At 38.7% G+C, this 115,343-nt stretch carries 110 protein-coding genes and 2 pseudogenes (2 of these 112 cut by a window edge); 87 read left to right on the plus strand and 25 right to left on the minus strand.

What is annotated here, in order from left to right; all coding sequences use genetic code 11:
- From glmU to IGK96_RS00270, 3 genes are all read left to right on the plus strand, one after another.
- Positions 1 to 1,141, plus strand: the 3' portion of a protein-coding gene (glmU, locus tag IGK96_RS00260; RefSeq protein WP_016618502.1) for a bifunctional UDP-N-acetylglucosamine diphosphorylase/glucosamine-1-phosphate N-acetyltransferase GlmU. 245 nt of this gene lie to the left of the window's left edge; only the last 1,141 of its 1,386 coding nucleotides appear in the window; the start codon falls outside the window, past its left edge; it ends in the stop codon at positions 1,139 to 1,141.
- A 440-nt stretch (positions 1,142 to 1,581) separates the two neighbouring features.
- Positions 1,582 to 5,508, plus strand: a complete 3,927-nt coding sequence (locus tag IGK96_RS00265) for a 5'-nucleotidase C-terminal domain-containing protein (RefSeq protein WP_113821085.1) — start codon at positions 1,582 to 1,584, stop codon at positions 5,506 to 5,508.
- 135 nt (positions 5,509 to 5,643) lie between these two features.
- On the plus strand, positions 5,644 to 7,323 hold the full coding sequence (locus IGK96_RS00270) for a peptide ABC transporter substrate-binding protein (protein WP_002361487.1): 1,680 nt from the start codon (positions 5,644 to 5,646) through the stop codon (positions 7,321 to 7,323).
- A gap of 46 nt (positions 7,324 to 7,369) precedes the next feature.
- On the opposite strand, the gene IGK96_RS00275 is transcribed toward IGK96_RS00270, so the two are convergent.
- Positions 7,370 to 7,594, minus strand: coding sequence for a DUF896 domain-containing protein (locus IGK96_RS00275; RefSeq protein ID WP_002356070.1), 225 nt, complete (start codon positions 7,592 to 7,594; stop codon positions 7,370 to 7,372).
- Positions 7,595 to 7,608: 14 nt separating this feature from the next.
- Positions 7,609 to 8,595, minus strand: coding sequence for an LLM class flavin-dependent oxidoreductase (locus IGK96_RS00280; protein ID WP_010828457.1), 987 nt, complete (start codon positions 8,593 to 8,595; stop codon positions 7,609 to 7,611).
- Between the two features lie 399 nt (positions 8,596 to 8,994).
- Here IGK96_RS00280 and IGK96_RS00285 point away from each other — a divergent pair, with 399 nt between their 5' ends.
- From IGK96_RS00285 to IGK96_RS00310, 6 genes are all read left to right on the plus strand, one after another.
- Positions 8,995 to 9,969 (plus strand): Abi family protein, encoded by a 975-nt coding sequence (locus IGK96_RS00285; protein ID WP_002407578.1) that lies wholly within the window; start codon positions 8,995 to 8,997, stop codon positions 9,967 to 9,969.
- A gap of 244 nt (positions 9,970 to 10,213) precedes the next feature.
- The gene (ruvA, locus tag IGK96_RS00290) at positions 10,214 to 10,828 is read left to right on the plus strand and encodes a Holliday junction branch migration protein RuvA (protein ID WP_002361491.1); all 615 of its coding nucleotides are present in this window, start codon (positions 10,214 to 10,216) and stop codon (positions 10,826 to 10,828) included.
- 12 nt (positions 10,829 to 10,840) lie between these two features.
- Positions 10,841 to 11,857 carry a Holliday junction branch migration DNA helicase RuvB gene (gene ruvB, locus IGK96_RS00295; protein WP_002381340.1) on the plus strand — a complete coding sequence of 339 codons (1,017 nt, stop codon included), beginning with the start codon at positions 10,841 to 10,843 and terminating at the stop codon, positions 11,855 to 11,857.
- Positions 11,858 to 11,998: 141 nt separating this feature from the next.
- Positions 11,999 to 12,697: an N-acetylmannosamine-6-phosphate 2-epimerase gene (locus IGK96_RS00300; protein WP_010707934.1), complete on the plus strand. Its 699-nt coding sequence runs from the start codon at positions 11,999 to 12,001 to the stop codon at positions 12,695 to 12,697.
- Positions 12,698 to 12,874: 177 nt separating this feature from the next.
- Positions 12,875 to 15,214, plus strand: a complete 2,340-nt coding sequence (ygjK, locus tag IGK96_RS00305) for an alpha-glucosidase (RefSeq protein WP_071646506.1) — start codon at positions 12,875 to 12,877, stop codon at positions 15,212 to 15,214.
- Positions 15,215 to 15,759: 545 nt separating this feature from the next.
- Positions 15,760 to 16,677, plus strand: coding sequence for a helix-turn-helix domain-containing protein (locus IGK96_RS00310; protein WP_010713649.1), 918 nt, complete (start codon positions 15,760 to 15,762; stop codon positions 16,675 to 16,677).
- Between the two features lie 44 nt (positions 16,678 to 16,721).
- Here IGK96_RS00310 and IGK96_RS00315 read toward each other — a convergent pair whose 3' ends face one another.
- From IGK96_RS00315 to IGK96_RS00325, 3 genes are all read right to left on the minus strand, one after another.
- Complete coding sequence (locus IGK96_RS00315; RefSeq protein ID WP_010707936.1) at positions 16,722 to 17,159, minus strand: type II toxin-antitoxin system HicB family antitoxin; 438 nt, start codon at positions 17,157 to 17,159, stop codon at positions 16,722 to 16,724.
- Between the two features lie 33 nt (positions 17,160 to 17,192).
- Positions 17,193 to 17,375, minus strand: coding sequence for a type II toxin-antitoxin system HicA family toxin (locus tag IGK96_RS00320; RefSeq protein WP_002367585.1), 183 nt, complete (start codon positions 17,373 to 17,375; stop codon positions 17,193 to 17,195).
- Positions 17,376 to 17,479: 104 nt separating this feature from the next.
- Entirely contained in the window at positions 17,480 to 18,133 is a 654-nt protein-coding gene (locus IGK96_RS00325) for a Crp/Fnr family transcriptional regulator (RefSeq protein ID WP_002356081.1), read from the minus strand.
- Positions 18,134 to 18,406: 273 nt separating this feature from the next.
- Here IGK96_RS00325 and IGK96_RS00330 point away from each other — a divergent pair, with 273 nt between their 5' ends.
- The 14 genes and pseudogenes from IGK96_RS00330 (at position 18,407) to IGK96_RS00395 (ending at position 27,106) form a co-directional block, all read left to right on the plus strand.
- Entirely contained in the window at positions 18,407 to 19,300 is an 894-nt protein-coding gene (locus tag IGK96_RS00330; RefSeq protein WP_010775474.1) for an SDR family oxidoreductase, read from the plus strand.
- A 12-nt stretch (positions 19,301 to 19,312) separates the two neighbouring features.
- A complete protein-coding gene (amaP, locus tag IGK96_RS00335) occupies positions 19,313 to 19,885 on the plus strand; it encodes an alkaline shock response membrane anchor protein AmaP (protein ID WP_113821086.1) in 573 nt (190 codons plus the stop codon).
- 12 nt (positions 19,886 to 19,897) lie between these two features.
- The gene (locus tag IGK96_RS00340; RefSeq protein WP_002356087.1) at positions 19,898 to 20,089 is read left to right on the plus strand and encodes a DUF2273 domain-containing protein; all 192 of its coding nucleotides are present in this window, start codon (positions 19,898 to 19,900) and stop codon (positions 20,087 to 20,089) included.
- 12 nt (positions 20,090 to 20,101) lie between these two features.
- Positions 20,102 to 20,614 (plus strand): Asp23/Gls24 family envelope stress response protein, encoded by a 513-nt coding sequence (locus IGK96_RS00345; RefSeq protein WP_002383483.1) that lies wholly within the window; start codon positions 20,102 to 20,104, stop codon positions 20,612 to 20,614.
- A 58-nt stretch (positions 20,615 to 20,672) separates the two neighbouring features.
- Positions 20,673 to 21,233, plus strand: coding sequence for an Asp23/Gls24 family envelope stress response protein (locus tag IGK96_RS00350; protein ID WP_002356090.1), 561 nt, complete (start codon positions 20,673 to 20,675; stop codon positions 21,231 to 21,233).
- 23 nt (positions 21,234 to 21,256) lie between these two features.
- Positions 21,257 to 21,499: a GlsB/YeaQ/YmgE family stress response membrane protein gene (locus IGK96_RS00355; RefSeq protein ID WP_002356092.1), complete on the plus strand. Its 243-nt coding sequence runs from the start codon at positions 21,257 to 21,259 to the stop codon at positions 21,497 to 21,499.
- 165 nt (positions 21,500 to 21,664) lie between these two features.
- Positions 21,665 to 22,180, plus strand: a complete 516-nt coding sequence (locus IGK96_RS00360) for a hypothetical protein (protein WP_071646508.1) — start codon at positions 21,665 to 21,667, stop codon at positions 22,178 to 22,180.
- A gap of 39 nt (positions 22,181 to 22,219) precedes the next feature.
- Positions 22,220 to 22,734: pseudogene (locus IGK96_RS00365) on the plus strand (hypothetical protein).
- A gap of 155 nt (positions 22,735 to 22,889) precedes the next feature.
- Complete coding sequence (locus IGK96_RS00370; RefSeq protein WP_010707941.1) at positions 22,890 to 23,405, plus strand: hypothetical protein; 516 nt, start codon at positions 22,890 to 22,892, stop codon at positions 23,403 to 23,405.
- On the plus strand, positions 23,405 to 24,796 hold the full coding sequence (locus IGK96_RS00375; protein WP_010707942.1) for a DUF2974 domain-containing protein: 1,392 nt from the start codon (positions 23,405 to 23,407) through the stop codon (positions 24,794 to 24,796). The genes IGK96_RS00370 and IGK96_RS00375 overlap by 1 nt, the downstream gene beginning before the upstream one ends.
- The gene (locus IGK96_RS00380; protein WP_002356099.1) at positions 24,793 to 25,098 is read left to right on the plus strand and encodes a hypothetical protein; all 306 of its coding nucleotides are present in this window, start codon (positions 24,793 to 24,795) and stop codon (positions 25,096 to 25,098) included. Before IGK96_RS00375 ends, IGK96_RS00380 begins: the two co-directional genes overlap by 4 nt.
- A 9-nt stretch (positions 25,099 to 25,107) precedes the next feature.
- Entirely contained in the window at positions 25,108 to 25,374 is a 267-nt protein-coding gene (locus IGK96_RS00385) for a hypothetical protein (RefSeq protein WP_025189271.1), read from the plus strand.
- 296 nt (positions 25,375 to 25,670) lie between these two features.
- Positions 25,671 to 26,906 (plus strand): MFS transporter, encoded by a 1,236-nt coding sequence (locus tag IGK96_RS00390; protein WP_002356101.1) that lies wholly within the window; start codon positions 25,671 to 25,673, stop codon positions 26,904 to 26,906.
- Between the two features lie 20 nt (positions 26,907 to 26,926).
- Positions 26,927 to 27,106 carry a hypothetical protein gene (locus IGK96_RS00395; protein WP_002381345.1) on the plus strand — a complete coding sequence of 60 codons (180 nt, stop codon included), beginning with the start codon at positions 26,927 to 26,929 and terminating at the stop codon, positions 27,104 to 27,106.
- A 155-nt stretch (positions 27,107 to 27,261) separates the two neighbouring features.
- On the opposite strand, the gene IGK96_RS00400 is transcribed toward IGK96_RS00395, so the two are convergent.
- Together IGK96_RS00400 and IGK96_RS00405 are read right to left on the minus strand one after the other, a co-directional pair.
- On the minus strand, positions 27,262 to 28,746 hold the full coding sequence (locus IGK96_RS00400; RefSeq protein ID WP_002359246.1) for a helix-turn-helix domain-containing protein: 1,485 nt from the start codon (positions 28,744 to 28,746) through the stop codon (positions 27,262 to 27,264).
- A complete protein-coding gene (locus tag IGK96_RS00405) occupies positions 28,740 to 30,227 on the minus strand; it encodes a helix-turn-helix domain-containing protein (RefSeq protein WP_002386401.1) in 1,488 nt (495 codons plus the stop codon). The genes IGK96_RS00400 and IGK96_RS00405 overlap by 7 nt, the downstream gene beginning before the upstream one ends.
- A 710-nt stretch (positions 30,228 to 30,937) precedes the next feature.
- On the opposite strand from IGK96_RS00405, the gene fss1 reads away from it, so the two are divergent.
- The 7 genes from fss1 (at position 30,938) to IGK96_RS00440 (ending at position 45,258) form a co-directional block, all read left to right on the plus strand.
- Positions 30,938 to 37,036, plus strand: a complete 6,099-nt coding sequence (fss1, locus tag IGK96_RS00410; protein ID WP_162780861.1) for a fibrinogen-binding MSCRAMM adhesin Fss1 — start codon at positions 30,938 to 30,940, stop codon at positions 37,034 to 37,036.
- Positions 37,037 to 37,309: 273 nt separating this feature from the next.
- Positions 37,310 to 38,224 carry a diacylglycerol/lipid kinase family protein gene (locus tag IGK96_RS00415; RefSeq protein WP_002419423.1) on the plus strand — a complete coding sequence of 305 codons (915 nt, stop codon included), beginning with the start codon at positions 37,310 to 37,312 and terminating at the stop codon, positions 38,222 to 38,224.
- 81 nt (positions 38,225 to 38,305) lie between these two features.
- Complete coding sequence (locus IGK96_RS00420; protein WP_071646511.1) at positions 38,306 to 39,811, plus strand: helix-turn-helix domain-containing protein; 1,506 nt, start codon at positions 38,306 to 38,308, stop codon at positions 39,809 to 39,811.
- A gap of 344 nt (positions 39,812 to 40,155) precedes the next feature.
- Positions 40,156 to 40,395: a hypothetical protein gene (locus tag IGK96_RS00425; RefSeq protein ID WP_002356115.1), complete on the plus strand. Its 240-nt coding sequence runs from the start codon at positions 40,156 to 40,158 to the stop codon at positions 40,393 to 40,395.
- The gene (locus IGK96_RS00430) at positions 40,392 to 43,379 is read left to right on the plus strand and encodes an LPXTG cell wall anchor domain-containing protein (RefSeq protein WP_161975135.1); all 2,988 of its coding nucleotides are present in this window, start codon (positions 40,392 to 40,394) and stop codon (positions 43,377 to 43,379) included. The genes IGK96_RS00425 and IGK96_RS00430 overlap by 4 nt, the downstream gene beginning before the upstream one ends.
- Positions 43,380 to 43,555: 176 nt before the next feature.
- Positions 43,556 to 44,317 carry a formate/nitrite transporter family protein gene (locus IGK96_RS00435; RefSeq protein ID WP_010707950.1) on the plus strand — a complete coding sequence of 254 codons (762 nt, stop codon included), beginning with the start codon at positions 43,556 to 43,558 and terminating at the stop codon, positions 44,315 to 44,317.
- 155 nt (positions 44,318 to 44,472) lie between these two features.
- Positions 44,473 to 45,258 carry a hypothetical protein gene (locus tag IGK96_RS00440; RefSeq protein WP_071646513.1) on the plus strand — a complete coding sequence of 262 codons (786 nt, stop codon included), beginning with the start codon at positions 44,473 to 44,475 and terminating at the stop codon, positions 45,256 to 45,258.
- Positions 45,259 to 45,316: 58 nt separating this feature from the next.
- Here IGK96_RS00440 and IGK96_RS00445 read toward each other — a convergent pair whose 3' ends face one another.
- On the minus strand, positions 45,317 to 45,937 hold the full coding sequence (locus IGK96_RS00445) for a helix-turn-helix transcriptional regulator (protein WP_002383467.1): 621 nt from the start codon (positions 45,935 to 45,937) through the stop codon (positions 45,317 to 45,319).
- A gap of 316 nt (positions 45,938 to 46,253) precedes the next feature.
- On the opposite strand from IGK96_RS00445, the gene IGK96_RS00450 reads away from it, so the two are divergent.
- From IGK96_RS00450 to serS, 4 genes are read left to right on the plus strand one after another with little or no spacing between them, the layout of a single operon-like run.
- Positions 46,254 to 47,360, plus strand: coding sequence for a PTS sugar transporter subunit IIC (locus tag IGK96_RS00450; RefSeq protein WP_010823362.1), 1,107 nt, complete (start codon positions 46,254 to 46,256; stop codon positions 47,358 to 47,360).
- On the plus strand, positions 47,347 to 48,042 hold the full coding sequence (gene sdaAB / locus IGK96_RS00455; protein ID WP_002387470.1) for an L-serine ammonia-lyase, iron-sulfur-dependent subunit beta: 696 nt from the start codon (positions 47,347 to 47,349) through the stop codon (positions 48,040 to 48,042). Before IGK96_RS00450 ends, sdaAB begins: the two co-directional genes overlap by 14 nt.
- Positions 48,043 to 48,056: 14 nt before the next feature.
- Positions 48,057 to 48,950, plus strand: a complete 894-nt coding sequence (gene sdaAA, locus IGK96_RS00460) for an L-serine ammonia-lyase, iron-sulfur-dependent, subunit alpha (protein WP_002356122.1) — start codon at positions 48,057 to 48,059, stop codon at positions 48,948 to 48,950.
- Positions 48,951 to 48,976: 26 nt separating this feature from the next.
- Positions 48,977 to 50,248, plus strand: a complete 1,272-nt coding sequence (gene serS / locus IGK96_RS00465) for a serine--tRNA ligase (RefSeq protein ID WP_085443344.1) — start codon at positions 48,977 to 48,979, stop codon at positions 50,246 to 50,248.
- Positions 50,249 to 50,284: 36 nt separating this feature from the next.
- On the opposite strand, the gene IGK96_RS00470 is transcribed toward serS, so the two are convergent.
- Complete coding sequence (locus tag IGK96_RS00470; protein WP_010707953.1) at positions 50,285 to 51,199, minus strand: alpha/beta hydrolase; 915 nt, start codon at positions 51,197 to 51,199, stop codon at positions 50,285 to 50,287.
- Positions 51,200 to 51,423: 224 nt separating this feature from the next.
- Here IGK96_RS00470 and IGK96_RS00475 point away from each other — a divergent pair, with 224 nt between their 5' ends.
- The 3 genes from IGK96_RS00475 to IGK96_RS00485 all read left to right on the plus strand — a co-directional run bounded on the left by IGK96_RS00475 (position 51,424) and on the right by IGK96_RS00485 (position 53,790).
- Entirely contained in the window at positions 51,424 to 52,065 is a 642-nt protein-coding gene (locus IGK96_RS00475) for a hypothetical protein (RefSeq protein ID WP_010707954.1), read from the plus strand.
- A 137-nt stretch (positions 52,066 to 52,202) separates the two neighbouring features.
- Positions 52,203 to 52,712, plus strand: a complete 510-nt coding sequence (locus IGK96_RS00480; protein WP_010707955.1) for an RNA polymerase sigma factor — start codon at positions 52,203 to 52,205, stop codon at positions 52,710 to 52,712.
- 1 nt (position 52,713) lies between these two features.
- Positions 52,714 to 53,790 carry a hypothetical protein gene (locus IGK96_RS00485; RefSeq protein ID WP_010707956.1) on the plus strand — a complete coding sequence of 359 codons (1,077 nt, stop codon included), beginning with the start codon at positions 52,714 to 52,716 and terminating at the stop codon, positions 53,788 to 53,790.
- A 156-nt stretch (positions 53,791 to 53,946) separates the two neighbouring features.
- On the opposite strand, the gene IGK96_RS00490 is transcribed toward IGK96_RS00485, so the two are convergent.
- Positions 53,947 to 54,426 carry an arginine repressor gene (locus IGK96_RS00490; RefSeq protein WP_002356125.1) on the minus strand — a complete coding sequence of 160 codons (480 nt, stop codon included), beginning with the start codon at positions 54,424 to 54,426 and terminating at the stop codon, positions 53,947 to 53,949.
- Positions 54,427 to 54,644: 218 nt separating this feature from the next.
- On the opposite strand from IGK96_RS00490, the gene IGK96_RS00495 reads away from it, so the two are divergent.
- The 6 genes from IGK96_RS00495 to IGK96_RS00520 all read left to right on the plus strand — a co-directional run bounded on the left by IGK96_RS00495 (position 54,645) and on the right by IGK96_RS00520 (position 60,981).
- Positions 54,645 to 55,157: an arginine repressor gene (locus IGK96_RS00495; protein WP_002387472.1), complete on the plus strand. Its 513-nt coding sequence runs from the start codon at positions 54,645 to 54,647 to the stop codon at positions 55,155 to 55,157.
- Positions 55,158 to 55,453: 296 nt separating this feature from the next.
- The gene (arcA, locus tag IGK96_RS00500) at positions 55,454 to 56,680 is read left to right on the plus strand and encodes an arginine deiminase (RefSeq protein WP_002356129.1); all 1,227 of its coding nucleotides are present in this window, start codon (positions 55,454 to 55,456) and stop codon (positions 56,678 to 56,680) included.
- Between the two features lie 24 nt (positions 56,681 to 56,704).
- Complete coding sequence (argF, locus tag IGK96_RS00505) at positions 56,705 to 57,727, plus strand: ornithine carbamoyltransferase (RefSeq protein WP_160747730.1); 1,023 nt, start codon at positions 56,705 to 56,707, stop codon at positions 57,725 to 57,727.
- 105 nt (positions 57,728 to 57,832) lie between these two features.
- Entirely contained in the window at positions 57,833 to 58,765 is a 933-nt protein-coding gene (gene arcC / locus IGK96_RS00510; RefSeq protein WP_002356132.1) for a carbamate kinase, read from the plus strand.
- 24 nt (positions 58,766 to 58,789) lie between these two features.
- Positions 58,790 to 59,482: a Crp/Fnr family transcriptional regulator gene (locus IGK96_RS00515; protein ID WP_002363490.1), complete on the plus strand. Its 693-nt coding sequence runs from the start codon at positions 58,790 to 58,792 to the stop codon at positions 59,480 to 59,482.
- Between the two features lie 47 nt (positions 59,483 to 59,529).
- The gene (locus IGK96_RS00520) at positions 59,530 to 60,981 is read left to right on the plus strand and encodes a YfcC family protein (RefSeq protein WP_002383451.1); all 1,452 of its coding nucleotides are present in this window, start codon (positions 59,530 to 59,532) and stop codon (positions 60,979 to 60,981) included.
- Positions 60,982 to 61,071: 90 nt separating this feature from the next.
- Here the strand turns inward: IGK96_RS00520 and IGK96_RS00525 are convergent, their stop codons facing one another.
- Together IGK96_RS00525 and IGK96_RS00530 are read right to left on the minus strand one after the other, a co-directional pair.
- Positions 61,072 to 61,752, minus strand: coding sequence for a type 1 glutamine amidotransferase domain-containing protein (locus IGK96_RS00525; protein WP_002359260.1), 681 nt, complete (start codon positions 61,750 to 61,752; stop codon positions 61,072 to 61,074).
- Positions 61,749 to 62,084, minus strand: coding sequence for an ArsR/SmtB family transcription factor (locus IGK96_RS00530; protein WP_002356136.1), 336 nt, complete (start codon positions 62,082 to 62,084; stop codon positions 61,749 to 61,751). Before IGK96_RS00530 ends, IGK96_RS00525 begins: the two co-directional genes overlap by 4 nt.
- A gap of 180 nt (positions 62,085 to 62,264) precedes the next feature.
- On the opposite strand from IGK96_RS00530, the gene IGK96_RS00535 reads away from it, so the two are divergent.
- The 3 genes from IGK96_RS00535 (at position 62,265) to IGK96_RS00545 (ending at position 67,696) form a co-directional block, all read left to right on the plus strand.
- A complete protein-coding gene (locus tag IGK96_RS00535; protein ID WP_033625242.1) occupies positions 62,265 to 63,281 on the plus strand; it encodes an NADP-dependent oxidoreductase in 1,017 nt (338 codons plus the stop codon).
- Between the two features lie 210 nt (positions 63,282 to 63,491).
- A complete protein-coding gene (locus IGK96_RS00540; RefSeq protein WP_085443262.1) occupies positions 63,492 to 65,999 on the plus strand; it encodes an EndoS/ChiA family endoglycosidase in 2,508 nt (835 codons plus the stop codon).
- Positions 66,000 to 66,427: 428 nt separating this feature from the next.
- Positions 66,428 to 67,696 (plus strand): RidA family protein, encoded by a 1,269-nt coding sequence (locus IGK96_RS00545; RefSeq protein WP_016630579.1) that lies wholly within the window; start codon positions 66,428 to 66,430, stop codon positions 67,694 to 67,696.
- A gap of 49 nt (positions 67,697 to 67,745) precedes the next feature.
- On the opposite strand, the pseudogene IGK96_RS00550 reads toward IGK96_RS00545, so the two are convergent.
- Positions 67,746 to 68,189, minus strand: a pseudogene (locus IGK96_RS00550) (MepB family protein).
- Positions 68,186 to 69,598, minus strand: a complete 1,413-nt coding sequence (locus IGK96_RS00555; protein ID WP_010707964.1) for a PLP-dependent aminotransferase family protein — start codon at positions 69,596 to 69,598, stop codon at positions 68,186 to 68,188. Before IGK96_RS00555 ends, IGK96_RS00550 begins: the two are co-directional and overlap by 4 nt.
- 97 nt (positions 69,599 to 69,695) lie before the next feature.
- On the opposite strand from IGK96_RS00555, the gene IGK96_RS00560 reads away from it, so the two are divergent.
- A complete protein-coding gene (locus IGK96_RS00560; RefSeq protein WP_010707965.1) occupies positions 69,696 to 70,661 on the plus strand; it encodes an ornithine cyclodeaminase family protein in 966 nt (321 codons plus the stop codon).
- Between the two features lies 1 nt (position 70,662).
- Positions 70,663 to 71,451, plus strand: coding sequence for a PhzF family phenazine biosynthesis protein (locus tag IGK96_RS00565; RefSeq protein WP_071646519.1), 789 nt, complete (start codon positions 70,663 to 70,665; stop codon positions 71,449 to 71,451).
- Positions 71,452 to 71,499: 48 nt separating this feature from the next.
- Here IGK96_RS00565 and IGK96_RS00570 read toward each other — a convergent pair whose 3' ends face one another.
- The 6 genes from IGK96_RS00570 to coaA form a co-directional block, all read right to left on the minus strand.
- Positions 71,500 to 72,045, minus strand: coding sequence for an ATP:cob(I)alamin adenosyltransferase (locus IGK96_RS00570; RefSeq protein ID WP_002385445.1), 546 nt, complete (start codon positions 72,043 to 72,045; stop codon positions 71,500 to 71,502).
- A gap of 166 nt (positions 72,046 to 72,211) precedes the next feature.
- Positions 72,212 to 72,589: a hypothetical protein gene (locus IGK96_RS00575; RefSeq protein WP_002367622.1), complete on the minus strand. Its 378-nt coding sequence runs from the start codon at positions 72,587 to 72,589 to the stop codon at positions 72,212 to 72,214.
- 9 nt (positions 72,590 to 72,598) lie between these two features.
- Positions 72,599 to 74,467, minus strand: coding sequence for a C39 family peptidase (locus IGK96_RS00580; RefSeq protein ID WP_085443134.1), 1,869 nt, complete (start codon positions 74,465 to 74,467; stop codon positions 72,599 to 72,601).
- 102 nt (positions 74,468 to 74,569) lie between these two features.
- The gene (locus tag IGK96_RS00585; RefSeq protein WP_025188903.1) at positions 74,570 to 74,899 is read right to left on the minus strand and encodes a hypothetical protein; all 330 of its coding nucleotides are present in this window, start codon (positions 74,897 to 74,899) and stop codon (positions 74,570 to 74,572) included.
- Between the two features lie 138 nt (positions 74,900 to 75,037).
- Positions 75,038 to 76,600 (minus strand): glutamine-hydrolyzing GMP synthase, encoded by a 1,563-nt coding sequence (gene guaA, locus IGK96_RS00590; protein WP_438755742.1) that lies wholly within the window; start codon positions 76,598 to 76,600, stop codon positions 75,038 to 75,040.
- A 311-nt stretch (positions 76,601 to 76,911) separates the two neighbouring features.
- Positions 76,912 to 77,835 carry a type I pantothenate kinase gene (coaA, locus tag IGK96_RS00595; RefSeq protein ID WP_002356160.1) on the minus strand — a complete coding sequence of 308 codons (924 nt, stop codon included), beginning with the start codon at positions 77,833 to 77,835 and terminating at the stop codon, positions 76,912 to 76,914.
- 154 nt (positions 77,836 to 77,989) lie between these two features.
- Here coaA and IGK96_RS00600 point away from each other — a divergent pair, with 154 nt between their 5' ends.
- Together IGK96_RS00600 and IGK96_RS00605 are read left to right on the plus strand one after the other, a co-directional pair.
- Positions 77,990 to 78,577 carry an SGNH/GDSL hydrolase family protein gene (locus IGK96_RS00600; protein ID WP_002356161.1) on the plus strand — a complete coding sequence of 196 codons (588 nt, stop codon included), beginning with the start codon at positions 77,990 to 77,992 and terminating at the stop codon, positions 78,575 to 78,577.
- A gap of 14 nt (positions 78,578 to 78,591) precedes the next feature.
- Complete coding sequence (locus IGK96_RS00605; protein ID WP_071646521.1) at positions 78,592 to 79,200, plus strand: class I SAM-dependent methyltransferase; 609 nt, start codon at positions 78,592 to 78,594, stop codon at positions 79,198 to 79,200.
- 32 nt (positions 79,201 to 79,232) lie between these two features.
- Here the strand turns inward: IGK96_RS00605 and add are convergent, their stop codons facing one another.
- Positions 79,233 to 80,264 carry an adenosine deaminase gene (gene add, locus IGK96_RS00610; RefSeq protein ID WP_438755743.1) on the minus strand — a complete coding sequence of 344 codons (1,032 nt, stop codon included), beginning with the start codon at positions 80,262 to 80,264 and terminating at the stop codon, positions 79,233 to 79,235.
- 141 nt (positions 80,265 to 80,405) lie between these two features.
- Between add and IGK96_RS00615 the strand changes: the two genes are divergently transcribed.
- The 13 genes from IGK96_RS00615 to deoD all read left to right on the plus strand — a co-directional run bounded on the left by IGK96_RS00615 (position 80,406) and on the right by deoD (position 94,037).
- On the plus strand, positions 80,406 to 81,413 hold the full coding sequence (locus tag IGK96_RS00615) for a substrate-binding domain-containing protein (RefSeq protein WP_002356164.1): 1,008 nt from the start codon (positions 80,406 to 80,408) through the stop codon (positions 81,411 to 81,413).
- A 140-nt stretch (positions 81,414 to 81,553) separates the two neighbouring features.
- Positions 81,554 to 82,855, plus strand: a complete 1,302-nt coding sequence (locus IGK96_RS00620; protein WP_002356165.1) for a pyrimidine-nucleoside phosphorylase — start codon at positions 81,554 to 81,556, stop codon at positions 82,853 to 82,855.
- Between the two features lie 27 nt (positions 82,856 to 82,882).
- The gene (deoC, locus tag IGK96_RS00625) at positions 82,883 to 83,545 is read left to right on the plus strand and encodes a deoxyribose-phosphate aldolase (protein WP_002356166.1); all 663 of its coding nucleotides are present in this window, start codon (positions 82,883 to 82,885) and stop codon (positions 83,543 to 83,545) included.
- Positions 83,514 to 83,978: a cytidine deaminase gene (locus IGK96_RS00630; protein ID WP_002387503.1), complete on the plus strand. Its 465-nt coding sequence runs from the start codon at positions 83,514 to 83,516 to the stop codon at positions 83,976 to 83,978. Before deoC ends, IGK96_RS00630 begins: the two co-directional genes overlap by 32 nt.
- Positions 83,979 to 84,073: 95 nt before the next feature.
- Entirely contained in the window at positions 84,074 to 85,147 is a 1,074-nt protein-coding gene (locus tag IGK96_RS00635; RefSeq protein WP_033625258.1) for a BMP family lipoprotein, read from the plus strand.
- Between the two features lie 53 nt (positions 85,148 to 85,200).
- Positions 85,201 to 86,286, plus strand: a complete 1,086-nt coding sequence (locus IGK96_RS00640) for a BMP family lipoprotein (protein ID WP_002356169.1) — start codon at positions 85,201 to 85,203, stop codon at positions 86,284 to 86,286.
- Positions 86,287 to 86,491: 205 nt separating this feature from the next.
- Positions 86,492 to 88,060 (plus strand): ABC transporter ATP-binding protein, encoded by a 1,569-nt coding sequence (locus IGK96_RS00645; RefSeq protein WP_002383844.1) that lies wholly within the window; start codon positions 86,492 to 86,494, stop codon positions 88,058 to 88,060.
- The gene (locus IGK96_RS00650) at positions 88,053 to 89,186 is read left to right on the plus strand and encodes an ABC transporter permease (protein WP_002356171.1); all 1,134 of its coding nucleotides are present in this window, start codon (positions 88,053 to 88,055) and stop codon (positions 89,184 to 89,186) included. The genes IGK96_RS00645 and IGK96_RS00650 overlap by 8 nt, the downstream gene beginning before the upstream one ends.
- Positions 89,186 to 90,139: an ABC transporter permease gene (locus IGK96_RS00655; protein WP_002356172.1), complete on the plus strand. Its 954-nt coding sequence runs from the start codon at positions 89,186 to 89,188 to the stop codon at positions 90,137 to 90,139. Before IGK96_RS00650 ends, IGK96_RS00655 begins: the two co-directional genes overlap by 1 nt.
- Positions 90,140 to 90,414: 275 nt before the next feature.
- Positions 90,415 to 91,008 (plus strand): TMEM175 family protein, encoded by a 594-nt coding sequence (locus tag IGK96_RS00660; protein ID WP_002367631.1) that lies wholly within the window; start codon positions 90,415 to 90,417, stop codon positions 91,006 to 91,008.
- 301 nt (positions 91,009 to 91,309) lie between these two features.
- Positions 91,310 to 92,476 (plus strand): phosphopentomutase, encoded by a 1,167-nt coding sequence (gene deoB, locus IGK96_RS00665; protein WP_002387505.1) that lies wholly within the window; start codon positions 91,310 to 91,312, stop codon positions 92,474 to 92,476.
- A gap of 16 nt (positions 92,477 to 92,492) precedes the next feature.
- The gene (locus IGK96_RS00670; RefSeq protein ID WP_002356180.1) at positions 92,493 to 93,311 is read left to right on the plus strand and encodes a purine-nucleoside phosphorylase; all 819 of its coding nucleotides are present in this window, start codon (positions 92,493 to 92,495) and stop codon (positions 93,309 to 93,311) included.
- Between the two features lie 18 nt (positions 93,312 to 93,329).
- Positions 93,330 to 94,037 (plus strand): purine-nucleoside phosphorylase, encoded by a 708-nt coding sequence (gene deoD / locus IGK96_RS00675; RefSeq protein WP_002356181.1) that lies wholly within the window; start codon positions 93,330 to 93,332, stop codon positions 94,035 to 94,037.
- Between the two features lie 39 nt (positions 94,038 to 94,076).
- Here the strand turns inward: deoD and IGK96_RS00680 are convergent, their stop codons facing one another.
- Positions 94,077 to 95,015, minus strand: a complete 939-nt coding sequence (locus tag IGK96_RS00680) for an iron-hydroxamate ABC transporter substrate-binding protein (protein WP_002361532.1) — start codon at positions 95,013 to 95,015, stop codon at positions 94,077 to 94,079.
- 230 nt (positions 95,016 to 95,245) lie between these two features.
- Between IGK96_RS00680 and IGK96_RS00685 the strand changes: the two genes are divergently transcribed.
- The 4 genes from IGK96_RS00685 to IGK96_RS00700 all read left to right on the plus strand — a co-directional run bounded on the left by IGK96_RS00685 (position 95,246) and on the right by IGK96_RS00700 (position 99,376).
- Positions 95,246 to 96,052 carry an ABC transporter ATP-binding protein gene (locus IGK96_RS00685; protein WP_002373821.1) on the plus strand — a complete coding sequence of 269 codons (807 nt, stop codon included), beginning with the start codon at positions 95,246 to 95,248 and terminating at the stop codon, positions 96,050 to 96,052.
- The gene (locus IGK96_RS00690; RefSeq protein ID WP_010707975.1) at positions 96,049 to 97,059 is read left to right on the plus strand and encodes a FecCD family ABC transporter permease; all 1,011 of its coding nucleotides are present in this window, start codon (positions 96,049 to 96,051) and stop codon (positions 97,057 to 97,059) included. The genes IGK96_RS00685 and IGK96_RS00690 overlap by 4 nt, the downstream gene beginning before the upstream one ends.
- Positions 97,056 to 98,060: a FecCD family ABC transporter permease gene (locus IGK96_RS00695; RefSeq protein ID WP_002373824.1), complete on the plus strand. Its 1,005-nt coding sequence runs from the start codon at positions 97,056 to 97,058 to the stop codon at positions 98,058 to 98,060. The genes IGK96_RS00690 and IGK96_RS00695 overlap by 4 nt, the downstream gene beginning before the upstream one ends.
- A gap of 128 nt (positions 98,061 to 98,188) precedes the next feature.
- Positions 98,189 to 99,376: an iron-containing alcohol dehydrogenase gene (locus IGK96_RS00700; protein WP_002356186.1), complete on the plus strand. Its 1,188-nt coding sequence runs from the start codon at positions 98,189 to 98,191 to the stop codon at positions 99,374 to 99,376.
- A gap of 56 nt (positions 99,377 to 99,432) precedes the next feature.
- Here IGK96_RS00700 and gpmA read toward each other — a convergent pair whose 3' ends face one another.
- The 3 genes from gpmA to rpiA all read right to left on the minus strand — a co-directional run bounded on the left by gpmA (position 99,433) and on the right by rpiA (position 101,591).
- Positions 99,433 to 100,119 carry a 2,3-diphosphoglycerate-dependent phosphoglycerate mutase gene (gene gpmA / locus IGK96_RS00705; RefSeq protein ID WP_002359343.1) on the minus strand — a complete coding sequence of 229 codons (687 nt, stop codon included), beginning with the start codon at positions 100,117 to 100,119 and terminating at the stop codon, positions 99,433 to 99,435.
- Positions 100,120 to 100,293: 174 nt separating this feature from the next.
- Positions 100,294 to 100,869, minus strand: coding sequence for a recombinase family protein (locus IGK96_RS00710; protein ID WP_002356188.1), 576 nt, complete (start codon positions 100,867 to 100,869; stop codon positions 100,294 to 100,296).
- A 41-nt stretch (positions 100,870 to 100,910) separates the two neighbouring features.
- Entirely contained in the window at positions 100,911 to 101,591 is a 681-nt protein-coding gene (gene rpiA, locus IGK96_RS00715; protein WP_016616706.1) for a ribose-5-phosphate isomerase RpiA, read from the minus strand.
- 344 nt (positions 101,592 to 101,935) lie between these two features.
- Here rpiA and rpsL point away from each other — a divergent pair, with 344 nt between their 5' ends.
- The 20 genes from rpsL to rplE all read left to right on the plus strand — a co-directional run.
- On the plus strand, positions 101,936 to 102,349 hold the full coding sequence (gene rpsL / locus IGK96_RS00720) for a 30S ribosomal protein S12 (protein ID WP_002356190.1): 414 nt from the start codon (positions 101,936 to 101,938) through the stop codon (positions 102,347 to 102,349).
- Positions 102,350 to 102,404: 55 nt separating this feature from the next.
- Positions 102,405 to 102,875: a 30S ribosomal protein S7 gene (gene rpsG, locus IGK96_RS00725; protein ID WP_002356191.1), complete on the plus strand. Its 471-nt coding sequence runs from the start codon at positions 102,405 to 102,407 to the stop codon at positions 102,873 to 102,875.
- 83 nt (positions 102,876 to 102,958) lie between these two features.
- Entirely contained in the window at positions 102,959 to 105,040 is a 2,082-nt protein-coding gene (gene fusA / locus IGK96_RS00730; protein ID WP_002356192.1) for an elongation factor G, read from the plus strand.
- 150 nt (positions 105,041 to 105,190) lie between these two features.
- Positions 105,191 to 106,378: an elongation factor Tu gene (tuf, locus tag IGK96_RS00735; protein WP_002356194.1), complete on the plus strand. Its 1,188-nt coding sequence runs from the start codon at positions 105,191 to 105,193 to the stop codon at positions 106,376 to 106,378.
- Between the two features lie 182 nt (positions 106,379 to 106,560).
- Positions 106,561 to 107,385 carry a bifunctional hydroxymethylpyrimidine kinase/phosphomethylpyrimidine kinase gene (thiD, locus tag IGK96_RS00740; protein ID WP_002368563.1) on the plus strand — a complete coding sequence of 275 codons (825 nt, stop codon included), beginning with the start codon at positions 106,561 to 106,563 and terminating at the stop codon, positions 107,383 to 107,385.
- Positions 107,386 to 107,656: 271 nt separating this feature from the next.
- Positions 107,657 to 108,823 (plus strand): SAM-dependent methyltransferase, encoded by a 1,167-nt coding sequence (locus tag IGK96_RS00745; protein ID WP_085443235.1) that lies wholly within the window; start codon positions 107,657 to 107,659, stop codon positions 108,821 to 108,823.
- 348 nt (positions 108,824 to 109,171) lie between these two features.
- Entirely contained in the window at positions 109,172 to 109,480 is a 309-nt protein-coding gene (gene rpsJ, locus IGK96_RS00750; protein WP_002389727.1) for a 30S ribosomal protein S10, read from the plus strand.
- 21 nt (positions 109,481 to 109,501) lie between these two features.
- Complete coding sequence (gene rplC / locus IGK96_RS00755) at positions 109,502 to 110,131, plus strand: 50S ribosomal protein L3 (RefSeq protein WP_002356199.1); 630 nt, start codon at positions 109,502 to 109,504, stop codon at positions 110,129 to 110,131.
- Between the two features lie 25 nt (positions 110,132 to 110,156).
- Entirely contained in the window at positions 110,157 to 110,780 is a 624-nt protein-coding gene (gene rplD, locus IGK96_RS00760; RefSeq protein ID WP_002356200.1) for a 50S ribosomal protein L4, read from the plus strand.
- Positions 110,780 to 111,070: a 50S ribosomal protein L23 gene (locus IGK96_RS00765; RefSeq protein WP_002356203.1), complete on the plus strand. Its 291-nt coding sequence runs from the start codon at positions 110,780 to 110,782 to the stop codon at positions 111,068 to 111,070. Before rplD ends, IGK96_RS00765 begins: the two co-directional genes overlap by 1 nt.
- Positions 111,071 to 111,109: 39 nt before the next feature.
- A complete protein-coding gene (gene rplB, locus IGK96_RS00770; protein ID WP_002356204.1) occupies positions 111,110 to 111,940 on the plus strand; it encodes a 50S ribosomal protein L2 in 831 nt (276 codons plus the stop codon).
- Positions 111,941 to 111,982: 42 nt separating this feature from the next.
- Positions 111,983 to 112,261 (plus strand): 30S ribosomal protein S19, encoded by a 279-nt coding sequence (gene rpsS, locus IGK96_RS00775; RefSeq protein ID WP_002356205.1) that lies wholly within the window; start codon positions 111,983 to 111,985, stop codon positions 112,259 to 112,261.
- Between the two features lie 21 nt (positions 112,262 to 112,282).
- On the plus strand, positions 112,283 to 112,630 hold the full coding sequence (gene rplV / locus IGK96_RS00780) for a 50S ribosomal protein L22 (protein WP_002356206.1): 348 nt from the start codon (positions 112,283 to 112,285) through the stop codon (positions 112,628 to 112,630).
- A 66-nt stretch (positions 112,631 to 112,696) separates the two neighbouring features.
- Complete coding sequence (gene rpsC, locus IGK96_RS00785) at positions 112,697 to 113,353, plus strand: 30S ribosomal protein S3 (RefSeq protein WP_002356207.1); 657 nt, start codon at positions 112,697 to 112,699, stop codon at positions 113,351 to 113,353.
- Between the two features lie 2 nt (positions 113,354 to 113,355).
- Positions 113,356 to 113,790, plus strand: a complete 435-nt coding sequence (gene rplP / locus IGK96_RS00790) for a 50S ribosomal protein L16 (protein ID WP_002356208.1) — start codon at positions 113,356 to 113,358, stop codon at positions 113,788 to 113,790.
- On the plus strand, positions 113,780 to 113,968 hold the full coding sequence (rpmC, locus tag IGK96_RS00795; RefSeq protein WP_002383858.1) for a 50S ribosomal protein L29: 189 nt from the start codon (positions 113,780 to 113,782) through the stop codon (positions 113,966 to 113,968). The genes rplP and rpmC overlap by 11 nt, the downstream gene beginning before the upstream one ends.
- A 23-nt stretch (positions 113,969 to 113,991) precedes the next feature.
- Entirely contained in the window at positions 113,992 to 114,258 is a 267-nt protein-coding gene (rpsQ, locus tag IGK96_RS00800; protein ID WP_002359348.1) for a 30S ribosomal protein S17, read from the plus strand.
- 57 nt (positions 114,259 to 114,315) lie between these two features.
- Entirely contained in the window at positions 114,316 to 114,684 is a 369-nt protein-coding gene (gene rplN, locus IGK96_RS00805; protein WP_002356211.1) for a 50S ribosomal protein L14, read from the plus strand.
- Positions 114,685 to 114,719: 35 nt separating this feature from the next.
- A complete protein-coding gene (gene rplX / locus IGK96_RS00810) occupies positions 114,720 to 115,031 on the plus strand; it encodes a 50S ribosomal protein L24 (RefSeq protein WP_002356212.1) in 312 nt (103 codons plus the stop codon).
- Positions 115,032 to 115,056: 25 nt separating this feature from the next.
- Positions 115,057 to 115,343, plus strand: the 5' portion of a protein-coding gene (gene rplE, locus IGK96_RS00815) for a 50S ribosomal protein L5 (RefSeq protein ID WP_002356213.1). It continues 253 nt past the right edge of the window; the window shows 287 of its 540 coding nt (coding positions 1–287); it begins with the start codon at positions 115,057 to 115,059; the stop codon falls past the right edge of the window.

Here is a 115,343-nt window from a genome sequence, read left to right on the forward strand (position 1 = left end):
TGGGCATGCAGTCATGCAAGCACAAGAGTTATTAGGTGGTAAACAAGGAACAACATTAGTTATTACAGGGGATACGCCGTTATTAACTGCAGAAACCTTGAAAAATTTATTCGATTACCATCAAGGTAAGAATGCAAGTGCGACTATTTTAACAGCGCATGCGGAAGACCCAACAGGCTATGGTCGAATTATTCGTGACCATGTGGGTATTGTTGAACGAATCGTGGAACAAAAAGATGCCAGTGAAGAAGAAGCACGTGTTCAAGAAATTAATACAGGAACCTTCTGTTTTGATAATGAATCATTGTTTGAAGCGTTAGCGAAAACAGATACAAACAACACACAAGGGGAATACTATTTAACAGATATCATTGAAATTTTGAAAAAAGAAGGCAAAGCTGTCGCTGCTTACCAAATGGCAGACTTTGACGAAGCAATGGGTGTAAATGATCGTGTTGCTTTATCCACTGCTAATAAAATTATGCATCGTCGTTTAAATGAAATGCATATGCGAAATGGTGTTACATTTATTGATCCAGACACAACGTATATTGATGAAGGCGTGGTAATTGGTTCAGACACAGTCATTGAAGCGGGAGTCACTATCAAAGGAAAAACAGTGATTGGCGAAGATTGCTTGATTGGCGCACATTCAGAAATCGTTGATAGTCACATCGGCAATCAAGTGGTTGTTAAACAGTCTGTGATTGAAGAAAGTGTGGTTCACGAGGGGGCCGATGTAGGTCCGTATGCACATTTACGTCCTAAAGCAGATGTGGGGGCAAACGTACACATTGGTAACTTCGTGGAAGTAAAAAATGCAACAATCGATGAAGGCACAAAAGTGGGCCATTTAACATACGTTGGTGATGCAACATTAGGCAAAGATATTAATGTCGGTTGCGGCGTTGTTTTTGTTAATTATGATGGCAAAAATAAACACCAAACAGTCGTGGGTGATCACGCGTTTATTGGCTCTGCAACGAACATTGTTGCGCCAGTCACGATTGGTGATCATGCGGTGACTGCTGCTGGTTCAACCATCACAGAAGATGTCCCTTCAGAAGATTTGGCGATTGCCCGGGCACGTCAAGTGAATAAAGAAGGCTATGCTAAAAAGTTACCTTATATGAAGGATTAACCTCAAATAAAAAAGAACGCTCTTTTGCTTAAGCAAAAGAGCGTTCTTTTTCCTCCTTAAAGACTAGACCAATTGCTGCTAGTATTTGTTTAGAGACATTCAAGGGCTAGACCAATGCTGTTTATTCGGTATTTTTAGTTATTTTTTTCAAAAAAATAGTTTTTGTTCCGCTTTTCCAATATAAAAAGACTTTCTTTTTTATAAAGTTCGTGTTTTGGTCAAAATTACTATTTTTTTCACAAACAAATCCGCTATATTGTCCAAAAATAAAAACAATTTACAGGAAAAACATCTTATTTTAACGGAATTTACTGTTTTTTATTTAACGGATATATTATGATAGGAAAAGAAGAGCAGCGTGATGGGGGAAGGCTCTTTTTGTTGTTTGTTACTTTGACAATTGTTTGTTGCAAATGGGTTGAAACACAAGGAGGAAATTTGTGAAAAAGTTGAGCTTTAAAAAAGTGAAGTGGGGCATGCATTTTTTAATGGCTGTTGCGTTGATAGCGCCAAGCGTTACTAGTACGGCATATGCAGTAGAAACAACGAGTCAACAAAGTTCAGAAGCAGTAACAAGTACCACCGATTCAAGTAGAAAACAAGAACCAGTCATTACACAGGAAACAACAGACATCAAACAAGAAGCACCAAATCAGGCTACGAGTGACAGTGTCAAGCAGTCACAAGAAACCACAGCACCAACAGAGACGACGAATTTAGAAACGTCAACCGCTGAAAAAGAAGAAACGAGCACGCCGCAAAAAATAACAATTTTAGGTACGTCAGATGTTCATGGTCAATTATGGAATTGGTCTTATGAAGATGATAAAGAATTACCAGTTGGTTTGTCCCAAGTAAGTACAGTCGTCAACCAAGTCCGGGCACAAAACCCAGCAGGCACCGTTTTAATTGATAATGGCGACAATATTCAAGGCACTATTTTAACAGATGACTTGTATAATAAAGCGCCTTTAGTGAATGAAAAGACCCATCCAATGATTACCGCCATGAATGTGATGAAGTATGATGCAATGGTTTTGGGGAATCATGAGTTTAATTTTGGTTTACCGTTAATCCAAAAAATTCAAAAAGAAGCCACTTTTCCAATCTTGTCTGCGAATACCTACAATAAGGATGGTAGTCGTTTTGTTGAAGGGACTACCACGAAGGAACTTGATCTTAATCAAGATGGGCAGCCAGATTTAAAAGTTGGGATTATCGGCTTAACAATCCCGCACATTCCTTTGTGGGATGGCCCTCGTGTTACTTCGCTTAATTTTTTACCTTTGAAAGAAGAAGCAGAAAAAGCAGTTACTGAGTTGAAAACTAACGATCAGGCTGACATTATTGTTGCTTCGATTCATGCGGGACAACAAAATAGTGATCCGGCTGCCAGTGCCGACCAAGTAATTGAAAATGTCGCGGGGATTGATGCGTATATTCTGGGTCATGACCACCTTTCTTTTACCAAGCAAGGAGCAGCGCCGAATGGAAAAACTGTACCGGTAGGGGGACCTAAAGATACAGGGACAGAAGTTGTCAAAATTGATCTTTCAGTTGCTAAAAATGCCGATAAGTGGGAAGTGCAAGAAGGTACAGCAACGATTGTACCAACAACGAATGTTCCAGCAGATGAAGCAGTTAAGGCAGCGACAAAAGAATACCATGAAAAAACGCGAGCGTTTATTCAGGAGGAGATCGGCACAGCAACAGCTGATTTTTTACCAAAACAAGAAATTAAAGGAATTCCCGAAGCACAATTACAACCAACAGCGATGATTTCTTTAATTAATAACGTTCAAAAAGAAGTAACGGGCGCACAATTAAGTGCGGCAGCGCTGTTTAAATACGACAGTAAATTACCTGCGGGGAAGATTTCCTATGCCACGATTTTTGATATCTACAAATACCCGAATACCTTAGTGAGTGTTCCCATTAACGGTGAAAACTTACTGAAGTATTTGGAAAAACAAGGGGCGTACTATAACCAAACACAGCCAGATGATTTGACCGTTAGTTTTAATCCAAACATTCGTGTATATAACTATGACATGATTTCTGGAGTGGACTACAAGATTGACATTTCAAAACCAGTGGGTGAACGAATTGTAGATGCGAAAATTGACGGCCAACCGTTGGATCCTGCCAAAGAATATACGATTGCTATGAATAATTATCGTTACGGCGGTTTAGCTAGCCAAGGGATTCAAGTAGGAGAACCTATTAAAAATTCTGATCCAGAAACCTTACGAGGAATGATTGTTGATTATATTAAGAAAAAAGGAACGCTTGATCCAGAACAAGAAATCGAACGAAATTGGTCAATTATTGGGACAAATTTTGATGAAAAATGGCGTGCCAAAGCAATCGAATTAGTGAATGACGGCACTCTTCAAATTCCGACTTCTCCTGATGGACGTACACCAAACGCCGCCGCTATTACGAAACAAGATGTCCGTAATGCGGGCTTTGATTTAGATAATGCATATACCATTATGCACACAAATGACGTTCATGGCCGACTAGAAGCAGGGAAAGGCGAATTAGGTATGGCGCGTCTAAAAACCTTTAAAGACCAAGAAAACCCAACCTTGATGGTGGATGCAGGGGATGTTTTCCAAGGATTACCAATCTCCAATTTCTCCAAAGGCGCGGATATGGCCAAAGCAATGAATGAAGTTGGTTATGATGCCATGGCGGTGGGAAATCACGAGTTTGATTTTGGTTTAGAGATTGCACTAGGTTATAAAGACCAACTGAATTTTCCGATTTTATCTAGTAATACGTATTACAAAGATGGCAGTGGACGGGTTTTTGATCCGTATACAATCGTAGAAAAAGCTGGGAAAAAGTTTGCCATTGTAGGTGTGACGACCCCAGAAACAGCAACGAAAACACACCCGAAAAACGTGGAGAAGGTAACATTTAAAGACCCGATTCCAGAAGTAGAAGCAGTGATTAATGAAATTAAAGAGAAGTACGCGGATATTCAAGCTTTCGTGGTTACTGGGCATTTAGGCGTAGATGAAACGACGCCGCATATCTGGCGTGGTGATACGCTAGCAGAAACCCTTAGTCAAACATATCCTGAGTTAGATATCACTGTGATTGATGGACATTCGCATACAGCCGTCGAAAGCGGCAAACGTTATGGCAAAGTGATCTATGCTCAAACAGGTAATTATTTAAATAATGTTGGGATCGTCACAGCACCAGAGAGTGAACCAACTAAGAAAACAGCAAAATTGATTTCAGCAGCAGAGCTGCTAGAATTGCCAGAAAACCCGGCAGTTAGAGCCATCGTTGATGAAGCACGTACGAATTTTAACGCTGAAAATGAAAAAGTAATTGTCGATTATATTCCATTCACATTGGATGGACAACGAGAAAATGTGCGCACACGAGAGACCAACTTAGGGAATTTGATTGGTGATGCGATTATGTCATATGGCCAAGACGCGTTTAGCCAACCTGCTGATTTTGCAGTAACTAATGGTGGCGGCATTCGCGCTGATATTAAACAAGGGCCAATTAAAGTTGGGGATGTCATTGCTGTGTTACCTTTTGGCAATAGCATTGCGCAAATTCAAGTAACCGGCGCTCAAGTTAAAGAAATGTTTGAAATGTCTGTTCGTTCGATTCCACAAAAAGATGAGAATGGCACAATTTTACTAGATGATGCTGGCCAACCAAAACTTGGCGCAAATGGTGGTTTCCTACATGTTTCAAGCTCCATTCGTATCCACTATGATTCCACAAAACCAGGTACTCGCTTGGCTAGTGACGAAGGCAATGAAACAGGACAAACGATTGTCGGTAGTCGCGTATTAGGAATAGAAATTAAAAATCGGCAAACGCAAAAGTTTGAACCATTGGATGAGAAGAAACAATACCGGATGGCTACCAATGATTTCTTAGCTGCTGGTGGTGATGGTTACGATATGCTAGGTGGTGAACGAGAAGAAGGGATTTCACTAGATGCTGTCTTAATTGAATACTTGAAAAGTGCAACCAGCTTGCGGTTGTATCGTGCAGCAACGACGATTGATTTAGCACAATATAAAGAACCATTCCCAGGCGAACGAATTGTTTCTATTTCGGAAGAAGCTTACAAAGAGTTAATCGGTGGAGGAGAGACGCCAAAACCAGATCCAAAACCAACACCAGAAACACCAGTAGCAACTAATAAACAAAACCAAGCGGGAGCAAGACAGAGCAATCCATCCGTAACAGAGAAGAAAAAGTATGGCGGCTTTTTACCTAAAACGGGTACAGAAACAGAAACGCTTGCATTATATGGTTTACTGTTCGTTGGACTTTCTTCTTCTGGCTGGTATATTTATAAACGACGTAACAAAGCTAGTTAGTCATTTTTTAAGAACCGTCCTTCGGGATTGGTTCTTTTTTTATTTTAATGCTTGCCATTTGTTTTTAATTTTAGTATTATAAGAATATTCTAAAAATTAAAAAATGAAGAGTTTTTTCTGTGAAGGGAGAAAGGCATGAAAAGTAAACGTATAAAAGGACTTATCGGGTTAAGTTTAACAACGCTGTTAGTTTTAGCTGCTTGTGGTGGTGATGGGGGAGCTGGCGCCGAAAAAGCAAAGGGCGGATCAGAGAAAACTGCCGCTAAACAAGAATTTAAAGTAGTAGTTCAACAAGAAATGCCTTCTGCAGATTTATCTTTAGGAACAGATACAATTAGTTTTACGGCACTGAATAATGCGTATGAAGGAATTTATCGTTTAGATGATAAAAGCAAGCCGCAACCAGCAGGGGCTAAAGAAAAAGTGCAAGTCAGTGATGATGGTCTGACGTACACAGTGAAACTAAGAGAAGAAGCAAAATGGTCCAATGGTGATCCTGTCACAGCTGCCGATTATGTTTTTAGTTGGCAACGTACAGCAGATCCTCAGACTGGCGCTGAGTATGCTTATTTTCTAGAAATGATTGAAAACGGCGCAGATATTGTAGCTGGTAAGAAACCAGTTTCTGAATTAGGCATTAAAGCAAACGGGGATTACGAGCTAGAAATTAAACTGGCAAAACCAACACCATATTTTGATTATTTACTGGCCTTTCCACTATTTTTCCCGCAACATCAAGCAACCGTAGAGAAATATGGCAAAGATTACGCTGCTTCCAGTGAAAAAGCAGTCTATAATGGTCCGTTTGTCTTAGCTAACTTTGAAGGGGCTGGCTCAGATACCAATTGGACTTTGGAAAAAAATGAAAACTATTGGGATAAAGACAATGTCAAATTAGATAAAATCAATTTTGATGTTGTCAAGGAGGCGCCAACTGCCTTGAACTTATTCCAAGATGGTCAAGCAGACGATGTTATTTTAAGTGGCGAATTGGCCCAGCAAATGGCGAAGGATCCAGAATTGGTTATCGAAAAAGAAGCACGAACCAGCTATTTGGAATTTAATCAGCGAGATAAAAATTCACCGTATAATAATGTGAATTTACGCAAAGCAATTTCAGCAGCGATTGATCGCAACGCATTAGTAGATAAAATTTTAGGCGACGGCTCAGTAGTCGCTACCGGCTTAATTCCAGAAGGGATGTCTTATTCGCCGACAGATGACAAAGATTTTGCTGATGAAAATAAAAAAATTGTTGAATATAGCCCAGAAAAAGCAAAAGAATACTGGGCAAAAGCGAAGAAAGAATTGGGCATAACAACACTCAAAATGGATATTGTTGCCGATGATGTCGATTCTACGAAAAAGCTAGCGGAATATATTCAAGGTACGTTAAAGGATACTTTAGAGGGTATTGATGTAACAGTGAGCCCAGTGCCGTTTTCAGTTCGAATTGATCGAGGTAGTCGCGGCGATTTTGAGACAATCTTAGGTGGTTGGGCTGCGGATTACGCAGATCCAAGTAGTTTCTTAGACCTTTTTGTCACTGGCAATAACTATAATCGCGGGCGTTTTTCAAGTAAAGCCTACGATGAGTTGATCGAGGCTTCAGCCACAAGAGATGCTTCAGATCCTGAAAAACGTTGGGAAGACATGGTTAAGGCTGAGAAGTTATTGATTGGTGAAGAGACCGCTTTAGCACCACTTTATCAAAAGGCGACTGCCCATCTACGCAGTAAAGAAGTGAAAGGCGTCGTTGCCCATGGTGCTGGCGCACAATATGATTATAAGTGGACATATGTGACAGAAGAGTAGTTAAAAAGAGACACAGAATAGTCAAATCGACTGTTCTGTGTCTCTTTTAATCAAAATATTTCTGCTGTTCTTCTTTTAATTTTTCTGGGGTCACATCTTCACCAGTAGGATCATAAATAGTGACGCCCATTAATGTTTTATTGAATTGTTCACGAATGGTCCGCAAATATTCTTGTCGCAAATCGACACGAAGAGCTTGTTCTTCAGATGTTAAACCTTGTTCACGCTCTTTTTGTGCAAGCGTATTAATTCTTTTTAAAACCTCTAACATTTCTCATTTCCTTTCTATAATAATTCTTTTGCTAGGCGTTCAAATGATTGAAAGCGCGTTTGTTTGTCATAACCTGGGGTGATTAGCATTGCTTCTGTCAACCCTAGTTCTTCTTGTTGGTGGAAAAACTCCGCAACTTCTTGGCTACTGCCAATGACAAAGCGTTGTTTATTTTGTTCTAAAACCAGTTTGTCCATTTCACTGTAAGGGAAAGCTAGGGCTTCTTCTGGCGATAAAAATTTATTTGGAAGCCCATGTTCGGTGGCAAAGATATAATGCTCGAAACTAGCCGCATGGTATTCTGCTTCTTCTTTCGTGTCGGCGGCAAAAGTGAAATACGCAGCGCTCACTTGAGGCTCTTGTTGTTCAGTTACTGGTCGGAAATGCTTGTAATATGCTGACAATACTTCTTTGGGCAAATGTCCATGAATAAATTGCGCAAAGGAAAAATTAATGCCATATTCACCAGCTGAACGTGCGCTTTCTTTACTAGCACCTAGTAACCAGGGTTGTGGTAATAGAACTTCCCGCGGAACAGCTGAAATTTTAGAATATAAATGATCTTCAGGAAATGCCTCTCTTAAAAAGAGTAAAATTTCAGGTAATTTATCAAATTGGTCTAGCTGTGGTGGCTGACCATTATTTAACGCCAACGTAGTTAAAGGGCTGCCACCAGGCGAGCGGCCCATGCCTAAATCGATTCGATCAGGATATAAAGCTGCTAACGTTTTAAACGTTTCTGCGACTTTAAATGGCGCATAATGCATGGTCATGATGCCACCCGCGCCAACACGAATTTTTTCGGTGGCACTAGCAATATGTGCAACTAAAATTTCTGGCGTTGCACTGGCAAAGGCGTCTGAACCGTGATGTTCGGCATACCAAATTCTTGTGTAACCAAGTTTTTCCGCTAATTGAGCGAGCTCTTTGGCTTCTTGTAATGTGTCGCTTGCTGATTGATTTTTAGGAACCGTTAATTGATCTAAGATACTTAATTTCATGTATGTAGTCTCCTTTTTGGTTATTTTTTTGAAGCTACCGCTATTATTACGCAAGCGTGTCAAAAAAAACAGTACGCACTTTTTAATTCCCTAGTGAGCGAAAAGTAACAAATAGATGTAGCCAAGGTCGATGATAAAAAATTCTCCGCTATGGCTGTGTGCATTTTGATTTTTTGGACAATGTATAGAAATATACTTAATATTTTTTCTGTTTTTATACAACGTATTGTATTTTTTAGTATAAAAAGCATTTTCTTTAGAAAATTGGGCTATTGACTAGCTACAAAACAAATGATAGCATAGAGATAACCTTAAAGAAGAGCTGCTGTGCGGCTAACCGAGAACGTCTATTAGTTTTTCTAATAGACGTTCTTGTGCTAATTAATAGGAGAACAGTATATGAAGCCTTTTAAAACGTTAGATGAACAATTAGCTATTTTGGAAGCTCGAGGATTGGTTTTCTCGGATAAAGAAAATGCAAAAAAGAAATTATCTTTTTATGGCTATTATGAGATTATCAATGGCTATAAAGACTTCCTTTTGGAAAAAAAGCAAAAAATAACTGACCATCAAGAAGAATGTTTTATAGAAAACAGTACATTTGATCATATTTTTTCTTTATTTATGATGGACAAAACAATAACTTCATCTGTAATTGATGCGACATGTGATGTTGAGATGTATGTAAGAGCAGCTATTTCTTACGTTGTCAGTAAAAATATAGGTGAACAACAAATAGACTATTTGAATAGACGTCATTATCAAAGTGGAAAGAAAAACAAAAACGGACAAGGATATAAAGTTGATCAGCTAATTACAAAGTTTAAAAAGATTATCTACGATGATATAGAACCCATGAAACACTATCGTGGTTATCATGGAAACGTTCCACCTTGGATTATGTTAAAAGGAACAACATTTGGAAACCTGGCTAATTTTTATAAATTACAAAAAAGTGAAAATAAAAAAGAAGTTATAGCGATGATTCTAGGAATACCTAAAGAAATCGTGGATGAAGGGATTACCAATATGTTTACTGACATTATCTTTTTATGTCATAGTTATAGGAATAGAGCTGCACATGGTGGACGAATGTATAACTATCGGTCGGCTAAAGCAGTTATTAGATATAGTGAAAATTTTCATCCCCGAGCAAATATTACTCAGGCAGAGTATAGAAAAGGCAAAGGAATATCCTGTTTAGGTACCCTATTTCATGCATTGACATGGATGGATAATAAAGTAGCTTTAGCAAGGTTACAAGCAGGGGTATCTGTTGCGTTAGATCAGCACTTAAAAGTTTACCCAGAAGATTATGATTTAGTTTTGTCTGAAAGTAATATCAATCCTAAATTTTTACAGCTTTCTAGATAGAATTATTAGACTGAGTTGTACATAAAATTATTGTCTACTAGGGAGAGCGTGTTAATCTGTCTTCTGTTAGTTATTAATTATTGTTTGCTTCATCAATAGAAAGCTGTTTTATAAAGAGTGTTTTCAGGCTATTAGTATAGATTGCTCATAGGAATATTTGCAAACGATGAAGATATCGCTTAAAATAAATGAATCAAGTAAAATGGAACATATGTACGCAATCAGCAATTGGAAAGGTGACAACATGTACGAATATATTATTGGAAAAGTAACGTTTGTTAGCCCATACTATATTGTCGTTGAAACAAATGGCATTGGCTATCAGATTTCAGTTGATAACCCGTACCGCTATTCAGGAAAAATGGATACGGACATTAAACTATATCTTCACCAAGTCGTGCGGGAAGATGCACAACTTTTATTTGGTTTTGGCAGTTTAGAAGAAAAACAATTGTTCTTAAAATTAATCAGTGTCTCTGGAATTGGCCCTAAAAGTGGTTTAGCTATCATGGCTTCTGTGGCTGATCATGGTGGTTTAATCAATGCAATTGAAGGGGAAGATGTTACATATTTAACGAAGTTCCCAGGTGTTGGCAAGAAAACAGCCCAACAAATGATTTTAGATTTAAAAGGAAAACTAGGAGAATTAGAGTCTTCCGAAGCAGCGGTGGCGGCCATGACCGCAACCGAAGTGGTGACAACAAGCAATCAAGCATTGGCAGAAGCGTTAGAAGCATTAAGTGCCCTAGGCTACAGTGACCGAGAGATTAAGCGTATCACTAAGCAATTGGAAGCGTTAGGTGAGACAACGACAGATGTTTATTTGAGCAATGCGTTAAAATTCATGATGAAACGCTAAGGAGGAATAACGATGACAGAAGAAGAACGGTTGCTTTCAGCTGCAAGTCAAGAAGCAGAAGCTTCAATTGAAAAATCGTTACGTCCACAATTTTTAGCACAATATATTGGTCAAGACAAAGTAAAACAAGAACTAACGATTTATATTGAAGCGGCGAAAAATCGGAATGAAGCGTTGGATCATACCCTTCTTTATGGTCCACCAGGTTTAGGGAAAACGACAATGGCGATGGTCATCGCCAATGAAATGAATGTGAACATTCGTACCACAAGTGGACCAGCCATCGAACGGGCGGGAGATTTAGTCGCTATTTTGAACGAATTAGAGCCTGGTGATGTGTTATTTATCGATGAAATTCATCGTTTGCCGCGAGTTGTGGAAGAAATGCTGTATTCCGCAATGGAAGATTTTTACATTGATATCATGGTTGGTCAAGGAACCACGGCACATCCCGTTCATTTTCCATTACCGCCTTTTACTTTAGTGGGCGCTACCACACGGGCAGGGATGCTTTCAGCGCCATTACGAGATCGTTTTGGGATTATTTCTCACATGGAGTATTATCAAGAGCAGGATTTAAAAGAAATCGTTCTTCGTTCTGCGGATATTTTTCAAACGGAGATTTTTGAGGAAGGTGCCTTTGAAATTGCGCGCCGCTCAAGAGGAACCCCCCGAATTGCTAACCGTTTGTTAAAACGTGTCCGTGATTTTGCCCAAGTTCAATCAGATGGCAAAATCGACCGAGCGATTGCAGACAAAGCGTTAACCTTACTGCAAGTGGACCATCAAGGCTTGGATTATGTCGATCAAAAATTGTTGAAAACAATGATTGATTTATACGGCGGCGGTCCGGTTGGTTTAAGTACCTTGTCTGTAAATATCGGTGAAGAAACCGAAACGGTGGAAGATATGTATGAACCCTATCTTATTCAAAAAGGTTTCATTAAACGAACACCGCGAGGACGAATTGCAACGCCATTTGCGTATGCACATTTTGGGTATGATTATTTAGAGGGTCGTAAAAATTAAAAATAAGTCAAAAGAAAGCAAGCCTTAACCGCTTGCTTTCTTTTGTTTCACGTGAAACGTTTGTTCTTATTTAGAAGAGTGGCATATTTCAGCTGTTGTAGGTATACTGTGTTTGTAATCGCTTTTAAATTGGAGGGATTAATGTTGAATAAAGAAATCAAAGGGTCATTAATTGTTTCTTGCCAAGCGTTGGCAGACGAACCGTTGCATAGTTCTTTTATCATGTCCAAGATGGCTTTGGCCGCTAAACAAGGAGGGGCTAAAGGTATTCGAGCAAATTCTGTGGTAGACATTCGAGCAATCCGGAAAGAGGTTGATTTACCAATCATTGGGATTATTAAACGAGATTATCCTGACGCAGAAGTATATATTACCGCAACTATGCGTGAGGTAGATGAATTAATGGCTGTTCAGCCAGAAATTATCGCTCTCGATGCAACCCATTCGAAACGACCAAATGGCGAAACGTTAGCCACATTTTTCAAAAGAATAAAAGAAAAGTATCCTAACCAAGAATGGATGGCGGATTGTTCCACGCTGGAAGAGATGATTGAAGCGGCGGAGTTAGGCTTTGATTATATTGGCACAACGTTAGTCGGCTATACGCCGCAAAGTGAAAATCAGCGGATTGAACAAAATGATTTTGAACTGTTAAGAGAAGCAAAGAAGCATTTTACTACACCAATCATTGCAGAAGGAATGATTGGTACGCCAGCAAAAGTCCAACGTGTTCTGGAGCTAGGTGCCTATAGCGTGGTGGTGGGATCTGTTATTACACGACCGCAAAAAATTACTGAAAAATTTGTGGAAGCTACGAAAATAAAACAGAATCAAGCATAAACTAAATACACTATCGATACACTCGTTATTTTTTGATCAATACACTTCGATACGGTCGCTTTTTTTCTAGAGAAAGTTGAATCTTTCAATAATAAAAAGGGATACACTCCATTTGGCATAGTCCTTGCTGATAATAAATCAGTGTATAAAGCGCTATCATTTTATAGGAGGGGTTTTATGAAGGGTTTATCAAAAAAGAAACGGGTGTCTACTTGGTTAGCGTTAGGAATCACCGTAGTCAGCTGTTTTGCGTTAAGCGGGGAAGTGCAAGCAAGTGTTGAAAGAACAAAAGTTGATGAATTTGCAAATGTTTTAGATGTGAGTGCATCACCAACTGAACGGACGAATGGCGTATACGATACCAATTATTTTAATAATTTTTCTGATTTAGGTGCATGGCATGGCTACTATTTACCTGAAAAAAGCAATAAAGAGCTACTGGGTGGTTTTGCGGGGCCGTTGATTATTGCGGAAGAATATCCGGTAAACTTGGCGGCAAGTTTAAACAAATTAACGGTCAAAAATAAAAAAACGGGAGAAACCTATGATTTAAGCCAAAGCAACCGCATGGACCTGTCTTATTATCCTGGGCGCCTAGAGCAAACCTATGAATTAGACGATCTAACGATTCATTTAGCTTTAATTTTTGTCAGCAATCGAACGGCGCTTATCCAAACGACACTTGAAAACACTGGTGAAGATCCCTTGTCACTTGAAGCAAGCTGGACAGGTGCGGTCTTTGACAAAATTCAAGAGGGAACGGAAACCTTAGATATTGGTACTCGTTTAACTGCTAAAGACAATGACATTCAAGTGAATTTTGGTGAAGTCAGAGAAACGTGGAATTATTTTGCTACGAAAGACACAAAATATACGATTCATCATGCGGATAAAGTTTCAACAAAAATTGATAATCGGAATTATACAGCGACCGCTGAACCAATTGAATTGAAGCCTAAACAAACGTACAACACCTATACGACAGAAAGCTATACTTTTACAAAAGAGGAAGAGGCAAAGGAACAACAACAAGCACCCGAATATACCAAAAATGCGGCGCGCTATTTCAAAGAGAACAAGCAAAGATGGCAAGGATATCTAGATAAAACGTTTGATCAAAAGAAAACAGCAGAATTTCCTGAATATCAAAATGCGCTAGTCAAATCGATTGAAACGATTAATACCAATTGGCGAAGTGCGGCAGGTGCCTTTAAGCATGACGGGATTGTTCCGTCCATGTCTTATAAATGGTTTATTGGTATGTGGGCTTGGGATTCGTGGAAAGCGGATGTAGCAACGGCTGATTTTAATCCTGAGTTAGCTAAAAATAATATGCGGGCCTTGTTTGATTATCAAATTCAAAAAGATGATACCGTACGTCCACAAGATGCAGGAGCGATCATTGATGCTGTCTTTTACAATCAAGACAGTGCGCGTGGTGGTGAAGGTGGCAACTGGAATGAACGAAATTCTAAACCACCATTGGCTGCATGGGCAGTTTGGCATATTTATCAAGAAACCAAAGATAAGGAATTTTTAAAAGAAATGTATCCCAAACTTGTGGCTTATCATAATTGGTGGTATACCAACAGAGACCACAATAAAAATGGGATAGCAGAATATGGAAGCATGGTCAGTGATGCTCACTGGCAAAAAGACGACAAGGATCAAATCATTAAAGATAAAAATGGCCAACCTAAAGTGGATGATGATGCTGTTATTGAAGCAGCCGCGTGGGAAAGTGGCATGGATAACGCTACACGGTTTGACAAAGAAGGTGTGGGCAAAGGCGACGTTGGAGTTAAAGTTTTTGAAAATAAAAATAAAGGAAAAGTAGTGGGGTATTCGATTAATCAAGAATCAGTGGATTTGAATGCGTATCTCTACGCTGAAAAGGGCTATTTAGCTTCGATAGCAGAAGAACTAGGCAAAAAAGAGGACTATAAGAACTATCAAAAAGAAGCGAAGAAACTAAAAAAATATATTCAAGAAAATATGTTTGATGAAAAAACAGGCTTCTTCTATGACTTACAAATAAATGAAGACGGCTCGAAAACAAAATTGTTAGTCAATCGTGGCAAAGGAACAGAAGGCTGGTTGCCGCTTTGGGCAAAAGTAGCGACCGAAGAACAGGCGGCGGCAGTTAAGAAAAACATGATGAATCAAGAAATGTTCAATACCTTTATGCCATTCCCAACAGCATCCAAAGACAATGAAAAATTTGCTGCAACGAAATATTGGCGGGGACCAGTTTGGCTTGATCAAGCCTTGTTTGGTGTAGAAGCTCTTCAAAACTATGACTATACAAAAGAAGCGAAAGAAATGACACAAAAACTCTTCTTACATGCCGAAGGATTGATGGGAGAAGGACCTATTCATGAAAATTATGATCCACTAACAGGGAAGGGCCTAAGTACGAAAAACTTTAGTTGGTCAGCGGCAGCGTACTATTTACTGTATAAAAACACCTTATTAAGTAATAACCCCACAACGCAAACCGCTTTTGAAATAAAATAGAAAAACAGCTCTTGAGAAAATATCACTCAAGAGCTGTTTTTTTCTTCACTTGCTACAATCTGTTTCCTTCTGATTTAATTGAATGTAATTTATTTGTTTTAATAAATATATTTCATTTAATTAAAGAAAATATCCGAAAATAAAAATATATGTACTTTTATTAAAAATGTTATTTAATAAAAATGAAATAGATATTCAAGGAAATTGATTGTACAATGGTTAGTGAAGAGTGGGTTTAACGGAACCGAGTAATAAGAAATAAACTAATATTGAAACCAAACATTGCGACACCTCCTGCTCTGAGTTATATTGAATTTCATTATAAGACAGATATCTTAGTTTCTTCAAGAACGAATTAGAAAAGTTTTTTTAAAATTTGTTGACGTCTAACAATTATAATGTGCGAAAAAATAATTCAAACAAATATATTATTCGATTATTTGATAATATTAAAGTTCATAGAAATAATTTTTTAGAAAATAGTATATTTTAGTTAATAAAAAAATAATACTTAATATTAACTTATTAATAGAAAGGAGCATATTATGGATGTGTTAGAGGCATTAAAGTATTTTAGAAAAAAGAAAAAAATTGCTCAGAAAGATGTTTTACCAAAAAAAGGGAAACAAACCTATCGAAGAATCGAAATTGGTGAAGCCAAGCTAAGTTACGAGGATTTAATGACAGCATTACAGTCACTTGGGATTACCTTTAATGAATTTTTTCATATGGTCTCTGAAACAAGAAGTACGGCTTCATCTAAAATTATGCATCAAATTGAATGTTGTCAAATGGGGTTGAACAATACAAGTGAAAAAAAGAACCTGATTCATTACTTTTATCAATTAGAGCGCAATCCCCAAAAAAACGCAGTAGAGATGTCTATTTATACAGATATTAAGCTAACTTTCAGTAATGATTGGGAGGAAATTCCAGAATTTGATGAAACTGATCGAATGGCAATTCTCGCACTTATCTCTAGCAAAAGCTACTATACATATTACGATTATCAAATGGTGACTAATACAGGGGCGTTATTTTCTGAAAACGAAGTCCTTCAGATTCTTGAGCAGATGTTTCCTGTCAAAGATGCTGAATTACGTGATACCCAAACATTAAATGTCGCCTATGGTTTTTACCTAAATATCATTACAGCGCAACTTTATAAGAAAAATTATGCGAAAGCCCGGGAATATTTAGCGCTAATGAGTGTTACCACGATTCCTGCCGAAATCTACTATATTCATTTTAACTTACGTTATTTAAAAAATCTTACGTATTATCTGTACACTGGCAAAATGAGATATTATAAAGAAGTAATCACCGTTATTGATATGATTGAAAGTTTTGGGGATGCACGTTTGGCGGAAGGCATGAAAAAAGAAATGCTTCAGCTGACGGCTGGTCGGACATTTAATTTAGATTATGGACAATTTCCTGTGAATATTGTCACTGAAAAATAAAAAACACCCCCGCAAGGTCAAGCGTGCGGGGTGCTTTCTCAAGGCTACTTTAAAACATGTAGCGACTTTTCAACGATGGCATCGGTCAAGGTTTTAGAAAAATTCAATTTATTTTTTTTCCCGAGTTCATCAGACCACTTGGGAATGGTGACGGTTTTTTTGACTAACGTATTTGTTCCTAAATAATCATTTAGTTCTACATTTACCATAGAAACAAACGAGTCTGCAAGGTTAAAATTAAAGTCATCGTCATCTCTAAAGGGATTATTATCTTCTAATGACAACGTATTGATAGGAGATGGCTGGTGGATTGTTCTTTGATGTTCAATATCATCAGATAACATCATACCTAAATAATCGGAAGCCATCGCAATTGCATCAGGAATTGTATCTCCTTGCGTACCAGAACCACCTATATCTGGGAAATAAACATAGTAACCATTCTCGACACTGTAGAAACATGCAGGATAACTAATTAGCATGAATGATGCCTCCTTATCAATCATTGAGGAAGGCTATTTCAGCCCTGCCTCTTTTAAAATCCCTATTTCGGTTCCTTTTTTCAATTCTCCGTGTGGGATAATGATGGGTCTTTTGCCAGACATCTCCATTTTTATATGGGAGCCTTTTCCACCATCGGTTGGTAACCAACCGTGCTTTTTTAGCAATTTGACCATTTGTTTTTGTGTCATTGGCATGTGCACAATACCTCCTGACAGGATATATTTTAATACGTGTAATACGTGTTGTCAAGTGGATGAAAAAGTACCCCCGCAAGGTCAAACTTGCGGGGGTACTGATGTTAAACAATAATGTTATCTCTAATCATATCTAAATCTTTAATCAAAATTTTGCGGTTACGTAGTTCAATTGCCCCTAACTCTTTTAGTTGCTGCATCATCCGGTTAACGCTACTAGCAGAAGTTATCCCGCAAAAATGCGCAATTTCTTCATTGGTCACCACGAAATCAATTAAAATACCTTCCTCTGTTTCTACGCCAAATGAATCGTACATTTCATAGATTTGTGTACAAACGGCCCCAAATTTGCCATTCATCAACATTTGCTGCATCTTTTTCATGGAATGCATTAAACGGTCCCGATAGTATTCTTTGACATACATTTGCAAGTCTTTACTATTATTGATATCCCGCCAAAATTGAACACGGTCGATTTGGTAAAGTTCTGCTTGTGGAGATTCGATGCGAATATTAAAAGGTGCATCAATAAATTCTGAATATTCATCACGTAGCAATGAAACAATTTCCAAATTGTTGATATAACGTAAATTAAATTCACGACCGTCTTTGGAAATAACGCTAGTTTTGATGATGCCACTTTTTAAAATATAGGCATAACGATCTTGCAGTCCTTCATAAGTTAAATAATTTTTCTTCTTTTTTACAACGACTCGAAAGGAATGTTCATCTAAGTAGTCTTGTAAAACATTTCTCATTGGCGGTAACTCCTCAATTATCTCTAAATATTTTTGTTTTTGCCTGTTGGGCTTCTTTCTTATTTAAGCGAATTGGACATCATATGTCAATAACAAATGTTGATAAAAAAGGTCAATTAAACGCTATTTTGAAAAATAAAATCAGCTTTTAGATAATTTTGCCAAAAATTTCGCTTAATGAGTATTAAAAATATTTTTTTTATTTTATGTGCTCAAATATTTTTCAAAAAGAAAAAATTGTATTAAGGTAATAGTAGAAAGGGAGGAGATTTAATGACAGAACCAAACTTAAAAGACCCAAGAAAGTTATTTTATAGTGATGGATTTCCGCAACAAGATCAAGAAACTCCCGCATTACAGGACAAAATGGTCCCTAAACCAGATTGTGGGGAAGACAGCTATGTCGGAAATCACAAATTAGAAAATCGTCGGGTATTAATTACAGGCGGTGATTCTGGGATTGGACGAGCTGCGGCGATTGCTTTTGCTCGCGAAGGCGCAGATATCGCCTTACATTTTTTCCCAGGTGAAGAAAAAGACGCCGAAGAAGTGGCGCACTATATACGAGAAGCTGGCCGAAAAGTCATTCTTTTGCCAGCAGATTTAAGAGATAAACAGGCACCTGAAGAATTGGTTGCACAAGCTCGTGAAGCATTAGGCGGCTTGGATACCCTTGTTTTAAATGCTGCCCAACAAATTTCCTGTGCCGCTATTGAAGAATTACCAATGGAACAAGTGATAGACACTTTCCATGTCAATATTATTGCGATGTTTGGCATTGTCAAAGCAGCAGTGCCTCACTTGCCTGCCGGAAGTAGTATTGTGACAACGACTTCCGTCCAAGCCTTTAATCCCAGTGAGCATTTGTTGGATTATGCAGCAACGAAGGCATCAATTGCCAACTTTACCGTTGGTTTAGCAAAACAACTGGCACCAAAAGGCATTCGGGTAAATGGCGTGGCTCCAGGACCAATCTGGACACCGTTACAGTTAGATCATGGACAACCAATTGAAGAGTTGCCAGAATTTGGGCAACATTCTTTACTGGAACGTGCAGGTCAGCCTGCTGAATTAGCCCCTGTTTATGTTTTCTTGGCGTCCAATGATGCAAGTTATGTTACGGCTCAAGTTTATGGCGTAACTGGTGGAGAAGCAATTAATCTTTAGGAGGGATGTTCCGTGAATAAAGTTGTTAAAATACTTTTGCTTCTAGGTTCACTGATTTTAATGGCATTATTTGGCGCGGTGGCCATCACCACTTGGTCAGTCGATACAGCTTGGCAACCACCAGATAATGTCCAATTGTTCTTGCAAGACAACGAGTACGCACGTCAAGCAATCTTTTGGGTAGCGCTGGTTTTACTAGGAATTATGCTCTTTCTATTTTTATTCATTCTTTTATTCCCAAGAAGAAAAGGCACGTTTGAATTAAAAGAAGAGCAAGGAAAGTTAGTGTTACACCGTAAAGCCATCGAAGGATTTGTACGCTCTAGCTTGCAAGACAGTGACTTTCTGGAAGCACCAACCATTCGTGTAAAGGCGACAAAACGGCGCATTAAGGTCAATGTCAAAGGCACACTGAAACGAACGGCAGATTTAATTGGACAAACAGAAGCTTGGTCAAAAACAATGGAAGAACGGCTTGCTCGTTTGGTGGGAACTGGTCACAAGATTACGATTGATGTTCATTTTGAAGATATTCAATCAATGAAACGACCACAACAACAGCAAACACAAGCACGTGTGGAGTAGGAGGGATGTACAATGGTTGAATGGATAAAACAATATGCCGTTCCGTTAATTGGTGGCCTAGTCGGCTTGGTTTTTGCAATCTTGTTTCTGTCAATCGGCTTCTTTAAAACATTGTTAGTAGTACTCCTGACAGGACTAGGTATTTGGCTAGGTTTGTATTTGGAACAGACAGGCATTGTCAAAAATTATTTTCATCATAAATAGGAGGTTTTGGCTATGGAAAATGCAAATGTATCGATTGTTAAAGGTGAGTTGACGTTTGAGGATAAAGTAATCCAAAAAATTATTGGCATTGCTTTGGAAGAAGTCGACGGTTTGTTAACTGTGGACGGTGGTTTTTTCTCGAATTTACGAGATAAAATGATTAACAGTGAAGATGTTACAACAGGCATTCACACCGAGGTCGGCAAAAAACAAGTCGCAGTGGATATGGACATTGTAGCCGAATATGGGAAAGATATCGAGACCATTTATGATCAAATGAAAGAGGTTATTACTCGTGAAGTCCAACAAATGACTCACTTGGAAGTAATCGAAGTCAATGTCAACGTAGTAGATATCAAAACACAAGCAGAGTACCAAGAAGAAAGTGAAACGGTCCAAGATAAACTTGGCAACGCCGCTGAAGCGACAGGTAGTTTTATGTCAAAACAAACCAACAAAGCCAAACATGCGGTAACTAAAGGCAAGACAAAAGTCAAAGAAAACACGGCACCTCGTGTTCAATAATTGGTTATTATTTTATTAAAAATAAAGCAATAATAGAAGAAACTAGGAGGAATGAACCATGAGTAACGAAAAATTCAATAATGTACCAAAACCAGCAGGAAACGGACCACACACACCAGAAGATCATGCAATCAAAGGTGAATTAACATTTGAAGATAAAGTCGTTCAAAAAATTATCGGTTTAGCCTTAGAAAATGTCGATGGTCTATTAACAGTCGATGGCGGCTTTTTCTCAAATATTGCTGAAAAATTAGTAAACACAGATAACGTCACAGCTGGTATTGATACCGAAGTTGGTAAAAAACAAGTCGCTGTTGATATGGATATCGTAGTAGAATACGGCAAAGATATTCAAGACATTTACGAAAAAATGAAAGAATTAATCAGCCGTGAAGTGAAAAAAATGACCCACTTAGATGTGATTGAAGTGAATGTTAACGTAGTTGATATCAAATCAAAAGAAGAATACGAAGAAGATAGCGAAACGGTTCAAGATAAAGTCACAGGCGCTGCCAAAAGTACCGGTGAATTTGCTTCTGAACAAACAGAAAAAGCAAAAAAAGCTGTGAATAAAGGAACAGAACAAGTCAAAGAAAATATGGAACCACGTGTAGAATAAACAGTTAAAGGGAGGAAACAATCATGGGCTTTATTTGGGCATTAATTGTCGGTGGTGTCATTGGGGCAATCGCTGGAGCAATTACTAAAAAAGGATCATCGATGGGCATTATTGCCAATATCATTGCAGGGTTAGTTGGTTCAACAATTGGTCAAGCCATTTTAGGCACATGGGGACCAAGCTTAGCTGGGATGGCTATTGTGCCATCGATTATCGGGGCAGTGATTTTAGTTGCCATCGTTTCATGGATTTTAGGACGAAAATAGAGAAGATTTTTCAGAAGAGTTTGGGCGATTGTCCAAACTCTTTTTTTTATATTCTTTAATATCATTCAGTTTATTAAAATTGGATTAAATATAGCTTTCCTTTGATAGGTGGTTTTGTTAGAATTTAATTAAAAAGTCGTTGCGTGGCAAAAAGGAGGTGAATCAGTGAAACATAGGAAGCAATGGTTAATCGGACTACTCATTATTTTAATCATAGGAATTGGAGGAAAATGGTATATGGACGAACAAGAAAAAGTAAAACTACACGAAATTCAAACAGACTTAGCGAACTATTTGTATAATAACTATCGAATTTATACATTTGATGAGCAAGAAAGAGCACAATTAGAGAAGAAATATAATAAGGGAAATGGAGAATTGAGTTATCGAGAGTATTCAAATAAATTAGATGAAATTGCCAAATACTCCGATATTAAAAAAGTAGAATTTACCAGTTTTGCAGTAGGGCCAATGAAAGGTTTAGAGGTCGAATTTATTATTAACGATGTGTATGAAGATAATACAACATTAAGTACTATCTCAGCAGAAACAGGAAAATTTCGCTATAGTTTTAACACAGGCAACACGATAAATAATTATGTTTTGGAAAGAAAAGAACAGCCAACTTCTGTAACAGTGCCAAAGAATAAAATTATGTATTATGAAGAAGGGATAAAGTAATGGATAACTATCGTACATAAAGAACAAGGAGGTGAATCAGTGAAACATAGGAAGCAATGGTTAATCGGACTACTCATTATTTTAATCATAGGAATTGGAGGAAAATGGTATATGGACGAACAAGAAAAAGCAAAATTACACGAAATCCAAACAGATTTAGCAAACTATTTGTATAATAACTATCGGATTTATACGAGAAATCAAAAAAAGTCGAAGAGATTTATCAAGAGTTTAATAAGGGGAAAGGAAGTATTTCAGAAGAGGAGTATTTTAATAAATTAAGTGCGTTAAGAGAATACTCCGACATCAACAAAATAGAATTTACCAGATTTTCGGTAAGTCCAATGAAAATGTTGAAAGTACACTATACAATAAATAATAAGCTAGATAAACAGACGTATCTCAACACTATTTCCGCAGAGACAAATAAGTTAGTATTCAAAATCGGTGAGCATGAGGGAGAAGGCCCCTATTATCTTGAGAAAAAGCCAACAGCAACCAATTTACCTTTACCAGAAAATTTAGTGACGTATGATGAAGGAGGAATTCGTTAATGGATCAGAATAGAATTTTATCAGATAAGGTCTACGGCGTTCAAAAGGATAAAATAAATACTAAGCTTGAAGGTACTGACTTTATTGTAATCGATGACATATAAAGGAACAAACCAATAAAAATTATCGTACATAAAGAACAAGGAGGTGAATCAGTGAAACATAGGAAGCAATGGTTAATCGGATTACTCATTATCTTAATCATAGGAATTGGAGGGAAATGGTACATGGACGAACAAGAAAAAGCAAAATTACACGAAATCCAAACAGATTTAGCAAACTATTTGTATAATAACTATCGGATTTATACAAAAAATAAAGAAAAATCGGAAGAAATAAAGAAAAAATATAATCGAGGAAATGGTTCAATAACAGAAAAAGAATATCTACAAAAAATGAAAAGTATTAGAGAATACTCTAATATCAACAAAGTAGAATTTACTAGTTTTATAGTAGGACCAATGAATACATTAAAAGTTTATTTTACCATCAACGACGTGTATGAAGAAGAAGTGGATTTAGACACGATATCAGCAGAAACTGAAAAGTTCATTTATAGCATAACAAACGGTACAGGCAAAGGTCCCTATTACATTGAAAAAAAAGATAAGCCCACAAAGAAGAAAATGCCAGAGGACTCAATTGTGTATGATGAAGGAGGGATAAAGTAATGGATAATTACCGGAAAATTTCGAACAAAGTATACGAAGTAGAGAAGGAAAATGTTCAAATCAATGAGAAAATAAAAGGAACAAATCACATTGTAATCGACACCATTGACACCGATAAAGATACCTTCGGATACGAACATGAACCAAGAAGCAACAGCATGCAAGCTATGACGGTAGCGGAAATTAAAGATGAATATAAATCTTGGGACGAAGATGATTTGAAAGACATCAAAGGCTATCCCCAATCCGTAATCAACCAAAATCTCACCATTGTCTACGCTGGTACCAAATCATGGCAAGATTGGAAAACCAATTTTCGAGAAATTGGCTTTAATAACAAACACCAAGCTGGAGCGTTCCAAGCTGCTTTAACATATGCCAGTCAGATTGAGCGCCAATATTCTCCTGAAGCTGGCTATACAATTAACACGACAGGTCATTCTCTTGGTGGTGCCGAAGCAATTTATGTTGCGGTTTTGAAAGGCTACAATGCCATCACGTATGGTGCGGCTGGTTCAGGATTGACAGACGAACAAATTAAAAACTACAAAGGTCAAATTATTAATTTCTATGATACTTCAGATGCGGTCACCAGCAGTTTTGTAACAGGTGGACAAGGGAAAATTCCTTTTTATAGTTTTGGAGTTGATAATTATAGTGGCGTAATTGTCGGTTGGGTTAAAAAGACGTTCGGCCATGATTTGGATATGTTTAAAACTGATGATGCCGGTAATTATATTGATAAATTTGGCGATATTGCTGTCTATTCAGATGGGCATGGTGGCGTTGCAATCGAGCAAACCATCCTGGCGCAGCAGATTTTAGAAAATAAAAATAGAATCCGTGGGCTGGAGACTTACGACGGCACGAATCCTGAGACATTGGCAGAAATCAACCGTTTAAAAAAAGAAAACAAATGGCTTCAAGAACAACTGAAACAATTTAATCAGTTGAATGAATTACGTGTTTCTTTAACGGCGAGCGGTGGCGGATTATCTAGTAATGAACGGATTTATTTAGAAGATAGTCAAGCCTTAGCGGTTGTTAAAGTCGCCGCATCACAATTTGATGTAGCGATGGAAGAGTGCCTACATATTTACAAAAAAGTGATGCAAGAATTACAAGAAGATTGGGAAAACGGATTGCAACTCATTCAACGACATACACCAGAACTTTCGTATGCAGAAATGAGAGAGGCGATGGATCAAGTCCAATGTACGAAACAAACGATGGTTGACCAAGATCTGGAATATTTCCAGCAAAAATTCAGCAAAATCAATCGTATTAGAACTTCATTTGTTCAATTAACCCAACAAATTACCGCTAAAATAAATGAATTGGTTCAGAGAGATCAAGAATTAGCGAACCAACTGAAAGGAGCCTTAACATGACGACAGCCGATGAGCTAGAAAGATGCCGCAGACAATTGCGGGAGTTAGATGAGCAAGAAATGCTCTTAGCTTCTTATCAGAGAAAAAGCCAACAACTCGCTGAAGAAACCTATTATAACATTCAGTCTGCTATTCGAATGATTGCCGAAAATCAGCAACCACTACAACAAGCGAGACAAGCGCTTGGCCGATTAGAATATGACTTTTCAGAAGAAGTAAGTCATGCTAAGAGAAAACTTTACCGTCAGAGGGAAGAGTTAGAAATAAAGTATAGAAAATTAAATGCACAGCGGGAAAGTTAACGAAGGAGGATGTTCATGGAGTTATTGGAGAAATTATGGAAAGAATACCAAAAGAATCTGCAAAAAGTAACAGCGCAGTCTCTCGGTTTATCGCTGTTACAACAACAGAGTAAAAAAGTACAGAAAAGCAAGCGAAGGGAAAAAAATGCTTTAGCACAAGCCAAACGCTCAATAGAAAATGCAAATACTGGCTTAGAAAAGTCGATCCAAGGACAATTTGGCCAAAAAGTAACCGATGTCTTAGACATACAGAGTCAAACTATAGACAGTTTGTAATAGATGTGAACTTATTTTTAATTAAAAGAAAGAGTCCTCAACCATTCGATATTTTGAGAATAGTTGAGGACTCTTTCTTCAACAAAAATCAACAACATTTGTTGAAGTTATTTGTAGATAACGTTTATCATTCACAAATTTACATTTTTTTGTAACGGATATCTCGTATAGTAATAACTGCAAATGAATTTCAGAAAATTTTTTGATAAGTCATCAAAGTGAGGGGATAGCGGTCTTTTATTGAAAAATAGCAACACAAAATAAACAGAACAAAAGAGAGAGGAATTCAAAGAATTATGACAGAACAAACACCAACAAAGCTTTTGAATAAAGGCTTTATCAGTATTACAGTGATTAATTTCATTGTCTATCTTGTTTATTATTTATTAATGGTTATTATTGCGGTGATTGCGCAAGATAGCTTACACGCTACTTTAGGTCAAGCGGGTTTGGCCTCAGGAATTTACATCATCGGGACATTGCTTGCACGACTTTTCATGGGGAAACTCCTTGAACTGATTGGGCGCAAACAAGTCTTACGTTATGGGGCTTTGTTTTATCTTTTAACGACTGTTGCGTATATGTATATGCCAAGTATGGGCATTCTTTATCTGGTCCGTTTTTTAAATGGGTTTGGTTACGGAACCGTTTCGACAGCGACCAACGCAATTGTTACCGCCTATATCCCTAAAAATAAAAAAGGGGAAGGGATCAATTATTATGGTTTGAGTACTAGTTTAGCAGCCGGCATCGGGCCATTTATTGGGATGTTATTGTTAAATGTTTCCAACTTCCATGTCATTATTAACTTTTCAATTATTTTAATTTTGTTAACAACCATTGCTTGCTTCATTTTCCCAGTGAAAAATATTGAGTTAACACCTGAACATCGTGAAGCTTTATCTAAATGGAATTTTGATAGTTTTGTTGAAAAGAAAGTTTTATTTATTACATTTATCGCCTTTTTAATGGGGCTTGCTTATTCAAGTGTCTTATCTTTCTTATCTTCTTATGTCAAAGTAATCGATTTAGTTGACGTCAGCACCTTCTTCTTTATCGTCTATGCAGTCGTGATTACCTTAACACGTCCATCGACAGGTCGGATTTTCGATGTCAAAGGGGAACGCTACGTCATGTATCCGAGCTACATTTTCTTAACACTAGGCCTGTTCTTATTAAGTATGACTACGTCGGGTTGGATGTTATTAGTTTCAGGTGGGTTAATTGGCTTAGGTTATGGGACTTTCATGTCAAATGGCCAAGCGGTTTGTCTTCAAGAAAGCCCAAGTCCTCACCGTATCGGGATTGCTTTATCGACTTATTTCATTGGTTTAGACCTTGGATTAGGGGTTGGTCCGTACGTTTTAGGTGAATTACGTAACTTTATGTCATTCCAACAAATGTACTTCTTAGCAGGCTGTATCCCAATCGTTTGTACTATTTTATATATGGTCTTCCACAAAGCTAAAAATGATGCCAAAGATTTGTCTCTTGAAACGATTGAAGAGATTGAACACGGCTCAGAACTATAAATGGACAAGGAGTGATTTCAATGCCTAACGATGAACGGATTTTAAACGTTTTACAACAAACACTAACGGAAATTCAACGCATGAACACGCGTTTAGCTAAAATTGAAACAGAGTTAGCCGATGTCGATCAACATCACGCGACTTTGGATCATTACTTGCAAGAGCTAGAATTGGTGACAGAAAATAACAACGTCATGTAAAGTGAGTAGTTAGTAAATGAATGTTCTACGCTTCGTTATCACTAGAGCGGAACATTGAAAATTTTCGTAAAAAACGCCAAAAGGTAGCAGAAAAACTGCTACCTTTTGGCGTTTTTTGTAATTTTTATCACTTAAAATGTTTCACGTGAAAACTTTTAAAAGTGGCGTGGACTTTGTTTGGTGACAATTTGTGTATTTAAATTTTCTAAGCTTTGCGCTAGTTCACCAATGCTAGCAGAAAAATCAACATAATAAGTGGGAACCGTTGATTTGACACTAACTTCTGAAAAGATATCTGTAATAATTACATCGAAAGGCTTTTCTGGTGAAGCGACAAAAATTAATTTTTTATCCACGGCTTTACTTAGCTTTTCATAAAGGGTATCTAAAATTAAGTTACTTTGATTGGTCCTTACTAAGACACGAATCGGTGGTAAAGATTTCGTTTTCAGTGTACAAAAAAGAATAAACAAGCAGTCAACTAACAATTTTTCATTGCCAATCAATGTCGGAAGCATTTCAATTGTAAGGCGCTTCACATCTTTGTAGAGACTTGGATTTTTTTGAAGTGCTTCTTTTAAAAAGCTTTCTTGCACAAATGGATTGGCAATCGTGACAAAGGTCTTAAAAAAGACACTTAAATTTTGGATAGAAGTATATAGATAAAGATACTCGTGAAATGTCAATTTAATTTGATAAAAAGACGTTAGTTGATAAATGATCTCTTTAATGGGTGAGCCTAATAGCTGGACCATATGCATCCGTGCTGCTGGAATTTCCAAGACATCTTGTGTGGCGTAGCTGACACTAATCGTCAATAAGAAAAAGGCAAAAAGGCCTTCTTTTTGTATAAATTTTGTTGGAACTTGGTGTAAGGCTTCTTCTTTAAAAAACAATTCAAATTCACTCAGATTAACAAAGGGATTAACAATCGCTTCTTCCTCCACGAAAGTTTCTTTGATAAAAAAGCCCTCTTTCCAACGCGCTAAAATCACAGCAGAAAAAATTAAGTCTTTTGTAAAATCTTGTGTTGTATTGAAAGAAACAGAGTGTTTTAAACGTCGAAAGAGACTGTGGACTTCTTTTTTAGTAATCGTGTGTAACGGCCAATCCCCTTCAGAGTAATTGTTCCAAAAAAGCATCATAAAGAAAATCCGGATATCTTTTTCTTTGCCCACCAACACATTAGTACGTTTTAAATTGATTTCAATCTGATATTTTTGGAGCCATTGGTTTAATTGTCCAATTTTTCGTGTAAAGGTTGATGAAGAAATTTCTAGGACTTTTTCAAAATGTTTGCTATCAATTGCATTATGGTTAAAGGCATAGGTCAGTACTTGATACGCGAAACTTTTTTTTACAAAGTAGGGCATCAAAAACGACAGTTGGAAATAGGGTGCAAACCAAAATGTGATTTCTTTGGCATTTGCTGATAAAGAAAATAAGTTCTCCCAGCCGTTTTTTTCAATTTCTGTTTGGAGCAAAGCTACAGATTGTAGAATGGTATTTTGTTGCATTTTTAATTGAGTCGCTAAAGTAGAAATCGCCAATGTTTGTTCTTCTGCTTCACGACGTTCGAGTAACTCTTCTAAAAGAGCAAAACTTTTACGATAAGGTACATCAAGTAACCCTGTTAACATCCGATTCCCTCCAAACTGTTTTCCCCACGCAATTTAGCAAAATAAATTTTGCGAACTACTTGTTTTAGGTTATAGTATTCGTCTAAATAAGGAACGGGATGCCAATAAAAGGTTTTGCTGGCGTGAAAAAGCGGATTATTTTTGTCAGTAATGACTAGGTCAGGCACTTCTTGAATATGATTGACGAATTTCAAAGGAACATCACAATAATTATTGATTTCCTTTGCTAACCAATTTTCTTGTATCTGATTAATAGATGAATGAAGTAAAATTTTAACAGGAATTTGTTTATTTAATAAAACGCTCCGAATAATTAAAAAAATGGTTTCTTTAAATAACGCATCTAGTGGATGTTGTTTGTCAAAAGGCAAACGCTTTAAGAAATAGTTGGTTGTTCGTGAAACATTTGGGTATTGTTTTTCATACAAAGAGACATTAGCAACCTCATAGCTCAATTCCTCTTCCACAGGGAAATGAATCAGTCGTTCACTGGCATTGGATAAATTAACCAACAAAAAGACTACTTCTATTGCGCTTAAATCCAACTGTAATTGCGTACATTTTTCAAAAATCCAGGTGACATGGGGACTTTCATCCATACCCATAATCGCTAAGTTGGCAAAGTTGACCGTTTCTATTTGTTCAAGTGAATACATCGTTAATGTGCTGAAAAAATCATAGTAGAAACGAATTTCAGCCCGCCATGTGTCGGGTTCTTTTTGTTCATTAATAAAACAATCATTCACTAATAATTGAAATTCTGAATAAGGAAAGGCTAAATTGATCGTAGCAATTTCAGGATAATCGCTGATTGTAAAATCAGATTGGTAACGGAGTAAACCTATGGACATAATTAATTTTAATTTGCGTAAATCGGTATATGTAAAGTAAGGATAACGGTTTTTGATGATTTCAATAAAATTCTGCAATTGCGCTTGATTGGTTTTAGATAAAAAAGGAACGAGAGAAGTTCCTGAAATGAAAAATAAGGAGTAAAAGAAACTACGAAAATCTTTCTCTTTGCCACAAATTTTTTCTCGCCTTTTTAAATTTAAATAACAATTAAATCTAGCTAGATAATTGTTTAAACGGTCACTGACTTGTTTAAAAATAGAAAAGTTAATGAAATGCTCTTCACAAAAATCTTTGGCTGAAGTATAGCGTTTTAAAAGTAAATCTAAGGCTAACATATAAGTTAATGACCCGCGAACTACGGCTTCTTTCATTAACTCAATCGGGATATTTTCATCGGCGACTAATTCTATGGACTGTTGATTATTAATAATGCGAATATGTACATTTTCATGTGTATTGACTCGAGAAATTAATAAAGTTAATTGATTCAATAAATTGTTGATATTGTAATGGGAAAATTCATATTTTCGCCGGAGTACTTGCATGGGGACTTTTTCTTTACTGTCATACAAGTATTCAATTAGGGAAAGTAACTGAATTTCCTGTTTGGTTAATAAGTTATACATAATAACCACCTTTCTAATTGGTTATGATTGTTTGATTTTTCAGATAATACAGATAGGGCATTCTTTTCTAAATGACATTTGACGATTGCCAGTGAAAGAACTAGTTGTTCTTATGCTACTGTATCTATTCTTAAAAATCAAGAAGAACTGAATGTGTCAAATGGAAGAAAACATGGACAAAAAATGATAGAGCAAAAAATTATTAAGAAAAACAACCAGTTTATATAAAACATTTAAATAACAAAAATGATAATTTGAGTCTATTGATTTTTTAGCTTAAATAGCTTATACAAATAGGCTTTTTTGTCTGGTTAGTTCTTATGAAAAAAATTAAAAAAAACGGTATAGTGGAAGAAGGAATAGTAAAAATAAGAAAGGATAAGGACGTGTTTTCATAAAGATGAAAAGGGTTTCTGGGATTTCATCAACTTTTTCTATTTGGAGGAGAAGTTGTTGATAATTTTTGCTGAAAAATCTCGTTATACTCTTCTTATTCTTATAGAAGAGTCTATAGGAAAAAGCAGAAAATGAATCCGCATTCGAAGCAAGAGTGCGTTTTGAGGAGATAAAAAGAAAAGGTGTGTTGGCTGTCTGTTTTAGCAAGGAAGAAAGACAACAGAAGAGCACTCACTTATTTGGTTTAAAATAAAAAATTGGTACGAAGTGAACGTTCTCTTCTATGTGTCGTTAGTAGAGGAAGGATGAAAGAAATGAGAAAGAATGGACCAATGGTAAACCGTTGGCTCTACGGGTTGATGTGTTTGTTACTTGTTCTAAATTATGGCACACCACTCATGGCTTTGGCGGAAGATGTTAACAGCGATGGCCAGTTAACGTTAGGAGAAGTGAAGCAAACCAGCCAACAAGAAATGACCTTAGCGCTTCAAGGAAAAGCACAACCAGTAACACAAGAGGTTGTAGTGCATTATAGTGCCAATGTGTCAATCAAAGCTGCACATTGGGCAGCGCCCAATAATACGCGCAAGATTCAAGTGGATGACCAGAAGAAACAGATTCAAATTGAATTGAATCAGCAAGCGTTAGCAGATACGTTAGTCTTAACGTTGAACCCTAAAGCTACAGAAGATGTGACGTTTTCTTATGGACAACAACAACGAGCGTTGACGTTAAATACTGGTACTGATCCGACAGAATCAACGGTAATCACGAGTTCGCCAGCCGCAACAGCGAATGAAGGTTCAACAGAAGAAGCATCTACAAAATCCTCTGTTCCTCGTTCGTCCAAAGAAACTGTCGCCAGCACGACGAAAGCGGTAGAAAGTAAAACAACCGAGTCTACGACTGTCAAACCGCGCGTAGCAGGACCAACAAATATCAGTAACTATTTTACAGGTGATGAAACAACGATTATCGATAATTTTGAAGATCCGATTTATTTAAATCCTGATGGCACACCAGCAACACCGCCGTATAAAGAAGATGTGACCATTCATTGGAACTTTAACTGGTCGATTCCAGAAGATGTACGAGAACAAATGAAAGCAGGCGATTACTTCGAGTTTCAATTACCTGGCAATTTGAAACCTAATAAACCAGGTTCAGGTGATTTAGTTGATGCGGAAGGCAATGTCTATGGAACCTACACAATTAGTGAAGATGGTACGGTTCGTTTTACCTTTAATGAGCGAATCACGTCTGAAAGTGACATTCACGGGGACTTTTCTTTAGATACTCATTTGAATGATTCAGATGGGCGGGGCCCAGGAGATTGGGTGATTGATATTCCTACACAAGAAGATTTGCCGCCTGTAGTGATTCCGATTGTCCCAGATACCGAACAACAAATTGATAAACAAGGCCATTTTGATCGAACGCCCAATCCTAGTGCGATTACTTGGACGGTAGATATCAATCAAGCGATGAAAGATCAAACAAATCCAACTGTGACGGAAACATGGCCAACAGGGAATACCTTTAAGTCCGTGAAAGTCTATGAGTTAGTGATGAATCTTGATGGAACAATTAAAGAAGTGGGTCGTGAACTTAGTCCAGATGAATATACCGTTGATAAAAATGGCAATGTGACGATTAAAGGTGACACCAACAAAGCGTATCGTCTTGAGTACCAAACGACGATTGACGAGGCGGTTATTCCAGATGGCGGCGGCGACGTGCCTTTTAAAAATCACGCGACGTTAACAAGTGATAATAATCCAAATGGGTTAGATGCTGAAGCAACTGTGACGGCAACCTATGGCAAAATGTTAGACAAGCGCAATATAGATTACGATGAAACCAATCAAGAATTCACTTGGGAAATTAACTACAACTATGGTGAACAAACCATTCCAAAAGACCAAGCAGTCATTACAGACACAATGGGGGATAATTTAACGTTTGAACCAGATTCTTTACATTTATATTCAGTGACGTTTGATGACAAAGGAAATGAAGTCGTTGGAGCAGAACTTGTGGAAGGAAAAGATTACAAAGTGGTAATCAACGGAGACGGTTCCTTTGCAATTGACTTTTTACATGATGTGAATGGCGCAGTCAAGATTGATTATAAAACCAAAGTTGATGGAATTGTCGAAGGCGATGTTGCCGTGAATAATCGTGTGGATGTCGGCACTGGTCAGCATTCAGAAGGTGATGGCACAGCCAGTCAACAAAATATTATTAAAAACACTGGTGCAGTTGATTATCAAAATTCAACGATTGGTTGGACGTTAGCTGTGAATCAAAATAATTATTTGATGGAAAATGCCGTGATTACGGATACGTACGAACCAGTTCCTGGCTTAACTATGGTACCCAATTCGTTGGTTGCCAAAGATACAACCACTGGTGCTCAGTTGACGTTAGGCAAGGATTTCATGGTAGAAATAACTCGTAATGCAGATGGTGAAACAGGCTTTAAGGTAAGTTTTATAGGGGCGTATGCCAAAACAAGTGATGCCTTCCACATAACTTATACTACCTTTTTCGATGTTACCGAGTTAGACGCTAACAATCCTGCGTTGGACCATTATCGAAATACCGCTGCCATTGATTGGACGGATGAAGCAGGAAACAATCATCATTCAGAGGATAGTAAACCGTTTAAACCTTTACCTGCTTTTGATTTAAATGCGCAAAAAAGCGGTGTTTACAATGCCGTCACCAAAGAAATCACTTGGACGCTTGCGGTTAATTTAAGTAATAATCGTTTAGTCGACGCCTTTTTAACGGATCCAATTTTAGCCAATCAAACCTATTTGGCTGGGAGTTTGAAGGTCTATGAAGGCAATACGAAGCCAGATGGTTCGGTTGAAAAAGTGAAACCAACGCAACCGTTGACGGATATCACAATGGAAGAACCAAGCGAGAAAAACCAAAATACTTGGCGTGTTGATTTTCCTAATGATAGTCGTACGTATGTGATTGAATTTAAGACGTCTGTTGATGAAAAAGTTATCGAAGGTTCGGCTAGTTATGACAATACCGCATCTTATACAAACCAAGGTTCTTCACGTGATGTGACAGGAAAAGTTTCTATTCAACATGGTGGCGAATCAGTGAAAAAAGGTGGCGAATACCACAAAGATGATCCAGATCATGTGTACTGGCATGTAATGATCAATGGCGCCCAATCGGTTTTAGACGATGTGGTTATTACTGATACACCCTCACCAAACCAAGTGCTAGATCCCGAATCATTGGTGATTTACGGTACCAACGTAACAGAAGACGGAACGATTACGCCAGATAAATCTGTTATTTTAGAAGAAGGAAAAGATTACACACTGGAAGTTACCACCGATAATGAAACAGGACAACAAAAAATTGTCGTTAAAATGGCTCATATTGAAGCACCTTATTATATGGAATATCGTAGTTTAGTGACTTCTTCAGCGGCGGGGAGTACAGACACGGTATCCAACCAAGTGTCAATTACTGGAAATGGTTCAGAAGTCGTTCATGGGGATGACAATGGCGATGTGGTCGTTGACATTGATCACAGTGGCGGGCATGCCACAGGGACCAAAGGCAAAATTCAGCTGAAGAAAACAGCCATGGATGGGACGACTATTTTAGCAGGCGCTCATTTCCAAATTTGGGACCAAGCTAAAACACAAGTCCTACGTGAAGGCACAGTAGACGCCACTGGGGTTATCACATTTGGTGGGTTGCCGCAAGGGCAATACATTTTGGTGGAGACAAAAGCACCAGAAGGCTATACAGTTTCGGACGAATTAGCTAAAGGCCGAGTCATTACTATTGATGAAGAAACTTCAGCCGAAGGAGCACAACCAACCATTATTAAAAACGATGTCAATAAAGTATTTTTAGAAAAAATGGATGAGAAGGGCAAAAAATTAGTCAATGCACGCTTTAAATTAGAGCATGCCGTAACCACGCCGTTTACTCATTGGGAAGAAGTTCCCCTTGCGCCGGATCGAACCAACGCGAATGGCCAGTTAGAGGTGGATAGTTTAAAACCAGGGCTTTATCAGTTCACAGAAATCGAAGCACCGACAGGCTATCTTTTAGATACTAGGCCAAAACGATTCATTGTGACACAAAGTATGAGTGGGCAAATTCGTGACGTTCACGTTAAAATGCTGAATTACCAAGGTTCTGCTGAGCTAATAAAAAAAGATCAAGCAGGTAATCTATTGGCAGATGCTGAATTTTCGGTCCTTGATGCCACAGGACAAGTGGTTCGAGAACACTTAGTTTCGGATGCAAACGGAAAAGTCACAGTGACGGATTTAGCCCCAGGAAAATATCAATTTGTGGAAACTAAAGCGCCAGCAGGGTACCTTTTAAACACTGAACCAAGTGCTTTCACGATTGCAGCAAGCGATCGGGGCAAACCAGCAACAGTTATAGCAACGGCTAACTTTGTTAACTATCAAGGAGCAGCTAAATTAATCAAAAAAGATGTGAATGGACACTTATTAAGTGGTGCGACATTTAAAGTGCTTGATGCGAAGGGACAAACGATTCAAACAGGCTTGACGACAAATAATCAAGGGGAAATTATTGCAGAGCACTTAGCCCCAGGTAAATATCGCTTTGTAGAAACCAAAGCGCCAACAGGCTATTTATTAAATACCACGCCAGTCCCATTTGAAATTGCTGAGAAAAATGCTGGTAAACCAGCGGTCGTGGTTGCTAGTGACAACTTTGTGAATTACAAAGGGGCTTTCCAAATCGTGAAAACGAATAGCGCAGACCAACCATTAGCAGGTGCTGTTTTTGAATTATATGATCACAATAAACAATCATTAGGGATTACAGCAACGAGTGGCAAAGATGGCAAAATTATCTTTAGAGACTTGGCGCCAGGTACCTATTATTACAAAGAAATCAAAGCACCAAAATTACCAGATGGCGCAGATTATATTATTTATCCTGAATTAGTAAAAGTAGAAATTCGTGGTGATTTCAAAGGTGATCCGGAGATCTTCCAATTAGGGGCCTTCGCCAATTTCAAAGGACGCGCCGTCTTTAAGAAAATTGATGCCAATGCGAACCCACTTCCAGGAACAATTTTTAAATTGTATCGAATCGAAAACGGGGAAAAAATCTTTGAAAGAGAAGTAACTGCTGAAAAAGATGGCTCATTGGCTATGGAGGATTTAGGCGCTGGTAGCTATGAATTAGATGAACTGGATGCAACGGATGGCTATATCGTCAATAAACAACCCATTTATTTTGTAGTGAAGAAGAATTCAAATGATAAACAACCACTAGATGAGTTAGAATTTGTGAATTATCAAGCGGAAGTAACGGGACGTAAAGTCAATGAGCAAGGTCAAACCTTAGCGGGTGCAGTTTTTGCAATTTACAATGCCGATGAGCAGAATCAGCCCCAAGGTTCACCGATAACATTCTTGAATCGTGCAGGAGAAAAAGTTTCTGAAATAACAACGGATAAGACTGGCGAAATTTACGCTAAAGGGCTAAATGAAGGGCATTACGTTTTAGTGGAAACGAAAGCACAAACAGGCTATCTGTTAGACACAACGCCACATCCATTTGATGTAACCGCCCAATTAGGAAAAGAGCAGCCAATTGCTTTAGGCGATCTTATCAATTATCAAGGAACTGCTCAATTAACCAAAGAAAACGAAACAGGTGAAGCATTGGCAGGTGCGGTGTTTAAGGTCATTGATGAAACAGGGCAAACCGTAGCTGGACAAACTAATCTGATGTCTGACAAGCAAGGCAAAGTCATTGCGAAAAACTTAGCACCGGGAACGTATCGTTTTGTGGAGACACAAGCGCCAACTGGCTATCTTCTTAATGAAACGCCAAGCGCAAGCTTTACGATTGCCAAAGACAACCAAGGCAAACCAGCCACTGTGGTACTTAAAGCACCTTTTATTAATTACCAAGGTGCTGCCAAGCTGGTGAAAATTGATCAGCAAAAGAATGTCTTAGCAGGTGCTGAATTTAAAGTGACAGATGCAGAGACAGGGCAAACTGTCGCTCGTTCATTACGTTCTGACAGCCAAGGGTTAGTTCAAGTGAACCACTTACAACCAGGAAAATATACCTTTGTGGAAACAAAAGCACCGGATGGTTACCAACTGTCTAAGCAAGCTGTCGCATTCACTATTGCGGCAACAGCGAAAGACAAACCTGAACTCGTGGATGCGGGCACGTTTATTAACGAGAAACAACCTGTATCCAAAAAAACAAAACCAAATCAGTCAACAACGAAACAAGCAGCTAGAGAGACAGGTTGGCTTGGTTTACCGAAAACCAACACACAAGTCAATTACTTCTTTGTCTTTATCGGCCTCCTGTTGGTCAGTTTGGCATGTTGGCTCTTCTATAAAAAGAGCAAGAAATAAGCAAAAGCTATAAAAAAACAGGCCATCCGTCCTTTCGACGGATGGCCTGTTTTTTCATCTTAAGCTAATCAACTGAACAAAAGTAGCTCCTTCTTATTGACATTCTCAGGTAAGCCTTCATCGCAGTTTAGCCTTTGAACAGAACTTACTGAGTTCTTGGAGCAAATCGCTTGTGCCTCAGCCTTTGTTTTTCGATGCTATCTTTAGGTATTTTGGCTAAAATATTGTACACTTTACATGTGCAAGAAATTTAGTTAGAGATATGAGGATAGAATGATGAAAAAGATGATGGTTTTATACAACGAAACTTCAGGAAGTAGTGAAAGTAAAGAGATTGCAGAACGCTTTAAAAAAGCTGCAGAAGCGAAAGGGGAAGCGGTTATTTTGCAACCTTCCAATCCAGACATTGATCCTGAAGAAATGCGGAAAAATGCCAAAGAAAATCAAGTGGGTGTCTTGGTCGTCATTGGTGGTGACGGGACCATTCATCATGCCGTTCAAAATTTTAAAGACACCATTCGTGACTATCAAATAGGGATTATTCCCGGTGGAACAGTCAATAATTTTGCGCGTGTGTTAAGTATTCCTTTGAAAGAAGAAGATGCCTTTGAAACCATTTTGGCAGGCAAGACAACACCAGTTGACTTTGGAATGGTAAATCAAGATGTGATGATTTCGACCTTAACGATTGGACTATTAGCGGACACAGCAGCAAATGTGACCCAACAGGAGAAACAAAAATATGGTCCTTTAGCCTTTACAAAGCAATTTTTCCGCTTATTAGTGAAAAAGAAAAAGTACAAACTAAAAATTGATGGCGATGAAAGACGTTGGCATGGCAAAGCCCAATTATTAACGATGACCATGACAAATTCTGCTGGTGGCTTTACCAATTTCGATGCCAATGCCACGCCAGATGACGGCGAAGTGCACATTATCATTTTGCCTAAGTTAGTTTTTTACAAGTTTGTCTATTACTTACCTAAAATTATCAGAGGACAATTAAATGAAATTCCTGGTGTCGTGTATTTCTCTGGGAGTCAATTTAAAATTAGGGGCGAAAAAGACAAGAAAGTCCAAACACGAACAGATGGCGATCCTACCGATGATTTACCGATTAAAGTAACGGTGGAAGCTGGGGGACTCAACGTGTTTGTTCCTGAAACGTCCACATCTACGAAAGAATAAAAGAAACAACTGTTATTTTTTCGTGGAATAGATTTCTCATTTTGTGTACAATAGAACAGAAGAGAGGCAGTTGAGTGAACAGTGAAATGGGATGAATATGTTGATATATTCGATACAGATGTCGTTTCTAAAATTATTATTTTAAGAAACTTGCCAATTAATGAAGGTTGGATTGACATCAATGAGTTAGCAGAAGAATTACAATTAAACAAAAAATCAGTCAAAAAATACGTAGAACTCCTAAAAGATGACATTACGTATTATGCTGTGGATAATGATGCTTCTTTGGCTTTTGAAAAGGGGCATGGCTATCGCTTGAACTTGGCGTCTAGCCAAGCGTTCCAGAAACTTTATACAGCAATTTTTCGGGATAGTTTAACTTATCAAGTAATGGAAGATTTATTCTGGGGTCGATTTAATGGAATTGTGCCAGCGACAACAAAATATCATACCAGTGATGCCACGATTCGGCGCTTGCTTAAAGGGTTTACAGAAATTTTAGCACCATTGGGTTTAGTGATTAATAAAAGCACATGGAAAATTGAAGGCAATGAAGCGTATTTGCGCCATTTTGCTTACACTATTTTTATGGACTTAATCCGTGATACTTGGCCTTTTGATTATATACAAGAAACGGAAGTCGCACAAACTGTCCAAAAAATGATGGCTTTTTTCAACGTAGAAGTTGCGGAAACGGTGATACGCCGAGTTAAATATATGGTCGCTATCTCAAAAGTCCGTAGTGCGCAAGGCGCCGAATATCGACCTTCAGCCGAGCAAGAAACTTATTTAGAAGGTAATAAACATTACCAAGCCTTTATAGAAGAGATGACAGCTACAACCCTTTTCCTTAACAAAAACGATTTAACTTTTGTGTACTTTTTCTTGTTAGCCAATGACCAATTTTATCAAGATGAAACCACTGCACAAGCAATTTTAGCGCATTTTGATGAGTCTGAAGCGCCTGTTTATATGTTGACTCATTTAGTCCAACATTTCTTATTAGAAGAAATACAAATGACGCCGCAATTGGAAAAAATTCGTCCGCAAATTTTTTATTATTTGTTTGCTACACATTTATTTGCCGAACTTTACTATGTCCAAAATGTGAAAATGTATAATGTCTTTTGGAATAAAGTCAAAGAAAAATATCCGGTTCTTTTAGAAGAATTAAGCCAAGGCTTAAATCAACTTTACGAACAAACAGGCAATGAATTATTTACAAATAAAGAATTTTTGGCTTTGCGTTATTCTAGTGTTTTGGCGCTTTCTAATGATTTAATTCATCGTGAACAAAAAATTGTTTTAGGGTTAAAATCAGGCTTGCCAGTACTGGAAGAAGAACGGGTGAAACTTTCGATTGAAAATAATTTTCGTCGGTTTTATGCATTGGAAGTTTTACGATACAGTGAAGCAAGCAAAGAAGAATGGCAAAATATTGATTTACTATTAGTGACTTCTTTGGCAGATGTAGAAACGGGCCATCCAGAGATCTTTTTACTTTCAAGTGAGTTAACGTTTGAGCAATATAATCGTTTGAACCAAAAAATAGTAAAAATTAACGAGAAAAGAACCACGTCACTTTAATAAAAAATCAAAAAAATGGGCTTTTTTGATGCATATGTCCGATAAATTGTAAAAAAATTTTTCTAAAAAGTAAAAAAAGACAAGAAGAAAACGTCAATAAGTAGGTGTTGATTACCTACTTATTGACGTTTTCTCGTTGTTTTTTAATAAATACTGCGTCAATTCTTCTGAAAATTATGTCAAAAAGGTACTTTTTTTGCTTTTTTTATCGTAAATAATAGATGGTTAGCTATTGATAGCAAAGGAACTACTACTTTTTTTAACAGTCAGTTAAAAAATATTGAGGGTTCTCACAAGAATTTTTCTATATAATAGAAAGAGCAAGGGAAGGAAGGCGGGATGAGATGAAAAAACGGATGGAACAAATTGAAGAAATTTTAAGTTGTGAAGAAAATAGTGCCGGTGTTCGCTTAAAGGAATTGGTTGAGGCTTTAGAATTAGAAGTCACAAATCAAAACTTGTTAAAGGTAACAAGTATCTTACATATGAATCCAAAATTTAAAAAAATTTATGCATACGAAGACAGTCGTGTTATTACGCTGTATCAACTTTTACAAAATAAGCCGTTGGAAGTAACGGAATGAAAAGTGGGAAACACATGAAGAAAACAATGCTCATTCTTCTATTTGGTTTATTGACAGTGGTGGGTCTACCAATGGTGACTGAAGCGGTTGAACCAGTTAACGCAACAGATACAACGATTTTTGGTGCGCAAGCGATGGTGCCTAATAGCACAGAGGATCAAACAGAGAAGTTACAGACGTTGCTGAGTCAGACAGCAAGGGAAGGACGGGCATTATTTTTACCACAGGGAAGTTATGCTCTGTCAAAAGATATTGTGATTTCTTCAAATTATCAATTAATTGGCGATACAACAGGAGCCACTATTTTACATAACGTTACAGGTACACCGATTCAGCTGACAGACACCACATACGGAACGAAAACCAATGTACGACTTCAGAATATTGCTTTTGACGGCATCAATGTGACCTTGAAATTGACGAATCAATTAACGCTAGCAAACAATATTTTTTATAATCCCTTAAAAGGATTCGTAGTCAATTTAAATGCAGATATTGGCGTTAAAATTTCAGGTAATATTTTTATGCGAGACACAGCACATATGCAGCCAGGAATTGATTTTAACCGAGCGATTTATATTGGTGGCTATTCAACGCCAAGTCGCTTCCAGTATATGTCAGATGTAGACATCGTAGACAATTTATTTGGGTTAAAAGTGACAGAATTAGATGCAATTAAAAGTACCAGTCGTTCAGATTTAGCAGCGACTATTACACGTTTGCAAACAGCCATTGAAGCTGGTGCTATTTCAGTACCTAATGAACAAAATTATCTATCCACCGGGGTTAATTCTTTTAATATGCTGAAGGATGTAACTGTTCAACATAATTTTTTCTATTCAACCTATGATAATGAAAACTTGAATGGTCTAGTGGGAGATCATGCGATTTATTTCCGTGGTGCCCAAAATATCACGGTGGTGGGGAATCACTTACGTGGACTACAAAATGGTCCAGCTGGCGGATTTAAGTTTAAATCAGGTCGTAATATTACGATTATGAATAATTATTTGCGAAATACAGGCCTCATTATGTATGGAACACCAGAGATTGGTTTGGCAGAAACGCAAGCAGAGGGAGCTATTTCAGAATTATCCAACTGGCTAGTGGCTAATAACATTTTTGATTGGAAGTATTGGGACAATCAATATGCAATTGGGATGGAATACAATCGACATACAGGAAATAACAATGTGTTCAATGGCGTATTTATCAACAATCAGTTTGTTAACTACCATAATATTCCGCAAAATCGACGTCGGGAATTGTTAATCGCTAGTGGCGGTGGTTTCCGACCAGAAACGAGTTTTGTGAAAGACAATACTCGAGATGATGGCCTGAAAAACGGCCAATTATTGGTAGAAAATTGGACAGAGGCGGACTATCGCTTAATGCCAGCAACATGGGAATCATTAATTTCACCAACACTTTACGAGCAATATAAAAATACGCCAATTCCGGTTAGAAATACTTTAGCAACCCCTGTGGCTACAACGATTGTGCAAGGACAATCAATCGATCCGCAGCAACTGGTTGCTAATACAAATGACGCGGATGAAGCAGTCCCAGCCGCTAAAATCGTCAATCCAGAGGTCTTAAATGAAATCGGCCAACAAAAAGTGACTGTTCAATTAACTTATGAAACAGGGTCATTGGTAACAGTGAACGTACCGGTGACGGTAGAGGCCCCTGCAAAAAAGCTTGATTTGTCCCAGCTACAAACCGTTTATGCTTCGATTGGTGAAGCAAACCAATATACAGTTTACTCTTGGCAGCTATTCACTGCCATTGGGCCTAAAACAATTGTTCCTTCCTATTATCAGCAGGCGACACAATTGTTAGCAGAAGGTCAGGAGAGTCAGGACAAAACCCAAGAGCAAGTGGATCAGTTAACAAGTAATTTGCAATCTGCAATGAAAGTATTAGTCAAAAAAGCCGATATCACGCTAGAGCGTACAGAAGCAGAAAATGAACTTGCAAGCGTTCATAAATTAGACGAATCTGTATATACCAAAGACTCTTGGCAAGCCATGCAAGAAGCCTTAATAGATACAACAACTGGCGAAGGAAGCTCTAAGCAGTTACAACAACTGCTTGCTTGGTCAGATGAAGAATTATTAGAGCCAACACTTGGTGGCTTTAAAACGCCTGCAGATGCACAAAAGCGTATTAACCAATTAACACAAACCATAAAAACGGCGTTACTTCTGTTAGTTGAAAAATCAACAGAGACAACTAGTAACACAAGCGAAAGCAGCACCTCAAGCACAACCAGTGAAACCAGTAATACCAGCGAAAGCAGCACCTCAAGCACGCCAAGTGAAACAAGTAATACGAATGAAAGTAACACGCCAAGCACAACTAGCGAAACAAGTAGTACCAGCGAAAGCAGCACGCCAAGCACGCCAAGTGAGAGCAGTAGTACGAGTGAAAGCAGCACGCCAAGCACGACAGGTGAGAGCAGTAGTACGAGTGAAAGCAACACGCCAAGCACAACCAGCGAAAGTAGTACCTCAAGTACGACAAGTGAAACAAGCAATACAAATGAAAGCAACACACCAAGTACAACCAGTAAAACAAGTAGTACCAGCGAAAGTAGTGCTTCAAGTACGACCAGCGCAACCAACAGTACAAGTGAGAGTAGCACCCCAAGCACTGTAAACGAAAGCAGCCAAAACAAAGGCCAGAATTCTGTCATTTACGCGGTAGAGTCTAATCAAGATCCTAATGACGCTCAAAGTAATTCAAAGCCCTCTGCCAAGGCTAGTCAAACAAAGGAATCAGTAGCAGAAAACCAAGCAACTAAACAGATACAGACGAATCAAGAATCGTCAGGAACAGTCAAAAAAGCGGATAATACGACCAAAATTGCCAAGAAAAAATTCCCCAAAACAGGGGAACAATCTTCAGCAGTTGGGAGCTTTCTAGGCCTGAGCTTTTTATCGTTAGCCATAGCAACCTATTGTTTTAAAGTGAAAAGATAACTCTTTAAAAACGGATAAGTAAACATCCTGAAACAAGAAATAGGACTTGTTTCAGGATGTTTTCATATAAAATTAAAAGAACTACAGTTTTTAGTGAAAAAATACACAAAAGTACTTGAATTTCTGTGATATAAGGGTAAAGTAAAGGAGGACAAAAAACAAAGGAAGTGAAATGTTTGTATACACCAGATGAAATTTTAAGTATTAGTATTGAAAATGGTCAGAAAAAAATTCAAAAGCCTTTGGTAGCAAAACTCATTTTAGGATTTATCGGCGGTGCCATGATTTCCCTCGGATATTTGGCTTATGTGCGTGTTTCCGCCTCTATTCCAGCAGATTTAGCCAGTGTTCAAGCTTTAGTGGGAGCTGCGGTTTTCCCGATTGGTCTAATTGTTATTTTAATGGCTGGCGGTGAGTTAATCACAGGAAATATGATGGCGGTGAGTACGGCTTGGTTTGCTAAAAAGGTCTCTTTCAGAGAATTACTCGTGAACTGGGTCACAATTACATTGGCAAATATGGTTGGCGCCCTATTTGTTGCCTATTTTTTTGGCCATTATTTAGGTTTAACCAGTAGCGGCGCCTATTTAAATCAGGTTCTTTCTCTTGCAGAACATAAAGTTGCAGCAACTTGGCTTCAAGCAATTATTTCAGGTATTGGCTGTAACTGGTTCGTAGGTCTGGCCTTATGGCTTTGTTATGGTGCGAAAGATGCAGCGGGGAAACTATTAGGCATCTGGTTTCCAGTAATGATTTTTGTTGCAATTGGCTTTCAGCATAGTGTGGCGAATGCATTCATCATTCCAGCCGCAATTTTCGAAGGCGGCGTTCAGTGGGGGGATTTTTTCCGTAATTTTGTTTTTGTTTATTTAGGTAATATCATTGGTGGCGCTATTTTTGTTTCTGGCTTTTACTATTTAAGCTATCGCAAACATTAAATCCATTTAGCAGATAAAAACCTGCACAAAGGCTAAATGCCTTTGTGCAGGTTTTTTCTTTTTAAACAAAAAGGAAAACGGTTGAAAAATTATTGCTAGATTTTTAAAAAAATGTTACATTAATGTTACAAAAAGATTTCTGGAGGTAACGAAAAATGAAAAAAATTGCTTTGTTCAGTATGTTAACGTTCAGTGTATTGTCTTTAAGTCTAGCAGGATGTGGAAACAAAAAAACAGCAAGCACAAATGATTCTAAGCCAAAGCAAGAAACAAAGAAAGCCACGCAGAAATCCTCTAGCCAACAAGAAATGAAAAGTAGTCATTCGTCTGTCACGGGTCAAAATTCTAATGTGACAGGGGAAAATCCGTCAGAAAATGTCACGCAGCCTTCTGCAGGAACTGATGAAACGAATGAAGTCCCTCAAAACCAAGCACCTGATACAAACATTACAATTACCAATGTTGTTTTCAATCCTGAAAGAAATGAAATTAATGGTACTACATTACCTAATGCAACCATTACAGCAACGGTAGTCGGTGATGCTTCTGCACAAGCAGGTGTTTTTTATGCGGATGCCAATGGCAATTTTACAGTAATTAGTCCCAGAGCGGGAGCGACTACTCAATTAATCGCAACCGTTGATCAACGGAATAGTGCACCTGTCCAAATTGATATTCCAAGTTCAGGACAAGAAGCAGCGCTTTCTTTTAGCAATATTACGATTGATCCGAAACAAGGGACAATTTCTGGTAAAACAGCACCGAATGCAACTATTTTAGTGTCACGTGCAGATGATGCGCGGGTGATTTTAGCAAGTTTTACTGCGGATGCCCAAGGGAATTTCACAGCCAGTAATTTAGTTCCCGGCACAAAAAATCGCTTAGATGTTACGTTAAATGGAGAAATAGGGACACCTTACTTGTTTGATTTACCAAATTAAAATAGAAGAGAAGTGATCAAAGCCACCAACGCTAACTAGCGTTGGTGGCTTTGATGGTTTAAGCTTCTTCTTTTTTATGATTGCGGATATGTAAATAGATGGTATTTTTTGAAATACCTAATCGATCGGCAATCTTTATGACAGAATCTTTGAGATTAAAAATTCCTTGATCATATAAACGAATAACAATTTCTTTATTTTGATTCAAATGTGATACATTTGGATCGCTTTCTACTGCTTGTTTTACTTTTGTCAGTGAAGTAGTGATTAATTCGTCAATATTGTCAGAAAAATGTTCAGAATTTTTAAGCTCTTGGGACATATCATTTTGTTGTCCTGAAGGTAATAAGTCTTGCAAGTAATCAATTAATGGCATTTCTAAATGCATATTGATACAGATCAATCCAATAATACGATCATTTTCACCGATAACTGGAATGGTGGAAGATTTTAAAATAACCCCTTTTTGATTTTTATTGTAGTAGGGTTTCACAGCGTAATCATGTTCCGACTCTACTTGACTTAACATTTTTAACGCCATATCAGTAATGGGGGCACCTTCCTTGCGGTTACTGAAATGGCCATTGATGACTTTGATAGCTGAACTTTCCAAATTTTCTAAACTATGAAGAATGACTTCATGGGTACTACCAAAGAAGTTCCCTAATCCATCAAGCATTAAGGCATGTGAATGTAAGATTTGTTTATCTACTTCACTTAAACGTAAATATGACTCCAAGTGATATCCTCCCCTACACTGAAATTAATTTTAGTGTAATACTTTTTTAATGGAAAAGCAATAAGATTCTTTACGTTAAAAAAATACATTGACTAAACTTTTGTTTAGTCGTATACTCTGAATGTGGAATGAAATTTTTGTTACTCATTGTACTTTAGTTCATCGGAATGCTCGTTCATTCTTTCACTTGTTGAGCAATAAAAATTTTATTCAGGAGTACCATCCGTTATAAAAAAATATAGTTGGAGGCAAAGAAATGAAAACGTTATCAGGAGTCTTGATGTTAGTCTTAGTTTTATGTGGCATGTCCCTATTCTCTTTTAAAGCACCGCGAGGGAAAAAATCTTTAAGTGCTTTGTCTGGTGCAGCTTGTGCCACCTTTCTACCAGAGGCATTTTTGCGGTATGCAGTAGGCGGCGTTTTTCATTTAGATTATGTGTCGCAAATTGGTGAAACTATGGGTAGTCTAGGTGGTTTAGCAGCTGGAGCTCTTGTGCCGCTGGCTTTCGGGATTAGTCCAGTTTTTTCAATTATTTTAGGTCTGTCATTGATTAAAGTCAGCTTGTTACCAGCTTTTATTACCGCGTATCTTTTATCTTTTGTTGTTGAGCAGATGCAAAAACGTATTCCAGAAGGGATTGACTTATTAGTCGTTATTTTAGTCATTCCAGTCGCTGCTTCGTTAGTTGCTGGTTTTATTCAACCCGTTGTATTAGGTGTCCTAGAAGTTATTGGGGGCACGATTTTAAGTGCAGTAGATGGCAATCCATATGTGATGGGCGCAATTTTAGGTGCTATTATCCCGATTGTTGGTATGACACCGTTAAGTTCAATGGTTTTAACTGCCTTGATTGGTTTGACTGGTGTACCAATGGCTGTCGGTGCGTTGACTTGTTACGGCAGTTCCATTGTCAATGCGGCGCTATTTAAAAAGTTAAAACTAGGCACAGCTTCAACTCCGTTAGCTGTGGCAATTGAGCCATTAACACAAGTCGATATCATCAGCTCCAATCCAATACCTATTTACGCAACGAATTTATTTTCAGGAATGGTTAGTGGTATTGTAGTGACTTTCTTTGGCTTAAAAGTACCTGTGACAGGAATGGCAACACCGTGGGCTGGTTTACTTGTGACATTAGGTAACAATGCCATTCAAACGACTTTACTAGCAGTAGCGATTATCACAGTGGTCAGTCTGATGTTTGGATTTTTAGGTGCGCTGGTCTTTAAACGTTATAGAATTGAAGCGGTGGATAATACACCAGAATTTGAAGGAACGACGGAAGTAACCAGTGAAAAAGAAAAAGAAGCAGTAAAAACCAAAGGAGGAGTTACGTATGAACACAGCTATGGCCATCAATAAACCTAAAAAAGTGAACAAAGTAATGAACTACAAAAGTTGTTTTGACATTATCGGTCCTATTATGATTGGTCCTTCTAGTTCGCATACAGCTGGGGCCTTAGCAATTGGCTTAGCGGCAAGAAAGTTATTCGGCGGAACGCCAGAAAAAATTGTGATTAAATACTATGAATCTTTTGCAGACACGCATAAAGGACATGGGACTGATTTTGCAATTATTGGTGGAATTCTTGGACTAGCAGCAGATGATGCCAACGTAACACAATCCATTGAACTTGCGGAAGAACAAGGAATCGAGATTCAATTTTTAGAAATGAGTGAAGAAAGTCCAGTGAAGCATGCTAATACAGCATGTGTGACACTCAGTGATGCAACGCACGAAATCCATTTAACAGGAATTTCTGTAGGTGGCGGTACTATCGAGGTGAAATACATTGAATTAGACGGTTTCAATGTACAACTACATGGTCCTTTACCTATTTTGTTAGTCATTAATCAAGAAGAGCAGGCGATGCAAGCTTTTAAAGATACGTTACAAAAAAATAATATTCAAGTGAATGCGGTGTCTCGTTATGTGGAAGGGAATCAAATTTTATTCATCTTTGACTTAGATTCGGCACCAATTTCCTCGGTGAAAGAACAACTGTTTTCACTAGATGACACATCGAAAATAATCTTATTATGATAGGAGTTTGACATATGTACCTTTCGATTGAAGAATTTATCGATAAAGCTGAAAAAACAGGAAAAAAAATCTCTGATTTGATGATTGAGCAAGAAATGGAGCGTAGCCAAAAAAGCTATGAAGAAATTTGGACACAGATGGGTCAAAATTTGGATGTCATGGATGCTGCTGTCAAACGCTCGCAAGAAGGAGCAGGCGTTTTTTCTCCTACTGGGTTAACGGGCGGTGATGCGGCTCGTTTAAAAAAATACCGCGCAGCTGGCAAAACGTTATCAGGTGATTTAATGATGTCTGCAGTTCAAGCCGCACTAGGTACGAATGAAGTCAATGCAGCAATGGGCGTTGTTTGCGCAACGCCAACCGCTGGTGCAAGTGGCACCTTACCAGGGGTTTTAACAGCGATTAAAAATACCTTGAATTTAACGCGTGATCAACAAATTCGTTTCTTGTTTACCAGTTCTTTATTTGGGATGGTCACAGCCAACAATGCGATGATTGCTGGTGCTGTTGGTGGATGTCAAGCCGAAGTAGGCAGTGCTTCAGCGATGGCCGCCGCTGCAGCTGTTGAAGCGGCTGGCGGAACACCACGCCAATCTTCTGAAGCTTTTGCTATGGCTTTAGGGAATTTATTAGGTTTAGTTTGTGACCCAGTGGCTGGGTTAGTCGAAATTCCTTGTGTCAAACGAAATACAGTAGGTGCAGGCAATGCGTTAATCGCTGCAGATATGGCTTTAGCTGGAATTGTAAATAAAATACCAGCAGATGAAGTGGTGGAAGCCATGAATAAAGTCGGCCGTCAATTACCACGAGAATTGAGAGAAACGGGTTTAGGTGGCTTAGCTGGCACAGCGACTGGCCAACGAATGAAGAATGAAATTTTTGAAAAAGTAAAATTCACCATTGTTTAAAATTTAATCATGAAGAGGGAAATAAGATGCTGGATATGAAAAAAATTCGCCAAAATGTAGAAGTGGTACAGAAAAAGTTAAAAACACGTGGTGTGGACGAGGAAGTTTTATTACGCTTTTTGGCTTTAGATGAAGAGCGGAGAGCGTTACTTGTTAAAGTTGAAGAACTGAAAAAACACCGTAATCAGGTATCAGGAGAAATTGCACAATTAAAGCGTGCACAAAAAGATGCTTCACAACAGTTGCTAAATATGCAAGAAGTTAGCGAGCAAATTAAAGTTTTAGACCAAGAAGTTGTTCATTTGCAAGAACAATGCACAGCAATTGCAGAACGTCTGCCTAACTTACCTCATGAGAGCGTGCCTGTTGGCGCAGACGAAGCCGCCAACGTAGAAGTTCGGCGGTGGAGTACGCCGAAAACTTTTTCATTTGAACCAAAACCACATTGGAAAATCGGTGAAGCCTTAGGAATTTTAGATTTTGAAAGAGGCGCGAAAGTATCTGGTAGCCGTTTTCTTTATTACAAAGGCTTAGGGGCTCGTTTAGAACGAGCGGTCTATAATTTTATGTTAGATCAACATGTTAATGAACATGGGTATACCGAGGTGATTCCTCCTTATTTGGTCAATAGCAAAGCAATGTTTGGCACCGGTCAGTTTCCTAAGTTCAAAGAAGATGTTTTCCAAGTTGCAGAAAGTGATTTGACGCTGATCCCCACAGCGGAAGTCCCATTAACTAACTACTATAATAATGAAATTTTAGATGCGCAAGAGTTACCGATTTATTTTACTGCTTTAAGTCCTTCTTTTCGCTCGGAAGCGGGTAGTGCAGGTCGTGATACCCGAGGATTAATTCGTTTACACCAGTTCCATAAAGTAGAAATGGTTAAATTTAGTGATGCAGAACACTCCTATGAAGAATTAGAAAAAATGACCAACAATGCTGGAGACATTTTAGAAAAATTGGGTCTCCCTTATCGAGTGATTACTCTTTCGACAGGTGACATGGGCTTCTCGGCAGCGAAAACCTATGATTTAGAAGTTTGGATTCCGGCACAGAAAACGTATCGAGAAATTAGTTCTTGTTCAAACTGTGAAGACTTCCAAGCACGTCGGGCGTTGATTCGTTATCGTGATAAAACGGGTCAAGTTCAATATGCCCATACTCTTAATGGGTCAGGACTTGCTGTTGGTCGAACAGTGGCTGCCATTTTGGAAAATTATCAAAATGAAGATGGCACCGTAACGATTCCAGAAGTTCTACGTCCTTATATGGGTGGTTTAACGAAAATAGATTAAAAAAGAAGGTTGATGTCACAACATCAACCTTCTTTTTTAATTCGTTAAATCCGTTAACCAATGCCCAATTTCTTGAAAAACTGTTGCTTTTTCCGTTTCTAATAAAATTTCATGACGCAATGTGGGAAATAGTCGTAACGTCACGTGCTGAAAACCTGCATGCTTTAATTGCTTTTGAATTTTCGCTGGCCCCTTGCTGAAATCACCAACTGGGTCTTCAGCGCCACTAATGATTAAAATAGGCAATTCTTTTGGGATCGCTTGGTACCAATTCCTTTGATTGGCTCGTTTAACAAGCGAAAAAAGGGTAGCAAAACCATTATTGGTAAATACGAAGCCCATTAATGGGTCATTTTCATAGTCAGCCACATTGGCTTGATTTTTAGAAAGCCAATTAAAGGAACTTGCTTCAGGAAATTTTTTGCTAAAAGAACCAAATGCCAGCTTATCAATGAACGGAGCTGGTTTTTTCGGCTGTTTCTCGGCCATTTTTTTAATAAAAGGCAATGCTGCGGTTAAAGGTAACGGACTTGTTCCAGTGCCCATGAAAATGACTCCTTGCATAGTCACAGGATAGTCTTGCAGATAGTTGCGCAAGGCGAAAGACCCCATGCTGTGACCCATCATAAAATAGGGCAATTGTGGATAGCGATTCACAGCCCATTGTTTCACTTGATGAATATCTGTAACGACATTTTCAGGCCCTTGTTCTCCAAAAAAACCATAGATCGGTGCGCTTGGTTGTACAGATTCGCCATGACCTAGATGATCATGCCCAATTACGGCAAACCCTAATTGATTTAAAAAAAGAGCAAATTCATCATAACGTTGGATATGCTCTGCCATGCCGTGAATCAATTGAACTACGGCTTTGGGTGAAGGACAGGGCCAATGACGTACATTGAGCTGAGTTTGTTGATCGTTTGAAGTGAGTATGAATTGTTCAGTCATAAGAAACCCTTTCTTTCAATTTATTTAAACATTTAACAAAATTTATTTTTTCAGTTATTAATTTTGATTATAGTTGATTTTTACAAGATTCACAACCTTGCGTGTTTTTTATTATAAAATAAATTGTTATATTATAAAAATATTAATTTTTAGTGTGTACAAGATAAAAAACACGGTGTATAATTAGGTCTAAAAGAAAGCGTTTTTTTAAAAGGAGGATTTAAATGAAAAAAAGAGCAATTGTATTTTTACTATTTGGGACTTTTGTTGGTTGGTTAGTTAGGGAAGAGACTGTAAGTGCTGCGACTTTTGAGAGTATGAAAGAGCATGTAGAAGCAGGTGAAGGTAGTATCTATAATCCTATATCAAATGAAGTGATGGGGCAAGAACGGTCTTTAGAATACATTGAGTTCATTGAAGAAGCAACTGAAGAATCTGTTAATCAAGAAGTACTTGAAGAGGTTCAAATAAAGGCTTTTAATGAAACTAAGTCTACTAATCCAGAAACGATGGAAGCACTAGAAGTTCCCAAAGTATCTAATCTTGTCCGAGGAATGTCTCCTCCCCACAATAAGAGACCGATTTATTTAGATAACTTTCCTACACCGTATCAGTCTTCTCCATTTTCTGGAAGTGGTTGGAGATTTAGTGGACAAAGATTTTCGTTTCATAACGTACGAAGAAATCCTTATTTTGGTGTAAGAGCTTATCGTGATACATTTACATTTTTTGATGGAATGTATAACAGATTTGTGCCTATTAGTAATAATTTTGTTTATTATTCATCAAGTTTTCGCGGTAGTCCTTTAATTGGTTATTTTGCTACTTGGAATCCAATTAATGGCAGCCGTTACTTTATTTACTAAATAATCTTAATTAGAAAAAAAGACGGTCTAGACTGTCTTTTTTTCTCTAATTAAAGTTTTATCAAAAAGTCATTCAAAGTATGAAACCTTTTTCCAAAAATAGATGTCTAATAAGTAAAGGAGGGGTTGAAGATTAAATGAGAGAGTCAGCTCATGTTCGCTTAGTTAAGAAAGCGAAAAAAGGCGATGCCCAAGCATTTATTCAGTTATGTGAGATGTATCAGGTTGTAACGTATAATTCTGCATATAAATTACTGAAAAATAACCAAGATGTTATTGATTGTTTACAAGAAACGGAAATACGTGCGTGGAAACAAATTAGAAAGTTGCGCAAGGAAGAGACATTTAATAGTTGGTTGTTTAGAATCATGATTAATTGCGCAAAGGATATCTTAAAAAAACGAATTGAAACAATTCAGTTAGAGGAAAGTTATTGGGTCACTGAAAAACAGACTATTGATACAATTGAGTTGAAAGAAGTATTCACAGAATTGCCTGATAGATATAAAATCCCATTGATTTTACACTATTATTCGGGGTTCAACATTCGTGAAATAGCCCAACAGCTAGATATGTCGGAAAATACGGTAAAAACAAGATTAGCACGTGGTCGTCAGCGTCTAAAAATTCTATTGGAAGGAGAATAATATGGACCAGAAGAATTTAACTACTATCTGTGAAGAGCAGGAGATTCCAGAAGAAGTAGAACAAGCTTTGAAGAGCAATAGAGCAAAGATTTTAAAGCATGAAATTAAACAAGAACGAATCGTTTCAAGTCTACAAAAAGGATGGTTTATAGTGCTGACAGCGATAGCATCACTTACGTTATTTTTAAGTTTTAATCCACAAATGAATTTAGCTATTAAACAAGCATTCGGGATTAATGAAGATCCTGGTGTTAATGTAGCAGAAGAAAATCAGTTAGCCGCTGATTTACATTTAGTTAGTACATCCAATGATTTAGAAATTACACTAACTAAATTTGTCACGACAAAAACAAAGCTGGCTTTTGATTATCAATTTAAAATTACTGATGATAAATTGAAAAAATTATTGGAAAAAAATATTCAAGCCAAGGATAATCATCAGTTTATTGAACTTAGTTTGTATGCAAATGGTAGTGATGAAGATATTTATGGTGGGGTGTTCACAGAATCTACTTTTCGAGTTGAGGGAGAAATGTTTTATGGTTCAGTTATCTCAGTATTTACAAAAGATGTTATCCCTGAGGATGCAGAATTAACTTTGAAAATTAAACGATTTGATTGGCAAGATAAAGATGAATTTAATACGGCGATGGCCAATGCACCAGCGGAAGGTCTTGAAGCTTCTTTTACTGTAGATAATGCATTGGAATATGAAGGGGATTGGTCGTTTAACCTTACCTCTAAGCCGCTAACGGAAACAGCATCTCCGACTATTAGTAAAGTGACAAATGTTAAGGATGTTCAAGCAATCAGTGATGCTTTGCAAACCGATGTAACATTCACAGCACCATTAAGGGCAAACAGTCGACCAGCTGTGACCGTTTATAAAGATAGTGTAAAACAAGAGCAATTGATTGAATTAGAATCATATGACCCATTGACTGGAGAAATTAATTTTAGGTTTAGTTTGAGTGCTTTGGATAAATCAGGAGCCATTTACAAAATTCAGTTGAATGAAATTAACGCCTATGGAGAACCTTTATCTGAAATCGGGTCATTTGAATTACGTAATACCTAAGCGTAGTAAAGAAAGTGAGGACATAGTCAGAATGACTACGGCCTCACTTTTTAAAAATTAAGATAAGTGGCTAAATACTTTTGTTTTAGTTTTTTATTTATCTTTAATAAAAATAGCAATGATGTCAAAAAATAGTCGATTTTACTAAGTGATGAATTATGGGTGGTACAAATACTGCTGGAAATAGTTGTTAACTTCAAGGGCATCTTCTTTATTTTTTGAAAGAATTAAGATAGTATCATCCCCAGCGATGCAGCCCAAGATATGAGGGTTGTGGATACGTATGCGATCAATTAAAACCCCAATGGCTTGCCCGTTGCCAGGTAAGACGGTTAAAAGATTTGTGAACTCTATTTGTGTTAAAGAAACACCAGTTTCAATAATAATGTCAACAAGACGTTCTTCATCTGTTTTATATTTTGGACGAAGGGCAGAATTATTCAAGATACGATAATAGGCTTCTCCTTGACCATTGTCTACTTTGTTTAAATTCAGCTCACGAATGTCACGAGAAATAGTTGCTTGTGTGGTGTGAATATTTTCTTTTTCCAATAATGCTAGTAATTCACTTTGTGTATGGATTTCATTTTCTGTGACCAATCGCTTAATCATCGTTTGGCGTTTTAATCGGTTCATTACTTTCCTCCAGTTCAGTTAATCATGCAAAAAAACATCATTGCTGTTATTTAAAACGGTGCCAGTAATTCCCTAAAATCACTGTACAACGTTTTACTAAATTGTGCAAGTCTCACTTTTTTAAATGCGAAATATCCGACAAAATCAATGAGAACCTTTTAGCTAAACGACCCTTTTTCTATTCTAATTAGAGAGATTCTGCTAGTATTGCTTTGTAAATGTCTGGAGGAAGGGTGTTATTTGTGAATAAGCAAACACGCCAAAGTTTGATTAAAGAAATCATTCAAACAACCGTAATTCATAGTCAAAATGAGTTGTTAAGAGAATTAAAAAAGCGCGAGATAAATGTCGCACAAGCAACGATTTCACGGGATTTATGGGAATTAAAAGTCGTCAAAGCATTAGATGAGTCTGGCGAGATGCGGTTAACGATTTTTGAACAATTCACTTCTTTAGAAGAACGAAAAAAAGAACAGTTGATACAAGCAATTCGTGAGGTAGTGACCAAAGTTGAACGTGTCGCCTTTTTACTAGTGGTTCATACATTACCAGACAACGCAACATTGTTTTCAGCTGTACTTGATGAAGTGTCTTTGTGTGAAAAGAAATGTTCTGTCGCTGGCTTCGACACTGTTATTATTGTTTCATCATCCGAAGAAAAAGCACAAGAACTAGAGCAGTATTTTCAACAATTTATTCAGCCAACACCTTTGTCAAAAAGTAACGCATAAAAGGAAGTGAGCCAGAAGTCGTTTTGACTTCTGGCTCACTTCCTTTTACCTCTATAAGATTATAACTTTATGAAGTGTGTGGAGAAATAATTTTTTTTGAATAAATGCATTTTTTTTTATTTAATTATGCATTATTTTTTTAGAATATCTATGAAAGCGCATTCTTTTAGGCTAGAAATATGCATAAGAAAGAATACCGTTGTATATTTGGTATTTTGTTTGGCAAATGGCTCACGTCCTAGGTTAATCAGGTCTGTTATTCTGTGTTTGTAATTAAGTTGAGGAGGTTATTTCACATGAGTCATCCAATTAATGTATTTTCTGAAATCGGGAAATTGAAAACAGTGATGTTACATCGTCCAGGTAAGGAATTAGAAAATTTAATGCCAGATTATCTGGAGAGATTGTTGTTTGATGATATTCCGTTTTTAGAAAAAGCACAAGCAGAACATGATGCATTTGCAGAGTTGTTACGATCAAAAGATATCGAAGTGGTCTATTTAGAGGACTTAGCTGCTGAAGCGTTGATTAATGAAGAGGTCCGCCGACAATTTATTGACCAATTCTTAGAAGAAGCCAATATTCGCAGCGAATCAGCAAAAGAAAAAGTTAGAGAGTTAATGTTAGAAATTGACGACAACGAAGAACTTATTCAAAAAGCGATTGCTGGCATTCAAAAACAAGAATTACCTAAATATGAGCAAGAATTTTTAACAGATATGGTTGAAGCGGATTATCCATTCATTATTGATCCAATGCCTAACTTATACTTCACGCGTGATAACTTTGCGACAATGGGGCACGGGATTTCTTTAAATCATATGTATTCAGTAACTCGACAACGGGAAACCATTTTTGGGCAATACATTTTTGATTATCATCCTCGTTTTGCTGGAAAAGAGGTTCCTAGAGTCTATGATCGTTCAGAATCAACCAGAATTGAAGGTGGCGATGAATTAATTCTTTCAAAAGAAGTAGTGGCCATTGGGATTTCTCAAAGAACGGATGCCGCGTCAATTGAAAAAATTGCGAGAAATATTTTTGAACAAAAATTAGGATTCAAAAATATCTTGGCTTTTGATATCGGTGAACATCGTAAATTCATGCATTTAGATACCGTTTTTACCATGATTGACTATGATAAATTTACGATTCATCCAGAAATCGAAGGTGGTTTGGTTGTTTACTCGATCACGGAAAAAGCAGATGGAGACATCCAAATTACAAAAGAAAAAGATACATTAGATAACATTTTATGCAAATACTTGCATTTAGACAATGTTCAATTAATCCGTTGCGGTGCTGGAAATTTAACAGCAGCAGCCCGTGAACAATGGAACGACGGTTCAAATACATTAGCAATTGCCCCTGGGGAAGTTGTTGTTTACGATCGGAATACGATTACGAATAAAGCGCTAGAAGAAGCAGGCGTGAAATTGAATTACATTCCAGGAAGTGAACTAGTACGTGGCCGTGGTGGCCCTCGTTGTATGAGTATGCCACTTTACCGTGAAGATCTTTAAAAAACACCCAAAATAGGAGGAATCATCATGAATTCAGTATTTCAAGGACGTAGTTTATTAGCAGAAAAAGATTTTACAAGAGCAGAATTAGAGTATTTGGTAGACTTCAGTATTCACTTAAAAGAATTGAAGAAAAAAGGGATTCCACATCACTATTTAGAAGGAAAAAATATCGCTCTTTTATTTGAAAAAACTTCGACACGGACACGCTCTGCATTTACTACAGCAGCGATTGATTTAGGGGCACATCCTGAGTATTTAGGCGCCAACGATATTCAATTAGGTAAAAAAGAATCTGTTGAAGATACAGCGATTGTTTTAGGTAGTATGTTTGACGGGATTGAGTTCCGTGGGTTTAGTCAAGAAGTAGTGGAAGATTTAGCGAAATATTCTGGTGTTCCTGTTTGGAATGGTTTAACGGATCAATGGCATCCAACACAAATGATTGCGGACTTTATGACAGTGAAAGAAAACTTTGGTCGTTTAGAAGGAATCACTTTAGTATATGTCGGCGATGGCCGTAACAACATGGCAAACAGCTTGTTAGTGACAGGTGCTATTTTAGGCGTAAATGTTCGCATTTGTGCACCAAAAGAATTGTTCCCTTCTGATGAAGTCGTTAATTACGCAAAAGAATTTGCGAAAGAATCTGGTGCAGAATTAATGATTACAGACGACGTTGCTAAAGGCGTTAAAGGAGCCAACGTGTTATATACAGACGTTTGGGTGTCCATGGGTGAAGAAGATAAATTTGAAGAACGTGTCAATCTGTTGAAACCTTATCAAATTAATATGGCTATGTTAGAAAAAACCGAAAACATGGATGGCGATTTAATTGTATTACACTGTTTGCCAGCCTTTCATGATACGAAAACACAATACGGTGAAATGGTTGCTGAAAAATTTGGCATTACTGAAATGGAAATTACGGATGAAGTCTTCCGCAGTAAATATGGTCGTCAATTTGAAGAAGCAGAAAACAGAATGCATTCCATTAAAGCGATCATGGCAGCTACTTTAGGCAATTTATTCATTCCTCGTGTGTAGGAAGCAACTGAAAAAACATTGAAAAAAGAATAGTCGTTTCGCCCTTTAAGAGATTCTTTTGAAGGGCGGCCTATTCTTTATTATGATAGGAAAGAAGGATTTGTAATGGGGAAAAAAATGGTCGTTGCACTAGGCGGAAATGCCATCCTTTCAAATGATGCTAGCGCACACGCACAACAGCAAGCATTAGTTCAAACATCTGCCTATTTAGTTCATTTAATTAAACAAGGGCATCGGTTGATTGTTTCACATGGCAATGGTCCACAAGTCGGTAATCTATTATTGCAACAACAAGCAGCTGATTCTGAAAAAAATCCAGCGATGCCGCTAGATACGTGTGTTGCTATGACACAAGGAAGTATCGGCTACTGGTTGTCCAATGCGCTTAATCAAGAATTAAACAAAGCAGGAATCAAGAAACAAGTGGCTACTGTTTTAACACAGGTGGTCGTAGATCCAGCAGATGAGGCATTCAAAAATCCAACAAAACCGATCGGTCCATTTTTAACAGAAGCTGAAGCCAAAGAAGCAATGCAAGCAGGTGCTATTTTTAAAGAAGATGCAGGACGTGGCTGGCGCAAAGTCGTTCCAAGTCCTAAGCCAATTGACATCCACGAGGCTGAGACTATTAATACCTTAATAAAAAATGATATAATTACCATTTCATGTGGTGGTGGTGGCATCCCTGTCGTAGGACAAGAATTAAAAGGTGTCGAAGCAGTAATCGATAAAGATTTTGCTTCTGAAAAACTGGCAGAATTAGTGGATGCGGATGCACTAGTTATTTTAACTGGCGTGGATTATGTGTGTATTAATTATGGCAAACCAGATGAAAAACAATTAACCAATGTCACTGTAGCAGAGTTGGAAGAATACAAACAAGCGGGTCATTTTGCACCAGGTAGTATGTTACCGAAAATTGAAGCCGCCATTCAATTTGTAGAAAGCCAACCCAATAAACAAGCAATTATCACTTCTTTGGAAAACTTAGGAAGTATGAGCGGCGATGAAATCGTAGGAACGGTTGTGACAAAATAAAGTATAGTATTTAGGAGAATTAAGATGATGATAGAGAAAATAATCACTAAAAATAATCAAGATTTTCAATACTTTTCTGAATCAGAACTAACAGAATTGCGCAACGAGAGTTTCGTTCGCTCCTATAAAAAAGGCCAAGTCCTTTTTTATCCAGGTGATCCGAGAAATCATTTGATTTTATTGGTTTCGGGTGTCATTAAAATTGAAAAAAATGATCGCAGTGGTAATTTTTCCTATCTGCATTTTATGAAAAAGCAGGCTCTTTTTCCGAGAATCGGACTGTTTCAAGATGAGGTTCATTACGACTCCGCGATTGCCTATACGGATATTGAGGTTGTGTTTGTGCCAGTTAAACTGTTTGAGCGTTTTCTCCAAAATAATCCCCAGCAATTGATTCATTGGATTCAAGAACAATCGGTCCTTTTAAAAGAAAGTATGATCAAAATCCAAAAAGGAACAACCAATGATGCATGTGAACGGATTGTGACATCACTGGCGATGTTATTAAATGATTTAGGAGAACGAATTGACAACAGAGAACGCGTTGCAATTGCTTGTCCAATTACCATTAATGACATTGCACGAATGAGTGGAACCACGCGGGAAACAGCAAGCAGTGTTATGAAAAAATTAGTCCAAATGAACCGTATTAGCTACAGTCATAAATTCTTAACTTTTCTAGATACGCCATTCTTTATTGATCGATTGAGTAATTAATCATAGAGAAGGGAGATACAGGAAAGTAGGTTCCTGTATAAAAGGATATGGCAGAAAAAAAGAAGAAAAACAAAAAACAGCTTTCGTCTTTTAGTATTTTATTTATTATTTTAATTGTTTTAGGTATCGTAACGGTCTTGCTAAATGGCCAGCCATTTACCCCAAGAGAAATTGATGGCAAAATGGTTGACCACGTGGTAGGGGCCAAATTATCGGATATTATCATGGCTCCATTCAATGGGTTTAAAGATGCCATTGAAATTAATATTTTTATTTTAGTACTCGGTGGCTTTTTAAATATTGTGACGCAAACTGGGGCTCTTGAAGCAGGGATTCAATCAGTCGTTAAAAAGTTAAAAGGGAACGAATTGAAAATCATTCCGATTTTAATGATTTTATTTTCTATTGGTGGGTCGACTTATGGAATGGCAGAAGAAACAATTCCTTTTTATGGTTTATTGAGTGCCACCATGGTCGCCGCTGGTTTTGATACGTTTGTCGCAGTGGGGACTGTGCTATTGGGTGCAGGATCAGGTGTTATCGGTTCAACGGTTAACCCTTTCTCCACAGGGGTAGCGATGGATGCGTTGCGAGGTATTGGCATTCAGCCGAATACAGGAATTATTTTAATTGTCGGTGCTATTTTGTGGGCGGCCTCTACCAGCTATTCTATTTTCATTGTGATGCGTTATGCGAAAAAAGTGAAGGCGGACAAAGGTTCAACAATTTTATCTTTACAAGAACAAGAGGATATGGAAAAAACGTATGGACAAGCAGCGTCGAAAGAAATGCCATTTACGAATCGTCATAAAAAAATCTTAATGGTATTCGCTTTCTGTTTTGTCGTTATGATTGTTTCCTTAATTCCATGGAACGACTTTGGAGTGACGATTTTCAAAGGCTGGACGTCTGTTTTAACAGGCAACAGTTTCGGTGACTGGTACTTTGGCGACTTAGCGATGTGGTTCTTCCTTTTAGGGATCATTGCTGCCTTGATTGGTCGCTTTACTGAAAAAGAAACCATTGAAGCATTTATCGACGGTGCCAAAGATATGTTATCCGTTGTTTTAATTATCGTAGTTGCTCGCGGGGCATCTGTTTTGATGTCTAAAACGTATTTAGATTCATTTATCCTTGATAAAGCGGCAGGCTTATTACAAGGACTCTCCCCAGTCTTATTTGTCATCGGTGCCTTTGTTTTATACTTAGGTTTATCTTTCCTAATTCCTTCAACTTCTGGTTTAGCGTACGTTTCTATTCCTGTAATGGGTGCGTTAGCTAAAAACATTGGTTTAAGTCCAGAAGTGATGGTTATGATTTTTGCTTCAGGTTGTGGCTTGATTAATTTGATCACGCCAACATCTGGTGTCGTAATGGGTGGTTTGGAAATTTCCAAAGTTCAATATGCCACTTGGACAAAATTCATGGCCAAACCAATGATTGTCTTAGGCTTAATTAACCTAATTATCTTAATTGGCGCGATGTTACTCTTTAGCTAATCAAAAATTTTTTATGTTAGGGCTTCGGCTTTCGGAAAAAAGAAGAAGCAATGAAACAACAGCGACTACCTAAAAGTAGTCGCTGTTGTTTCATTTTGATAGTTGTTGAATTAACAATCTTGCGACAGCGCGGACAGAAAAAGGATTTTGCCCAGTGATTATACGGCCATCTTGATACGCAAATTCTTTATAGGGACGCTTTTTCGCAAAAGTAGCACCATGTTCTTTGGCAATTGTTTCGTTTAAGAAAGGAACAACTGCTTTTTTCATGGCTAAAATTTCTTCTGCAGTAGTGAAGCCAGTAATGGTTTTATCTGCAATCAAATAATTTCCTGACGCATCTTTGACATTTAAAAGGCCAGCAATTCCGTGACAAACAGAAGTTAGGTACTTGCCCTGTTCGTAAAGGCTACGAGTGATTGCTTGCAACTGAGGATTATCAGGAAAGTCCCACATAACGCCATGGCCTCCTGTAAAGTAAATTGCTGCATATTCATCTGGCTCAATTTCTTCAAGAGAGAGGGAATGCGCTAGCGCTCGTTCTTGAAAATCAGCACTTTCATAAACTGCCATAATGGATGAATCTACATATTTCATACTCCGGGGATCCAAAGGGACATAGCCTCCTTGGGGACTAACATAGTCAACTGAAAATCCTGCTTTGGTTACTTCTTCCACGAACTCCGTGGCTTCACCTAGCCAGAGGCCCGTTGGTTCTTCGGTGCCGTGATAACGGGAAACGTTTGTGAGGACCACGAGAATTTTTTTCATGCTTGCTTCCTCCCTGGCATAATCGACGTAATGTGGGTCAATAGTTGTTGGAGTTGCTCAATTTTGGTGGTATCGTGAGAAAGTGAGTAATAATTTTTAGTTCCTTCACTGCGACAATCAATTAATTTGGCTTGTTTCAAAATTTTTAAGTGGTGAGAAACCGCGGGGCGTGAGAGTTGTGTCGCCTCTGTTAACTCAGTGACACGACGGCCAACACAGGCCTGGTCTTCTAACAGTGCAATAATAATTGCTTGGCGTTTTTCATCACCCAATGCGATTAAAAAATCACTAAGCGCAGTAAATTCTGTTTGAATTTCTTCTAATTCTTTCATATTCTTTCGCCTCTTTGGTTCGTATTTTTAAACGATTAAACCATTTTTCGTGTTTTTTGTCAATAAAATACGCTGAGGGCTGAAACTTGACGTGGATCCCATTTTTCGTTAAGATACTAATTGATTAAAGGTTTAAACTTTTAAACCGATAAAAAGGATAGTAAAGAGAGGAAAGATTCAATGATGAAAGCCGCTTTAATTCATAAATACGGACAAAAAGAATTAGCAATCGAGGAGGTGCCCTTACCCACCATTCATGACAACGATGTTTTGGTCAAAATTATCGCTGCCAGTATCAACCCGATTGATTTAAAAACAAAAGATGGCAAAGTAAAGATGCTTTTAAATTATCAAATGCCACTGATTTTAGGCAGTGATTTTGCTGGGATTGTTGTTTCTGTTGGAAAAAATGTTCAAAATTTTAGGCTGGGCGATGCAGTTTACGGGCGAGTACCCAAAAATCGCGTGGGAACTTTTGCTGAATATATTGCAGTGGATCAAGCGGCTGTAGCTATGAAGCCGAAAAATTTAACGTTTGAAGAAGCTGCGGCCATTCCGTTAGTCGGTTTGACAAGTTATCAAGCGCTACATGATATTATGAATGTACAGCCAGGCCAGAAAGTCCTGATTCAAGCAGGTTCAGGAGGGATTGGGACCATTGCGATTCAATTAGCAAAACTAGCGGACTCTTACGTTGCCACCACCACGAGTAGTAAAAATAAAGAATGGGTTCAAGCGTTGGGAGCAGATGAAGTGATTGACTATCAGACACAAAATTTTGAAGAAGTTTTATCCGACTACGATTATGTGTTTGATACAATGGGGGGGACAATCTTAGAAAAAGCTTTCTCAGTGGTTAAACCTCAGGGAAAAGTCGTTACATTGTCAGGCATTCCCAACGAACGTTTTGCTAAAGAGTATGGCTTGCCGCTTTGGAAACAATGGGCCTTTAAAATAGCTACCCGCAAGATTCATCGATTGGAGCAAGCCACAGATGTTAGTTATCATTTTTTGTTTATGCGTCCAGATGGCGAGCAATTAGCCTTACTCACTAAGTTCATTGAACAGGGAAAATTACAGCCGATAATTGACCGAGTCGTTCCTTTTAGCCAAATTCAAGAAGCGGTGGATTATTCACTGACAGGACGAGCACAAGGGAAAATTGTTGTGAAAATCGCCGATGTTGATCACGACTAAGTAAAGGAGACATGCAAGAAAAATAGGCCTGTTTTTCTTGCATGTCTCAAAATTTACATTTAAACGCCGTCTAACAAAAGTGATTTTAGGCGGGAAAAGATTTTTATAGAAAATCCTCATTTTTCCAGTTTCTATTTTGCAAATTCGTTATTTTTTGTTATTCTATTGATGGTTGTGTATGCGCTTTCTTTTTTAGGTGGATACACAAAAATGAACGGAGTGCAGAAAGGAATGGTGTTCAAAGTGGGGAACAATTTATCGACAAGAAAAGGAGAAAACAGAGAAACAATTGTTAGTTGGCTGGGTCTTTCGTTATTGGTTGGCTTGGCGTTTATCTTATTTAGTCTGTTTCATCAACCAATGATCAGCCAAGCCAATGAGCCGACCCAAGAGAAACATTTTATGGTTTATTATCGGGCTTGGCGTGACAAAACGATGCAAGGAGTTAATACAACATTGCCAGATGAAAATTGGCTAACGATGCACGATATTCCTTATGGTATTGACATTGTGAATGTCTTTAGTTATGTGCCAAAAGGACAAGAAGCACTTGCACAGCCATTTTATGATACGTTAAAAAATGAGTATGCGCCAGCATTACATGCACGAGGTGTTCGTTTAGTTCGTGGGATTGATTACAGCGAGCTATTAAAAGTTCCTTATGCAGGAACAACGCCTACAGAAGCAGAATTTGATGCTTATGCGAAAGAGCTGTTAACCAAATTTGTCGATGATTTAGGAATTGATGGGTTAGATATTGACATGGAAACTCGTCCAAGTGAAAAAGATATTGTTCTATCTAATGGTGTCATTCGTGCATTATCAAAATACATTGGACCGAAGTCGGGAACGGATCGTCCATTTTTGTATGATACCAATGCAGAATATTTACCACCTTTACAAGATGTCAGTGACTGTTTCGATTTTCTCGCGTATCAACAGTATGGTAGCGATGACCAACGCACGCAACGAGCATTAAATAATTTAAGTCCGGTTCTCAATGGGGAACGATTTGTTCCAGGATTAACTTTCCCAGAAGAGCAAGATCGCAACCGCTGGTATGACACAAAAGAGCCGTATATGGAAAGTAACATGTATAAAGTAGCTCGTTATTCTTATGAAAATAATTTAGGGGGCATGTTCCTCTATGCCTTAGATCGCGATGGTCGCACCTATAATGAAGACGATTTAAATCAGATAAAACCTTCTAATTTACTTTGGACAAAAACGGCCATTGCAGAGAGTAAAGGCGTTTCTCTTGCAGAGATGCAAGCGGCTGCGCAACACTATTTAAAACGAATTAGCTACGCCAACACAGACCTTGAAGCACAAAATAAAGCCGCAGAAGCAGTGACACAAGCAACGACGCTTTATGATGTGAATAAAGCTATTTTAGGTGGCGATTATGGCCAAGGGATTTCAAATACCTATGATGCTGAATTAGAAAAAGGCCTGTTAGCCATTGACTTAACCACTTTATATCGTGCGTTGGATCAAGCAGTTACAGCCATTGAAAAGGCAGAAAGCTATACACCAGAAACGATTCAAGCACTACAAACAACAAAAGAGACAGTCGCAACAGAACTTGCGGGAAAAACGTATACAGCCGCGCAAGTGACTACTTGGCAAACGGAGGTCCAAACAGCTTTGGATAATTTAAAAGAGAAACAAACACAACCTTTAAAAAGTGTCTTTTCCATTGATGCGGGAAGAAAATATTTTTCCGTGGAGCAACTGGAAGAATTAGTGGCCAAAGCCAGTCAAAATGGGTACACAGATGTCCAATTAATTTTAGGAAATGATGGCTTACGGTTTATTTTGGATGATATGTCGGTCAATGTGAATGGTAAAAAATACAACCACAACCGGGTTTCAAAAGCAATCCAACGAGGCAACAACGCATATTACAATGATCCTAATGGCAACGCGTTAACGCAAAAAGAAATGGATCGGTTGTTGGCTTTTGCGAAAGAGCGCAACATCAACATCATTCCCGTGATTAACAGTCCAGGACATATGGATGCCTTGTTAGTGGCCATGGAAAAACTAGCGATTAAAAATCCCGCTTTTGATGGCTCAAAACGAACAGTAGATTTAGGGAACCAAAAGGCAGTGAATTTCACAAAGGCGATTATCAGTAAGTACGTGGCTTATTTTTCCGCGCATAGTGAAATTTTCAATTTTGGTGGCGATGAGTATGCAAATGATGTCGACACAGGCGGTTGGGCGAAACTGCAATCTTCTGGGCGCTACAAGGATTTTGTCGCTTATGCGAATGATTTAGCTAAAATAATTAAAGATGCGGGCATGCAGCCAATGAGCTTCAATGATGGCATTTATTACAACAGCGACGATTCTTTCGGTACATTTGACCCAGAGATTATTATTTCTTATTGGACAGCCGGTTGGAGCGGATATGACGTAGCCAAACCTGAGTACTTTGTTCAAAAAGGACACAAAATTTTTAATACCAATGATGCGTGGTATTGGGTCGCTGGCAATGTTGATTCTGGCATTTATCAATATGACGATGCTTTAGCAAATATGTCGAAAAAAGCATTTACAGATGTGCCAGCAGGCAGCCCAAATCTTCCAATTATTGGAAGTATTCAATGTGTTTGGTATGATGACCCTAGTCGTGACTATGATTTTGAACGAATTTATACGCTAATGGATACGTTCTCGGAAAATTATCGTGAGTATATGGTGGTTAAATAAAACTAGTTAAAGCTAACGAGTTATCTATAAAGACTGATCCTGGGACAAAAACCACTTTGGATTTTTGTCCCAGGATCAAAACCTGATAAACGGCGGGAACAGAACCAACTCCTTCGGAAATAAGCCGAAATTCTCCAAAAATTAAAGAGCAATTTTCGGAAATTTCTTCTTATTTCTCGGAGCTAAACGGTTCTTTCCCGACCTCAGCCTTCTTTAACGGAAGAAGATTTGTTTGAGGGCCAACAATCAATTTAGGAATGCCTTATTGAAATGTTCCTGTTCTTATTGTAGACTGAAAGAAGTGGTGGTGGAAAGCTATCACCATTAATAGAAAAGCAGGAAAATAAAAAGGATATTGTTGGAAGTTTAACGCTTGAAAATGTAAGCGGAATCATTTTTGTTGGAATGCTAAAAAAGGGAGTAGAGTTATGAGTAATGAAAATATCGTCTTAGCAAGAAATACAGAGCGTGCACCAAAGCATCCTCTCGCAGCCCAAACAGTCGCATTTTCCCACTATAATCATTTGTCAGCACAGTTACCTATTGAGCCAACCTCTGGACAATTGGTAGAAGGTGGCATTCGGGCCCAAGCGACACAATGCTTGAAAAATATCCAAGCGGTTGTTGAAAGTATCAACCATGTGATGAGTGACATTGTCAGAATGACCATTTTTGTCAAAGATATGCGGGATGTTGCCGCAGTTGAGGAGGTCTATGCGGCCTTTTTTACCCATTATTATCCAGCTAAAACAGTGGTCGCCGTCGCAGATTTGCCGTTAGGCGCTTCTGTTCAAATGGAGGCACTTGTTTCAAATGGGGAAGGAACTATCCCTAATGCACCTCAAGCTGGGGATTTAATTAAATTAACAAATCAGACTGTTCAGGCACCAATTGATGCTCTAGCCAGTCAAACGGTCGCGTTTTCTCACTATAACAATCTGTCTGCACAATTGCCTATAGATCCTCAAACGGGCAGAGTTGTGGCTGGCTGTGTTAAAACGCAAACAAAACAATGTTTGAAAAACATAAAAGCCATTTTAACCAGTATTGATGTGCCTTTTGATGATATTGTGAAGGTCAACATTTATTTAAAAGATTTATCTAAGCTGGAAGCTGTCAATCAAGTATATGCCGCTTTTTTCCCAGATTCAGGAATTGCGCGCACGGTCAATTATATGCCAGCACGAACAGTGATTGCTGTTGCTGATTTACCAATGGGCGCGGCGGTGCAAGTAGAAGCGGTGGTTTCTCATGGGGATGGTACGCCACCACAAGCGATTGAAGATCGACATGGATTAATTATTGAAGCAAATAATACAGATCACGCACCGAAGTGTCCATTTTCGACACAAACTGTTGCTTTTTCTCATTACAACCATCTATCAGCTCAGCTACCATTAGACCCTAAAACAAATGCGTTAGTCGCTGGCGGAATCAAGGAACAAACGACGCAATGCTTAGAAAACATCAAAGCGATTATTGAAAGTGTGGATCACAGCTTAGCTGATCTGGTGAAAGTGAACATTTTTGTGAAAGAGATTGAAGAGCTGGCGGCAGTGGATGACGTCTACCAAACGTACTTCCCCGAAGGCACGCCTGCAAGAAGAGTGATTGGTGTGACGGATTTACCAAAAGGTGCTCAGATTCAAATCGAAGCGATTGCTGGGAACGCAGAAGGTACGCCACCAATTGGTTAAACAGTAGAAGAAACAAACGTCAGCTGGCTTCTGAAGCCAGCTGACGTTTTTAGTATTTAGATAAATCAGTAAAGTAAGCTAGTTGCCATTTTTGTGTTTTTTTGGCGGTTTGATTAAGGTTTTGGCACCAAGAAGGATAAAAACGGGCCGCCATTTTGCCTTTTTGTTGATTCGTTTTGAGAATTTTTTGTTGGATTAAACATTCTTTCGGCAGAAGAAAGAGACCTTGCTTTTCTTAATCAGCAATGACAATTGCTAACATTTCAGGGGCTTCCGTTGCATCAAAGGCTTCGTTCTGATTTTGTTGATTTTTTTCCCAGAAGGCTGCAAAATAGCCTTCTTTTTTCGGCGTTTTTTTGGCTAAACGACTGCGGATAAGTTGTTGCGATTCATTAACTTGACATAAAAAGCCTTCATATTCGGCATTTTGTTTTTCTTCGGAAAGCAGGGTGATCGCGCCCACTGCTTTTTCAAGTATTGGCAATGAATTCATAGGGAATGTCCTTTCTTTTCGTTTAATGTCGGTAAGAGTTCTTGAATAATGGTTAATCCTTTCGCCAATACCTCAAGCTGATTGGAGGCCAAGGAAATTCGTAAAAAAGCATCTGGCTGATTTTGCACAGTAAAGCGGCTCGAGTGAAAAAGACGTACCCCATTTTGGAGAAATTCTTGTTCAATTTGCGGCGCCGTTTTTTCGGTAGAAAGGGGAATAGTTCGGTAGTACGGCAAAGGATTGCTAGGTCTAGCTAACCCAAAAATGGTATCAAATAAGTCATTGGCTTGTTTTGTTAAAGCCAATTTTTCTATCACTAATTCTTCTGCAACTGGTGAGCGTAAGACTTGGGTGACAATTTCAGCATCAAAGCCAGAAGTTTTAACGTTAATGTTAAAAATCGCACGCTCTATTTCTTGGCGAAGAAGCGGAGGGAAAACAAGGTACGCAATGCGTAAGCCTGTACAGACAAATTTTGTCATCCCCGCTAAGTAAATCGTTTGTTGAGGTAAGAGTTCTTGAAACGTTGGTAAAACTGCTTGCTGTGCATAAGTTGTTAAAAAAGAATGAATGTCATCTTCAATTACCCATAAGTGTTCTTGCTGAATAATTTCAGCTAAAGTCATTCGGCGGGCGCTAGACATTTGGAAACCAATCGGGTTATTACATGCGGGCATTAAGAAAATACCGTGTATTTTTTTCTTTTTGCATTCTTGCAGTAAATGCTCTGGGTCCATCCCCTCGGAATCATAGCCAATCGGGACGATTTCTAAATGATAAAGCTGGGCGAGTTCAATAAAATTTGAATACGTGTATCGATCTACGGCAATCCGCTGACCTGGAGAAAAAGCGGCGGCTAACGTCACGGCCAGCCCATTCTGGACACCAGATACAATGGCAACTTCTTCGGCATTGGTCCGAACGCCTTGTGTCTGAAGCCATTCGGCAGCGGTTGCTCGTTGAAAGTGCGTACCTAAAGGATCGCGATAATTTAGCAAACTGTTAAGGGCCGCATTTTTACTAACGGATTCAATAAAAGGTAAAATCCGCTGATTACACATATCAAAGGAACTAACCAGCCCTAAATCAATTAGATGGTCCGCTACTTGGTTGGTAGAGATTGTAATTGAGTGAAACGCGTTGGGAGAAACGAAAGTGCCGCTACCGATGTTTGTATAAAGTAAGCCTTTTTCCATAGCGTGTTTATAGGCTTGACCAATCGTCGTGAAATTCAGATCCAAGTAATCAGCTAATTCTCTTTGCGAAGGCAATTTCACATTTTTTTGAAGCGCACCAGATAAGATATCCGCTTCTAATTGTTTAACCAATGATTGGTAATAAGGTCTTGTTAAACGTTCTTTAACAGGGCGCCATGACAACGCATAGTTCTCATAGGAATTAATCGGCATGAGGGGAACTTCCTTTCTATAAAATTGTATTCCATACAATTATAACATTGAGTGTATTGTTTGTCTGGTTTATGATAGCGCAAAGGGAGGAATTCAGATGGACATTATTTCTTATGAGAGGGTCATTCAACAATTGTCGTTTTCCGAAGCAATTCAAGTGATGAAACGTTGCTTTGCAGAGTTGCAAAAAGGAAAAATTTCGCAAAGTGAGCGCCATGTAGAGGTTTTACCAGATGGGGAAAATCAGAATCTTTTTGCATTAATGCCTGCTTACTTAGGAAAAAATCGCTTTTTTGGGGCAAAAATCATTACAGCTTTTCCAGAAAATCCACAAAAAAATTTGGCCTCACATCTTGGTCAAATTTTATTGTTTGATAGTTCTACTGGAAGACCAGTTGCGATGATGGACGCCAATGCGATTACGTGGCTTCGCACAGCAGCTGTTTCTGCTTTGGCAACCGATTATTTAGCAGCTCCAGAGGCAAAAAGTATCGCTTTGATTGGTGCAGGTCAACAAGCTTCGTCTCATCTCGCAGCGCTACAAAGCGTTCGGGCGATTGAAAAGGTTTTTATATATGACCGAACAGCAGAACGCGCACGAAAATTAATCGCTAAGCAACAGCACAATTACCCCGCATGTACCTTTATTGGTTGTTCTTCTGTCCAAGAAGCCGTCCAGGAAGCGGAAATTATCTGTACACTAACTTCCAGTCAGGACGCATTTTTAGAAGAAAAAGACGTTTTGCCGAATGCCCATATTAATGCAATTGGTACATTCACGCCGACTTCCAGAGAATTAACAAGCGACCTTGTTAAAAACAGTCAAGTGTTTGTAGATGAGTATGCGGCTGCATTAAAAGAAAGCGGGGATCTTTTAATTCCGATTTCAGAAGGTGCCTTTTCAGCTGAAAAAATTGTAGGTTCTCTCGGCGAATTAGTGACTGGCAAAGTTAAACTAAAGGCGGAGCAGAAAGGTCGCACGATTTTTGATGCGGTTGGCTTAGCAGTTGAGGATTTGTGTTGCGCGGAATACATTTATCAAAAAATACAAGGAGAGAATTAAAATGAGTTATCCCTATTATATTGTCGATGCTTTTGCGGAGGAAGTTTTTAAAGGCAATCCCGCAGCTGTTTATGTTTTGGAAAAGTGGTTGCCAGAAGCGGTGATGCAAAACATTGCGATTGAAAATAATTTGTCAGAGACTGCTTTTACGGTCAAGGAGGGACAAAGTTACGCCCTGCGCTGGTTTACGCCGGAACGAGAAATCGATCTCTGTGGACATGCTACATTAGCGACGGCTTTTGTGTTATTTAACTATTATTCCGTTGCGGAAGAAACGCTTCATTTTACTAGTCAAAGTGGACCGCTCGCAGTGACCAAAAAAGAGGAATACTATTATCTAGATTTTCCTTATATCCTACCGGAAAGGATTCCAATTTTGCCAGAGTATGAAGCCGCTTTAGGCGTGAAAATTTATGAAGCGTATTTAGGCCGCGATTTATTTTTTGTCTTAAAAGACGAAGAGACAGTGGCAAAAATCACACCAGATTTTTCTGCATTAAAAGCATTGGATTTAGGAGTAGGAGTCATTGTAACGGCATCAGGAGACTCGGTGGATTTTGTTTCACGAACTTTTTTCCCGAAACTAAGAATTAACGAAGATCCAGTTTGTGGTTCTGCGCACGCCAATTTAATTCCTTATTGGGGAAAACGGCTCAATCAAACGACCCTTTCGGCCTATCAAGTGTCCTCAAGAGGCGGCTTTTTAACTTGTGAAGTGAAAGAAGATCGAGTCATTATTGGTGGTACTGCTAAACTATTTGCAAAAGGGGAAGCGTACTTACCTGTATAAAAAGTACACCGACCGCTAGCAATTCGTCGTTAGCGGTCGGTGTACTTTTTAAATAGAATAGTTGCGAGAAACAAAGGGGACTTCTTCACCATTTTCGAGCTGATTTAGATACAAAGCTAACATGAAAAAGTAACCTGAGAGTAAGTTGACTACATCATACAGCTGCGGATCAATTTTTTTACCACCATAGTCCATGCGATAAAGTAAACGAACAATATCTTTGGCTTTGGCTCTTAAAATGTGTGCATAAGAGGAACAGATTGTGCCCATCGGTAAAACAAAAGGACGATTTTCTTCGTATGTCAGTTCATTCATAGCATTGACACGTTCCAAAAGCCAGGCTATTTCTTCCTCTGTGACTGTTAATTTTGTTCGGGTCGTTGGATTGACATGGTAGATTAACTCGCAAATTTTGGCTAGTTCTTCTGTTAGTGCAGGCTGTTCAGGGACGTCTAATTGTTGCACATATCCTCGTAGAAGACCTGTCATCGAGGCCAATTCATCAGTCATTAATTCAAAATCACATCGTAAATCTTCTGGTTTAGAAGATAGATACGGGTACGCTTCATACGGACTGCGGTACATTTTTTCCATTCAATTTCCCTACTTTCTAAAAATAAAAAGCCCTCAAAAAGAATGCACGAAAGCCAATCTTTTTGAGCGCCGTTGCTCGACTGTTCATAGTACACCATTGTACTTGCTAAGGTAATCATAGCCAAGAGTGAAGGGAGAGTCAAGGGGGAATCAATATGAGATAACTCTATTGATTTATTTTTTGTTTAATATAATCAATGACATCTTTCTTTTGTTCTTTAGCCTCTGATATATATTCCTTTAGTTCTTTATCCGTAATTGTTGAACTGTTAATTCCTTGTTCATACAATTGTCGTCTAGTTTTTGAAACATCATCTGTTGGATTCAATTCTCTATTCTTTAAATTCTCGGTTGTTTCAATTGTTATAGATGATGTAGAAGTTGGTGTTGTGTCCGGATTACTACTATCTTTTTTAGAAGACTGGGTAGTTTGCTGTTTAGTTGATACTTCAGTAGATGAAGAATCTCTATTTTTTTCCACAGTATTATTACTACATGCCGTTAAAAATAAGGCTAACAATAGTACAATAAGTTTTTTTTTCATTATATCCTCCTATAAAATAACGAAACATGGTCGGCCTTCTGTCCAATCAATTGGATCATTTGACGGGGTATTCCAAAGTGCTTGTGTTGACACCCAACCTGAGTAAAACTGGCGACCATACGGATCATAGGTTAAAGTGTAACCATTTTTGTACTCATGAACGACAATAGCATGTCCAATCCCAACATTTTGATATAAAATAACGGGATATCCTTCAGAAAGATAGGCGTTTAATGTAGGTACATCATTAATAACTTTGATCGAACGGCCATATGATTGAGCTGTTATCACTAAATCAGTTGCAGAAGCGCCAAAGTATCTTTGATTTAACCCGCCATAAGAAGCCATTCTTGTTGCAACACTGACAGGATTTACATTATAACCGTAAGAGCCTCTTAAAATCATAGATAAACTTGTTGGAACACATCCTGCTGCGCCAATGGTATAGTTTCCGATATAAGTATTAATCCATTGTGGGTCACGTTGAGAATAATAATAAGGTTTTTTCTTTAATCTTTCTGCACGTAATCTGTTTGCTATCTCTGCTGGTGTGCGAGCTTCATCGCCAACTAAAAAAGCTTTTCCAGATCCTTTAGGAGCCGCTTCACCCTTTCTAACTATTTTGATTTGAATAGCTTCCAATCGTTTAGATGCAGATTGACTCCCAGATGGTGCACCATTAGCTGCCCAATTCAACCAACCTTTATCTTGGATATGAACACGGTAATAGACATCATAATATCTGGAAACATCTCCAGATAGGTTTATTTTAATCGCTTCCAAACGTAATTTTTTCCCACTAGTACCAGATAACTCACCATTTTTTTTCTTTTCTTGCCAACCAATACTTTGAACATGTGTCGAATATTCTATATTTCCGGCTAAAGCAGCATCACTAAGATTGATTTTAATCGCTTCTAATCGTAGTTTTTTTCCACTAGTACCAGCGCTTTCACCATTTCTAACAAACCCTTGCCATCCGATTTCTTGCACGTGTGTTTGATAATTGACATTTGGTTTGATTTCATCTGGACGTTTTGCTTCATTTCCAATTAAAAAGGCTTTTCCATTTCCTTCAGGTGCCGCTTCGCCCTTCTTCACTAATTTAATTTGAATGGCTTCTAATCTTTTAGCGGCGCTTTGACTACCTGCGGACTCACTGTTTTTTGCCCAATTCAACCAACCTTTATCTTCTATATGCACACGATAATAAACATCATATGCGTTAGCTATTTCTCCAGTTAAGCGAATTTGAATCGCTTCGAGCCGCAAAGACTTTCCGCTTGTACCAGACAATTGATTATCTTTCACATATCCTTGCCACCCAATTTCTTGGACATGTGTTCTATATTCTACAGATCCAGCCAAATCTGAATTTGAAATATTCATTTTAATTCCTTCAAGACGTAAAGAGTGTCTGCTAGTCCCAGAAATTTCCCCGTTTTTGACAACCCCTTGCCATCCGATGTCTTGGATATGCGTCTGATAATTAATATCAGGAACTTTTTCTTCTGCTTTTGCCGGTGCTACAGGTATGTCCTCATTACTTTGTGATGTTTCCAAAGTAGTTTCAGTATCGTCGTTACTATTTTCTGTATCATTAACAGTTGTTACTTCTGATGTAGAAACTTCAGTGGTGGAATCGGAGGTTGAGGAAGTGGAAGTTGTTTCTGTTTCCTCTTGAGAATTTATGATGCTTGGATTCATTTCTTCAGTGACACCGCTACTCATTTGTTGCTCCGTTAGAGATGTTTCTGAAGCCACCGTTTCTTCAGTAGTTCCCTTAGAGCGTTCCAAAGCGTAAGCAGAAATAGGGGTAACGAGAAATCCCGACAATAAAACCGCTAACATAGAACTAGTTATAACACTTTTTTTCATTAATTTACTCCTTCATAGCTTATTTATTATTTATAGTATACGACAACGTCAAAGGCCAAACAAGAACGTCTTGTTTTTATAAGAACAATAGTGAAAAAGTGTCTATAAAATGACTGAAAAAATTACTAGAAGTAAACCAATCAATAAACTGACAAGCCCAGAGATTTGACCCAATCGTTGTTGGGCAGAAGAAGGTTGATCGGTAACAGTGAGTAAACTTGAGAAAAAGTTCATTTTTTTCACGAGTATTAAATACGCAACAATAAGCAAAAGAATACCCGAAAAAAGGTACGAAAGGGGCTCAGAAATAAATTTTTGGGCACGAAGTAAAAAAATTCCTATGAAGAGGACAACAAAACCATACTTAAGAAAAGTTGCTTTTGACATGTTGAAATCGCTTCCTTTTAATTGATGAATTTTATTAATAGCCACTATTCTTATGATTAAATTATAGGACTTTGAGGGCGGTGGAGCAAAGGAAAAATGGAGAATGGTGGGAGGGAAGTGTGATAACACAAAAGAAAACCCGCTAGAAACACCTATAAAATAGGTTTTCTAGCGGGTTGATTGTTATTCCCACTCCACAGTTGCAGGTGGTTTTGAAGTAATATCGTACACGATACGGTTTACATGTGCAACTTCGTTCACGATGCGCACAGAGATTTTTTGTAAAACATCCCAAGGGATACGGGCAAAGTCAGCGGTCATGCCGTCGATAGAAGTCACAGCACGGATACCGACTGTGTAATCGTAGGTACGGCCATCGCCCATAACGCCTACTGAGCGGATGCCAGGTAAGACAGTAAAGTACTGCCAAATGTCACGATCTAAGCCAGCTGCTGCGATTTCTTCACGTAGGATAGCATCTGAATCACGAACGATTTGTAATTTATCTTCTGTAATTTCACCAAGCACACGAATACCTAATCCTGGTCCTGGGAATGGTTGGCGCCAAACGATTGCATCAGGCATGCCAAGTTCAGTTCCTAAGGCACGAACTTCGTCTTTGAATAATGTATTTAAAGGTTCAATTAATTCAAATTGCATGTCTTCAGGAAGACCACCAACGTTGTGATGTGATTTAATTGTTTGCGCAGTTTCTGTACCAGATTCGATGACGTCTGTGTAAAGAGTTCCTTGTGCTAGGAATGAAACGCCTTCTTCCCCAGCAAGTTTAGTTGCTTCGTCATCAAAAACATACACAAATTCGTTACCGATGATTTTACGTTTTTGTTCAGGGTCAGAAACGCTTGCTAATTTGCTTAAGAAGCGTTCTTTCGCATCTACTTTAATAATGTTTAAGCCAAATTTACCGCCTAAACTTTCCATTACTTGCTCTGCTTCACCTTTACGTAATAATCCATGGTCAACGAAGATACAAGTTAATTGGTCGCCAATGGCTTTTTGTAAAAGTACGCCGACAACACTTGAGTCAACGCCACCTGATAAACCAAGTAAGACTTTTTTATCGCCTACTTGTTCACGGATTTTAGCGACTTCCATATCGATGAAGTTTTCCATGCTCCAGTCACCAGTACAGCCACAAACATCAAAAGCAAAGTGACGTAATAAGTCGTTACCATATTCTGAATGACGAACTTCTGGGTGAAATTGTACGCCGTAGAATTTGCGGTTGGCATCTTCGATAGAAGCGATTGGACAATCGTTGCTTGTCCCAACTTTTTCGAATCCAGGAGCGATTTCTGTTACTAAATCACCGTGGCTCATCCAAACGGTTTGTTTCGCAGGTGTTCCTTGGAATAATGTCGCCTCACCAAGGATTTCTAATTCTGCTTTTCCGTATTCACGGTTTGCGGCAGGTTCTACTTTTCCGCCTAAGTTATGAGTCATTAATTGCATACCGTAGCAGATGCCAAGAATGGGAATTCCTAACTCATAAATTTCTGGATCAATGCTAAAAGCATCTTTGTCATACACGCTGTTTGGTCCACCTGAGAAGATGATTCCTTTAGGCGCGATTTTGCGAATTTCTTCTGCCGTAGTTCGGTGGCTTAATAACTCAGAGAATACGCCAAATTCACGAATACGACGAGTAATCAATTGGTTAAACTGACTACCAAAGTCTAAAACAATAATTTTTTCGACAGATGTCAAATCGGCAACGTTAGTCACGTCTATTACCCCTTATCCATTTAAATTTATCTAAAGAAAAGGCGGTTAAAAAGTGGTCAGCACCAAGAATTAAGAAAGGATTTTCAAAAATTGTTTTACGATTTTTAGAAAATTTGGGCTTAATTCCGCAGGGGCTACTTTTAAACAGCCGAGAATCAGGCGATTAAAAAGTGGTTCACTTTTGTTCCGTACTCTTCTTTGTCTAGCTATACTTATTAAAACATTTTACTCCTTGAAAGTCATGCATTCTGCTGAAAATTTTCAAGGATATTTCTACAAAAGATACAGGATATTTCTTAGCTCGTCAACCCTTAATATTTACGTAGATAGATTTGGTCAATCAAATGATTTTCCGTTTTATGCAAAATAATGTCCGCACGTCCGCGCGTTGGTAAGATATATTCCTCCAAGTTCGGTAAGTTCACGGTTTTCCAAACATTCCGTGCCATGGCGAAAGCATCTTCTCGTTTGCCAATTGCATATTGGTAATAATAATTATTAGGATCTAAGAAAGCCGTATCTAATAAGGCCCCAAAACGTTCTAGGTACCATTTTTCAATTAAGGCTGGATCGGCATCCACAAAAATAGAAAAATCAAAAAAATCACTCACATAAATTTGTTGATTGGCGGGTAACTGTAATGTGTTAATGCCTTCAACAATCAAAATATCTGGTTGTTGAATCAACTCATATTCGCCTTCGATAACATCGTAGACACTGTGAGAATAGACGGGTGCTTTAATTTCGTCTTTGCCGCTTTTGACTTCGTTTAAGAAATTAATTAGCTTCTCCATGTCATAACTTTCAGGAAAACCTTTTCGGTCCATAATTCCCTGTTCTTCTAACACTTTATTGGGATACAAAAACCCATCCGTTGTAATGAGTTGAACGTTTCTTCGTTTAAACGTTCGGGCCAGAATTCTTTGCAAAAGACGAGCGGTGGTGCTTTTACCAACGGCGACACTGCCGGCAATTCCAATGATGAATGGTGGTACAGAGACATATTCATGTAGGAATAATCCTTTGCTAAGTGTTAGCGATTCAAATTCTTTCATGTATAAATGAATAAGATGCGTTAAGGGTACATAAATTTCTTGTACATCTTTTAGTGAAATTTGGTCGTTCACACTTTTAATGTTATCCAATTCTGCTTCGGTTAACGGTGCTTTGCCGTCATGATAAAACCCATGCCATTCTTCTCTGGAAATTGGGTAGTAATTCATTTTATCGTCCATTGTTCCTCCACCAAACCCTGTTCAATCTTTGTACATTTTACCATAATTTCACAAGGGAAACACAGGATTTTACAAAAGAATTCCCTTCTTCGCCAATTTATGATGAAAATGGTATCATGAAAAGAGAAAACTGTTAGAAAAGAGGGGAAAAGCCATGAGAAAAATTGTATTATTTGGTGATAGCATTACTGCTGGTTATTTAGACGAAGCTGTCTCACCTGTTCTTGTTGACTTAGTAAAACGGGATATTGCTGCGATGGGTCTAGAAGAAGTGGCTGTTATTAATGCTGGAATGCCTGGCGATACAACAGAGGATGGTTTAAAACGATTAAATAAAGAAGTACTAATTGAGAAACCTGATGAAGTGGTGATTTTCTTTGGCGCCAATGATGCGTCACTGGATCGAAATATAACAGTAGCCACGTTTAGAGAAAACCTTGAAACAATGATTCACGAAATTGGTTCAGAAAAGGTGATTTTAATTACGCCACCATATGCGGATAGTGGCAGACGTCCAGAACGGCCACAAACGCGTATCAAGGAATTGGTCAAGGTTGCACAAGAAGTCGGAGCGGCACATAACCTGCCAGTTATTGATTTGTATAAAGCAATGACTGTTTATCCCGGAACGGATGAATTTTTACAAGCGGATGGTTTGCATTTTTCACAAGTGGGCTATGAATTATTAGGTGCCTTGATTGTTCGAGAAATAAAAGGTAGACTAAAACCAAAACAAGCATAGATAGGAAGAACAAAATGGCGAATCATTATTATACAGAAAATCCAGAATTAGCACATGATTTAGAAAGCTGGTCTTTTCCATTACGTGGTCGGACCTTTCAGTTTACGACCGATAGTGGGGTCTTCTCAAGAGGAACAGTGGATTATGGTTCTCGTGTGTTGATTGATGCCTTTGAATGGGAAAATTTACCAGCAGGCCGTTTGTTAGATGTTGGTTGTGGCTATGGACCAATTGGGTTGTCCTTAGCAGCGGAGACTGGTCGACTGGTGGAAATGGTGGATGTCAACCAACGGGCAGTTGGGCTAGCTCAAATGAACGCCCAACGCAACCAAATTACTACTGTGGATATCCATTCTTCCAATGTGTATGAAACCTTAAACGAAACGACCTACGCGGCGATTGTTAGCAATCCGCCCATTCGTGCAGGTAAAAAAGTTGTCCATGGCATTTTAACAGGGGCTTTTCCGTTGTTGAAAGTTGGTGGCACACTAACGGTGGTTATTCAAAAGAAACAAGGTGCACCTAGTGCAGAAAAGAAAATGGCTGAAGTATTTGGCAATGTTGAAATTGTGACAAAAGACAAAGGCTATTATATTTTACGAAGTGTTAAAAAAGCAGAGTAAAAAAGAACCGCCACTTTAGTGGCGGTTCTTTTTTAGAATAGATACGCTTGATCAATTTTTTGGTTCAACAGTTTTTTTTCGTCTGGTGATAAAAAAGCACCTGCAAGCGCATTTTTAGTGAGTTGCTTCATTTCATCATAACTTAATTGATACCAAGTGGCCAATTTCATGAATTCTTTCGTTAACGTAGTATCTGAAACAGTGCGATTATCGGTATTGATGCAGACGGCTAAGCCAGCCTCTATAAATTGTTGAAAAGGGTATTCAGCCAATGTTTTGACGGTGCCTGTTTGGAAGTTGCTAGTTGGACACATTTCTAAAAGAACCTTTTTTTCTTTTAAGAGCGCCAAATATTCGGGTGTATCTTTCAAAGCAATACCGTGACCAATCCGAGTAGCACCTAAAGTGACAGCATCAGCGACATTTTTGCCACAGCCGCATTCCCCAGCGTGGAGTGTTAATGGAATTGACAATTGGTTGGCTAAAGCTAATACGTCTTCAAATGTGTATGGAGGAAAATCGACTTCATTGCCAGCTAAATCAAAGCCGACAACGCCTGTCTCTCTGAAATCATGCGCTAAGTGAACGATTTTTTCTATGGCTTGTTGTTGATCATGCCGCATGCCGCATAACAGTGCATTGCTTTTTACACCAAAATCTTCTTCGCCTTGTTTTAAGCCAGTTAAAACAGCAGTCACGATTTCAGGTAACCGTAAGCCTTTTTCTGTATGTTGGGAAGGCGCAAAACGCACCTCTATGTAAGCCACGCCATCTTCGGCAGCTTGGCTAATCACGTCATACGCCGCTGCTTGCAAAGCTTCAGCTGTTTGTAGACAGGTTAGCACGAAGTCAAACCGAGTTAAATAATCATTCAAATCGGTGCATTTTTCAGGGGCAACCACTAACTCTTTCAAGGCTTGTTCGTCTTGGGGTAATGGAATGTTTTGTTTTTCAGTAATGGTGCGTAAAGTGGTTGGTCGAATCGACCCATCTAAGTGACAGTGCAGCTCGATTTTTGGTAATTGACGGACACGGGATTCTTCCATGAAAAAAATAGCCTCCATTTTCTTTTGTTTTTTAATCTTTTTAGTCTATTTCTTTTGTCTTTTTTTTGTTAAAATGTAAAAGATTCGATAAGTATTTTGAAGACTGTAACACGTCTACAAATGTCTGTCAATGCAAAAGGAGACGTTGGGAGGGGCGCGATGAAACTAACGATTAAAGAAATTGCTGATATGGCTGGTGTTTCTGTCACAACCGTCTCACAAATTCTGAATAATAAAGGGAGTCGTTTCAGTGAAAAAACCCGCAACAAGGTGTTGGCGGTAGTCGCTGAAAATCATTACAAACCAGATTACTTTGCTTCGAATGTAATCAACCGTCATTCCAAAACCATTGGTATGATTGTGCCAGATGTGACGGATTTCTTTTTCTCAAAAGTGATTGAAGGTGTGGAAACATATTTAAATTCGTTAGGCTACATGATTTTGTTATGCAATTCAAAGCATGATTCCGAACAAGCGATGCAATATGTTAGCGAGCTGATTCATCGGTCGGTAGATGGCATTATTTTTGCCACGCCGAATGTTTTGCCAGAAAATCATATTTTAAAAGACCGACGAGAACATCCGATTCCTGTCATTCTTGTCGATCGTGGGATTAATCCACGAGATAGTGGACGATTAATCGTTAAAGAGTACGAAGGTGCTTATCAAGCGGTCCATCATTTGATTCAACAAGGGCATCAGCATATTGGCATGTTGCGTGAAAGTGCCGGCTATTATCGTTTAACGGAACGAGTGACGGCGTATCAGCATGCGTTACAGGACAACAATTTACCTTTTCGTCCGCATTATGTTTGTGCTGGGGAATTGAACTTGCATGGCGGCTATGCTGCGGCAAAAGAAGTTTTGAAAAATGAAGAAATCACAGCAATTTTTTGTGGCAATGATGAAATGGCGATGGGAGCTTATCAAGCCATTGAAGAAGCGGGCAAGAAAATTCCTGACGATATTTCGGTGGTTGGTTTTGATGGCTTGGAAATTTCCGAATATTTGGTGCCGAGTTTAACAACCGTCTATCAGCCGAGTTTTGATATTGGCTATTATGCAGCAAAATTTTTGGTGGAAGCTATTGCAGATCCAACAGGGAAAGTTCCAAATAAAGTTTTTGATGCGACGTTTATTGCTAGAAAAAGCACAAAACCGATTTAAAAAACAGCTTAGAAATGGAATGTTCGTGTTGTTTGCGTTTTCACAAGAAAAAAATAATAGTAAACTGGTTTACTAAATGGTTTAAAGCTGAACGATTTTGTTGTATAATACATTATCGGGAAATCGGAGGGAACGAATTCATGAGAATGGTAGACATTATTGAAAAGAAACGTGACGGGCATCAACTAACAAGCGAAGAAATTCAATTTATTATCAACGGATACACAGATGGTTCAATTCCAGATTATCAGGTAAGTGCCTTTTTAATGGCTGTTTTTTACCAAGATATGACAGACGAAGAAATTACACAAATGACGTTAGCAATGGTCCATTCAGGCGAAATTGTGGATCTTTCTTCTATAGAAGGAATCAAAGTCGACAAGCATTCTACAGGTGGCGTAGGCGACACTACGACGCTTATTTTAGCGCCGTTAGTTGCTAGTGTCGGGGTCAATGTAGCAAAAATGTCTGGTCGTGGCTTAGGCTACACGGGCGGTACGTTGGATAAATTAGAAGCGATTCCTGGTTTTAAAGTTGAATTGACAGAAGAACGTTTTATTCAATTGGTGAACGATACAAAAGTGGCAGTGATTGGTCAGTCAGGTGATCTAGCACCAGCAGACAAAAAACTTTATGCGTTACGTGATGTGACCGCCACTGTTGACTCAATTCCATTAATTGCAAGTTCCATTATGAGTAAAAAAATTGCCGCAGGGGCAGATGCGATTGTCTTAGACGTGACTACTGGTGAAGGGGCCTTTATGAAAGACCTAGCAAGTGCTCGTCGATTAGCGGAAACAATGGTTCGCATTGGGAAACTGGCAAATCGCCAAACGATGGCAGTAATTTCAGACATGTCACAACCTTTAGGGGAGGCTATCGGAAATAGTTTAGAAATCGTTGAAGCAATCGAGACCTTGCAAGGAAATGGGCCAGAAGATTTAGTGGAGATGTGCTATGTCTTAGGAAGTCAGATGGTTGTTTTAGCTAAAAAAGCCGAGACGTTAGACGAAGCACGGGCTTTATTAGAAGAAGCATTAACAAGCGGTCGAGCGCTCGCAAAATTTAAAGAAATGATTGAAAATCAAGGCGGCGACAGTTCCGTTGTTGACCAGCCAGAAAAATTATTAACCGCAACTTATCAATTTGATTTACCTGCCAAAGAAACAGGCGTGGTACAAAAAATCGTTGCCAATGAAATTGGCGTTGCCGCAATGTTACTGGGCGCTGGTCGGGCTACGAAAGAAGATACGATTGATTTTGCAGTTGGCTTGAAACTTCACAAAAAAGTAGGGAGCCCAGTTGAAAAAGGCGAATCATTACTAACTATTTATGCCAATCGTGAAGACGTGACAGAAGTCGAACAATTGCTTTATAAAAACATTGAAATTGGACCAACCGGCGAAGAGCCTATTTTGATTCACGATATTATTACGGAATAAAACAATAAGAAAAGAGGAATTCTCATCATGGAATTAAACCGCATGATTGACCACACTATTTTGAAACCAGAAGCGACAGAAGCCGCTGTCCAAAAAATTATTGACGAAGCTAAGGAGTACAACTTCTTCTCTGTATGTATCAATCCTTGTTGGGTCGCTTTTGCTAGCGAGCAATTAGCTGATACCGACGTCGCTGTGTGTACCGTTATTGGCTTTCCTTTGGGGGCGAATACACCAGAAGTTAAAGCATACGAAGCAGCTGATGCAATTAAAAATGGTGCGAATGAAGTGGATATGGTGATTAATATTGGTGCATTAAAATCACAACAATACGATTACGTACGTCAAGACATTCAAGGCGTAGTAGATGCAGCCAAAGGAAAAGCGTTAGTCAAAGTGATTATTGAAACAGCATTATTAACAGACGAAGAAAAAGTTAAAGCTTGTGAATTAGCCAAAGAAGCAGGTGCCGATTTCGTTAAAACATCTACTGGCTTCTCAACAGGCGGTGCTAAAGTAGCAGACATTCGTTTAATGCGTGAGACAGTTGGTCCTGACATGGGCGTTAAGGCTTCTGGTGGCGTGCATAATGCAGAAGAAGCGTTAGCAATGATTGAAGCGGGGGCAACACGCATCGGTGCAAGTACGGGTGTAGCAATTGTTTCTGGCGCAACTGGCGAAGGGTATTAATTCGTATTTCAAATTAAACGAAGGTGTGGCGAAAAAGATGACAGTAAAACAAGAATGGCTTGATTGTGCCGTAGAAGCATTGGCACACGCCTATGTACCGTATTCTAACTTTCCTGTGGGCGCTTGCTTAGTGACTGCAGACGGGAAAATGTATCAAGGAGTCAACATTGAAAATGCCTCCTTTGGTTTAACAAATTGTGCAGAAAGAACGGCGATTTTTAAAGCCATTTCAGAAGATGAACGGACCTTCCAACATTTAGTTGTAGCAGGTAATACAGAGGCACCCATTTCTCCATGTGGCGCTTGTCGTCAAGTAATGGCTGAATTCTTTGATCCACAAATGCCAGTCACGCTAGTTGGTAAAGATGGCGCGACTAAAACAATGACAGTTGAGGCATTATTGCCCTATTCATTTACAGATAAAGATTTTTAAAAAAAGGACATAAGGTTTCGTTGGGCTCAAAGTAGATTTCAATAGCATAAATGCGAATGAAATAATAGATAAAATAGTAGGGGGCTTTTCGGAAAGTGAAACAAGCAAAATTTTTAGGTCTAGGATTGGCGGCAGTTGCCTTAACCATTGGGTTAGCTGCATGTGGTGGCAATAGCAAAAAGAACGCCGACACAAAAGGTGATCCACAACATAGTGTCGTAATGGTCACAGATACAGCCGGCATTGATGACAAATCTTTTAACCAATCTGCGTGGGAAGGAATGCAAGAGTGGGGCAAAGAGCACAAACTTCCAGAAGGACCTCAAGGGTATGCGTATATTCAATCAAATGAAGCATCTGATTATACATCAAACATTGACCAAGCCATTTCAAGTCAATTTAAAACGATTTTTGGCATTGGGTATTTACTAAAAAATGCAGTAGTAGATGCAGCGGACGCCAACCCAGAAACGAATTTCGTTCTAATCGACGATACAGTTAATGGGAAAAACAACGTCGCTTCTGCAACATTTAGAGATAATGAATCTGCGTATTTAGCAGGTGTGGCAGCAGCTAACACTACGAAAACCAACAAAGTAGGATTTATCGGCGGGGTTGAAGGACCTGTTATTGGCCGTTTCCAAGCTGGTTTTGAAAAAGGTGTAGCAGATGCTGGCAAAAAATTAGGAAAAGATATTCAAATTACGTCTACTTATGCAGGGACATTTGCAGACGCTTCAAAAGGACGGGCCTTAGCTTCTTCTATGTATCAAGCAGGTGCCGACATTATTTATCACGCAGCGGCGACTACAGGACAAGGAATCTTCCAAGAAGCCAAAGCGCTAAATGAAACAGGTTCAAAAGATAAAGTTTGGGTGATTGGTGTTGACCGTGACCAAAACGAAGACGGTAAATATACAACCAAAGATGGCAAGGATGATAACTTAACGTTAGCTTCAACCATTAAAGGGGTAAATATTGCTGTGAAAAAAATCTCTGATCTTGCATTAGAAGATAAATTCCCTGGCGGCGAACATTTAACTTATGGATTGAAAGATGGCGGTGTTGATTTAACAACAGAAGCCCTAAGCGATCAAGCCAAAACGGCAGTTAAAGAAGCCAAAGAACAAATCATCTCTGGTGACGTAAAAGTCCCAGACCAACCTTAGAAACAACTTAGTTGTTTAAATACATTAAACTATTTTTAGGAGGCTTTACAGAAATGAAAAAAGCAAAATTATTCGGTTTTAGTTTGATTGCATTAGGTTTATCAGTTTCACTTGCAGCATGTGGTGGTGGCAAAGGCAAAACCGCTGAAAGCGGCGGTGGCAAAGGGGATGCAGCGCATAGTGCTGTAATCATTACAGATACAGGCGGCGTGGATGACAAGTCGTTCAACCAATCTTCTTGGGAAGGATTGCAAGCTTGGGGTAAAGAACATGATTTACCAGAAGGTTCAAAAGGGTATGCATATATTCAATCGAATGATGCAGCTGACTATACAACAAATATTGACCAAGCGGTATCAAGTAAATTCAACACAATCTTTGGTATTGGCTACTTGCTAAAAGATGCAATTTCTTCTGCAGCAGATGCCAACCCTGATACAAACTTTGTTTTAATCGATGATCAAATCGATGGCAAAAAGAATGTCGTTTCTGCAACATTTAGAGATAATGAAGCAGCTTACTTAGCCGGTGTTGCTGCTGCAAACGAAACAAAAACGAACAAAGTCGGTTTTGTTGGTGGTGAAGAAGGGGTCGTAATTGACCGTTTCCAAGCTGGTTTTGAAAAAGGTGTGGCTGATGCTGCGAAAGAATTAGGTAAAGAAATTACTGTTGATACAAAATATGCGGCTTCATTTGCTGATCCTGCCAAAGGGAAAGCTTTAGCTGCTGCAATGTACCAAAACGGCGTTGATATCATCTTCCATGCTTCTGGTGCGACTGGACAAGGGGTCTTCCAAGAAGCAAAAGACTTGAATGAATCAGGTTCTGGCGACAAAGTTTGGGTAATCGGTGTTGACCGCGATCAAGATGCTGATGGCAAGTACAAAACAAAAGACGGCAAAGAAGACAACTTCACGTTAACTTCAACGCTTAAAGGTGTCGGCACAGCGGTTCAAGATATTGCCAACCGTGCGTTAGAAGACAAATTCCCTGGTGGCGAACATTTAGTTTATGGATTAAAAGATGGTGGCGTTGACTTAACAGACGGCTATTTAAACGACAAAACAAAAGAAGCTGTTAAAACAGCAAAAGATAAAGTAATCTCAGGTGACGTAAAAGTCCCAGAAAAACCAGAATAATTTAAGCTCCTAAATGAAAAAAGAAGGGCTCATTATTGTTCCTTCTAAAAATGAAGTGGTCCTTGGCAGCGACGGCTGCCAAGGAAACCCTTTATGATGTTTGGATTTTTAACTAAATAGTTGAGGTTCTTCAACTACTTAGTTAAGGGTCAAAATTACCCTCTAAAGTATTGCCAATATAATTTTGTTAGGAAGTGAATAGACCTTGTCTCAAGAAGAAAACGTAATTGAGATGCGTAAAATCACCAAAGAATTTGGGACGTTCAAAGCCAACGACCAAATTGATTTACAAGTAAAACCTGGTGAAATCCACGCACTGCTAGGTGAAAATGGTGCAGGCAAGTCGACCTTGATGAATATCTTATCAGGGCTATTGGAACCGACCTCAGGTGAGATTTATATGAATGGCGAAAAAGTCAACATTACAAGTCCTACTGCAGCCAATCGTTTAGGAATCGGAATGGTCCATCAGCATTTTATGTTAGTTGAAGCCTTTACTGTGACTGAAAATATTATCTTAGGTAGTGAACCTACCCATGGCGGTATTTTAGACCGGAAAAAAGCGAAAAAAGAGATTGAAGAAGTGTCTAAGCAATACGGGTTGGATGTAAATCCCAATGCCTATATTCGCGATATTTCTGTGGGTATGCAACAACGGGTTGAAATTTTAAAGACCTTATATCGCGGGGCGAACGTTTTAATTTTTGACGAACCAACCGCAGTATTAACGCCACAAGAAATTGATGAATTAATGATTATTTTGAAAGAACTAACCGATGAAGGCAAATCGATCATTTTAATTACACATAAGTTAGATGAAATTAAAAAAGTGGCGGACCGTTGTACGGTCATTCGCCGGGGGCAAAGTATTGGCACCGTCAATGTGAAAGACGTTTCTTCGCAACAGTTAGCCGATATGATGGTGGGCCGTTCTGTTTCTTTCAAAACAGAGAAAAAACCAGCGCAACCGAAAGAAACAATTTTATCAATTAAAGATTTAGTAGTGAAAGAAAGCCGCGGCTTAGATGCGGTGAAAAATCTTAGCTTAGATGTCCGAGCAGGGGAAGTTGTTGGGATTGCGGGGATTGATGGCAATGGACAAACAGAATTAATCCAAGCCTTAGCAGGATTAACGAAAGTCGAAAAAGGCTCCATTCATTTGAATGAAAAAGAGATTACTAATCGCAAACCTAGGGAAATTACGGAAATGGGTGTCGCCCACGTTCCTGAAGACCGACATAAATATGGTTTGGTATTAGAGATGACATTGGCTGAAAATATTGGCCTACAAACGTATTACCAAAAACCATACAGTTCAACAGGTATTTTAAACTATCGAATGATTAACAAACATGCCCGTGAATTAATTGAAGAATATGATGTACGGACTCCTAATGAATTAGTACCAGCTCGGGCGCTTTCAGGTGGGAATCAGCAAAAAGCGATTATTGCCCGAGAAGTTGACCGCGATCCAGATTTGTTGATTGTTTCTCAACCAACACGCGGTTTAGATGTCGGAGCTATTGAATACATTCATCGTCGACTAATTGAACAAAGAGATAAAAATAAAGCTGTTTTATTAGTAAGTTTTGAATTAGACGAAATTTTAAACGTTTCTGATCGTATCGCTGTTATTCATGCGGGGGAAATCGTCGGAATTGTTGATCCGAAAGAAACGACAGAAAATGAATTGGGCTTGTTAATGGCTGGCTACTCATTGGAAGAAGCCCGTGCTGAGTTATCAAAAGTAGAGGCAGGTGAAACTGTTGAATAATCGTTCTGAAAAAATAAGAAATATTTTAGTCCCTGTGTTATCTGTTATTATGGGTTTCCTCTTAGGGGCAATTATTATGGTTATCTTTGGCTATGACCCAGTGGCTGGGTATCAAGCGATGTTTGAAACAGCTTTCCAAGGAAAGAAAAGTATTGGTGAGATTTTTGTCACCGCAGCACCGTTGATTTTTACCGCTTTAGGATTCTCGGTGGCAAATTCGGCTGGATTCTTTAATATCGGGCTTTCTGGACAAGCCTTATGTGGTTGGGTGGCTAGTATTTGGGTCGCTTTATCCATGCCTGATGCCCCCCGGATGATTGCGTTGCCGGTGGCGATTATTGTTGGGGCAGTTGCAGGAGCTTTAGCAGCAGCCATTCCAGGTTTCTTGCGTGCCTATTTTGGGACGAGTGAAGTTATTGTTACGATTATGTTGAATTATATTTTATTATACACAGGAAATCATATTGCTAATAATGTCATGAAACCAAGTATTATGGCGAATAAAGGGATTACCAAAATGATTGGTGCGAATGCATCATTACGCTCACCGTTTTTAACAAGTATCAGTGATGGCTCTCGTTTGAACATCGGCATTTTCTTGGCCTTCATTTTCCTTATTCTTGTGTGGTTCTTGATGAAAAAAACAACGCTTGGTTTTGAAATTCGGTCGGTGGGGTTAAACCCATTTGCTTCTGAATATGCTGGAATGAGCAGCAAGCGAACGATTATTTTATCCATGATGATTTCAGGAACGCTGGCTGGTTTAGGTGGTGCGGTCCAAGGATTGGGGACTTTCCAAAACTTCTTTATTCAAAACACATCGTTGAGCATTGGGTTCGATGGTATGGCCGTGTCTCTATTAGGAGCAGGTAGCTCAATCGGGATTTTACTTTCCGCATTACTGTTTGGAATGTTAAAACTTGGTGGACAAGGAATGCCGTTGATAGCTGGTGTACCAACCGAATTAGTTGATGTTGTTATTGCAGCAATTATTTTCTTTGTGGGAATTAGTTATTTAATTCGTTTCTTGTTAGCGAAAGCGTCTGGTAGTAAAAAAGAAGTAGCGATTGTAGAAACAATTGAAGCGGCGCCAGACAAAAACAATCAAGAGGGGGGAGACATCTAATGGATTTAGCAACAATTTCCTCAATCATCACGCAAACATTAGTGTATGCAACTCCGCTCATCTTGACAGCATTAGGCGGAACGTTCTCAGAACGAAGTGGTGTGGTTAACGTTGGTTTGGAAGGTATTATGGTAATGGGCGCTTTCAGTTCGGTCGTTTTTAACTTGACGTTTGCTGATACATTTGGCGCGGCGACACCATGGATTGCTTGTTTAGTAGGAGGCGTTGTCGGGATTGTCTTTTCTCTCTTACATGCCGTTGCAACTATTAACTTACGAGCAGATCATATTATCAGTGGTACTGTCATTAACTTGATGGCACCGGCGCTAGGGGTTTTCCTAGTAAAAGTTATTTATCAAAAAGGACAAACAGATATGATTACACAATCATTTGGTTATTTTTCTTTCCCAGGATTGTCAAAAATTCCAGTGATTGGTGAACTATTCTTTGCAAAAACCTCTTTGCCAGCTTTCGTAGCAATTTTGATTGCGATTTTAGCTTGGTTTGTCATTTATAAAACACGTTTTGGCTTACGGTTACGTTCTGTGGGAGAACATCCACAAGCGGCAGATACATTGGGAATTAATGTCTACTTAATGCGTTATTCTGGCGTCTTGCTATCCGGCTTCTTAGGCGGTATGGGCGGAGCTGTCTTTGCTCAAAGTATTGCGGGTCGTTTTGGGATTACCACAATTGCAGGACAAGGGTTTATTTCAATGGCCGCAATGATCTTTGGTAAATGGAATCCACTTGGGGCAATGGGCGCAGCCTTATTCTTTGGTTTTGCACAAAACTTAAGTATTGCTGGGGAAAACTTACCAATTATTTCAGAAATTCCAAAAGTTTATCTACAAGCAGCACCATACGTATTGACCATTTTAGTCCTAGTTGTGTTCTTCGGAAAATCATCGGGACCAAAAGCGAACGGGAAAAATTACGTCAAAACGAAATAAGAAAAGAAATAGGCCCTCCGTCAAAGCGACGGGGGGCCATTTCTTTTCTTAGGATAATCAGTTGAACACAAGCGACATTAGGTACTGCTTCACTGCAAAAAAGCGAGTTGATAAAGGTAACTTTTCTTTTTTCTTTTGGCTGTTTTTTACAATTCGAAGGAAGTGTCGAAATTTTGAAAAAAACCAACAAGTCTAGCAGCTTTTTTTTCAAAAATCGTTGGTTTTTCTGCTATACTTTTGTTTGTAGTAAGAATAGGAAAAGTGGAGGACGTTCAATGAATAAAACACGTGTAGAAGCATTTAGTGATGCAGTCATTGCCATCATCATGACCATCATGATTTTAGAAATTAAGACTCCTCAAGTGGGTGTTTTGGCAGGTTTGATAGAAAATATCCCATATTTTTTATCGTTTATTGTCAGTTTTATTTTTATCTGTATCGCTTGGTACAATCATCATTACATAATGTCCGTAACTCATTGGTTTTCTAAAAAAGCGTTTTGGGCAAATAATTTTTGGTTATTCTCCATGGCCTTCATTCCGGTAGCAACTGCTTGGGTGAGTGAATTTTGGTGGATGCGGGCACCTGTTTATTTTTATCTTGTTGTGTATACGGTTTGGGATTTTGCCTACTTCTTGCTAACAAGGATCATTTATGAAGACAATGTAGTGAAAGATCCACAAGGTGCAGCTAAGTTAAGAAAATCGAAATCTTATAGTAAGGCAACAAAAATCATTCATCTTTGTCTTTTCGCAATCGGATATATCGGCATTTATTTTTATCCGCCCATTGGCATTGGTGTGATTTTATCAGAAGCGGTTATCTGGTATTTAAATGTGCCAAAAGAGGGAGACCGCTTGGAGTGTTAAAAGTTTCGATTGTATAAAGAGTCGTGTTCTTTTTAAAGAGCAGGCTATTCGAAAAAAACAATAAAAAAGTTTCCTAATTACGGTGGGAGACTTTTTTTCTTTCAATTTTTAAGCCCTGCTAAAATCGAAGGAATCAGTGAAAATTTTAATGCTCTTTCAGGCAATAATAGCGGATTCATGGTATAATTGAAGAGCTGAGAATAAATAGATTATTCTGTTTGATTCTCGAGACTATTTAAAAGGCTAGCGTAAAATAATTGTCATTCTTGACGTATTTACGACCTTAGAGGAGGAAGCAAGTGTGTTTAAACGTGTTCATTTAATCGTACTAGATTCAGTCGGTATTGGTGAAGCACCAGATGCTGAAAAATTTGGAGATGTCGGCAGTGATACACTGGGTCATATTGCCAAAGAAGCGGGACTAACCATTCCTCATTTAGAAAAACTTGGATTGGGAACTATTGCTCCTTTAACAGGTGTCAAAGCAGTGGCAGACCACGATGGCTATGCCACCAAATTAGAAGAAATTTCTGTTGGAAAAGATACTATGACCGGTCACTGGGAAATTATGGGCTTGAACATCAAAAAACCTTTTCGGGTATTCCCAAACGGCTTTCCTGAAGAATTACTGAAACAAATTGAAGATTTTTCTGGGCGAAAAGTTGTTTGTAACAAACCATATAGCGGGACAGCAGTCATTGATGATTATGGCGAACATCAAATGAAAACAGGGGATCTAATTGTTTATACTTCAGCAGACCCTGTTTTACAAATTGCGGCGCATGAAGACATTATTCCATTAGAAGAATTGTATAAAATTTGTCAATATGTTCGTGACATTACGAAAGACGAACCTTATATGATTGGTCGGATTATCGCCCGCCCGTATGTTGGTGAACCAGGTAATTTCACTCGAACCAGTAACCGTCATGACTATGCTTTAGATCCTTTTGGCCATACTGTTTTAGATTCGTTGAAAGAAAACGGTAATGATGTGATTGCTGTTGGGAAAATTAACGACATCTTTAATGGACAAGGAATTACTGAAGCTATTCGCACGAAGAGCAATATGGATGGGGTGGATCAATTATTAACAGTCATGAACAAAGAGTTTACAGGTTTAAGTTTTACTAACTTAGTGGATTTCGATGCGCTGTATGGCCACCGTCGTGATGTGAAGGGCTATGCAAAAGCCATCGAAGATTTTGACGGTCGTTTGCCAGAGATTATGGCAGCTATGGCCGAAGATGATTTGCTTTTAATTACAGCAGATCACGGGAATGACCCAACTTTCCCAGGAACAGACCACACACGTGAATATGTGCCTTTATTGGCTTATAGTAAAAAAATGACAAAACAAGGCAGCTTGCCACAAGGATTTTATTCAGATATTTCAGCAACGATTGCTGAAAACTTTGAAGTTCCTGCAACGGAAAACGGTCAAAGCTTTTTAAATCAATTACAATAATTCGAGGAGGCAACACATGACAACGTTAACGAATCATTTAAACGAAACAACTGAGTTTTTGAAAGAAAAAGGGGTGCAACAAGCAGACTTCGGTCTAATCTTAGGTTCTGGGTTAGGTGAATTAGCTAATGAAATAACCGATGCGATTGCTATTCCTTTCTCTGAAATTCCCCATTTTTCTGTTTCAACAGTCGTTGGACATGCTGGACAATTAGTTTACGGAACGCTTTCTGGAAAAAAAGTTTTGGCGATGCAAGGACGTTTTCATTATTATGAAGGACATTCGATGCAAACGGTCACTTATCCCGTTCGTGTGATGGCTGCTTTAGGCATTCATTCAATGATTGTAACCAACGCAGCTGGTGGCGTAAATGAAACATATACACCGGGGAATTTGATGTTAATCAATGACCACATTAATTTTACAGGCGATAATCCGTTAATTGGTGAAAATGATGAAGAAATCGGGCCGCGTTTTCCAGATATGAGTCATGCTTACACGCAAGAATATCGGGAAGTGGCAAAAAAAGTGGCTGCGGAACAAAATATTGATTTAAAAGAAGGCGTGTATATGGGCTTTTCTGGCCCGACATATGAAACGCCTGCAGAAATTCGGATGTCACGGACGATGGGTGCGGATGCAGTTGGCATGTCAACTGTTTCGGAGGTCATTGTAGCTGTGCATAGTGGCATGAAAGTACTAGGCATCTCTTGTATTACGAATTTAGCAGCTGGTATGCAAAGTAGCTTAAATCATGCAGAAGTAGTTGAAACAACTGAACGCGTTAAAGGACAATTCAAAGAGTTAGTGAAAGCAACACTAGCAGCTTTATAAAAAAAGGAGTAAACCAGAATGAGTGTGCATATCGAAGCAAAACCAGGTGAAATTGCCGATAAAATTTTACTACCAGGGGATCCCCTCAGAGCAAAATATATTGCGGAAACTTTTTTAGAGAATCCTGTCTGCTATAATCAAGTTCGTGGAATGTTAGGTTACACAGGAACATATAAGGGACAGCGTGTTTCGGTCCAAGGAACAGGGATGGGGATGCCTTCAGCAGGTATTTATGCCCATGAGTTAATTAACTCTTACAATGTGAAGAAGTTAATTCGTGTTGGTACGTGTGGTTCTATTTCAGAAAAAGTCAACGTTCGTGAATTAGTTATCGCACAAGCAGCAGCGACACCTTCTTCCGCGATTCGCAATGATTTTCCTAAATATGATTTTCCACAAATTGCGAGCTTTGATCTTTTACTCAAATCTTACGAAATTGCTAAAGCAAAAGGCTTTACTACCCATGTTGGTAACGTATTGTCAGATGATGTTTTTTACAAAGATAGCTTAGATGATGTCTTTCGTTTAGGTCGATACGGGGTATTAGCGATTGAAATGGAAGCGGCAATGTTATATTATTTAGCAGCAAAATTTGATGTAGAAGCATTGGCGATTATGACGGTGAGTGATAGCTTGGTGACAGGTGAAGAAACAACGGCAGAAGAACGCCAAACAACGTTTAATGAAATGATTGAAGTTGGTTTAGAAACGGCAATTGCTAATTAAAAAAATGCTTGGATGATTATTTTCATCCAAGCATTTTTTTTAATTTAAGAGCGCTTTTTTTACATCTTCAACAATTTGGGTATTCGCAATAGGTCCGTTGTATAACCAACTACTTTTTTTATCATAGGTATGAACTTGGTTATTTTTCACAGCAGGTAAGTTCTTCCAAATTGCTTCTTGGAAAAGAGGTGCTGATTCATCGCTGTTTACAAGGAAAATGTGGTCTGCGTCAAGCTCAGCTAATTTTTCTAAAGAAACTTGATTCCAATCCGCAGTAGCGTTTTTAGAAATTTCTTCCACTAATTTTGGAACTTGGAGGCCTAAGTCCTGATAGAGCACGGTTCCGCTTGAGCGATTATCGCTAACCATAAAGACTTGGTTGTTGGTTACCCATAAGACTGCCGCAGATTTGCCAGCATCTTTTTTGCCAAGATCTTCTTGGACGCCTTTGGTTAAGGTATCATAATCTTCTAACACTTTTTTCGCTTGTTCTTTTTTATCTAAAACAGTGGCAATATCTTCCAATTGATCACGCCAGGTGACATTTTCGCCGTTTTTGACTACATAAGTTGGCGCAATTTTACTGTATTCTTTGTATTTACCGCCTTCAACTAGAGCAGATGAACTGATTAATAATAAGTCAGGTTCAAATTTTAGAACCGCTTCATATGGTAAGTCATAGGAAATAGTGGGGACATCTTTCAATTCTTTCGCTAAATAATCTTGAATGCTGCCTTGTCCAACTGTCCATTGTGCCACTGGTTTTTCTCCTAATGCAACTAGATAATCTTCTAAATAACTCGCAATAATCCGTTTGGGTTTCGCAGGGACGGTTACTTTATTGCCTAAGGTATCTGTTACTTCATGTGTCTTGTCAGCGTTATTGGCTTCTTTATTCGTATTACCACAAGCTGCGAGTAAGAATGAACCAAGAAGAAGGGTTGTACCAATTAGGACCGTCTTTTTTAAAAGTTTCATTGTGTAACTCCTTTATTTTTAGTTGATAACGATTCTCATTATCAGTTAAAAACGACCGTTTGTCAATCATCGCTTGCTTTTTTGAGCAAATAAGTTGCATTTTTTAGATAATTCGTTTTTTTGATTGGAAGAAACATTGCTTTTTAAGGAAGGGTCTTTTATAATCAAGGAACAATGAGTGAGAACGATTCTCAATAAATGTAAAATAACGACAGAAAAATTAAAGAGGAATGGTTATGAATTATTTAGAGGCAGAGGACTTAACTACAGGATATGGTCGTCAAGTGATTAGTGAAGCGCTGAACTGTTCATTTGAAGCGGGAACTATTACAAGTATTATTGGACCAAATGGTTGTGGCAAATCGACCTTGTTAAAAACACTTGCGCGTATTTTGCCAGCCGAGAAAGGCAAGGTGTTCATTAAGAACCAAGAACTTCAACATTTTTCTTCAAAAGAAGTGGCGCAAGAACTAGCGATCTTATCACAAACGCCAGAAAATACAATCGATTTATCTGTTTTTGACCTCGTCTCTTTCGGGCGATATCCTTATCAATCGGGCTGGAAAAGTGTCACCAAAGAAGATCAAGAGTACATACAATGGGCATTAGAATTAACAGGCTTAACTGAGTTAGCTAGAGAGTCTGTGGCAATTTTATCAGGTGGACAACGTCAACGGGTTTGGATTGCTATGGCGCTAGTGCAGGATACAGATATTTTAATTTTAGATGAACCGACCACCTATTTGGATCCAGCGCATCAGCTAGAAATTTTAAATGTGTTAAAACGAATTAATCAAGAACATCAAAAAACTATCGTGATGACGATTCATGATATTAATTTAGCTTCTCGTTTTTCTGATCGCGTGATTGCGATGAAAGAGGGAAAGATTATCAATGAAGGAACACCGCAAGAAGTGATTACTGTTACTGGCTTAGCAGATGTTTTCGCTATTCAAGCAGAAATTAGTTACCATAGTCAGACACAGCGGCCACTAGTGCTTTCTTATGAGTTGATGGAAATGGAGCTGGATGGATGAAAGGCATAAGCGGATTTTATAGACACCAATGGCAAGTGTTACTTGTCTGTCTTTTTTTGCTAATGGGGACAATGCTTCTGTCGCTGATGTTTGGTGCGACGTCGGTTTCGATTCAAACGATTATTGATTCATTTACGCACTTCGATGCGACCAATCAAGCGCATCAAGTCATCCAAACGGTTCGGTTGCCGCGGATTTTAGGGGCCGCTTTTGTGGGGGCAAGTTTAGCGGTGAGTGGGGCGTTAGCGCAAGGGATTACGCAAAACCCATTGGCAGATTCTGGCTTGCTGGGTATCAATGCTGGGGCTGGCTTGGGCTTAGCGCTTGTTTTTGCTTTCCTCCCTCAGGCAAGTTATTGGTGGCTTTTAGTTGTTTCTTTTCTTGGTGCTGGCGTGAGTGTGGCACTGATTTATTATCTTTCTAATCATTCAATTCGAGGAGCAAGCCCCATGCGTCTGACCTTGGTGGGAGCTGGTATTAGTGCCCTTTTTTTATCATTTAGTCAATTCTTAGCCATTCAGTTCAATTTGAGTCAAGAGTTAACGTTTTGGTTTCTTGGCGGCGTCAGCGTTATTTCTTGGGCACAATTAAAAATAGTCGTCCCGATCTTTCTGGGCGCATTTGCATTAGCAGTTCTGATTAGTCCGTCGGTGACTATTTTACGGTTTGGCGATGATGCAACAATTGGTTTGGGGCGAAATCCGCAGCGTATTCGGTTGTTTGCCAGTATAACGATTTTGCTTTTATCAGGATTGTCTGTGGCGCTGGTTGGCTCGGTCAGTTTTGTTGGTTTGGTGGTGCCTCATGTGATGCGAACAGTTTCTGGAGAAAATTACCGTCGCTTGATTCCGTTCTCGGCGTTAGGCGGTGCGCTCCTCGTTTTGGTGGCAGATTTAATCGCTCGAATGGTGAATCCGCCTTTTGAAACACCATTTGGGATTATCACGGCCTTAATTGGCATCCCATTCTTTCTTTATTTATTTCGTAAAGGAGGGCAACTAGGATGACACAGAAAAAAGTGTCCCGTTGGGTGGCTGTCTTAATAGTTGGGATTATCCTAACTGCTTGTATCAGTTTAACGCAAGGGGAATTATCTGTTTCCGTCATGGATTTAAAAGCCCTTCTTTTGGGACAGGGAAGTCAGGCCAAACAACTGTTAGTTTGGGATTTTCGGTTACCACGGATTGTGCTAGCGGTCCTTTCGGGCGCAGCTTTAGGCTTAAGCGGCGCTATTCTTCAAGGGATTACTCGGAATCCGTTAGCAGATACTGGGATTTTAGGCATTAATGCGGGTGCGGGTTTGGCAGTGATTTTGTTTATTAGTTTTATTGAAACGACAAGTATCACGACGTTTGCACTTCCGCTCGTGGCCTTAGTTGGCGGCTTGCTAGCGGCTGTTGGGATTTTAGTAATCGCGTATCATCATCGTTTAGGATTGACGCCAGTTCGAATGGTCTTAGCGGGTGTCATTTTGAGTACGGGTATTTCAGCACTCACCTTATTAATTACATCAAAAATTGACACTGAAAAGTACCGTTTTGTTACAATGTGGCAAGCAGGCAGTATCTGGGGCAGTAATTGGTTCTTTGTGGGCGCTTTGTTGCCTTGGCTAGTCATCGGGTTCTTTTTTGCGATGAAGCGTCATCGTCTGTTGGATATTTTACAATTGGGGGACGAAACAGCTATTTCTGTAGGTATTGCTGTGAAAAAAGAACGAATCGTTTCGTTGCTGTTAGCGGTGATGTTGGCGGCATCAGCGATTTCCGTTACAGGGGGAATTAATTTTTTAGGTTTACTTGCGCCACATATTGCTCGCAAATGTGGTTTTACGCAACAAAAACAGGTATTGCCATTGGCGGCGTTGTTTGGGAGTTTACTTTTATTGGTTAGTGATACGATTGGTCGGCTATTGCCTGGCAATGGAGAAATGCCTGCAGGGATTATTGTTGCGATCATCGGTGCGCCTTATTTTCTTTATTTGTTAATCAAAACAAGCGATTCGTTATAAAAAAGAATCAAAAGCTGGGTCAAGCGATCGTTGTGAAAGCAACTGTCATTTGCTCGGCTTTTTTATTGGCGGATTTTTGAAAAAATAGTATGATAAATGCGTAAGAGGATTGAATGGAGGATGAAAGAATGGAAAACTTTAATTTTTATGTACCAACAGACATCCGTTTTGGGAAAGATCGTTTAGACGAATTACCTGCTGTGTTAGATCAATTTGGCAAAAATGTCTTACTTGTTTATGGTGGCGGTAGTATCAAACGTAATGGCTTGTACCAACAAATTACTGATTTGGCCCAAAAAAACGGGCATACATTGATTGAGTTGAGCGGTGTCGAACCAAACCCGCGCATTGAAACCGTTAGAAAAGGAATTGAGTTGTGTAAAGAAAACCAAGTCGATGTTATTTTAGCAGTTGGCGGTGGTTCAACCATTGACTGTTCCAAAGCAATAGCTGCGGGCTTTTATTCGGAAGAAGATATCTGGACAGTCATTGCAGCCAGAAAAGGGTATACAGGTCCTGCTTTACCAATCGTGACCATCTTGACTTTAGCAGCGACAGGTAGTGAAATGAACGCAGGTGCTGTCATTTCTAACTTAGAAACCAATCAAAAATTAGGCTTTGGTGGTCCGAATATGATTCCAAAAGTTTCGTTCTTGGATCCAACGAATACTTTTACGGTTCCTCAAAATCAAACAGCAGCTGGCTCAGCGGATATTTTCAGTCATTTGATTGAAAACTATTTTAGTATTTCGACAGGCACGGACGTCCAAGATTTTGTGTCAGAAGGCTTAATGCGAACGGTTATCAAAAATTGTCCTATTGCTTTAGAAAATCCAGAAGATTATGATGCACGTGCTAATTTAATGTGGGCAAGTAGTTTAGCCTTAAATGGTTTAACAGGGCGCGGCAAACAAGGTGTTTGGTCTTGTCACCCAATGGAACATGAATTAAGTGCGTTTTATGACATTACGCATGGGATTGGCTTAGCAATTTTAACGCCTCGTTGGATGAATTACGTTTTGTCTGAACAAACCGTAGGCAAGTTTGCGCAATTTGCTCGAAATGTTTGGGGAATAGTCGAACAAGAAGAGGAAGTAGCAGCGAAAAAAGGTATTCAAGCATTATATGATTACTTTGTGGCTTGTGGCATTCCAATGACATTACCAGAAGTTGGCATCGAAGCAGATAAATTTGAAGAAATGGCACAACAAGCTGTGGACCATAGTGCAATTGCCGAAAAGGCTTATGTGCCATTGGATGCAGCGGATATAGTAGCGATTTATAAAGATTGTTTAACCGAAAGTCAATTTATTTAATCCATAAAAAAGCGGTTTGCCTTGGCAAACCGCTTTTGTTAATAAGAAACAGGTTCTTATAAGTAGTATTTTTCTTTCACAGTTAAATCATCGTTTAATTCATAAACTAATGGTTTACCTGTTGGGATTTCAAGATCCATAATATCTTCATCAGAAATGCCTTCGATGTGTTTAGCTAAAGCACGTAATGAATTACCATGAGCCGCTACTAAGACAGTTTTGTTGTCTTTTAAAGCTGGCGCAATTTCATCTTGCCAGAATGGTAATGCACGTTCCAAAGTAACTTTCAAGTTTTCGCCACCAGGAATATCGCGTTGGTCTAACATTGCATAACGACGGTCGTTTGCTGCAGAACCTTCATCTGTTGCTTCCATTAATGGAGGAAGAGTATCGTAAGAACGACGCCAGATGTGGACTTGTTCGTCTCCGTATTTTTCAGCAGTTTCTTTTTTGTTTAGTCCTTGTAATTTACCATAGTGACGTTCGTTTAAGCGCCAAGATTTGATTTGAGGTACCCATAATTGATCTGAGTATTCTAGTAAATAGTTACAAGTTTTGATGGCACGAGTTAAAACAGAAGTATAAGCAACGTCGAATTCGATGCCTGCTTCTTTAATTTTACGGCCGCCTTCTTTTGCTTCTTCAACACCTTCAGGTGCTAAATCTACGTCAGCCCATCCAGTAAATTGGTTTAAGGCATTCCATTCGCTAAGTCCATGACGAGAAAAAACTAATTTTGGCATGTATAAGCTCTCCTTTGAGTTTAGTTTTCTGAAAATAAGATTTCCACGTTTATTGTACACCGTTTTGCGCAAGATTTCCAATGGAAAATAGTAAAAAAAAGTGAAAGTTGCTGAAAAATTAGAGTGAAATCGAATCAAAAAAGAAGCCCCATCTGAAGGACTTCTTTTTTATTCTTAGGAATACAGCCGCTCGACATCTGTCTCAGGTAAATTGATGTATTTATAACAAGTGCCCACCGAAACGCCGCATTTATTAGAAATAAATTGGATTGTTTCTTTGTTTTCATAATATAATGCACGGATTTTGCGGACGGTGCGTCCATCAATTTTTGGACGTCCACCTACTTTTCCGTTTTCACGAGCTTTGTGGAGCCCGACGAGTGTTCGTTCTTTAATTAGTGCACATTCCATCGCAGATAAGCTCTCCATTAATTGGAAATAGGCTTCACCTGTTGGAAGGTGAGTATCAATTCCTTCTGAAATGCTGACAAAATCAACTTGTTTTTCCTTTAACATTTTCATAAAGTCTGTTAATTGGCGGGTTGTTTTACCTAAATGGTGCAATTTACAAACAATAAGTGTATCCCCAGCAGAAAGAAGTTTTTCGACTTCGTCTAAGACACTGATCTCCGCTTGAGGATCAAATGTCTCTTGGAAAATATCATCACAACCAAACGATTGGAGAGTGGTTAGTTGATTTTTTAAATCGTCTTCAATAATAGTTGTGCGTGCATAACCAATTCGTTTCATATATTATCCTTCCTATATAAATAATCTTTTTTCACACATTCTTAACGTGCGGGAACATGTAAGGTTTTCGGTCCAGCTTCATAACCGACGATTACCATAGAAACCATATTTAAAAATAAGCCGTGTTCAACGACGCCAACCAAGTTGTCTAAATAAGAACCTAAAGCTTCTGGATCTGTAATTTTTTCTAAATGCAAATCGATGATATGGTGGCCTCCATCTGTTATTAATGTTTCGCCAGCAGCGTTTAAACGAAGTGTTGGGTGATAGCCTTTTTCTTCAAATAAATGCACTAGTTGGCGGCTGCCATAAGGAACAACCTCAACTGGAAGTGGGAAAGCTCCTAAATCGTCCACCATTTTTGATTTATCCACAATCCAAATACATTTCTTTGAATAAGTGGCCACAATTTTTTCAAAAAGTAAGGCAGCCCCACCGCCTTTGATTCCTTGAAAATCAGCGCTGATTTCATCGGCGCCATCAATCGTAAGATCCACATACGGAACCTCATCAATACTTTTTAAAGGAATGCCCAAGGCCAAGGCTTGTTTCTCTGTTTCTTTTGAAGTAGTAACCCCCACGATTGACAATCCTTCTTCTTTTATGCGACGACCAATTTCGTCTACCATAAATTTTGCTGTTGAGCCAGTACCCAAACCGACAATCATGCCGTCTTCTACATATTTTGCAGCTTCGATTCCTACCATTTGTTTCAGATTCATCGCTGTTTTCCGCCCCCTTCAATAGTCAAAGATATTGTACCGTTAATTAACTAAAAAAGATAGAAAGTTTTTGAAAAAGTCATAAAAATTTTTAAAGGAAAAGTGCGTTTAAATAGAAGGAAAAGCTTTTTTTCGAAAGGCGAAAGAAGAGGGTTGACAGCTGATACTTATCGTGGTATCCTAACAAAGGTGCTTTATCTACAGGTTCCTTATAGGGACGTGCTGACTGTCTATCAAAGCATATTTGATAAAGAGTGCAGAGATTGCATTATTTTTTATCGCGAAAAAAGAACCACCTGGATGTGTGGAACTAGAAGCGAAGTAAGGAAGGAGGAGAACAAGGAATGCCTACAATTAACCAATTAGTACGTAAACCTCGTAAATCTAAAGTAGAAAAATCTGATTCACCAGCCTTAAACAAAGGATATAACAGTTTTAAGAAAACTCAAACAAACGTTAACTCTCCGCAAAAACGTGGAGTTTGTACACGTGTGGGTACGATGACACCTAAAAAACCGAACTCAGCTTTACGTAAATATGCCCGTGTTCGTTTGTCAAACTTAATCGAAGTTACAGCTTATATCCCAGGTATCGGTCACAACTTACAAGAACACAGCGTGGTATTATTACGTGGTGGACGTGTAAAAGACTTACCAGGGGTACGTTACCATATCGTTCGTGGTGCGCTTGATACTGCCGGTGTTAACGACCGTAAACAAAGCCGCTCTAAATACGGTACAAAACGTCCTAAAGCTTAATTATAATAAGACAATAACAACTTGAAAAATCATATTTCGGAAGGAGGAGTTACGGATGCCTCGTAAAGGTCCTGTTGCAAAACGTGATGTTTTACCAGATCCAATTTATAACTCAAAATTAGTAACTCGCTTAATCAACCGTGTAATGGTTGACGGTAAACGCGGGATTGCTGCTAACATTATCTATAATTCATTTGATATCATCAAAGAATCTACAGGTAACGATCCATTGGAAGTTTTTGAACAAGCAATGAAAAACGTTATGCCTGTTCTTGAAGTTAAAGCACGTCGTGTTGGGGGTTCTAACTACCAAGTACCAGTTGAAGTTCGTCCAGAACGTCGTACAACTTTAGGTTTACGTTGGGTAGTTAACTACGCACGTCTACGTGGTGAACACACAATGGAAGAACGTCTAGCGAAAGAAATCATGGATGCTGCTAACAACACTGGCGCTTCTGTTAAAAAACGCGAAGACACACACAAAATGGCAGACGCAAACCGCGCATTTGCTCATTATCGTTGGTAAGATCCTCTCTGTCTGTCGCGTAAAGTGGCAGCAGAAAGTCAATTTACAATCGATTTAAATAAAGAGAGGAGTAAACATACAAAATGGCAAGAGAATTTTCACTTGAAAAAACTCGTAACATTGGTATCATGGCCCACGTTGATGCTGGTAAAACAACAACAACTGAGCGTATCTTGTACTACACTGGTAAAATCCATAAAATCGGTGAAACCCATGAAGGTGCTTCACAAATGGACTGGATGGAACAAGAACAAGAACGTGGTATCACGATTACATCCGCTGCGACAACTGCACAGTGGAAAGGCTACCGTGTAAATATCATCGATACTCCAGGACACGTGGACTTCACAATTGAAGTACAACGTTCTCTACGCGTATTAGATGGTGCGGTAACAGTTCTTGACTCTCAATCAGGTGTAGAACCTCAAACAGAAACTGTTTGGCGTCAAGCGACTGAATATAAAGTTCCTCGTATTGTATTCTGTAACAAAATGGATAAAATCGGTGCGGACTTCTTCTATTCAGTAGAATCATTACATGATCGTTTACAAGCAAACGCTCATCCAATTCAAATTCCAATCGGAGCTGAAGAAGACTTCACTGGAATCATTGACTTGATTAAAATGAAAGCTGAAATCTACACAAATGATTTGGGAACAGATATTCAAGAAACTGATATTCCTGAAGATTATTTAGAAAAAGCGCAAGAATGGCGCGAAAAATTAGTTGAAGCTGTTGCTGAAACTGACGAAGACTTAATGATGAAATATCTTGAAGGTGAAGAAATCACTGAAGAAGAATTAGTCGCTGGTATCCGTCAAGCAACAATCAACGTTGAGTTCTTCCCTGTATTAGCTGGTTCAGCATTCAAGAATAAAGGGGTTCAATTAATGTTGGACGCTGTTCTTGATTACTTACCATCTCCATTAGATATCGATGCTATCAAAGGGATCGATACTAAAACAGACGAAGAAACAACTCGTCCAGCTGATGACGAAGCACCTTTCGCTTCATTAGCATTTAAAGTTATGACTGACCCATTCGTAGGTCGTTTAACTTTCTTCCGTGTTTATTCTGGTGTCCTTGAAAGTGGTTCATACGTATTGAACGCTTCAAAAGGCAAAAAAGAACGTATCGGTCGTATCCTACAAATGCACGCCAACACTCGTCAAGAAATTGACAAAGTGTACTCTGGTGATATCGCTGCTGCTGTTGGTCTGAAAGACACAACAACTGGTGATACATTATGTGCATTAGATGCACCAGTTATTCTTGAATCTATTGAATTCCCTGATCCAGTTATCCAAGTCGCTGTTGAACCTAAATCAAAAGCTGACCAAGATAAAATGGGCGTGGCTCTACAAAAACTTGCTGAAGAAGATCCATCATTCCGCGTTGAAACAAACGTTGAAACTGGTGAAACAGTTATCTCTGGTATGGGTGAATTGCACTTAGACGTTTTAGTAGACCGTATGAAACGTGAATTCAAAGTTGAAGCTAACGTAGGTGCTCCTCAAGTATCTTACCGCGAAACATTCCGTGCTGCGACTAAAGCAGAAGGTAAATTCGTTCGTCAGTCTGGTGGTAAAGGACAATACGGTCACGTATGGGTTGAATTTACACCAAATGAAGAAGGTAAAGGCTTCGAGTTTGAAAACGCAATTGTCGGTGGTGTGGTTCCTCGTGAATACATCCCAGCAGTTGAAAAAGGGTTAGAAGACTCTATGAACAACGGTGTTCTTGCTGGTTATCCATTAGTTGATATCAAAGCAAAACTTTACGATGGTTCATACCACGATGTCGATTCAAATGAAACGGCCTTCCGTGTAGCTGCTTCTATGGCATTGAAAGCTGCGGCTAAAAATGCAAACCCAGTTATTTTAGAACCAATGATGAAAGTTACAATTACTGTTCCTGAAGATTACTTAGGTGATATCATGGGACACGTAACAAGTCGTCGTGGACGTGTTGAAGGTATGGAAGCACACGGTAACTCTCAAATCGTTAATGCGATGGTACCTTTAGCTGAAATGTTTGGTTATGCTACAACATTACGTTCAGCAACACAAGGACGCGGTACATTTATGATGGTATTTGACCACTATGAAGACGTACCTAAGTCTGTTCAAGAAGAAATCATCAAGAAAAACGGCGGCAACGCATAATTTTCCTTGAGAATAAAAGGTTTGTTTTTAGAACTATCCTTTTTTCAAGATTTCGTGTAAAATAGCTTATGATGATCAGACGATTTTTAGTAACGTCTATCACATATAAAACAAACAATAAAATTTATATTTTTAGGAGGAACATTCAAAATGGCAAAAGAAAAATTTGACCGTTCTAAATCCCATGTTAACATTGGTACTATCGGACACGTTGACCATGGTAAAACTACATTAACAGCTGCAATTGCTACTGTATTATCAAAACACGGTGGCGGGGAAGCACAAAGCTACGATTCTATCGATAACGCTCCAGAAGAAAAAGAACGTGGAATCACAATCAACACTTCTCATATCGAATATGAAACTGAAACTCGTCACTATGCACACGTTGACTGCCCAGGACACGCGGACTACGTTAAAAACATGATCACTGGTGCTGCTCAAATGGACGGAGCTATCTTAGTAGTTTCTGCTGCTGATGGTCCTATGCCTCAAACACGTGAACATATCTTATTATCACGTAACGTTGGTGTGCCATACATCGTTGTATTCTTAAACAAAATGGATATGGTTGATGACGAAGAATTATTAGAATTAGTAGAAATGGAAGTTCGTGACTTATTATCAGAATACGATTTCCCAGGCGATGATGTTCCAGTTATCGCAGGTTCTGCTTTGAAAGCTTTAGAAGGCGACGAGTCTTATGAAGAAAAAATCTTAGAATTAATGGCTGCAGTTGACGAATATATCCCAACTCCAGAACGTGATACTGACAAACCATTCATGATGCCAGTCGAAGACGTATTCTCAATCACTGGACGTGGTACTGTTGCTACAGGCCGTGTTGAACGTGGTGAAGTTCGCGTTGGTGACGAAGTTGAAATCGTTGGTATTAAAGACGAAACATCTAAAACAACTGTTACAGGTGTTGAAATGTTCCGTAAATTATTAGACTACGCTGAAGCAGGCGACAACATCGGTGCTTTATTACGTGGTGTAGCACGTGAAGATATCGAACGTGGACAAGTATTAGCTAAACCAGCTACAATCACTCCACACACAAAATTCAAAGCTGAAGTATACGTATTATCAAAAGAAGAAGGCGGACGTCACACTCCATTCTTCACTAACTACCGTCCTCAATTCTACTTCCGTACAACAGACGTTACTGGTGTTGTAGAATTGCCAGAAGGTACTGAAATGGTAATGCCTGGTGATAACGTTGCTATGGACGTTGAATTAATTCACCCAATCGCTATCGAAGACGGAACTCGTTTCTCTATTCGTGAAGGCGGACGTACTGTAGGTTCAGGCGTTGTTACTGAAATCGTTAAATAATTAACTTTTTAACTATAGCTTTAACCAGCGTAAAAAACTGGGGTATTCGGACGTAAGACCAGAGAATTTATTCTCTGGTCTTTTTTTTTGTTTAGAAATTGGCTGGCTAAAAAATAAGCCAATTGGCTGTTTTAGCAGTCTTGTTTCTTCCGTATACTTGGAGAAAAAGGTTAGGTGATTTAATGGAAAAAGTATTGACGATTGCAGGCTCCGATTCAACTGGAGGGGCAGGGATTCAAGCAGATTTAAAAACATTTGAAGAGTATGGAGTTTTTGGGTTTTCAAGTTTAACCTCGATTGTGACGATGGATCCTACGACAGGCTGGTCGCATGAAGTAACTGAATTGCCAGAAACGCTCTTAGAAAAACAATTGATTTCGGTTTTTGCAGGCGGTCCAGTCGCGGCTTTGAAAACAGGGATGATGGGTAATGAACAAAATATTAAAATGGCTAGTAAGTACATTAAACAAGAAAAAATTCAAAAAGTCGTGATTGACCCAGTCATTGCTTGTAAGGGAACGGCACAAATTCTGCAACCCAAAAGTGTGGAAGGCCTAAAAAACGATTTACTGCCATTAGCATTAGTTGCCACGCCTAATTTAATTGAAGCGGGCATCTTATCTGGTTTAGGCGAAATTTCTTCCGTGGCGGAGATGGAAGAAGCGGCAAAACGAATTGTACAAATGGGAGCCAAACATGTCGTGGTTAAAGGGGGACATCGCTTAGCTGGTGAAAAAGCACTGGACTTGTTTTACGATGGTCACACCGCGCATCTTTTGGAAAATGAATTATATCCTACTGATTATAATCATGGTGCAGGTTGTACTTTTTCAGCGGCAATCACAGCTGGCTTGGCGAAAGGTTATTCGGTGTTAGAAGCAGTAACTTTAGCAAAAAAATTTGTAGCGGCGGCGATTAAACACGGTATTCAAGTTAATCCTTATGTGGGGCACGTGTGGCATGGCGCATACACTCATGCGGAACAACGGATGCGTAAGAAAGAATAATATTTAGAACTAGAGGAGTCTGTCAAGGACTGGCTCTAGTTTTTTTGTGATAAAGAATAACAATAGTAGGTATTACGTTAAAAGAATGTTCAAATTTTTAAAAGAGGAGTAGAATAGAACTGTAATTGCAAAAAAAGAAGCGGAACATAGAAGGGGTGTTAACTTTTCTGTGCTTCAGTTTAGAACGGACTGTGGTGTTTGTTTTGACGAACTACCGGAAAGCGACTTCTTTTTGTTTTGGCTTCAAATGGTATTTAATGGAGGGAATGCAATGTTAGAAAAAGAAACGTACAGTCAACTGTTTAAATGGTCTTTTTCAAAAAAGACACAAGTCACATACTGGGATGGTACCGTCAAAGAGTATGGGCAAGGGTCGGGGGATCCGGTTTTTAAAATTGTATTCAATGAAAAAATTCCTGTGAAGGATTTACTGAATAACGCTTCGTTAACTTTAGGGGAAGCCTACATGGATCGCAAAATTGAAATCGAAGGCGATATCCAAGCACTGATTTATGATGTGTATAACCAAAAGGATAGCTTTTTACACAATGCTAAATTTATTAAATGGCTTCCTAAAGAAAGTCATTCAAAAAAACGCTCGCAAGAGGATATTCACAGCCATTACGATCTAGGAAATGATTTTTACAAAAAATGGCTTGACCAAACAATGACGTATTCATGTGCTTATTTTAAAACGCCTGAAGATACATTAGAACAAGCGCAAGTGAATAAAGTGCATCATATTTTAGATAAATTGTTTATCAAAGAGGGCGACAATTTACTGGATATTGGCTGCGGCTGGGGCACGTTAATTTTAACTGCGGTGAAAGAATATGGAGCCAAAGCAACTGGGATTACATTAAGTGAAGAGCAATTTCATCATATTCGCCATATTATAGAAAAAGAAGGTCTACAAGATCGAATGACTGTCAAATTGATGGATTATCGTGATTTAAAAGGAGAGTCTTTTGACCATATTACGAGTGTTGGGATGTTTGAACATGTCGGTGCGGAAAATCTACATGAATATTTTGACGTCGTTCAACGAAACTTAGCGCCTAAAGGTACGGCGTTGATTCATGGGATCAGTCGCCAACAAGGTGGGGCTAAAAATGCTTGGATTAATCGTTATATTTTCCCAGGTGGCTATATTCCTGGTGTCACTGAGCTAGTCGGCCATATGACAGAAAATGACTTGCAAGTGATTGACTTGGAAAGTTTGCGCAGAGATTATCAATTGACGTTGGAACATTGGACAAAAAACTTCCATAATATAGAAACAGAAATTGTTGACGAAAAAGGGGAGCGCTTCTATCGAATGTGGGACTTATATTTGCAAGCATGTGCAGCCTCATTCCAAGCAAGCAATATTGATGTTATTCAATATTTATTGGTTCATCCAGATAACAATGATATTCCAATGCGCCGGATTGGTTAATAGAATAAAAAAGAAAGAATTTGAGATTCTGGTAAAAAAGGAATCCCAAATTCTTTTTTTATAAAAATAGGATGAAAAGAATTGAAAAACAAAACAAATGCTTTTCAAAACAAGAAAAAATTCTTTCGAAAAAACGCAGAAAATCCTTGCTAACACTATCCTTTCATAGTATAATCAAAAAGGTGCTGTTTACAGGAGTGTAAAAAGCATTGGTAGATCAACGATTTGATTTGCCGGCTGTGAAGCGAGAGGTTGCGACACGCTCGGACGCTTTGCCATGAACGAGCATGCCGGATAAATTTTCGTGGAGCTATGTCTACTTTTAAAATAGGCGAAGGAGGGAACAAGATGGCAAAACAAAAAATTCGTATCCGTTTAAAAGCGTATGAACACCGTATTTTAGATCAATCAGCGGATAAAATTGTGGAAACAGCAAAAAGAACTGGAGCTGACGTATCAGGTCCGATTCCATTACCAACAGAACGCTCACTTTACACAGTTATTCGTGCGACTCATAAATACAAAGATTCTCGCGAACAATTCGAAATGCGTACTCACAAACGTCTAATTGACATTGTGAACCCAACACCAAAAACAGTTGACGCTCTAATGAAGCTTGACTTACCGTCTGGTGTTAATATTGAAATCAAACTATAAAATTAAGATGGAGGTGTACTCATGACCAAAGGAATCTTAGGGAAAAAAGTGGGAATGACACAAATCTTTACTGAGTCTGGTGAATTAATTCCAGTAACAGTAGTTGAAGCTACGCCAAACGTAGTTTTACAAGTAAAAACTGTTGAAACTGACGGATACGAAGCTATCCAAGTTGGTTACCAAGACAAACGTGAAGTTTTATCAAACAAACCTGCGAAAGGTCATGTTGCAAAAGCAAACACGGCTCCTAAGCGCTTCATTAAAGAATTCAAGAATGTTGAGCTAGGAGAATATGAAGTAGGTAAAGAAATCAAAGTAGATGTTTTCCAAGCAGGAGACGTTGTTGATGTTACAGGTACTACGAAAGGTAAAGGATTCCAAGGGGCAATCAAACGTCACGGCCAAAGCCGCGGACCTATGTCTCATGGTTCTCGTTATCACCGTCGTCCTGGGTCAATGGGTCCAGTAGCGCCTAACCGTGTATTTAAAAATAAACGACTAGCCGGCCGTATGGGTGGCGACCGCGTAACAATTCAAAACCTTGAAGTTGTTAAAGTGGACGTAGAAAGAAATGTTATCTTAATCAAAGGAAACATTCCTGGAGCGAAAAAATCTTTAATCACAATCAAATCAGCTGTGAAAGCTAAATAAGTGTAGGGAAAGGAGGAACTAAGGAATGCCGAATGTAGCATTATTCAAACAAGATGGAACTCAAAACGGTGAAATCACTTTAAATGAAGAAATCTTCGGAATCGAACCTAATGAAAGTGTTGTCTATGATGCAATCATCATGCAACGTGCTTCATTAAGACAAGGAACACACGCAGTTAAAAACCGTAGCGCTGTTCGTGGCGGTGGCCGCAAACCATGGCGTCAAAAAGGAACTGGTCGTGCTCGTCAAGGTTCAATCCGTTCACCACAATGGCGTGGAGGTGGCGTAGTCTTTGGACCAACACCGCGTTCATACAGCTACAAACTTCCTAAAAAAGTTCGTCGCTTAGCAATGAAGTCTGTATTATCAGACAAAGTTGCTGAAAATAACTTGGTAGCAGTAGAAGGTTTAAGCTTCGATGCACCAAAAACAAAAGAATTCAAACAAGTTCTTGCTAACTTGTCTATCGATACTAAAGTATTAGTTGTTTTAGAAAATGGTAACGACTTTGCAGCTTTATCAGCTCGTAACTTACCAAACGTTTCTGTAGTAACTTCTGATAACGTTAGTGTGTTAGATGTTGTGTCAGCTAACAAAGTCTTGGCAACACAAACAGCTCTTACTCAAATTGAGGAGGTGCTTGCATAATGGAATTACTAGACGTAATCAAACGCCCAGTGATCACTGAAAAATCCATGTTAGCTATGGACGAAAAGAAATATACTTTCGAAGTGGACACTCGCGCAAACAAAACTTTAGTAAAACAAGCTGTTGAATCAGCATTCGATGTTAAAGTAGCAAACGTAAACATCTTAAACGTGCGTCCAAAATTCAAACGCATGGGTAAATATGCAGGTTATACAAAAAAACGTCGCAAAGCGATCGTTACATTAACTGAAGATTCAAAAGAAATTCAATTATTCGAAGCTGCTGAATAAGCAGTCCTGAACAATATCAACGTAGGAGGGAAATAAGACGTGGCGATTAAAAAGTACAAACCTACCACAAATGGCCGTCGTAACATGACAAGTTCTGATTTCGCTGAAATCACAACTTCAACACCAGAAAAATCATTGTTACAGCCATTAAAAAACAATGCCGGTCGTAACAACAACGGTCGCATTACGGTTCGTCACCAAGGTGGCGGTCACAAACGTCAATACCGTGTGATTGACTTCAAACGTAATAAAGATAACGTCGCAGCGGTTGTTAAAACGATCGAGTACGATCCAAACCGTTCTGCTAACATCGCGTTAGTTCATTACGAAGACGGGGTTAAGGCATACATCTTAGCACCAAAAGGATTAGAAGTAGGCATGCGCCTAGTATCTGGTCCAGAAGCAGATATTAAAGTAGGTAACGCATTACCATTGGAAAACATTCCAGTTGGTACAGTTATCCACAACATTGAAATGAAACCTGGTAAAGGTGGACAATTAATCCGTTCAGCTGGAACAAGCGCGCAAGTACTTGGTAAAGAAGGCAAATACGTATTAATCCGCTTAAACTCTGGCGAAGTTCGTATGATCTTAGCAACTTGCCGTGCAACAATCGGTTCAGTTGGTAACGAACAACACGAATTAATCAACATTGGTAAAGCTGGCCGCTCTCGTTGGATGCGTAAACGCCCAACTGTTCGTGGTAGCGTAATGAACCCTAACGATCACCCACACGGTGGTGGTGAAGGTAAAACACCAATTGGACGTAAAGCGCCAGTATCTCCATGGGGTCAACCAGCAATTGGATACAAAACACGTAATAAAAAAGCTAAATCAGACAAACTTATCGTTCGTCGTCGTACTAAATAATTTTTTTGACCATGTGTCGTACATTTTGAGAGGAGGTTCACCATGGGTCGTAGTTTAAAAAAAGGACCTTTCGTCGATGATCATTTGATGAAAAAGGTCGAAGCACAACAAGGTGCCGAAAAGAAAAAAGTAATTAAAACTTGGTCTCGCCGCTCTACAATTTTTCCATCATTCGTAGGTTTCACAATCGCTGTATATGATGGACGGAAACATGTCCCTGTTTACATTCAAGAAGACATGGTAGGACATAAATTAGGTGAATTTGCACCAACTAGAACTTATCGTGGCCACGTTGCTGACGATAAAAAAACTAAACGCTAATTTTGAGGGGAGGATATGCAAATGTCAGAACAAATTACATCAGCTAAAGCAACTGCAAAAACAGTTCGCACTTCACCTCGTAAAGCACGTTTAGTAATCGATCTTATCAGAGGGAAAAGCGTTGCGGATGCAATTTCAATCTTGAAATTCACACCGAACAAGTCTGCTGGAATCATTGAAAAAGTTTTAATGTCAGCAGTTGCTAACGCAGAAAACAACTTTGACTTAGACGTTGAAAGCTTAGTCGTATCTGAAGCATTTGTTAACGAAGGACCAACAATGAAACGTTTCCGTCCTCGTGCAAAAGGTTCAGCTTCACCAATCAACAAACGTACTAGTCACATCACAGTAGTTGTAACAGAGAAATAAGTCTCATGAAATAGGCTGTTTTCTTTATGAAAACAGAGCTTAAACATTTAAGAGGAGGGACAATCAGTGGGTCAAAAAGTACATCCAATTGGAATGCGTGTAGGCATCATCCGCGACTGGGATGCGAAATGGTATGCTGAAAAAGAGTATGCTGAATTCTTACACGAAGATTTAAGAATCCGTAAATTTATCGCAACAAAACTTGCTGATGCTGCTGTATCTACAATTGAAATCGAACGCGCTGCAAACCGTGTTAACATTTCAATTCACACAGCTAAACCAGGTATGGTTATCGGTAAAGGCGGATCTGAAGTCGAAAACCTAAGAAAAGAATTAAATAAATTAACTGGCAAACGAGTTCACATCAACATCGTTGAAATCAAAAAACCAGATTTAGATGCAAAATTAGTAGGCGAAGGAATTGCACGTCAATTAGAAAACCGTGTTGCTTTCCGTCGTGCTCAAAAACAAGCTATCCAACGCGCAATGCGTGCTGGTGCTAAAGGAATCAAAACTCAAGTATCAGGTCGTCTAAACGGTGCGGATATCGCTCGTTCAGAAGGATACTCTGAAGGAACTGTACCACTTCACACATTACGTGCGGACATTGATTACGCATGGGAAGAAGCGGACACTACTTACGGAAAACTAGGAGTTAAAGTGTGGATCTATCGTGGAGAAATTCTTCCAACGAAAAAAAACACTGAGAAAGGAGGGAAATAATCATGTTAGTACCTAAACGTGTAAAACACCGTCGTGAATTCCGCGGAAAAATGCGCGGTGAAGCTAAAGGCGGAAAAGAAGTAGCATTTGGTGAATGGGGTTTACAAGCAACTGAATCTCACTGGATTACTAACCGTCAAATCGAAGCAGCCCGTATTGCAATGACTCGTTACATGAAACGTGGCGGGAAAGTATGGATTAAAATTTTCCCTCACAAGTCTTACACAAGTAAAGCTATCGGCGTACGTATGGGTAAAGGTAAAGGGGCACCAGAAGGCTGGGTATCACCAGTTAAACGTGGTAAAATCATGTTTGAAATCGCAGGCGTTCCTGAAGAAGTAGCTCGTGAAGCTCTTCGTCTTGCATCTCACAAATTGCCGGTAAAAACTAAGATCGTAAAACGTGAGGAAATGGGTGGTGAATCGAATGAAGGTTAAAGAAATCAGAGAATTAACCACTGCCGAAATGCTAGATAAAGAAAAACAATTAAAAGAAGAATTGTTCAACTTAAGATTCCAATTAGCAACAGGTCAATTAGAAAACACTGCACGTATTAAAGAAGTACGTCAATCGATTGCACGCATCAAAACAGTATTGCGTGAACAAGCTAACTAATAGTGGAAGGAGGCCAAACGCGTATGACTGAAGAAAGAAATCAACGTAAAGTTTACCAAGGTCGTGTGGTATCAGACAAAATGGATAAAACAATCACAGTTGTCGTTGAAACAAAGAAAAACCACCCTATCTATGGCAAACGTATGAAATATTCTAAAAAATATAAAGCGCATGATGAAAACAACACAGCGAAAGTTGGAGACATCGTAAAAATCATGGAAACTCGTCCATTATCAGCTACAAAACGTTTCCGTTTACTAGAGGTAGTCGAAGAAGCAGTTATTATCTAATAAAACGAGAATTTCCTAATAGATTGAAGCACAAAATCTGAAAGGGGGATACACATCGTGATCCAACAAGAAAGTCGTTTAAGAGTCGCTGACAATTCTGGCGCACGTGAAATTTTAACGATCAAAGTCCTAGGCGGATCTGGTCGTAAAACTGCTAACATCGGTGACGTTATTGTTGCTACTGTCAAACAAGCAACGCCAGGTGGGGTTGTTAAAAAAGGTGAAGTAGTTAAAGCCGTTATCGTTCGTACAAAATCTGGCGCTCGTCGTGCTGACGGTTCTTACATCAAATTTGATGAAAATGCTGCGGTAATTATCCGTGACGATAAAAGCCCACGCGGAACACGTATCTTCGGACCAGTTGCACGTGAATTACGTGAAAACAACTTCATGAAGATCGTTTCTCTAGCACCAGAAGTATTATAATCTCGAGCCCACGTTAAAGGAGGTGCGAAACAGTAATGTTTGTTAAAAAAGGCGATAAAGTAAAAGTTATCACTGGTAAAGATAAAAACAAAGAAGGCGTTGTCTTAGCAGCGTTTCCTAAACAAGATAAAGTTATCGTTGAAGGTGTCAACGTCGTTAAAAAACACCAAAAACCAAACCAAGCAGCCCCACAAGGTGGAATCCTTGAAGTGGAAGCGCCAATTCATGTTTCTAATGTAATGGTGATTGATCCTTCAAACGGAGAAGCTACTAAAGTTGCGTTTAAAGAAGTCGACGGCAAAAAAGTCCGCGTTTCTAAAAAAACAGGTGAAGTTTTAGATAAATAAAAATTGCGGAAGGAGGGCTTACTGAATGAACCGCCTGAAAGAAAAATATATTAAAGAAGTAACACCATCATTGGTGGAAAAATTTAATTACAGCTCAGTTATGCAAACACCTAAAGTTGATAAAATCGTTATCAACATGGGTGTGGGTGATGCAGTATCAAATGCTAAAAACTTAGACAAAGCTGTTGAAGAATTAGCATTAATCACTGGTCAAAAACCACTTATCACAAAAGCTAAAAAATCTATCGCTGGATTCCGTTTACGTGAAGGAATGCCAATCGGTGCGAAAGTAACGCTACGCGGCGAAAGAAT

The organism is Enterococcus sp. DIV0682 (genome assembly GCF_051712685.1).
GTDB lineage: Bacteria > Bacillota > Bacilli > Lactobacillales > Enterococcaceae > Enterococcus > Enterococcus faecalis.

Coding starts and splice junctions, on each gene's coding strand:
- IGK96_RS00270 (WP_002361487.1), top strand. CDS start 5,644: ATGAAAAGTAAACGTATAAAAGGACTTATCGGGTTAAGTTTAACAACG.
- IGK96_RS00275 (WP_002356070.1), bottom strand. CDS start 7,594: ATGTTAGAGGTTTTAAAAAGAATTAATACGCTTGCACAAAAAGAGCGT.
- IGK96_RS00280 (WP_010828457.1), bottom strand. CDS start 8,595: ATGAAATTAAGTATCTTAGATCAATTAACGGTTCCTAAAAATCAATCA.
- IGK96_RS00285 (WP_002407578.1), top strand. CDS start 8,995: ATGAAGCCTTTTAAAACGTTAGATGAACAATTAGCTATTTTGGAAGCT.
- ruvA (WP_002361491.1), top strand. CDS start 10,214: ATGTACGAATATATTATTGGAAAAGTAACGTTTGTTAGCCCATACTAT.
- ruvB (WP_002381340.1), top strand. CDS start 10,841: ATGACAGAAGAAGAACGGTTGCTTTCAGCTGCAAGTCAAGAAGCAGAA.
- IGK96_RS00300 (WP_010707934.1), top strand. CDS start 11,999: ATGTTGAATAAAGAAATCAAAGGGTCATTAATTGTTTCTTGCCAAGCG.
- ygjK (WP_071646506.1), top strand. CDS start 12,875: ATGAAGGGTTTATCAAAAAAGAAACGGGTGTCTACTTGGTTAGCGTTA.
- IGK96_RS00310 (WP_010713649.1), top strand. CDS start 15,760: ATGGATGTGTTAGAGGCATTAAAGTATTTTAGAAAAAAGAAAAAAATT.
- IGK96_RS00315 (WP_010707936.1), bottom strand. CDS start 17,159: ATGCTAATTAGTTATCCTGCATGTTTCTACAGTGTCGAGAATGGTTAC.
- IGK96_RS00320 (WP_002367585.1), bottom strand. CDS start 17,375: ATGCCAATGACACAAAAACAAATGGTCAAATTGCTAAAAAAGCACGGT.
- IGK96_RS00325 (WP_002356081.1), bottom strand. CDS start 18,133: ATGAGAAATGTTTTACAAGACTACTTAGATGAACATTCCTTTCGAGTC.
- IGK96_RS00330 (WP_010775474.1), top strand. CDS start 18,407: ATGACAGAACCAAACTTAAAAGACCCAAGAAAGTTATTTTATAGTGAT.
- IGK96_RS00340 (WP_002356087.1), top strand. CDS start 19,898: ATGGTTGAATGGATAAAACAATATGCCGTTCCGTTAATTGGTGGCCTA.
- IGK96_RS00345 (WP_002383483.1), top strand. CDS start 20,102: ATGGAAAATGCAAATGTATCGATTGTTAAAGGTGAGTTGACGTTTGAG.
- IGK96_RS00350 (WP_002356090.1), top strand. CDS start 20,673: ATGAGTAACGAAAAATTCAATAATGTACCAAAACCAGCAGGAAACGGA.
- IGK96_RS00355 (WP_002356092.1), top strand. CDS start 21,257: ATGGGCTTTATTTGGGCATTAATTGTCGGTGGTGTCATTGGGGCAATC.
- IGK96_RS00375 (WP_010707942.1), top strand. CDS start 23,405: ATGGATAATTACCGGAAAATTTCGAACAAAGTATACGAAGTAGAGAAG.
- IGK96_RS00380 (WP_002356099.1), top strand. CDS start 24,793: ATGACGACAGCCGATGAGCTAGAAAGATGCCGCAGACAATTGCGGGAG.
- IGK96_RS00385 (WP_025189271.1), top strand. CDS start 25,108: ATGTTCATGGAGTTATTGGAGAAATTATGGAAAGAATACCAAAAGAAT.
- IGK96_RS00390 (WP_002356101.1), top strand. CDS start 25,671: ATGACAGAACAAACACCAACAAAGCTTTTGAATAAAGGCTTTATCAGT.
- IGK96_RS00395 (WP_002381345.1), top strand. CDS start 26,927: ATGCCTAACGATGAACGGATTTTAAACGTTTTACAACAAACACTAACG.
- IGK96_RS00400 (WP_002359246.1), bottom strand. CDS start 28,746: ATGTTAACAGGGTTACTTGATGTACCTTATCGTAAAAGTTTTGCTCTT.
- IGK96_RS00405 (WP_002386401.1), bottom strand. CDS start 30,227: ATGTATAACTTATTAACCAAACAGGAAATTCAGTTACTTTCCCTAATT.
- fss1 (WP_162780861.1), top strand. CDS start 30,938: ATGAGAAAGAATGGACCAATGGTAAACCGTTGGCTCTACGGGTTGATG.
- IGK96_RS00415 (WP_002419423.1), top strand. CDS start 37,310: ATGATGAAAAAGATGATGGTTTTATACAACGAAACTTCAGGAAGTAGT.
- IGK96_RS00425 (WP_002356115.1), top strand. CDS start 40,156: ATGAAAAAACGGATGGAACAAATTGAAGAAATTTTAAGTTGTGAAGAA.
- IGK96_RS00430 (WP_161975135.1), top strand. CDS start 40,392: ATGAAAAGTGGGAAACACATGAAGAAAACAATGCTCATTCTTCTATTT.
- IGK96_RS00440 (WP_071646513.1), top strand. CDS start 44,473: ATGAAAAAAATTGCTTTGTTCAGTATGTTAACGTTCAGTGTATTGTCT.
- IGK96_RS00445 (WP_002383467.1), bottom strand. CDS start 45,937: ATGCTTGATGGATTAGGGAACTTCTTTGGTAGTACCCATGAAGTCATT.
- IGK96_RS00450 (WP_010823362.1), top strand. CDS start 46,254: ATGAAAACGTTATCAGGAGTCTTGATGTTAGTCTTAGTTTTATGTGGC.
- sdaAB (WP_002387470.1), top strand. CDS start 47,347: ATGGCCATCAATAAACCTAAAAAAGTGAACAAAGTAATGAACTACAAA.
- sdaAA (WP_002356122.1), top strand. CDS start 48,057: ATGTACCTTTCGATTGAAGAATTTATCGATAAAGCTGAAAAAACAGGA.
- serS (WP_085443344.1), top strand. CDS start 48,977: ATGCTGGATATGAAAAAAATTCGCCAAAATGTAGAAGTGGTACAGAAA.
- IGK96_RS00470 (WP_010707953.1), bottom strand. CDS start 51,199: ATGACTGAACAATTCATACTCACTTCAAACGATCAACAAACTCAGCTC.
- IGK96_RS00475 (WP_010707954.1), top strand. CDS start 51,424: ATGAAAAAAAGAGCAATTGTATTTTTACTATTTGGGACTTTTGTTGGT.
- IGK96_RS00480 (WP_010707955.1), top strand. CDS start 52,203: ATGAGAGAGTCAGCTCATGTTCGCTTAGTTAAGAAAGCGAAAAAAGGC.
- IGK96_RS00485 (WP_010707956.1), top strand. CDS start 52,714: ATGGACCAGAAGAATTTAACTACTATCTGTGAAGAGCAGGAGATTCCA.
- IGK96_RS00490 (WP_002356125.1), bottom strand. CDS start 54,426: ATGAACCGATTAAAACGCCAAACGATGATTAAGCGATTGGTCACAGAA.
- IGK96_RS00495 (WP_002387472.1), top strand. CDS start 54,645: ATGTCTGGAGGAAGGGTGTTATTTGTGAATAAGCAAACACGCCAAAGT.
- arcA (WP_002356129.1), top strand. CDS start 55,454: ATGAGTCATCCAATTAATGTATTTTCTGAAATCGGGAAATTGAAAACA.
- arcC (WP_002356132.1), top strand. CDS start 57,833: ATGGGGAAAAAAATGGTCGTTGCACTAGGCGGAAATGCCATCCTTTCA.
- IGK96_RS00515 (WP_002363490.1), top strand. CDS start 58,790: ATGATGATAGAGAAAATAATCACTAAAAATAATCAAGATTTTCAATAC.
- IGK96_RS00520 (WP_002383451.1), top strand. CDS start 59,530: ATGGCAGAAAAAAAGAAGAAAAACAAAAAACAGCTTTCGTCTTTTAGT.
- IGK96_RS00525 (WP_002359260.1), bottom strand. CDS start 61,752: ATGAAAAAAATTCTCGTGGTCCTCACAAACGTTTCCCGTTATCACGGC.
- IGK96_RS00530 (WP_002356136.1), bottom strand. CDS start 62,084: ATGAAAGAATTAGAAGAAATTCAAACAGAATTTACTGCGCTTAGTGAT.
- IGK96_RS00535 (WP_033625242.1), top strand. CDS start 62,265: ATGATGAAAGCCGCTTTAATTCATAAATACGGACAAAAAGAATTAGCA.
- IGK96_RS00540 (WP_085443262.1), top strand. CDS start 63,492: ATGAACGGAGTGCAGAAAGGAATGGTGTTCAAAGTGGGGAACAATTTA.
- IGK96_RS00545 (WP_016630579.1), top strand. CDS start 66,428: ATGAGTAATGAAAATATCGTCTTAGCAAGAAATACAGAGCGTGCACCA.
- IGK96_RS00555 (WP_010707964.1), bottom strand. CDS start 69,598: ATGCCGATTAATTCCTATGAGAACTATGCGTTGTCATGGCGCCCTGTT.
- IGK96_RS00560 (WP_010707965.1), top strand. CDS start 69,696: ATGGACATTATTTCTTATGAGAGGGTCATTCAACAATTGTCGTTTTCC.
- IGK96_RS00565 (WP_071646519.1), top strand. CDS start 70,663: ATGAGTTATCCCTATTATATTGTCGATGCTTTTGCGGAGGAAGTTTTT.
- IGK96_RS00570 (WP_002385445.1), bottom strand. CDS start 72,045: ATGGAAAAAATGTACCGCAGTCCGTATGAAGCGTACCCGTATCTATCT.
- IGK96_RS00575 (WP_002367622.1), bottom strand. CDS start 72,589: ATGAAAAAAAAACTTATTGTACTATTGTTAGCCTTATTTTTAACGGCA.
- IGK96_RS00580 (WP_085443134.1), bottom strand. CDS start 74,467: ATGAAAAAAAGTGTTATAACTAGTTCTATGTTAGCGGTTTTATTGTCG.
- coaA (WP_002356160.1), bottom strand. CDS start 77,835: ATGGACGATAAAATGAATTACTACCCAATTTCCAGAGAAGAATGGCAT.
- IGK96_RS00600 (WP_002356161.1), top strand. CDS start 77,990: ATGAGAAAAATTGTATTATTTGGTGATAGCATTACTGCTGGTTATTTA.
- IGK96_RS00605 (WP_071646521.1), top strand. CDS start 78,592: ATGGCGAATCATTATTATACAGAAAATCCAGAATTAGCACATGATTTA.
- add (WP_438755743.1), bottom strand. CDS start 80,264: ATGGAGGCTATTTTTTTCATGGAAGAATCCCGTGTCCGTCAATTACCA.
- IGK96_RS00615 (WP_002356164.1), top strand. CDS start 80,406: ATGAAACTAACGATTAAAGAAATTGCTGATATGGCTGGTGTTTCTGTC.
- IGK96_RS00620 (WP_002356165.1), top strand. CDS start 81,554: ATGAGAATGGTAGACATTATTGAAAAGAAACGTGACGGGCATCAACTA.
- deoC (WP_002356166.1), top strand. CDS start 82,883: ATGGAATTAAACCGCATGATTGACCACACTATTTTGAAACCAGAAGCG.
- IGK96_RS00640 (WP_002356169.1), top strand. CDS start 85,201: ATGAAAAAAGCAAAATTATTCGGTTTTAGTTTGATTGCATTAGGTTTA.
- IGK96_RS00655 (WP_002356172.1), top strand. CDS start 89,186: ATGGATTTAGCAACAATTTCCTCAATCATCACGCAAACATTAGTGTAT.
- IGK96_RS00660 (WP_002367631.1), top strand. CDS start 90,415: ATGAATAAAACACGTGTAGAAGCATTTAGTGATGCAGTCATTGCCATC.
- IGK96_RS00670 (WP_002356180.1), top strand. CDS start 92,493: ATGACAACGTTAACGAATCATTTAAACGAAACAACTGAGTTTTTGAAA.
- deoD (WP_002356181.1), top strand. CDS start 93,330: ATGAGTGTGCATATCGAAGCAAAACCAGGTGAAATTGCCGATAAAATT.
- IGK96_RS00680 (WP_002361532.1), bottom strand. CDS start 95,015: ATGAAACTTTTAAAAAAGACGGTCCTAATTGGTACAACCCTTCTTCTT.
- IGK96_RS00685 (WP_002373821.1), top strand. CDS start 95,246: ATGGTTATGAATTATTTAGAGGCAGAGGACTTAACTACAGGATATGGT.
- IGK96_RS00690 (WP_010707975.1), top strand. CDS start 96,049: ATGAAAGGCATAAGCGGATTTTATAGACACCAATGGCAAGTGTTACTT.
- IGK96_RS00695 (WP_002373824.1), top strand. CDS start 97,056: ATGACACAGAAAAAAGTGTCCCGTTGGGTGGCTGTCTTAATAGTTGGG.
- IGK96_RS00700 (WP_002356186.1), top strand. CDS start 98,189: ATGGAAAACTTTAATTTTTATGTACCAACAGACATCCGTTTTGGGAAA.
- gpmA (WP_002359343.1), bottom strand. CDS start 100,119: ATGCCAAAATTAGTTTTTTCTCGTCATGGACTTAGCGAATGGAATGCC.
- IGK96_RS00710 (WP_002356188.1), bottom strand. CDS start 100,869: ATGAAACGAATTGGTTATGCACGCACAACTATTATTGAAGACGATTTA.
- rpiA (WP_016616706.1), bottom strand. CDS start 101,591: ATGAATCTGAAACAAATGGTAGGAATCGAAGCTGCAAAATATGTAGAA.
- rpsL (WP_002356190.1), top strand. CDS start 101,936: ATGCCTACAATTAACCAATTAGTACGTAAACCTCGTAAATCTAAAGTA.
- rpsG (WP_002356191.1), top strand. CDS start 102,405: ATGCCTCGTAAAGGTCCTGTTGCAAAACGTGATGTTTTACCAGATCCA.
- fusA (WP_002356192.1), top strand. CDS start 102,959: ATGGCAAGAGAATTTTCACTTGAAAAAACTCGTAACATTGGTATCATG.
- tuf (WP_002356194.1), top strand. CDS start 105,191: ATGGCAAAAGAAAAATTTGACCGTTCTAAATCCCATGTTAACATTGGT.
- thiD (WP_002368563.1), top strand. CDS start 106,561: ATGGAAAAAGTATTGACGATTGCAGGCTCCGATTCAACTGGAGGGGCA.
- IGK96_RS00745 (WP_085443235.1), top strand. CDS start 107,657: ATGTTAGAAAAAGAAACGTACAGTCAACTGTTTAAATGGTCTTTTTCA.
- rpsJ (WP_002389727.1), top strand. CDS start 109,172: ATGGCAAAACAAAAAATTCGTATCCGTTTAAAAGCGTATGAACACCGT.
- rplC (WP_002356199.1), top strand. CDS start 109,502: ATGACCAAAGGAATCTTAGGGAAAAAAGTGGGAATGACACAAATCTTT.
- rplD (WP_002356200.1), top strand. CDS start 110,157: ATGCCGAATGTAGCATTATTCAAACAAGATGGAACTCAAAACGGTGAA.
- IGK96_RS00765 (WP_002356203.1), top strand. CDS start 110,780: ATGGAATTACTAGACGTAATCAAACGCCCAGTGATCACTGAAAAATCC.
- rpsS (WP_002356205.1), top strand. CDS start 111,983: ATGGGTCGTAGTTTAAAAAAAGGACCTTTCGTCGATGATCATTTGATG.
- rplV (WP_002356206.1), top strand. CDS start 112,283: ATGTCAGAACAAATTACATCAGCTAAAGCAACTGCAAAAACAGTTCGC.
- rplP (WP_002356208.1), top strand. CDS start 113,356: ATGTTAGTACCTAAACGTGTAAAACACCGTCGTGAATTCCGCGGAAAA.
- rpmC (WP_002383858.1), top strand. CDS start 113,780: ATGAAGGTTAAAGAAATCAGAGAATTAACCACTGCCGAAATGCTAGAT.
- rpsQ (WP_002359348.1), top strand. CDS start 113,992: ATGACTGAAGAAAGAAATCAACGTAAAGTTTACCAAGGTCGTGTGGTA.
- rplX (WP_002356212.1), top strand. CDS start 114,720: ATGTTTGTTAAAAAAGGCGATAAAGTAAAAGTTATCACTGGTAAAGAT.